The organism is Streptomyces glaucosporus, from assembly GCF_039533345.1.
In the GTDB taxonomy this organism is placed as follows: Bacteria; Actinomycetota; Actinomycetes; order Streptomycetales; family Streptomycetaceae; genus Streptomyces; species Streptomyces glaucosporus.
On record NZ_BAAATJ010000024.1, the window covers coordinates 1 to 100,319 of the forward strand.

Here is a 100,319-nt window from a genome sequence, read left to right on the forward strand (position 1 = left end):
GGGGGGGGGGGGAGGGAGGGGCCCCGCCATGGGCACGGACATCAACGGCTTCGTCGAATGCCGCTGCGACCACCGGCTCGACGACGACGGCGAACCGTTCTGGCACGCCGTCGCCGACCTGGAGCACCTTTTGCGCGACCACCAGGACCACGACGCCTTCAGGTGCCTGTTCGGGGTCCGCGGGCGCGGCCCCGGCGAACCGCCGGCCGAGCGCCGGGGTCTTCCCGGGGACGTGTCGGACCGGACGCGCGCCGAGTACGGGGAGCTCGGCGGGCACAGCGCCTCCTGGATCACCTGGGCCGAACTGGAGGCGGTCGACTGGGACGGGCCCCTGCCCGCCCCGGACCCGCACGTCCACGTGTACCGGCGCACGCCCGGCGGGGAGTGGGAGCGGGCGGGGCGGGGAAGCGAGGGCACCCGGTTCGCCGAGGTCGCGGGGCTCGACGCCCGTGCCGCCCTCCTCCCCGGCCTCTCCTTCCCGGTGGGCACCGAGTGGCGGGACGGCGACCTGCTGTTCCGGGTGGAGCCGCTGACGCGCCGGCTGCTGGTGCGGGAGGAGAACTGGGGGACGGCCTGGGCGGTCATGCGGTCCCTGGCGGAACGGCACGGGGGCGATCTGGTCCGGCTCGTGGTCTGGTTCACCTGAGGGCCGCTCCGGCCCCGCCCCCGGCGCCCCGCCCCGGTCAGGTGGTGTAGTCGGCGTTGACGCGGACGTAGCCGGCGGACAGGTCGCAGCCGTAGACCGTGGCCTCGGCGCCTCCGATGCCGAGGGTGACGCCGATGTCCACCTCGTCCTGCCGCATCACGGCGGCGAGCCTGCCGAGCGTGCCGTCCCCGGGCTCCTCGGGGTAGACCTCGATGTCGCCGAACCGGACGGTGACCCTCTCCGGGACGATGTCGGTGTCGTCGGTGTTCTTGCCGACGGCCATCAGCACCCGGCCCCAGTTGGGGTCGGCGCCGTGCACGGCCGTCTTGACCAGGGGCGAGTTCACCACGCTCTTGGCGACGCGCAGCGCCTGCCCGCGGTCGCGGGCCCCGCCGACCGTGACGCGCAGGAGCTTGGTGGCGCCCTCGCCGTCGCGGGCGAGCTGCAGGGTGAGGTCCAGGCACAGGTCGGCGAGGACGGCGGAGAACTCCGCCGGGTCGACCGGGCCCGCCGCGCCGTTGGCGATGACCGCCACGGTGTCGGAGGTGGAGGTGTCGGTGTCGACGCTCAGGCAGTTGAACGTCCGGTCCACCGCGCCGCGCAGGGCGCCGTCCAGGTCGTCCGGGGACACCTCGGCGTCGGTGAAGACGTAGGCGAGCATCGTCGCCATGTCCGGCTCCAGCATGCCGACGCCCTTGGCGACCGCGGTGACGCGTGCCGGCCCGACCGTCCGCACGGCCGTCTTCGGACGGGTGTCGGTGGTCATCATCGCCCGCGCCACGTCCGGCGGCGCGGCCTCGAACGCCGCGAGGCCGCGCCCCTCCAGGGAGTCGAAGTGCGCGCGGATGGCGTCCATCGGCAGCGGGCGCCCGATGACGCCGGTGGAGCCGATGAGCACCTGCTCCGCGGGCACGCCCGTGACCGCGGCGACCCGGCGGACGACCTCGGCGGCGTTCTCCTGTCCCCGGCGCCCGGTGGCGACGTTGGCGTTCTGCGCCAGCGTCACCACGGCGCGCAGGTTCCGTCCGGCGGCGTGCGCGCGGCCGAGGAGCACGGCCGGCCCGGCGAAGCGGCTCCGGGTGAACACCGCGGCGCTGGCCGACGGCCGGTCGGAGACGACGATCGACACGTCGTCGCCCTGCTCGCGCAGACCGCCGTGTCCGGTGTACGCCCGGAAACCGGCCGGCCACGCCGGGGCCGGGGAGTCCTCAGAACCTGAATGAGTATGCGTCATGAGACATATATTTGCGGCAGAAGTGCGGCCCGTCCAGTGATTTCCCGTCCGGTGATCCCCGGCACGCGCCGGACGGCGGAGGCGGACGCGGAGCCGGTGGTACGGCGGGGCAGGGCCGCTCCTACCCGTCGAGCACCGCCGTGTTCTGGCAGGCGGTCAGGAGCCACCGCCCGTCCTCCTTGGCCATGACGTAGAGCGGACTGCCCTCGGCCTCCCCCTCGGCCGGCTCGCCCTCGGGCGTCAGGTACCGCTGGCGGACTTTGACGGCGGCCACGTCCGGCCGGACGAACAGCACGTGCTCCACCTCGTAGACGGGGACCAGGCCCTTCATCGCGCCCGGGAGCACGCGCCGGGTGAACGCCGCGATCTCGTCCCGGCCGAAGAGGCGCCTGCCGTGGGCGGTCGTCCAGACCGCGTCGTGCCGGAACAGGGCGGTGAACTCGTCGACGAGTTCGTTCCGCTGGGCGTGCTGGACGGCGGCGACCACCTGCCGGACGGCCTGGATCTCGGCGTCGGTGTCGGTGTCTGTCGCGGTGCCGGTGTCGGTCTCGTGGGTCCGTCGGCGGACGGTCTCCGTATCCATGGGAACAGCCTGTTGCCTCAAGCGCCCTTGAGGTCAACCCCCGCGTCCCGGGCCGGTTCGATGTTGTGGTTGAGGTGGAAGACGTTCCCGGGGTCGTACCGGGCCTTCACCTCCGCCAGCCGCCGGTGGTTGTCGGCGCCGAAGCCGGCGACGAGGCGGTCCTCGCCCTCGTGGCCGATGAAGTTGAGGTACACCGCCCCGGTGGACCACGGCTCGACGTCGGCGCGGACCTGATGGGCCCACCGCCTGCCGCGCTCGTCGTCGGCCGGGTCCTCCCACAGCCCGAAGGGGTGGACCACCCACGGCGCCCGGCGCCACGGAACCGGGTACTCCGCCGGCCCCCGCGCCACCGCGCCGCCCTGGGGGAACAGCACGTGCTGGGACGGGGAGGGCACGATCAGGTCGGCGGCGCGGGCGCAGAAGACGTCCACGGCCGGGTCCGGGAAGGAGGCGAGGTACTCGGCGGACCAGTAGTTGCGGTAACCGGGCGGGTCGTCGAGCATGCACTGCAAGTCGGCGTAGGAGCACTCCGTGGCCAGCTCGGCGTCGGGAGCGAGGTTGAACAGGGGCTCGGCCACGTCCCGCGTCTCCTGCATCCCGCCCGCGTAGACGACCAGGACCTGGCAGGCGAGCTTCCCGGCCATGTCCTCGGGGACGAACTCCTCGGGCGGCGCGGTGAGGTAGAAGAACCCGCCGCCGACCCCGTCCGGGGCGGCCTCCAGGAAGTCGCGGTAGGCGCGCGCCACCTCGGGGCCCGCGTCGGGCCGCCACAGCAGCATGGCCGCGGTCACGAGGGGGAGGGGGTGCAGCCGGAGGGTGAACGAGGTGGCCACGCCGAAGTTGCCGCCACCGCCGTGGAGGGCCCAGAACAGCTCGGGGTTCTCGTCCTCGCTCGCACGGACGGTGTCGCCGGCCGCGGTCACCAGATCCACCGAGAGCAGATTGTCGCAGGCCAGGCCGAACTTGCGGTCCAGCCACCCCGCCCCGCCGCCGAGCACGAACCCGCCGACGCCGGTGGTGGACACCCGGCCGCCGGTCGTCGCCAGACCGTAGGGCTCGGTGGCCCGGTCCAGGTGGCTCATGGTGGCGCCGCCGCCGACCCGCGCCGTCCGGGCCTGCGGGTCGACCGTGACCGCGTGCATCCGCCGCAGGTCGACGACCAGGCCGCCGTCGCTGAGGGCCGTGCCCGCGACGCCGTGCCCGCCGCCCCGGACGGCGATCTCCAGCCCGTTCTCCCGTCCGAAGCGGATCGCCTCGGCGACGTCCCGCACGGTCCCGCACTGGGCGATGACGGCCGGGCGCCGGTCGATCATCGCGTTGAAGAGGGTGCGGGCCTCGTCGTAGGCCGGGTCGCCGGGTGCGACGGCGGTGCCCGCGAAGCCGGCGCGGAAACCGGCGAGAGCCGTGTCGCCCAGAGTCCGGGATGCCATGTCGCCCCCCTCCGGGGCATCGGTCGTACCTGCTTCCCACCGTAGTCCCGGGCCCGGGGCCCCGCACGCCGGCGGGCCGGACGGGGACCCCGGGGCGGACGCCTCCGGCCGGTGCGGGGGAGGGGCCGCGGACCGGCGGGCGGCCGGACGGTCGTACCCCGCCATCGACCGATCGGCTGATGCGTCTTCGAGCGTGACGGCCGATGCCGCGCGCCCCCGGCTCCCGGGATCCTCGACGCATGCCAGTCATCGAAGTGAACGGCCTCACCAAGACCTACGGGGACAGGACCGTCGTCGACGGGGTCTCCTTCTCCGTCGAGGAGGGCGAGATCTTCGGGATCCTCGGCCCCAACGGCGCCGGCAAGACCACCACCGTCGAGTGCGTCGAGGGACTCAGGACCCCGGACGCCGGGACCGTCCGGGTCGCCGGACTCGACCCCGTCGCCGACCACGGCCGCGTCACCCTCCTCCTGGGGGCGCAGCTCCAGGAGAGCGAACTCCAGGCGAAGATCACCGTCCGGGAGGCGCTGGAGCTCTACAGCGCCTTCCACCCCCGCCCCGCCGACTGGCGTCCGCTCGCCGAGCGGCTCGGGCTCACCGAGCGGCTCGGCACCCGCTTCGCCAAGCTGAGCGGCGGCCAGAAGCAGCGCCTGTTCATCGCGCTCGCCCTCGTCGGCGACCCCCGGGTCGTCGTGCTCGACGAACTCACCACCGGACTCGACCCGCGCGCCCGCCGCGACACCTGGCAGCTGATCGAGGACGTACGGGACTCCGGCGTCACCGTCCTGCTCGTCACGCACTTCATGGAAGAGGCGCAGCGCCTCTGCGACCGGATCGCGGTCGTCGACAGGGGGCGCGTCACCGCCCTGGACACCCCGGCCGGGCTCATCGGCCGCGCCGCCGCCTCGACCGCCGTCTCCTTCACCCCCTCGCGTCCGCTCGACGACGGCGAACTCGCGGCGCTTCCCGGCGTGGGCTCCGTGGCCCGCAAGGGCGGCCGCGTCCAGCTCACCGGCACCGACGAGACCGTCGACGAGCTGCTGTCGCTGCTCGCCCGGCGCCGCGTCGTCGCCGGCGGACTCCGCGTCGTGGACGCCACGCTGGACGACGCCTTCCTCGACCTCACCGCGCCCACCGCCGACACCACCGACACCACCGACACCGCCGACACCGCCGACCGGAAGGAGGCCTGAGATGGCCGGCACGACCGCGCCCGCGGCCCCCGGGGCCTCCCTCGCCGTCCTGAAGTCCGAGACCCGGCTCTTCCTCCGGGAACCGGGCAGCCTCTTCTGGATCATCGCCTTCCCGCCCCTCCTGCTGACCGTGCTCGGCCTGGTCCCGGCCTTCCGGGAGCCGTCGGAGGACCTCGGCGGACTGAGGGTGATCGACCTGTACGTCCCCGTAGCCGTGCTGCTGTCCGCGATCGTGGCGGGCGTGCAGGTACTGCCGAACACCCTCACCGGCTACCGCGAACGCGGCATCCTGCGCCGGCTGTCCACCACGCCGGTGCGCCCGGGGGCGCTGCTGGCGGCGCAGATCGCGCTGCACGGAGCAGCGGCGCTGATCTCCGTCGTGATCGCCCTCGCCGTCGGCCGGCTCGCCTTCGGCGTCGCGCTTCCGGAGCAGCCCGCCGGCCACCTGCTCACGGTCGTCCTCACCGTGTCGGCCGGGCTCGCCCTCGGCGCCGCCGTCTCCGCCCTCTCCCGCACGGTGAAGACCGCGCAGACGATCGGCACGGTCGCCTTCTTCCCCGCGATGTTCACCGCCGGCGTCTGGGCCCCCGTGCAGACCATGCCCGACCTGCTGCGGCGCATCGTCGAACTGTCGCCCTTCGGAGCCGCCTCCCGGGCGCTGGACCAGGCCGCCGCGGGCGACTGGCCGGCCTGGTCGCACCTGGGCGTGCCCGCGCTGTGGGCGGTCCTGCTGACCGGCGTCGCGGTCCGCTGGTTCAGATGGGAGTGAACCGGGAGTGACCGGGGAGCGGTGTACGGCATGCTGTCCGCCATGACGACCGATCAGCTCCCGGCGCCGGCCCCGAACCCCGCCGAAGGGTGGAAGATGTTCTTCCGCTGGGGCCCCTACGGGCTGCTGGCCCTCGGCACCGCGATGGCCGCGGCCACCGCGGGCCACATGATGACGGCCGCCGAGACGTACCCGGCCGGGGTGCTGGCCGCGACCGCGCTCGCCCTGGAACTGTGGTGGACCCGGACGCGCCCCGGCCGGCCGGAACAGGACCCGGCGGCGCGCGCCTACTACACCGCGCGGACCGTGCTGGCGTTCCTCCTCTCCTGGCTGAACCCGTTCTTCGCGATCTACGCGGTGATCGGCTACTTCGACGCGCAGGAACTGCTGCCCGCGCGGTGGGTCCGGCCGGGGCTGTTCGCCACGGCCCTGACGATGGCGGGCTCGCAGTCGGGCGGACTGCCACCGGGGTCGGCGACGCAGTGGGTGGCCCTCGGCGCGCTGTACGCGCTCAACGCCGGACTCGCCCTGCTCTTCGGACACCTCGGGATGAGGGAGGCGGAGGCGGCCGAGGCCAGGGCCGCCACCATCGCGGCGCTGGAACGCGCCAACGCCCGGCTGGAGCAGGCCCTCGAGGAGAACGCCGGCCTCCAGGCCCAGCTCCTGCAGCAGGCCCGCGAGGCGGGGGTCGGCGACGAACGGCGCCGGCTCGCCGCCGAGATCCACGACACCATCGCCCAGGGCCTGACCGGGATCATCGCCCAGCTCCGGGCGGTCGACGCCGCCGAGGACCCGCGCACCGCCCGCGAACACCTGGAGCGGGCGCAGGACCTGGCCCGCCGGAGCCTGGGCGAGGCCCGCCGCTCCGTGCAGAACCTGAGCCCCACCGCCCTGGCGCACGACGCACTGCCCGAGGCCCTGGAGAAGACCGTCGCCGAATGGGGCGAACAGACCGGCACACGGGCCGAGTTCACCGTCACCGGCACGGCGGAGCCCCTGCACGACGAGATCGAGGCGACCCTGCTGCGCATCGCCCAGGAGGCCCTGGCCAACGCCGCCCGGCACGCCGGCGCCGACCGCGTCGGCGTCACCCTCTCCTACATGGACGACGAGGTCACCCTGGACGTGCGCGACGACGGCCGCGGCTTCGACCCGGCGGTCCCGCCGCCGCGCACCGCCTCCGGCGGATTCGGCCTCGGCGGCATGCGCGCCCGCGCCGAACGCCTCGCGGGGACCGTCGGCATCGAGTCGGAGCCCGGGCAGGGCACGGCGGTGTCGGTTCGCGTACCGTTGGTGCGCCATGACTGAGCGCGCGGAACCGGCCGGACGGACCGTCACCCTCCTCGTCGTCGACGACCACCCGGTCGTCCGCGACGGGCTGCGCGGCATGTTCGCGGCGTCCCCCGGGTTCGAGGTGCTCGGCGAGGCGGCCGACGGCGTCGAGGCCGTCGAGCTCGCCGTGCGGCTCGACCCGGACGTCGTCCTGATGGACCTGCGGATGCCGGGGGGCGGGGGAGTGGAGGCCATCGCCGAACTGGCCCGCAGGGGCGTCCGGAGCAACGTCCTCGTCCTCACCACGTACGACACCGACTCCGACACGCTGCCCGCGATCGAGGCGGGCGCCACCGGCTACCTCCTCAAGGACGCCCCGCGGGAGGACCTCTTCGCGGCGGTCCGCGCCGCGGCCGAGGGCCGCACCGTCCTCTCCCCGGCCGTGGCCTCCCGCCTGGTCTCCCGGGTCCGCGCGCCGCGGGACGGGACCGGGACGCCGCTCAGCGCCCGCGAACGCGAGGTCCTCGCCCTCGTCGCCAAGGGCGCCCCCAACCGTGAGATAGCCCGTCTGCTGTTCATCAGCGAGGCGACGGTCAAGACCCATCTCACCCACCTCTACGCGAAGCTGGGCGTCGGCGACCGTGCCGCCGCCGTCGCCGTGGGCTACGACCGGGGCATCCTGGGCGGCCCGGGAACCGGCGACCGGCCGGCCTGACGCCCGTGCCGTGTCCCGCACCGCGCCCGGCGGTGCGCCCGGGACCGGAGGCCGGCCCGTGAGGGGAGCGGCCCGGCCGGGCGCGCGGGCGCCGGGAGGCCGCGGGGCGGCGGGACCGCGGGGCTCAGCGTCCTGCCCCGGCGTCCCGCAGCCTCTCGTGCTGCGGCCCGGCGACGGACGCCGGCACGGCTCCGGACCACTCCGTGTCCCGGCTCAGGAGGTAGGAGGCGAGGACGCTTCCGGTGCGCACGACGGTCATGACGTTGCCCTTCCCCCCGATGTCGGAGGTGTTGGTCAGGACGTACGCGACGGATTCGTCGCCCGCGTCCGGCGGGGGGAGGGGCTTCACCGTGAACCGGTAGGTCCAGCCGCGCCGGGAGGTGGCGGTGAACCCCTCGCACTCGGAGAGGGCCTTCCGGAGGTCGTCCAGCCACGCCCGGGCGTCGCCGGCGGTGTGGCTGGTGAGGACGAGGCTGCCGGGAGGCGCGTCGGCGGGCGCGCCGTCCGCGGTGAGCGTGGCCCAGACCATCGCCCGGCGGGGGTGTTCGGGGCGGACGCTCATCATGTCGGAGACCGGCCGGCAGGCGGGGTCGTCGGCCGTGACCACGTCCTCCTTCTCCAGCAGGGGCATGTCCTGCGGCCGGGCGGTGAAGCCGGGGAGGTCGTCGCCCTCGGGCAGTGCGGCGGCCAGCTCCGCGGCGGTCGGGGGACCGCCCTGCCCGGCGTCGTCCGCCGGACCGCAGGCCGCGCCGGCCGCGACGGCGCCGGACAGGGCGGCGGACAGCAGGACACGTCGTACGAAGCCGTGCACGAGCACTCTCTCCTGGTCGGGGAGCGCCTTGCCGCGCTCCTCACCGTGTGGCCCGTCGATGATGCCAGGAGGCCGCGCCGGCGGTTCAGGCGGGCCCGGACGCGCCGCGGCCGTCGAGGTAGTGCGCGCGGCCGTCGCCGTCCAGGCCCACCGGGCCCCGGGGGATGACGCAGAACTCGTTCCCCTCCGGGTCGGCCATGACGAGGAAGCCCCCTTCCGCGTACTCCTCCAGGTACCGGCCGCCCAGCGCCTCGATCCGCCTCCGCTCGGCGACCGGGTCGGAGGAGGCGAGGTCGAGGTGGACGCGGTTCTTCCCGGTCTTCGGGCCGGCGGTCCTCTGGAAGCCGACCAGTGGGCCGCCGCCCCGGGCGAGCCAGACGTACGGGCCCGTCCGTCCCGCGACCGGACGGCCGAGCAGCCGCGACCAGAACGCGGCCAGCCGCTCGGGATCGGCGCAGTCGACGATGATGGCGCTGATGTCCACAGGGGTGTCCGTCATTCCCCGATCCTCCCCCGGCGCGGGCCGGGCACTCCGCGCACGGGCGGAAACGGCGGGACCGCCGCCCCGGGAGGGGCGGCGGTCCCGCCGTTTGCGTCTCTTCCGCGGGTCAGTTCGGGGAGAGGTCCTTCTCCCTGGTGTCCTCGCGGCCCTCCGTTCCCTCCGCCCCTCCCGGGATCTCCGTTCCCTCCGGGGCGGGACCGTCCTCCGGAGCGTCCGCGGGGAAGGGGCCGCCCTCTTCCGTGTTGCTGTTGGAGAGCTTCTTCTCCGGCAGCAGGAAGGCGAGGACGAGGCCCACGGCGAAGAGCGGCGCCAGATAGGCGAACACCGGGGTCAGCGCCTCCTGGTAGGAGAGGACCACCGCCTCGCGCACGGGCTCGGGCAGGGCCTGGACCAGGGCCGGGGTGAGGGAGTCGGTGTCGCCCGCCGCCCCGGCGGCCTGGCCCGCGAGGCGGTCGGCGAGCTGCTCGGTGAGGCGGTGGGTGAAGACCGCGCCCACCGCCGCGGCGCCGAGCGTGGCGCCGATCTCCCGGAAGAAGTTGTTGGCCGAGGTCGCGGTGCCCACGTCGGAGACCGGGAAGTCGTTCTGGACCGCCAGGACCAGGGTCTGCATCATCATGCCCACGCCGGTGCCCAGCAGGAACACGTACAGGCAGACCAGGGCGAGCGGGGTCTCGGTGTCCATGGTGGACATCAGCAGCGCCGTGACCATGACGACGGCCGTGCCGACGATCGGATAGACCTTGTACCGGCCGTTCCGGCTCATCAGGTGGCCGGACGGGATGGCGGTGCCCATGATGCCGACGACCATGGGGATGAGGAGCAGCCCGGACTCGGTGGCGCTCTTGCCGTACACCATCTGCAGGTAGGTCGGCAGGTAGCCGACGACGGCGAACATCCCGACGCCGATCACCAGCATGCCGAGCAGGGTGGCGATGTTGAAGATGCGGCTGCGGAACAGCCGCAGGGGGATGATCGGCTCCTCGGCGCGGCGCTGGGAGAGGAGGAACAGCACCCAGGCCAGGACGCCGCCGGCGATGAGGCCCACGACGAGCGGGTCGGACCAGGCGTAGTCGGTGCCGCCCCAGTCGGCGACCAGCACGGTGCAGGTGACGGCGGTGGCCATCAGGGCGATGCCGAGGTAGTCGACGGGGACCTTCACGCTCTTGCGGGGCAGCCGCAGGGCGAAGGCGCAGACGGCGAGGGCGAGGAAGCCCAGGGGAAGGTTGATCCAGAAGGACCAGCGCCAGCCGACGCTGTCGGTGAACCAGCCGCCCAGCAGCGGGCCCACGACGGCCGACAGGCCGAAGACGGCGCCCATCGGGGCCATGTACTTGGCGCGCCGGCGCGGCGGCACCAGGTCGGCGACGATCGCCTGGGAGGTGATCATCAGCCCGCCGCCGCCCAGGCCCTGGACGCCCCGGCCGATGATCAGCGTCTCGATGTCCTGGGCGAGACCGGCGACGACGGAGCCGGCGATGAAGACGGTGATGGCGCTGAGGAAGAGGGCCTTGCGGCCGATCAGGTCGCCCAGCCGGCCGTAGACCGGCATGGCGATGGTCGCGGCCAGGATGTAGGCGGTGGTCACCCAGGCCATGTGCTTCACGCCGTGGAGCTCGCCGACGATCGTCGGCAGCGCGGTGCCGACGATCGTCTGGTCGAGCGAGGCGAGCAGCATCGCGACCATGAGACCGGCGAATATCAGGCCGAAGTGCGGGGGCAGCCCGGCGGCCTGCTGCTCCTCCGCGGCTGCCGGGGGGACGGTGCTGTCCCTCATGCGGATACTCCAGAGGTCGTGGCGGACGGAAGGACGGGTGGGACGGGGCCGGACGGGTGGGACGGGGCCGGACGGGACGCCGGTTCGCCTCCGCTCCGGGCCCCGGGAGTCAGGACGCCAGAAGGGTGTGCAGGAGGTTCACCGAGCGCTCGACGTACGGGACGGGGGAGTCCTCGCTGTCGGCCGGCTCGTCGCGCGACCAGCGCTCCAGTCCGGAGCGCACCGCGGTCAGCGCGACCGCCGCGATCAGGTTCGGCACCTCGTCGCCGGGGCGCCGTCCCATCCGCTCGGCGACCGTCGCGGCGACGGTCTCCCCGAAGGCGTCGAACTGCGCCAGCATCGCGGCCAGGACGCCGGGGTGCTCGTGGGCGAGGGCGAAGACGTCGTGCATGTCCCGCCGGAGCGGCGGGTTCCCGGCGAGTTCCCGCAGGAGCAGCCCGGTGAGGTCGCGGAGCACCTCCCCCGGCCGCGCGGGTCCGGCCGCGACGAACTCGGCGGTCGGGCCGGGGGACAGGTCCTGGGGGCCGAACACCGCGGCCGCTTCCTTGTTGGGGAAGTAGTTGAAGAACGTGCGCGGTGAAACGCCGGCCTCGCTGCTGATCATCTCGATGGTGACCTTGTCGAAGCCGTGTTCCCGGGCCAGCCGCAGCGTCGCGGTGTGGATCTCCTGCCGCGTCTGGCGGCGCCTGCGCTCGCGCAGGCCTTCACCGGATGGACTCACACGCCGATTATTGCATGTTCTGCAAATCCTGCTGTCTGCGCAGAGGGTGCGTGGTGTGCATACGGCGGTCCGCCGCCGCCCGGCCCGGACCGCCCCGCGGACCGGCCCCCGCCGCAGACGGCCGCCGACTCGCCGCCGAACGGCGACCCGATAGGGTCGGGCGACCAACTCACAAAGGGGGAAGCGTAGTTGAGAGCCCGCGCCATCACCGTTCTGACGATTCTCGCGGCGGCGCTGACCACGTCCCCGGGGACGGCCTCCGCGACCGCGCCCGAACCCGTTCCCGCGACCGCCCCCGCGTCGTCGGCGTCCGTGCCGGACGCCGACGCCCTCCAGGAGGCACTGGACGGACTGACCGCCGCCGGCGCGCCGGCGGCCCTGGCCGAGGTCCGCGCCGGGGACCGGGTGTGGTCGGGAGCGAGCGGAGTACGCGACATCCGCACCGGGCGGGCGGCCCGCCCCGGCGACCGCCACCGCATCGCCAGCGTCACCAAGGCCATGGTGGCGACGGTGGTGCTGCAACTCGTCGACGAGGGGCGGCTGTCCCTGGGCGACCCGCTGGAGAAGCACCTGCCCGGCCTGCTGCCGTCCACCGAAGCGGTCACGGTCGGGCGGCTGCTCGACCACACCAGCGGCATCCCCGACTACTTCGGCCCGCTGTACCCGACCGGGTCGGACGCCGAGATGGAGAGGAACCGCTTCCGCCGCCTCACGCCCCGGGAACTGGTCGGGCTGGCCGCGGGCGAACCGCGGAAGCCGGTGGGCGGGTTCGACTACTCCAACACCAACTACGTCCTGCTCGGCATGGTGGTGGAGGAGGTGACCGGCCGGCCGGTCGGGGAGGAGCTGGCCCGGCGCGTCTTCCGGCCGGCCCGCATGAGGCACACCTCGTACCCGGTCCGCAGTCCCCTGGTGGCGGGTCCGCACGTCCGCGGCTACCGGCAGGACGAACGGGGGCGGCTGGTGGACACCACGGTGTACACCCCGTCGGTGTGGGGGGCCGCCGCGGGCGTGGTGTCCACCACCGGCGACGTCAACCGGTTCTTCCGCGCGCTGTCCGACGGCACCCTGCTCTCCCCGGCCCGCCTGGCGGACATGCGCACGCTCGACGGCCCCGGCGACTTCTACGGGCTGGGCGTGATGGGCGGCGGGGACCTCTGCCCGGCCGAGCCCGGCGACCTGCTGTGGGGGAACATGGGCAACGGGTTCGGGTACCGGACGCAGTCGTGGAGCTCGCCCGACGGCAGCCGCCAGGTCACCTTCGCCTGGACGCTGACCGTGCCCGGCGTCACCGGCCCGCCCGAGGTCGAGAAGGCCGCGCACGAGTTCCTGGTGACCGCCGTCGGCGCCACCTGCGAGTCCTGACCCGCGCTCCCCGGCCGTGGCGGGGGCCCGCCCCGGTGGGGGGCGGGCCCCCGCCACGGCCGTGCGCACGGCCTCGTTAAGGTGGCGAGGAGAGGCCGTACGACGGAAGGAGGGGCCGAGCCGTGACCCCCGCGACGGTGCCCGCCCCGCCGTGCCGCCCGAAGATGAGGATCTCCTCATCCGTCCTTCATGCGGGGGCGGTCCCGGGGCGCCGAGACTGCTTCCCATGCCACTGAAGCAGCGAGCCCTCACCCTGGCCGCCGTCGTCGCGATCCCGCTGGGGATCGCCGCGACCAGCTATGCCCTCACCGACGCCCCGCCGACGGAGAAGGCCCCGGCGGAGGTGCGGATGGAGAGCGGCACACCGACGGCCGAACCGACGTCGACCCCGAAGCCGAAGGACGAGGCGGTCCCACCCCGGCCGCAGGACGACGCCGACGACGCCGACGACACTGCCGACGACACTGCCGACGACGGCGCGGACGACGCGGAGGGCCGGGACGGCGGAACCACCGCCTCCCCGGGCGCGGACGACGGAGACGACGGCGCGGACGACGGCGCGGACGACGACGAGGACGACGGACCGGGTGACGACTGACCGACCCAGGATCTCCGCGCGGGTCCGGATCCTCCTGTGGCTGCTGGTGGTGATGGCGGTGGCCCTGGTGGCGGTGGCCCTGACCACCCGGTCGGTGCTGCTGCGCGACGTGGACCACCGCGTCGACCGGCTGCTCGCCCAGGAGACCCAGGAGTTCGCCAACTTCGTGGACCAGGGCATAGACCCGGACACCGGGCGGCGGTTCACCAGCCCCGAACGGCTGCTCGTCGTCTTCCTCCAGCGCCAGTACGCCGACCCCGACGAGGAGCTCCTGGGCCTGGTGGCCCGCGAGGGCGCGGAACCCGCGATCAAGACCCAGGCCCGCACGGCCCCGGTCGCCTCCCCGCTCGCCGAGGACGGCGCCCTCGCGGAGATCTTCGCCTCCGGCGCCTCCACCGGCACCCTCGACCGCTCCTCCGGCGAGGTGCGCTGGGCCAAGGTCGCCGTGCGGTCCGACCCCGCGGCGGCCTTCGTCGTCGCCTTCCACCCCGCGTCGGAGAAGCACCGGGCGAACGAGATCTTCACCATGTTCCTCGCCACCTCCGGAGTGGCCCTGGTGCTCACCACCGGCATCGGCTGGGCGATCGCGGGGCGCATCCTCAGGCCCGTGCGGGTGGTCAGCAGCACGGCCGCCGAGATCACCGAGCAGGACCTGACACGCCGCATACCGGTCCAGGGCACCGACGACATCGCGGCCCTGACCGTGACGTTCAACGCCATGCTGGACCGGCTGGAGCGCGCGTTCGCCGCCCAGCGGGAGTTCGTGGACGACGCGGGCCACGAGCTGCGCACCCCCATCACCATCGTCCAGGGCCACCTGGAGCTGATGGGCGACGATCCGGCCGAACGGGAGGAGACCGTCCGGCTGGTCACCGACGAACTGGACCGGATGAGCCGGATCGTGGAGGACCTGCTGCTGCTCGCCAAGGCCGAGCGGCCGGACTTCCTGAGACCGGAACCGGTGCAGCTCGCGGAACTCACCGCGGACATCTTCGTCAAGGTGCGCGCTCTGGGGGACCGCGACTGGCAGCTTCCCGAGGTCGGCGAGGGCGAGGTGGAACTGGACGAGCAGCGGATCACCCAGGCGATGGTGCAGCTCGCCCAGAACGCGGTCCAGCACACCGTCGCGGGCCAGACCGTGCGGATCGGCTCCCGGCGCGCGGGCACGCGCGTCGAGCTGTACGTGGCGGACTCGGGCCCGGGCGTGCAGGAGCAGGACCGCGAAGTGATCTTCGAGAGGTTCCGGCGCGGCACGGCACGGCGCGGGGCCCGAGGCTCCGGGGCCGGGCTCGGCCTGTCGATCGTGCGGGCCATCGCCGAGGGCCACCACGGGAGGGTGGACCTGGACACCACTCCCGGCGGCGGCGCGACGTTCACACTCGTACTGGAGAGGCCGGGAGACGCACCGTGAGCCGGATTCTGATCGTCGAGGACGAGGAGCGCATCGCCTCCTTCGTCGACAAGGGACTGCGGGCCAACGGATTCACCACGACCATCGCCCGGGACGGCGACACGGCGTACGACTACGCGCGCACCGGCGGCTTCGACCTGGTGCTGCTGGACATCGGCCTGCCCGGCCGGGACGGCTTCACCGTGCTGCGGGAGCTGCGCGAGGCCCGTGTCACGGTGCCGGTCATCGTCCTCACCGCCCGCGACTCGGTGCGGGACACGGTGGCGGGCCTGGAGGGCGGCGCGGACGACTGGATGACCAAGCCGTTCCGCTTCGAGGAACTGCTCGCCCGGGTCCGCCTGCGGATGCGCACCGCGGCACGCGCGCCGGAGGTGACGGTGCTGCGCGGCGCGGGCGTCGACCTGGACCTGCGCACCCGGCGGGCGCGGGCCGGCGGCGGCACGGTGGACCTCACGTCCCGCGAGTTCGTACTGCTGGAGCTGTTCCTGCGCCACCCCGGGCAGGTGCTCTCCCGGGAGCAGATCCTCTCCCACGTGTGGGGCTACGACTTCGACCCGGGCTCCAACATCGTGGACGTCTACGTCCGGGCCCTGCGCAAGAAGCTCGGCCAGGGCGTGGTGGAGACGGTGCGGGGGATGGGCTACCGGCTGGCGCGGGACTGACCCCGTCCTCCGCCGCGTACCGGGCGGTGACCCGCCATCAGGTGAAATTTCCCTCATCGGCGGTTCACGGAGCGCTCACCGCCCCCTCGGACGCTTGGGGCATGACCTTGACGCCCCGGCACGCGGTGACCCTCTGCGCGGCGCTGAGCCTGATCGCCGTGCTCGCCGTTCCCACGGCCCTGCCCGGTCTGGGCGGTGACGCGCGGATCACCCTCGCGGTGTTCGCCCTCGCCACCTGCGCGTGGGTGGGCACCCGGATCGACGACACCTACATCGCGCTCGGCGCCGGCCTGGCCCTCACCTCGGCGGGCGTGATCAGCAGCGAGACCCTGTTCGGCACCCTCGGGGACGAGACCGTCTGGCTGCTGATCTGCGCCTTCGTGCTGGCCGCCGCGGTGACGCGGAGCGGGCTGGCGGGCCGGGGCGCGGTCTTCCTGGTCACCGGGGCGAGGTCGGTGCGCCAACTGGTCCACCTGACCACCGCGGCGCTGGTGGCGACGGCCTTCGCGGTGCCGTCCACCTCCGGCCGGGCCGCGCTCGCCCTGCCGGTGTTCCTCGCCATGGCGAAGGTCCTGGCGGACCGCAGGCGGCTGGTGGTCATGCTGGCCCTGCTCTTCCCCGCCGTCATCCTGCTGTCGGCGGTGGCCACGCTGATCGGGGCGGGCGCGCACCTCATCACGGTCTCGGTGCTGGAGGAGGCCACCGCCGTCCGGATCGGCTTCACCGAGTGGCTGCTGCTGGGACTTCCGCTCGCGGTGGTGTCCTCGCACGCCGCGGCCGAGGTGGTGCTGCTGGTCATGACCCGGCGCGAGGACCGGCGCGGACCGGTCCGGATCACGGCCGAGGACGTCCAGGCGCACAGCGGGCACCCGGTCACCGGGCCGCTCTCCCCGGGGGAGAGCCGGGTGGCGCTGCTGCTGGCCACGGTGGTGGCGCTGTGGAGCAGCGAGTCGCTGCACGGCGTGCCCCCGGCCGTGGTGGCCCTAATCGGAGCGGTCGTCGCCACCTCCCCCGCGCTGGGCGCCGTACGGCTGAAGGACGCGCTCAGGACCGTGCCGTGGTCGCTGCTGCTGTTCATGGCGGCCACGATGGCGATGGGCGTGGCGCTCGCGGACTCCGGCGCGGCGGACTGGCTGACGCGGGGACTGCCCGGGGACGTGCCGCCGTGGCTGTTCCTGGCCGCGGTCGTCGTGGTGAGCACCGCCGCGCACCTGCTGATCCAGTCCCGCTCGGCGCGCTCCGCGGTGCTGGTGCCGCTGGTCGTCGTGGCGGCGGCGGAGGCCGGGGTGAACCCGGTGGCCGCGGCGCTGGCCTCCACGGCCGCCGCGGGCTTCTGCCACACGCTGCCCGCCTCGGCGAAACCGGTCGCGCTCTTCGCCGACCTCCCCGCCGGGACGCCGACCTACACCCCCCGCGACCTGCTGAGGGTGGCCGTGGTGCTGGCCCCGCTGAGCGCGGCGCTGGTGCTGCTGTTCGCCCTGGTTGTTTGGCCCGCGCTGGGCGTCGCCGTCGCCGTCCCCTGACCCCGCCCTCCCGTACCTCCGCCCTCCCCGCTTCACCCGCTTCCCCGCCTTCTCCCGTTCCCGTCCCCCCGCTTCACCGCCTTTTCCGCCGCGTCCCCAGGGACGCCCGTGCCAAGGAGTCCTCGATGATCCGCCACATCGCCATCGCCCCGTCGGGTTTCAAGGAGTCGCTGTCCGCCCGAGCCGCCGCCGAGGCCATCGCGGCCGGGGTGCGCCGGGTGCTGCCCGGTGCGTCCCTGGACCTGATCCCCCTGGTGGACGGGGGCGAGGGCACCGCCGAGGAACTGGCGGCCGCGAGCGGCGGACGGCTGCTGCCGGTCCGCGCCACCGGACCGGTCGGCACCCCCCTGACGAGTCACATCGCGCTGCTGCCCGACGGCACCGCGGTGGTGGAGATGGCGGCGGTGGCGGGGCTGTCCCTGGTGCCGCCCACGCTGCGCGACCCCGGCGCCACCACCACCCACGGGGTCGGCCGGCTCATCGGCGCCGCGCTCGACGAGGGCGCCCGGCGCATCCTGGTCGGCTGCGGGGACTCGGGCACCTCCGACGGCGGCGCCGGGGCGCTCCAGGCCCTGGGCGCCCGCCTCCTGGACGGCGACGGACGCGAACTCCCCTGGGGAGGACGCGAACTGGTGAGACTGCGGCGCATCGACGCCTCCGGGCTCGACCCGCGACTGGCGGCCACCGAGATCCTGGTGGCCTGCAACCCCTTCAACGTGCTGTGCGGGCCGCGCGGCGTGGCACGCGTCTTCGGACCGCAGAAGGGGGCGACCCCGGCGCAGGTGGAGGAGCTGGCGGCGGGACTGGAGCGGTGGGCCGCGGTGCTGGAGAGAGACCTCGCGCCCGCCGGGACGGACCTGCGGCTGGGACCGGGCACGGGCGCGTCGGGCGGACTCGGCGCCGGGCTCGCCGCGCTCGGCGCGACACTGGCGCCCCGGTTCGACGTGCTGCTCGACCGGGTGGACCTGGACGCACGGCTGGCCCGCGCCGACCTGGTGCTCACCGCCGAGGGCGCGCTGGACGGCCAGACCCCGCGCGGCAAGGTCCCCGCCGAGGTCGCCCGCCGGGCCAAGCGCGCCGGGCGGCCGGTCCTCGCCCTCGCCGGCACCCTCGGGGAAGGCGCCCACGAGGTGCGCGGCGCGGGAGTGGACGCGTGGAGCGGCATCCTGCCCGCTCCGGTCACCCTGGCGGAGGCGCTGCAGCGCGGCGGGGAGTTCCTGGCCGACGCCACCGAACGGGCCCTGCGGATGGTGCTGGTGGGGATGCGCGCGGCCACGTCCGCCGGCACGGCCGACACGGCTGCTTCGCCGCGGCCGGCGGTGCTTCGGGGCTCCGCGCGGTCCGGCCGGCGGCCCGGGCGTTGAGCCGCCGGGCCGTGCCCGGCCGCGTGCTCACACCTTCCTCACGGTCACGCCCGCGGCGGCCAGGGCCTCGGTCTCGTCGTCGGGTGCGGCGGCGTCGGTGACGACGGTGTGCAGGGCGGAGACGGGGGCGACGAAGGCCAGCGCGGTGCGGGAGAACTTGGCCGCCTCCGCGACGGCCACGACGCGGCGGGAGGCCTCGATCGCGGCGCGTTTGACGGTGGCGTCGTCCAGGTCGTACGCGGTCAGTCCATGGGCGGCGGTCAGGCCGCAGCAGCCGATGACGGCCGTGTCGAAGCGCAGGGCGGCCAGTGACGCCGTGGTGAGCGGCCCGGTCAGGGCCAGTTCGCCCGGCCGGGGCCGGCCGCCGGGAACCAGCAGCGTCAGGTGCGGCGACCCGGTCAGCGCGTTGGCGCCGTGGAGGGAGAGCGGCATCACGGTCAGGCGGCGGTGCGCGAGGGCGCGGGCCACCTCCAGACAGGTGGTGCCGCTGTCGAGGACGACGGACTCGCCGTCGGCGAGCAGCCCGGCGACCTCCGCGGCGATGCGCCGTTTGACCTCCTGGCCCTCCTGCGCCCGCAGCGCGAAGGGGGGCTCCTCCCCGCGCAGCAGCAGGCTCCTCGCCCCTCCCCGGTAGCGCTCCAGGACGCCCTGGGCGGCCAGGGTCTCCAGGTCGCGGCGGATGGTCATCTCCGAGGCGCCGGTGAGCTCGGCCAGCTCGGCGACGCCGACGCGTCCCGCCTCGCGCACGGCCTCGGTGATCCGTCTCAGTCGGTCCGCGCTTGCCATGCGCACATTGAACAGCATCACTGTGCGTAGATCGACCTTACGAACAGAAAATTTGTTGGGTATGTTCGTCCGGTGAGAAGAACCCTACGGGCCGCCCGGCTGGCCACCTTCGTCTACTTCGTCCTGAACGGTTTCCTCCTGGGGATGTGGATCGTCCACATCCCCGCCGTCGAGCACCGTGTGGGCGTCGACCACGCGGTCCTCGGCTGGCTCCTGCTCCTGCTCGGCGGGGGGGCCTTCGCGGGCATGCAGATCGCCGGCCCGCTCGCCGACCGCTTCGGCGCGCGCGCCGTCGTACCGGCCAGCGCGGCGCTGTGCAGCGCGACCCTGGTCCTGCCGGGCCTGGCCGTGGACGCCTGGACGCTGGGGGCGGCGCTGCTGGTGTTCGGCATGGGCAACGGCTGCCTGGACGTGAGCATGAACGCCCACGCCGTCCAGGTCGAACGGGGCTACCGGCGGCCCGTCATGTCCGCCTTCCACGCGGCCTTCTCCGTCGGCGGCGTCATCGCCTCACTGGTCGGTGCCCGCACCCTCGGCTGGGACTGGAGCCCGGCGACGACACTGGGCGCGATGGCGGTCCTCGGCCTGCTCGTCTCCGTGACGGCCGTCCCCGCGCTGCTGCGCCCCGAACCGGTCCGCACGCCCGAGGCCGCCACCGGGCAGAAGAAGGGGCGGCGCAGGACGCCCCGCCACATCTGGGCACTGGCCGTGCTCGCGCTGATGCTCATGCTGAGCGAGGGCGTGGCCAACGACTGGAGCGTGCTCCACCTGCGGGACGTCCTGGACGCGCCCGAGTCCACCGCCGCCCTCGCCTACGGGGCCTTCGCCACGGCCATGACCGTCGGACGCCTGCTGACCGACCGGACGGTCGCGCGCTTCGGCCCGGTGGCCGTCGTCCGCTACGGCGCCGCCACGGCCGCGCTCGGCCTGACGGCGGCGGCGCTGTCCCCGTGGATCCCCCTGGCCCTGGCCGGCTGGACGCTGTTCGGCATCGGCCTGTCCGGCAGCGTCCCGCAGCTCTTCAGCGCCGCCGGCCACGCCGACCGGGAAGCCGCCGGGGCCAACGTCTCCCGCGTCGCCGGACTCGGCTACCTCGGCATGCTCGCCGGGCCCGCGGTCATCGGGCCGCTGACCCACCTCGTCCCGCTCAACCTGACCTTCTTCCTGCCCGTGGCGCTCTGCCTGGTCGCCGTCTGGAAGGCCGGACTCCTGCGCCCCGCCGAGGCCGCCAGGCCGGACGACAGCCCGGACGACAGCGGAGAGGCGGCCCAGGAGGAGGCCCCGGGGAAGGCGGCACAGGAGGAGGCCGTCCCCTCGCCGTCCCGGCCCGACTGACCGCCCCGGCCGGCCCCGGGGCTTCCACTCCCCGGCGCCGGGCCTCAGTCGCGGCCGGGCACGCGCAGGACGAGCAGGGCGACGTCGTCGTCGTTGTCGGCGGGACGGGTGCGGTCGAGCAGCCGGTCGCAGAAGACGTCCAGGGGCCGCTGGGCCAGCGCGGCGGCGTGCCGCCGGAGCCGGTCCAGCCCCTCGTCGATGGAGCGGCCGGGGGACTCGACCAGACCGTCGGTGTAGAACACCACGGTGGACAGGGGCGGCAGCAGGGCGACGGCGTCGGAGCGGGAGGGGGTGATCCCCGTGCCGAGGAGAAGGCCGTGCCCGGCCTCCAGGAAGCGGGACCGCCCGTCGGGGCAGACCAGGAGCGGCGGCGGATGGCCGGCGTTGGTCCAGCGCAGCCGCCACCGCCGGTCCCCGGTGTCCTCCAGCCGGGCGAAGACCAGGGTGGCCATCGACGCCTCGGTTATCCGGGCCACCGCCCGGTCGAGCCGGTCGACGATCCTGCTGGGAGGCTCCTGGTGGGACCAGGCGTAGGCCCGCAGCATGTTGCGGAGCTGCGCCATGCCGGCCGCGGCGTCCAGATCGTGGCCGATCACGTCGCCGATCACCAGGGCGGTCACGCTGTTGGGGAGGATGAAGGCGTCGTACCAGTCACCGCCGACCTGGGAGGAGTGCGGGGCCGGCACGTAACGGGCGGCCATCTCCAGCCCCGGCACACGGGGCAATTGCGGCAGCAGATGGCGCTGCATGGTCTCGGCGACCCGCCGCTGCCGCTGGTACAGGCGCGCGTTGTCCAGCGCGAGCCCGGCCCGGCGTGCGATGTCGTCGAGCAGGGACAGCTCGGCGGGGGCGAACGGCCGGGGCTGCTCGGAGCGGCCCAGGGTCAGGGCCCCGAGCACCTCCCGCAGGCCGCGGATCGGCGCTATGGCCGCGGAGTGGATGCCGGTCTCCCGGAACAGCTCGCGCTGCACGACCGCGACGGCCGAATCCGGTGGCCCCTGGTAGTCCTCGGGGCCCGCCAGCGCCGACGCCGCCCCGCGCAGCGCCCGCGACAGGGGCATCGGGGAATCCTGCGGGACCGGCGGCATCGGCCCGGCCAGGTCCTCCCGGTCCACCAGGACGCCGTTCTCGTGGTGCACCACGGCGGTGCGCCACACCTCGTTCTGCTCGGAGATCAGGTCCACCACCGCCCAGTCCGCCAGACGGGGCACCACCAGGTGCAGCAGTCGGCGCAGCGCCTCCTCGACGTCCAGGGTGGAGGTGAGCCGCGTGGTGGTCTCGGCGAGCAGGGCCAGGCGGTCGAGCTCCGACAGCGGCGCCGCGGGGCCGCCCGGCTCCGGCCCGGCGGCCTCGGCGGGGCCGGGCGAGTGGAGCACCACCATGGCACCCCTCACGCCCTCGCCGATCCGGCAGGGGGTGATCAGCCAGGACAGCGGCAGCAGGGAGCCGTCCCCGCGCTCGAACCACTCGCGTTCCCCCTGCGCCGTCCGGCCGCTGAGGAACGCCTGCATCATCAGGCACCGGGCGCGGGGCACCGTCTGCCCCCGGCCGTCCCGGTGCAGCAGGTTGTGGGCGTCCTGGCCGAGGAGTTCGCCGGCGGACCGGGCGAGCAGTGTCTCGGCCCGGGGGTTCGTCCCGACGATCCGCCCCTGGTCGTCCACCACGTACATCCCCGCGTCGGGAATGTCGGGCAGTTCGCGGAGCAGTCTCTCCGCCTCGTCGGCGGGCTGCCGCCCGGCGTTCCCGCCGGCGCTCTGGACGATCACTTCCGAACCTCCTCGGCCCCGCCCCTCCGTGCTCGGACTCCCAGCCTCCCACGAACTCCCGGCCGCGGTGGAACGGTGCGTGCCGTCACCCCTTCCGGGGGTGGCACGGAGGCCGGGGCGCGGTCAGGGCTTGCGGGCGACCGCGGCGTAGCAGGCGGCCTCGGCGTCGGTGACCCCGCCGAACTCGTCCCCGGCGTCGGGCCGCCAGCGGTGGGAGGTGGTGACGCCGGGCTCCAGCAGCTCCCAGCCGTCGAAGAACCGGGTGAACTCCTCCCAGGTGCGGGCCTGCCCCGGCGTCCCCGCGGCGCGGTAGGCCTCGACGAGGCGGGCGATGCCCTCCGGGTCGAAGTCGGGCGTGACATGGCTGATGGCCAGGGTGCTGCCCGACGGCAGGGCGTCCTTGAGGAACTCCACGATCTCGTGCGCGCGGGTTCGGCCGGGCACGAAGTGCAGCAGCGCGTTGAGGCTGAGCGCCACGGGCCGCTCCAGGTCGAGGGTCTCGCGGACCTCGGGGGCGGCCAGGAGCGCGGCCGGGTCGGTGACGTCGGCGTGGGCGTAGGCGGTGCGTCCGGCCGGGTGGCTGCGCAGCAGGGCCTGGGCGTGCGCGAGGACGATGGGGTCGTTGTCGGCGTAGACCACCCGCGACTCGGGCGCCACCTCCTGGGCCACCTCGTGGAGGTTGGGGGAGGTGGGGATGCCGGTGCCCACGTCGAGGAACTGGCGCATCCCGCCGAGGGCGAGGTGGCGGGTGGCGCGGTGCATGAACCGCCGGTTGGCGCGGGCGGTCACCAGGAGCGAGGGGAAGACGGCCATGGCCCGCCCCGCGGCCTCGCGGTCGGCGGGGAAGTTGGTGTGGCCGCCGAGGTAGTAGTCGTACATGCGGGCGGAGTGCGCCCGGTCCAGTTCCAGGTCGATCACGCCGTCGTCGGCCGTTGTGTCTGACACGCCGATCCCGCCCTCCGCGTCGGTCTGCCGCTGTCCCAGCCTCTTGCCGTGGTCCTGCTCCGTGCCGTGCGCGGCCGGGGACGGCCGGTCAGGCGAAGCCAACTGCCCTATTGGCATAGTCAGTTGGAAGCCGACCGTGTACTGTACCGTCTCCCTCCACCGGCCATGAGGGTAATCGCGTCATCGTTCCGGGCATGCTCTTCGCGAGAACCGCTTCCGGAACCGTCCACGATCCGACCGGCCGGCGGGCGGAGGCCGAGCCCTCGTCCCGGCGGCCGTCCCCGTGGCGGAACGCCACGGCGGCCGGCGAGACAGGACACCCGTGAACGACGACCTGACCAGCAGACTCACGGAGCCGGAAACAACCCGCGGTGAACACACCCGACAACGTCCCCACCGACGTGGACGACGACCACCCGCACTCGCACACCTCCCACCGGCGGATGGCCCTGACCTTCGACGCCTTCCACGAGTACCACCACAGACTGTGGCTGCGGTACGCCCGAACCCAGGTGGGCGGCCCGGCCGCCGCGGAGGCGGTCGTGGAGGCCGCCTGCCGCGCACTGCTGCACGACTGGAACCACGCACTGGAACAGGAGTCCGTCCCCGCGTACGCCTGGGCGGTCCTCAAGGAGCACATCCACGGCTGGCTGGCCGAGCACGGCCGGGAACCGGCCCTGGCGGAGACGGCCGCCTTCGACGCGGCCTGCGCCGCCCGGCTGCTGCCCGAACTGCGGGACGAGTACGGAGGGCGGGGCGAGCCGGACGGGGCCGGCGCGCACGGCGAGCACGACGAGTACACCGCGCTGGAGAGGGGGATCGGCCTGTACTCGGCCATAGCCGAGCTGCCCGAGCGGCAGCACGACATCATCGTCCTGCGGTACGTCCTGGGATGTGCCGAGGAGGACGTGGCCGAGTACCTGGGATGCGGCCGGGCCGCCCTGCGGTCGCACGTACGGCACGCCAAGAGGAAACTGGCGGCCCGGCTGAACCTGCGACGGGACCAGAGGACGGGAGAGCGGTAAGTGCGCGGCACCGACGAGCACCGGACGATCGACGCGCTGCTGGAGGAGGCGGAGATCCTCGACGACGAGTACGGCGACTACGACTCCGCCGCCGCCCGCGAGCGCATCGCCCGCGGTCCGGCCCGTCCCCGGCTCCCGGTGCCGCCGTCCGCACCGCCCCCGGTGTCCGAGCCGCGGACCGGGGGGCGGTACCGCACCGTCCACGAACAGGCCGCCCACGACCTCGACCTGGCCGTCTCCCTGGTCGTGGGCGCCCCCGGGGCGGCGGACAGCCTCGCGCGGCTGGTCGACCGCCGGCGCGCGGAACCCGAGGGGGCCCTGGTCTTCGCCTGTCTCCTCCACCTGGTCGGCCACCGGGAGGCCGCCCAGTTCTGGTGGCAGTTCGCGGCCGGCGGCGGCAGCCGCACCGCGGCCTTCTGCCTCTACCTCCACCACCGGCGCCTCGCGGAGTTCCGGGACGCCGACCACTGGCGCGACCAGGCGGCCCGGCTGGGGAACGCGCGCCGGGCCTCCGCCGCGTCCGCGCCGGAGCCGAAGGGCTTCCTCCTGCCGGGAGCGGTCCGCCGGGACCTGCTCCGCCAGTGCCACCGCGGGCGGCGCCTGCGGCTGCCGCCCGCGGTGGAGGCCGTGGTCAACCGGTTGCGCGTCACCGGCGACGACGAGGACTTCGGGGAGATCCCCCAGCCCGACCCCGGGCTGCCCGACCAGATCGCCGGCTCCCGGGGGGAGTGACGGGGACGGCCGCGCTCCGGGCGGCCCGCCGTGCCGGCGGGCCGCCCGTCCGGAACCCGGAAGCCGGGGACGCGGCCACGGGCGTTCGCCGCGGTCGCGCCCCGCCGGCCCGCGTGCACGAGCGTGCACTCCGCCCGGCGCTCGTGCCGTCCCGGGGCACACCCCGGCACAGCGGTCGGCGCCCGCCCGGTCGGTGCCCGCGCGCCGCCCGGGGCGGGCGAGGGGCGAGCGGCGGAGGGACGGGGCCCGTCGGTGGACGGCCCCTCAACCGCTGCCGCCGGCCCTTCCGGCCGCCCCGGCCGCGGGCCGGGGAGCGGCCGTCTCGGCCGCCCGGAGCAGCCCTGCCAGGGCGGCGCGGGCACGGGAGACCCGGGAGCGGACGGTGCCCACCGGGCAGCCGGTGAGCAGCGCGACCTCGGCGTACGGCAGGCCCAGTACCCGGGTGAGGAGGAACGCCTCGCGGCGCTCGGCCGGGAGCAGGTCCAGCAACTCGGCGAGCGCGACGCCCTCCTCGAAACCGGGCAGGCCGGGTGGCTGCGCCCGCTCGGCCGCGTGCTGCCAGTCGTCCGTCCCCGCCGCCCGGGGCCGGGCGGCGGCGTGGCGGAGGCTGTCGGCCACCGCGCGCCGGGCTATGGCCAGCAGCCAGGTCCGCGCGGAGGAACGGCCCTCGAAGCGGTGGATGCCGCGCAGGGCCCGCAGAAACGTCTCCTGGGCCAGGTCGTCCGCGGCCTGCGGATCCTCGCTCAGCCGGGCCACGTAGCGCCGGACGTCGGAGCGCAGGGCGCGGACGAACCGTTCGACGGCCTCGGCATCGCCTCCGCGGGCGGCCAGCGCCCACGCCGTGACGGCGTCGTCATGGGCGGAACGGAAAGGGGGAGGGGGGACGGGGGGAGCGGAATTCGTCACCGGGTGTCCTTCTCGGGAGGCCTCGGACATGCCGGAGGGCAGGCCGGGGTCCGAGGCGTGGGGGGTGGGTGGATCGCCGCCTCGGCGGTACGGGAGGCGGCCGTCAGCCGCCGGCCGGTCCGGCCGGCGGTCCCCGGGAGACGAGGGTGTGGGCGAGGAGGAGCAGCGGCGGCACGGCGTTCGAACCGGCCGGGCGGAGGCGGACGAGCCGTGGGGACGGAGGGCACGGGCGCCCCGGCGGGCGCAGCGGAGCCGCCAGCCATCCGGCGACGGACCGCAGGATCCGGAAGAAGGCCCGCTCGCCGCGGGCGAGCCACATCCCGCACACCAGCGCGGCGGCCAGGTGGACGGCAGGCATGCCGAACGGGGACGCGCCGCCCGTGCCGTGACCGGCCGCGGCGGTGTGGACCGCCGGGTGCGGCTCCCGCGAGACGGCCTGCGCCAGGACGAAGGCCCAGTGCAGCACGGTCTGGAGGGACACCGAGAACACGGCGACACCGGACGGGGACCGCTCCCGGCCCGCCAGGCACCACGCGGTACCGCCGGCCGCCACCGCGCCGGCGGCCAGGACCCACCGGGGGACGGCGGAACCCGACGCCGCCGTGTGCCCGACGGCGGCGAGCAGCACGCAGACGGCCGCGAACACCGCGGCCCGTAACGCGCGGGAACACCCACCGACGGTCATGGCGGCCTCATCCTCGCACCCGCCCGGCGCGGTGGACAGAAACCGGAACGAGGACGACGGAGCCACCCCGGCGTGTGGCGCACATCACACCTGCCGCGTGGAACCCGGCCCCTCGCCGGTCCGACCACCTGGAACGGCCGGCCGGCGACCGCCGGGCCGGTGACCGCCGACGATGGAGGAGGACGCCATGTCCACCGAACCACTCGCCCCCGCCGGAGGGGCCCCCGGGGAGACCGCCGCCGTGGCGGCCCCTCCGCCCCCCGGAACGGACGCCGGGGGACGGCCGGGGCGAGCGTCCCTGAGACCGCTGGTGTTACGCCTGCACTTCTACGCCGGGCTTCTCGTGGCGCCGTTCCTGCTGGTGGCCGCCCTGACGGGCTTCCTGTACGCCTGCTCCCTCCAGGCCGAGAAGATCGTCTACCGGCACGAGCTGAGCGTCCCGGTGGGGGAGGGGGAACTGCCCGTCTCGCGGCAGGTGGAGGCCGCCCGCGAGGCCCACCCCGAGGGCACCGTCAGCGCCGTCCGCCCCTCGCCGGAGGCCGGGGCCACCACCCGCGTCCTGCTCTCCGGCGTCCCCGGCGTGGAAGAGGGCCGCACCCTCGCCGTCTTCGTCGACCCCTACACCGGCGAGGTGCGCGGAGCGCTGGAGCAGTACGGCTCCAGCGGCGCCCTGCCCCTGCGAACCTGGATCGACGAGTTCCACCGCGACCTGCACCTGGGAGAACCCGGACGCCTCTACAGCGAACTCGCCGCCAGCTGGCTGTGGGTGATCACGGGCGGCGGCCTCGTCCTGTGGCTCGGCCGCAGGCGCACCCGGAGCGGAACGCGCTCGCTCCTCCTGCCCGACCGCGCGGCGACCGGCCGCAGACGCAGCCGCTCGCTCCACGGCGCGGTCGGCACCTGGGCCGCCCTCGGGCTGTTCTTCCTCTCCGCGACCGGCCTGACCTGGTCCGCGTACGCCGGGGCGAACATCGGCGAACTGCGCGAGGCGATCGGCCAGTCCACCCCCGTCGTCAGCATCGCGCTCGACGGAGGACACGGCGACGGGCACGGCGGAGGACACGGCGACGGCGCCGACGAGCACGCCGGTCACAAGGGCGCGCACGGCGCGGACCGCGGCACGGAAGCCCCCGGGCACTCCTCCGGTGACGTCGGCATGGACGCGGTCCTGGCCGCCGCCCGGGCCCAGGGACTGTCGGACCCGGTGGAGATCGTCCCGCCCGCCGAGCCCGGAACCGCCTACACCGTCAGGCAGATCCAGCGCAGCTGGCCCGAGAAGCAGGACGCCGTCGCCGTCCACCCCGCCACCGGCGAGGTCACCGACACCGTCCGCTTCGAGGACCACCCCCTGCTCGCCAAGCTGACCCGCTGGGGCATCGACGCCCACATGGGCACGCTGTTCGGCGTCGCCAACCAGGCCGTCCTGGCCGCCCTGGCCCTCGCACTGGTCTTCCTGATCCTGTGGGGCTACCGCATGTGGTGGCAGCGCGGCCGGGGCCGGGCCTTCGGCCGCGCGATTCCGCGCGGTGCCTGGCGGCAGGCGCCGCCGCGGCTGCTCCTGCCGCTCGCGGCCGGGGCGGCGGCCGTCGGCTGGTTCGTACCGCTGCTGGGCATCCCCCTGCTGGCCTTCCTCGTGCTCGACACGGTGCTGGGGGCGGTCCTGCGCCGCCGGAACGGCCGCACGGGCGAACCCGCGGCGGCCGGCCGGAGCGCCGGGAACGGAACCTGAGACCCCGCCCGGCGCGGTGGCTCCCCGGCGCCGGGGAGCCACCGCACGGCCCGTGCCGTGCCCGGACGGCCCTGGACGTCCAGAAAAGTGTGCCAAGCGAACCAGTGGAGCCGACCGCTGTCGGTGGCGTGGTGCAGACTCCCCGTGACCGATGACCGGAGCAGGAGGAACGCCGTGCTCGCGAGGCTGCGGGAGACCGACTGGAGCGCGCTGGAGTGCGTGGACGGTCCGGCGGACGGCGTGCCGGGTCTGCTGCTCGGACTCGCCTCCGGCGACCCGGAGGAACGCGCGGCGGCCCTGGACGGGCTGCGCCGCGCCGTGCGACATCAGGGGGACGTCCACGACTCGACGATCGCCTGCGTCCCCTTCCTGTTCGAACTGGTCGCCGACCCCGCCGTCGGCGACCGCGGCGAGCTGGTCGGCCTGCTCGTCGACATCGGGGACGAGGACCCCTACGACGAGGACGACGCGGCGGAGGACTGGGACGACGAGGGGACGCGTGCCTGGCGGGCCATGCTCCGGGAGGCCGCCACCGCCGTCCGCGCCGGGGCGGACGTCCTCCTCTCCCTGGTGGACGACCCCGATCCCGGCGTGCGCCGGGAGGCGCCCTTCGCGCTGGCCCTGTTCCACGGCGACGGGGCGCGCGTCCTGTCGGTGCTCGGGGAGAGGCTGGCGCTGGAGCGGGACGCCCGGGCGCGCCTGGCACTGGTGGACGCGGTGGAGGCGGTCGTCCGGCGGCACCCGGGGTCGGCCGGCGACGCCCTGATGCTGCTCGACGGGCTGTTCCGCCGCGGCACCGACCCCGTCGAGCGGCTCGCGGCCCTCTCCCGGCTGCTGTCCCACGCTCCCGAACGGCTGCCCGCCGGGGTCGTGCCCACCGTCGCCGGGCTGCTCGACCGGGTGCGCGAACAGCCGCCCGCCGGCGACGCGTCCGCCGGACCGGCAAAGGAGCGGGAGGCCGTGGAGCACGCGGAACTCGTCGCCACGGAGACCGTGTTCCTGCTGCGCGTCCTCCACGACCTCCTGGGCGACCGGGTGGCCGAGCGGACGGAACTGGTCCTCCACCAGCTCCGCGGCCGCGACCGGAGCGAGCGCGTGAACGCCCTGTGGGCGGCCTCCCGGCTGGTGCGCGAATGGCGCGGCGCCCACGAGGAGGTGGTGGAGTCGGTCGGCCGGGAGCTCGCCGATCCGGAGCTGAGGGGAGCCGCCGCCTCCGTGCTGAGGCAGTTCTGCGAACGGGCGGCTCCCGCCGCCGACCACCTGGCGGCCGCCGTGGCGGCGGAACCGGGGGGAGGCGTCGTGGTGCGGCCGAGCGGCACGGCGAGCGTCGGCGACGCGCTGACGGCGCTCGCCAGGCTGGGCGATCCGCGCGCCGTGCCCCACCTGGCCGCCGTGCTGGAGCGGCCCCGGCTCCCCGACGGCCTGGGCGGGGCGATGGGGAGCCTCGGCGACCGCGCCGCCCCGCTGGTGCCGCTGCTGCGCCGGAGGCTGGCGGAGACGCCGCCCGGCGAGGCCGCGTACGCCCCGGCCCTGACGTCCCTGCTGGCCTGGTCGGCCGCGCTCGGTTCGGCCGATGTCCTTCCGGAGGTGCTGCGGGTGCTGCGGGGCTCGCGCGGGATGCCGGGGGAGCGGGGCGCCGGAATCCGCCGGGCGGCCCTGCGGGCCGTCGAGGCCCTCGGGCCCGCCGCGCAGGGGGCCGCCCCGGACCTGCGGGCTCTGCTGTCCGAGCCGGGGACGGCCGTGGACGCCGCGGCGGCGCTGTGGGCGGCCGAGGGGGACGCCGAGGCCGTCCTGCCCGCTCTGCGCGCCGCGCTCGGCGGCGAGGACGACCGGGCCCGGCGGTCGGCCGCCTCCGTGCTCGGGAGGATCGGTCCCGCCGCGGCGGAGGCCGGACCGAGGCTGCGCGAACTGGCCCTGTGCGGCGGGGAGCCGCGGGCGCGGGCCGGTGCCGCGATCGCCCTGTGGCGGACGGCGGGGGACGGGGAGGCGGTCCTGCCGGTCCTGTGCCGGGAGTGGGAGCGGGACCTCGGCACCCGCGGGCCGATCGCCGGCTGTCTGGCGGAGATGGGGGCGGCGGCCGGGGCGGCGGTGCCGCTGCTGCGCGCCGAACTCGCCGAGGCCCGCCGCCTCGACCACCGCCGGGATGCCGACGGCGGCCGCGGTGCCCATGGCGTGGACGGCGACGAGGCGCTGCTGCGGGCGTGCCGGCGCGCTCTGGGGGCGATATCGCCTGCTAAGGAGAGGAGCTGACGGGGCGCCGGCTCAGGCGCTCACGCCGGGGACCGCTCCGGGGCGGGCTCCGGCGCGGGAAGGTGGCCGGCCCGGTGGGCCGCGATCCGCCAGGCGTCCACGACCGCCCGGCGGGCCCGTGCGGTGGCCGTGACGACGTCGCCGGAGAGCCGGACGGGCGCGCCGACGTGGACGTGGACGTCGGGCCGGCGCAGCGGCGCGGTGACGAACCCGGCGACCTGCTTGGCGGTGGAACCGGAGCTGATCCGGCGCGATCCGGCCTGCCCGAGCGGGACCACCGGGGCGCCCGTGGCCAGCGCGAGCCGGGCCAGGCCGCTGCGGAACGGGCCGGGCTCCGCCTCGCCCGCGTCGGTGCGGCGCGGCAGGCCGCCCTCGCCGTAGATGAGGACCACCCGTCCTGCCGCGAGTGCGGCGGCGGCGCTCTCCAGCGACGCGGCGGCCCGGTCGGTGCCGCGGTGCACCGGGACGTGTCCGTCGCGGAGGAGTGCCTGGCGCAGGCCGGGGATCCTCCACAGTCCGGCGGTGGCCAGGACGACGGGCTCGACGCCCAGACGGTGGAGGGCGGCCAGGACGACGCCGGGGTCGACGAGCGAGGTGTGGTTCGCGGCGACGACGCTGCCGGGGGCGAGGTCGGCGCCGGGGTCGGAGGTGACCCGCAGACGGCCGAGCGCGGGGACGACGGTACGGGCGACGGTGCTGAGCACGGCGGGGCTCCTCTGCGTTCTCCGAACGCCGGACGGGTGTGATGGTCAGATCGTCGTCCACGGCGCCCGCGGGCGCCTGAGTAGCCGTACTCATCCGCCCTGTGAGGTCCCGCGCGGAGCGGGCCGGGGGAGCGGCGGGCCCGCGGCCGTGCGACTCGGCGCTCCGCACGGCCGCGGGAGCTTTTCCGGCTACGCCTGCGGCTTGCGGCCCAGGCCGCCGGCGACCAGCAGGCCGGCGATGTCCAGCGGCGCCTTCACCGGCTCGTCGGGCTGCCAGTACGGCAGGTACACCACGCCCGGCTCGACCATCTCCAGTCCCTCGAAGAAGGCGGCGATCCGCGCCATGCTGCGGAGCTGTCCCCGGCCCAGGGCCTGGCGCAGCACCGCCTCCAGGCCGCGGGCCTCGGGGGTGGAGGAGCAGAAGTGGGTCAGCAGCAGGTATCCGCCCGGCGGCAGCCACTTCTTGTAGGTCTCCACCAGCCCGTCCGGGTCCTCCTCGTCCAGGAGGTGGTGGACCACGGCGTTGAGGATCAGGCCCACCGGGCGCTCCGGGTCCAGCATCCTCGTCACGTCCGGGTGGTTCAGCAGGACGTCGGGCTCGCGGATGTCGGCGGTGACCACGACGGTGCGGTCGTCGTCCTCCAGCAGGGCCCGGCCGTGGGCGAGCACGATCGGGTCGTTGTCGACGTAGACGACCCTCGCCCGGGGGTTGACCTCCTGGGCGACCTGGTGGGTGTTCTGCGCGGTGGGCAGGCCGGAGCCGATGTCGAGGAACTGGTCGATGCCCTGCCGGGCGAGGTGGCGCACCGCGCGGACCAGGAGCCTGCGGTTGGTCCGCGCGCCCTCCCCGCCGTCGGGGAAGGCCTCGGCGACCTGCGCGGCGATCTCCTGGTCCACCGGGTAGTTGTCCTTGCCGCCCAGGATCGCGTCGTAGACCCGCGCGATGCTGGGGACGGAGGTGTCGATCTCGACCGGCTCCCCCGCCGGGGGGTTCCGGGTCCAGCTCATCTCGTCGGCCATGCGCTTGTCCCTCCGAATATCTGACTGCCCGTCAGAATAGGGCCGGAGCGGCGCCTCCTGCCCGGCGTACGGCGACAATCGGCCACCGGCGTCGGCGTATGCGCCCGGCCCCGCGCACGGCCGGCTGCTCCGCCCCCCGGCCGCGGACGGCCGGGGAACGCTCCGGTGCGGTGGTGCGGTGGTGCGGTGGTGCGGTGGTGGGGTGTGCTGTGACGCCGAGGCGTCAGGAGAGCAGGAAGTCCGCCTGCCCGGCCTTGGCGCCCCGGATGAACGCGCTGATCTCCCCGCGGGTGCGGATCAGTGCCGGACCGTCGGGTTCGGCGGACTGGCGGAGGGCCACCCGGCCGCCGGGCAGTTTCCTGACCTCCACGCAGTTGCCGCCGTTCCCCCCGCTCCACGGCCGCAGCCAGCCCTCGGCGCCGAGGCCGCCGGCGGGCATGCCGTTGTACGCGCGGTCCATCTCAGAACTCCTTGCGGAGGTCCCGGAGGATCTCCCTGGTGCGTCGTGCCGTCGCCGCCTGGGCCGACATGCGGTCCAGGAGTTCCAGGTGGGAGGCCACCTCCGCGCGCTCGTCCAGGTAGACGGCGCCGGTCAGGTACTCCACGTAGACCATGTCGGGGAGCTCGGGCAGACCGAAGCGGAACAGGACGAAGGGACCGTGGATGCCGGGGTGGAACCCGGCGGAGAACTCGGTGATCTGCAGGGTGACGTTGGGCCGCTCGCTGTCGTCCAGCAGCCGGTCGATCTGGGCCCGCATGACGTCCGGCGTGCCGACGCGGCGGCGCAGCGCGGTCTCGTCCACCAGGACCCACAGGTGCGGGGGCTCGGGGCGGTCGAGCAGCTTCTGACGCTCCATGCGCAGCGCCACGTGCCGCTCGACCTCCTCCGGGGAGGTCCGCCCGACGGCCCCGGTGCGCAGCACGTACCGCGCGTACTCCTCGGTCTGGAGGAGGCCGGGTACGAGCTGCGGCTCGTAGGAGCGGATGACCTCCGCGGAGTTCTCCAGACTGACGTGGACGCTGAACCAGTCCGGCAGCACGTCGCGGAACCGCTGCCACCAGCCGGGCCGGTTGGCCTCCTCGGCGAGCGCGGCGAAGGCCTCGACGTCGGGGCCGGCCACCCCGTACGCCTCCAGCAGCAGACGCACGTACGGGATCTTCAGGGCGACCTCGGCCGTCTCCATCCTGCGGATCGTGGCGGAGGTGACGTGGAGGATCCTCGCGGCCTCGTCGCGTTTCAGGCCGGCTTTCTCCCGCAGGTCCTGGAGCCGCCTCCCCAGTACGAGCTGACCCACCGTCGGGGCCGACCGGGGCTCACTCACCGGACATCTCTCCTGGCCATGACCGGCAGTGTGCCATGCCGTCCGCGAGCCGAACACCCTGTACCCGAAACTCTGCACTTTTCAGAGTGGCCCTTGCCAACTGTCCGCCGCGGCAGCATAGTTGCCGGTGTGACACGGTTCACCGCGCTGTGGTCGCGGGCGCGCTGCGCGTTCCCCGGCTCCGGCCTCCCCCACACGACAGGACCGTCCGCGCCGGCGGAAGACGCCCTGCCGACCAGGCGACGGCAGGAGTGGTCCGTCCTGTCCAAGGGGGCGGGCGAGGCGGCGGCCCCGGCGGCTCCGGAGCCGTCCGCCGGCGCGGTGGCGGACACCGCGGGCACGGGCGAGCGCCGCGACCGGCCGGTGCGGACGCGGCCGTCCCCGGCGGGTGCGGCGTGCTGACACCGCCGAGCGGCGCCCTCATCCGCGGACTGCGCTGCCTGGGAGGCCTGCTCAGGGACCCCTCGGGAGAGCACCCCCGCGAGCGCCTCCGGCTGCCGTCCCCCCTGCGCGCCCCCCTGGGCTACGACGCCGTCGGCGTGGACGCCGGCCTCGGGCCGCGCGTCAGGCGCGGCCTGCGCCGGACGGGGTGCGTGTTCGCCGACGCCGAGCGGTGGTGGTGGATCGTGCCCGCCCAGGCCGACATCGGCCTGGTCTGGCCCGAACCGGCCCGCTACGCCCCCGGAGCCCTCGTCCCCGCCCGCGCCTCGGGCGCCGGGCCGTGCCTCACCCACTGGCCGGAGGACGACGTGCCCTACACCCACCCCGTCATGCTCTACATCGTCGTGTGCAACGTCCTGGGCGTCCGCCCGGACTGGAGCGCCGTCCCGGCGGACGCGGCGGCCGCGCGCCGCTGAGCGTGAGCGGCGGCCGGCGTCAGGCGGCCCTCGCGGCGGGCACGTACTTGTAGCCGACGCGCCGCACGGTGGCGATGCTGTCCCGGTGGGCGGGGCCGAGCTTGCGGCGGAGCCTGGCGACGTGGACGTCGATGGTGCGGCTGTCGCCCACGTGGGCGTAGCCCCACACCGCCTCCATCAGGTGGGCGCGGGTGTGGACCCGGTGCGGATGGGCCGTCAGGTGCGCCAGCAGCCCGAACTCCAGATAGGTCAGGTCCAGGGGCCGCCCGTCGACCGAGGCCGTGTACCGGTCGCGGTCGACGTGGAGTCCCGGTGCCGGTTCCGGGGGCGGTTGCGGTGTTCCGGCCCGCGGTCCCTCCACGCGCCGGACGGTGAGGTCCTGTGCGAACAGTTCGGACACCTGGGCGGTCTCGGGGGCGAGCACCACATAGGTGACCAGCCGTTCCCGGGTGCGGGGGCCGGTGGTGCCGTCCGTGCCGGTCGGGACGGGGGCGGGAGCGGTGATGGTGTGGTTCACCGTGATCGGATCCTTCTCATGGGTGGGATGGGCGGGTGCGGCCGGGTGCGGCCGCGCCCGCGGGAGGGCCGGGACCGCGGCAAGGGGTGTGGTGCGGCACCTCGTCGCCCGGTGCCCGGTCCCCGGCCGCGGGCTTCGCGGCCGGGGGCGGAGGTTCTCCCGCCGTCAGCGCAGGGAGGTCGCCGTGCCGTCGAACGCCGTGCCGTCGAGTGCCGCGGTGCCGAGGGGGAGGGAGTCGACGAAGGCGTCGACGGCGCCGAACAGGCGCAGTTCCGCCTCGGGGGCGAGGCGGGCCGTGCCGTCCGGGCGGCGCTCGATGGAGCTGTCGAGCAGGAAACAGCCGTTCACCACGTGGCGGGCGTCCAGTGCGGCCAGCACCGGCCGCAGCGCGTAGTCGATGGCCAGGACGTGCGCGAGGCTGCCGCCGGTGACCAGGGGCAGCACGGTCTTCCCCGACAGGGCCGCCTGTGGAAGCAGGTCCAGGAACGACTTGAGCAGGCCGCTGTAGGAAGCCTTGTACACCGGCGTGGCCACGATCAGTCCGTCGGCCGCCGTGACCCGGCCGACGGCGGTGCGCAGTTCGGGGGCCTCGGTCCGGCCCGCCAGCAGCTCCCCGGCCGGCAGGTCGCGTATCGCCAGGTGCTCGGCGTCGTACCCGGTGGCCGAGAGCCGGGCGATGGCGTGCTCGACCAGCAGCGCGGTGCGTGAGACGGGGGAGGGGCTGCCGGAGAGGGCGAGGAGGGGGTTCATGGGTGATGTCACTCCACGGGGAGGAAGCGGAGGGGGCGGGACGGGATCTTCGGCGCGACCGGCCGCGGTCGGCTGATCCGCCGCGTGCCCGGTGTCTCCTGCCGGGTACGACGAGCGCGGTGAACGGCAGGGCGATTCATCGTCGTACTTCGCCTCGCCGGAATCGGGGGAATCCGCGAAGAATATGCACGGAGCCCCGGGCGGTGCATGATCCGCAGGAGATGCTCAAGGCAGGAGGAACGGCCGGCTGTGCGGCTCAGCGAACGGCGGCACAGATCGCGCTGGCATGCCGTCGCAGATCGACGTGCAGGCGCGCCACGAGAATTTCGGCGTTCCTCATGGCAGACAAGAATGGCGGCGAAAACAGCCGGCGTCAACATTTTCTTCCGGTCTTCCGATGACGGAAAACGCCGCCGCGTCCTGCCTCTGTGCAGGCAGGACGCGGCGGCATGAGGGAATGGGTCGTTCCGTCCGCCTGTTCGGCGCGACCGCGGATTCGGTCATCCCGTCGGTCGTGCGGGAAAAGGCGAGGCGGAAAGCGAGGTCTTTCTGAAAGGGATCGCAGAATCCCGGCAGGGGGCGTGGAAAATGCCGCGGTGCGGCGAGCCGGGCGTGTGTGCGCCGGTCCGGTGCTCCGCTCCGGCGTGGGAATCGCTGACGATATCCCGCCCGCCTTCCGCGGTCTTCCGGAGGATTCCTCAGACGGCGGCCGATTCGCTGCTTCCCTCCTTCTGCCCGCCCTTCTCCCCGCGCTGGGCCGGAACCGTGTCCCCGCCGGCGGGGACGGGCTCGGGGGCGGGCAGGCGGCGGTGCTCGCGGATCGAGTGGGCGAGGGCGGCGGCCCACAGCACGTACAGGAGCGCGTAGACCGGGTACCGCACGGCGTCCCCGGCGCCGATCCAGTCGCCGTTCAGCAGGGTGCGCGTGTTGGTGACGATGATCAGGCCGCCCACCGCGGAGCCCAGGATGCGCGGGGGGACGTGACGGACCAGCCACGCGGCGATCGGAGCGGCGATCAGACCGCCCACGAGCAGGGCGCCGGCCCAGGAGGCGTCGATGCCCGCGGAGCCGAGCCCGGTCAGGAAGCCCAGGCTGGCGGCGACGGCCACCAGGAACTCGCTGGTGTCGATCGAGCCGATCACCTTGCGGGGCTCCAGCCGGCCGCTGGCCAGGATGGCGGGGGTGCCCACCGGGCCCCAGCCGCCTCCGCCGGTGGCGTCGACGAAACCGGCCACCAGGCCCAGCGGGGAGAGGAACCGCTTGCGCAGGGGCTTGCCGAGGCGGTCGGCGGGAAGCCCGGCGAGGGTGAACCGCAGCAGGACGTACAGGCCCAGGGTGAGCAGGACCAGGGCCATCACGGGCTCGGCCGCCTCGGTGGACAGCTTCGACAGGAAGGTGGCGCCGGCGAAGGCGCCGATCGCACCGGGTATGCCGATCTTCGCCACGACGCCCCAGTCGACGTTGCCGAACCGCCAGTGCGCCGCGCCGGAGGCCAGTGTGGTGCCGATCTCCGCCAGGTGCACGGTGGCCGAGGCGGCCGCGGGATTGGTGCCCACGGCCAGCAGCAGGGTGGTGGAGGTCACGCCGTAGGCCATCCCCAGACTGCCGTCCACCAGTTGGGCCCCCAGGCCGACCAGCGCCAGCACGATCAGTGTTCGCATGCCGCGCCCACCCTTCCGTCTTCCCTAGTTTTCCTACTGATTTTGTAGGGAAAACTGTCGCGGCATTCCCCCCGCCGGGTCAAGACGAGTCCGGACTGTGGGACGACGGGTGGGACGGCCTGCGGGACGGCGGCCGGTACGGGAGCGGGGAGAGGGGGAGCGACCCCTACGGGCCGGATGTCACGGGTTCGTCCAGGCCCCGGGATCCTCGGCCAGGGTGCGCACCAGGACCGGCAGCCGGTTCGCGGCCACATCGGCCAGCGTGACCTCGTCCAGGACCTTGCGGACGTTGGCGCGCAGCGCGATCCACAGCGGCAGCAGGGCCTCCGCGGGACCGGTGTAGGACAGCTCCGGCGGACGCGCGCCCCGCACCGAGACCAGCGGACCCTCCACCACGCGGATCACGTCGGCGATGGTGATGGTCTCCGCGGGCGCGGCCAGCCGGTAACCGCCGCTGCCGCCGCGCCGGCTGACCACGAGTCTGCCGCGGCGCAGGTCGGTCAGGATGCCCTCGAGGAACTTGTGCGGAATGCCCTGCGCGTCGGCGATCGCCTCGGCCTTGACCGGACTCTCGTCCCCCGCCGCGGCCAGTTCCAGCAGGGCCCGCACCGCATAGTCCGCTCTCGCCGAGATCCGCATGCGGGCATTATCCGGTACCCGGTGTCCGCCCGCCCGCCGGGGCCGCGCGGGACGGGCCCGTCCCGCGCTCACGCCTTGCGGTACTCGTACGCCTCCGCCGCGGCCGCCGCCACCGCGTCCAGGTCCGCCCCGGTGGAGGCGGTGACCACGGCCGCGACCGCCCCCTCCACGAACGGCGCGTCCACCAGCCGGGCGCGCTCGGGCAGATCGCCCTCGGCGAGCAGCGTCCGCACGGTCAGCACCGAGCTGCCCAGGTCGGCCAGCACCGCGACGCCCGCGCCCCGGTCCACCCGGCGGGCCGCGTCGATGATCAGGTCCGAACTGGTGCCCAGACCGCCCTCCCCGGTGCCCCCGGCCGGAGCCACCGGCACCGCGGGGCCGCCGGCGGCCAGACCGCGGGCCATGTGGGCGACGGACTCGGCCACCTGCCTGCTGTGCGAGACCAGGACGACGCCGACCAGCGCCTCCTCGCCACCCTCCGCGCTCACGCCGCCTCCCCGGTGCCGCCGGACGCCTCCGCGCCGCCGGCCCCCGTGTCCCCGGCGGCCTCGGCGAGAGCCGCGAAGAACAGCGCGGAGGAGGTGGCGCCGGGATCCTGGTGCCCGATGCTGCGCTCGCCCAGGTAACTCGCCCGCCCCCGGCGGGCCTGCATCGGCACGGTGGCGGCCGCGCCCTCCTCGGCGGCCCGGCGCGCCGCCTCGAAGCCGTCGCCCGACTCGCCCAGCGCCTCGATCGCCGGGTACAGGGCGTCCAGCATCGTCTTGTCGCCCGGCGCCGCCGACCCCAGCTGCGCCACGGCCTCCACCCCCGTCCGCAGGGCGTCCCGCAGCAGTGCGGCGTCCACGCTCCCGGCGTCGCCCAGGGCCTTGCCCGCGCGCCGCAGCAGCGTCCCGTACAGCGGGCCGGAGGCGCCGCCGACGGTGGAGATCAGCCGGCGCCCGGCGAGGACGAGCACGGCCCCGGGAGTGGCGGGCCTCTCCTCTTCCAGGGAGGCGACGGCGGCGGCGAGACCCCGCCGCATGTTGGCGCCGTGATCGGCGTCGCCGATGGCGGAGTCCAGCTCGGTCAGCCGCCCCGCCTCCCGGTCCACGGCGGCCGAGACCGCGGACATCCAGCGGCGGAAGAAGTCGGTGTCCAGTACGGCGGTCACCACGGTCTCCTCTGTCGGTGTCGTCCCTGCTCCGGTGTGCCTGCCCCGGGCGCCCGCCTCACATGCCCCAGCGCAGCCCGGGGGTGCGCACCGGCGCGTCCCACAGCCGCAGCAGCTCCTCGTCGGCCTGACACAGCGTCACCGAGCAGCCCGCCATGTCGAGGGAGGTGACGTAGTCGCCGACGAGCGTACGGGCCACGGCCACCCCGCGCTCCCCCAGCACCCGGTGCACCTCGGCGGCGAACCCGTACAGCTCCAGCAGGGGAGTGGCGCCCATGCCGTTGACCAGCGCCAGCACGGGCCCGTCGGGGCGCAGGTCCTCCAGCACCGCGTCCACCGCGAAGTCGGCGATCTCCCCGGAGGTCATCATGCCGCGCCGCTCGCGGCCCGGTTCGCCGTGGATGCCGACGCCCAGCTCCAGCTCCCCGGGCGGCAGGTCGAAGGTGGGGCCGCCCTTGGCCGGGGTGGTGGGGGCGTCCAGCGCGACGCCGAAACTGCGGGAGGACTCGTTCACCTGCCGGGCGATCGCCTCGACCCGCTCCAGCGGAGCGCCCTCCTCGGCCGCCGCGCCCGCGATCTTCTCCACGAACAGCGTGGCCCCGGTGCCGCGCCGGCCGGTGGTGTGGGTGCTGCCGTCCACCGCCACGTCGTCGTCCACCAGCACTTTGGCGACCTGCACGCCCTCGTCCTCGGCCAGTTCGGCGGCCATGTCGAAGTTCAGCACGTCCCCGGTGTAGTTCTTCACGACGAACAGCACGCCCCGGCCGCTGTCCACGGCCGCCGCGGCCCGCGCCATCTGGTCGGGAACCGGGGAGGTGAACACCTCGCCGGCGCAGGCGGCGTCCAGCATGCCGGGGCCGACGAACCCGCCGTGCAGCGGCTCGTGCCCCGAACCGCCCCCGGAGACCAGACCCACCTTGTCCGCCACCGGCGCGTCCCGGCGCACCACGATCCGGTGCTCGACGTCGACCGCCAGGTCCGGATGGGCGGCGGCCATGCCGCGCAGGGCGTCCGCCACCACCGTCTCCGGCACGTTGATCAGCATCCTCACGACTACCTCCGGGTGGTCTCGGCGGCTCCGGCAGCCCTGTCACCGATCTCGCCGGCCGCCCGTCGGGGCCGTACGGCCGGGGGATCAGTATCGCGGCGAAGTGTGTCCCAGGTCACCCCCGCGCCGCGTGTTCACGCGGCGGGGAACCGCGAAGAGCGTGCCCGGCACGCCCCCCGGCGGGGGACCGGAAGTGGGCCGAACGGCCCTGTGGCGGGGACGCGGCGGGGCAGAAGATGAGGCGGAGGACAGCGTACGAACGGACGGCGCGCGCCGCGCGGAAACGAGGAGAGCGATGAGGAACGGACCGGTCGTGGTGGGAGTGGACGGCTCGAAGCCGAGTCTGGACGCGGTGGCCGCGGCGGCCCGCGAGGCGCGGCTGCGCGGGGTGGGGCTGCGGGTGGTGCACGCCTTCCTGTGGCCGGCGATGCACGTGCCGCTGGGCCCGTCGCCGACGGGACCGCCCGATGGCGGGCTGCGCAACATGGCCGAGCGCCTGGTGGCCGACGCGGTGGAGCACGCGCGCACCGCCGAGCCGGAGGTCGAGGTCGAGGGCGAGATCGTCACCGGCGAGCCGCTGACGGTGCTGGAGCGCCGGTCGCGCGACGCCGCGCTGACCGTGGTCGGCAGCCGGGGACTGGGCGGCTTCACGGGGCTGCTGCTGGGCTCGACCGCCGTCCACCTGTCGGCGCACGGCCGCTGCCCGGTCATGGTGGTGCGCGGCAGGCCGGAGCCGGCCGGCCACGTCCTGCTCGGAATGGACGGCTCCCCGGCGGGCGAGGCCGCGGTGGAGTTCGCGTTCGCGGAGGCGTCGCTGCGGGGCGCCGGCCTGGTGGCCCTCCACACCTGGAACAACTGGACCGGGCCGGCCGTCGGCGGCCCCGGTGAGCCGCTGCCCCTCGTCTACGACATGGACATGCTCCGGGACGAGGAGGAGCGGGTGATGGCCGAGGCGCTGTCCGGATGGCAGGCGAAGTACCCCGAGGTCACCGTGCACCGCCGCCTGGTGCAGGCTCGCACGCGTCCGGCGCTGATCGAGGCCAGCGAGGACGCGCAGCTGCTGGTGGTCGGGGCGCGCGGGCGCGGGGGGTTCGCCGGCCTGCTGCTGGGGTCGGTCAGCCAGGCCGTCCTCCACCACGCGCACTGCCCCGTCGCCGTGGTGCGGCACCGGGAGGCGGAGCACTGACACCGTGCTCTTTCCGGTCCTTCCGCCGGGCAGCGGAAGGACCGGAAAGAGCCGAGGGACCGGAAAGAGCCGAGAGGCCGGGAGGGGCGTCAGGAGAGGGAGAGGAAGAGTTTCTCCATCTTCCGGGTGTCGAGGCCGTCGGCTCCGTCCTCCTGGGCCAGGCACTGCTTGAGGCCGGCGGCGACGATGGAGAAGCCCGCCCGGTCCAGCGCCCGGCTGACGGCGGCGAGCTGGGTGACGACGTCCTCGCAGTCGCGGCCCTCCTCCAGCATGCGCACCACGGCGGCGAGCTGGCCCTGGGCGCGCCGGAGCCGGTTGGCGGCCGGGCGTATCGTCTCGGGGGGAAGCTGGACCATGGCGGTGGTTCCTTTCGGCCGGCCGGGTTCGACGGGAGGGACCGCCGGGTTCACTCCCCGGACTTCTGGGCGGCGATCGAGGCGCGCACCTCGTCCATGTCCAGCTCGCGGACGGCGGTGATCACCTGGTCCAGGGCCTGGGGCGGCAGGGCGCCGGGCTGGGCGAAGACCAGGAGGCCCTCGCGGAAGGCCATCAGCGTCGGGATCGAGGTGATGTTCGCCGCGGCGGCCAGGGCCTGCTCGGCCTCGGTGTCGACCTTGCCGAAGACGATGTCGGCGTTGGCCTCGGACGCCCGCTCGTAGACGGGGGCGAACATCCGGCACGGCCCGCACCAGGACGCCCAGAAGTCGACCAGGACGATGTCGTTGCCGGTGACGGTCTTCTCGAAGTCGGCGGCGGTCAGGGCGACGGTGCTCATGCGATTCCTTCCGAAGGTCCGGATTGATACCCCCTGGGGTAAGGAACGCCGGGGCGGTGCCGAACATTCCCCGGCGCGCCGACACGTCGGCACGCCGGGACCCGGAAGGCGCCACGCGGAGGCGCTATGCGGAGGTGCTACGTGCCGTGCACGGCGCGTCGCAGGGGGCAGCGGTCGACGAACCCGTAGCACAGGCCCGCTCCGGCGCCGAGCGAGGCGAGCCCGACGGCGACGGGGAGCCGCAGGCCGGCGGGGGCCTGCTGGAGCAGGGTGAGGGCGCCCATGGCCAGCACGAACCAGGCGAAGGCCCGGGAGAGGACGGCCGCGGGGACGCGCCCGGCCAGCTTCGCCCCGGCGAGGGAGCCGGCGACCGCGAAGCCGGTGACGGCCAGGGTCAGACCCCAGTCGACGGGGACGGTGGTGAGGTAGCCGGCGAAGCCGGCGGCGGACTTCATGGCGATGACCAGCAGCGAGGTGCCCACGGCCACCGGCATGGGCAGCCCGCCCAGCAGGGCCAGGGCGGGGACGACCAGGAAGCCGCCGCCCGCGCCGACCAGGCCGGTGGCCAGGCCGACGGCCGCGCCGTCCAGCAGCACCCGCCCCACCGGGAGCCGCCGGTGGGGCCGGTCGGGGGCGGTGGTGCGGCGGCCGCGGAGCATGGCGGCGGCGGTGGCGATCATCATGACCGCGAACGCGGCCAGCAGGACCGTGTCGGGGATGTGTCCGCCGATGAGGCCGCCGGTGTAGGCGCCGGCCATCCCGGCGGCGCCGAACAGGGCGCCGGTGCGCCGGCGGACCCGTCCGCCGCGGGCGTGGCCGATCACGCCCACGGCGGAGGTGACGCCGACGACGAACAGGGAGGTGGCGATGGCCTCCTTGGCGTCCAGCCCGGCGACGTGGACCAGCAGCGGCACGGCCAGGATCGACCCGCCGCCCCCGAGCAGGCCCAGGGAGACGCCGACCAGCAGGGCCAGGGCCAGGACGAGGACGAGTGCCGGCGTCACGGCGGTCACCGGCTGCGGTCGGCGAGCCGTGCGACGGCCCGGCGCGGGTCGAAGGACGGCGTGCGGTTCCACGGCATCCTCGACAGCAGTACGCCCATGGCGCAGGTGTTGCTGACGGCGGCGAAGGCCAGTCCGCCGCCGACGAACGCCGACAGGAGCTGCATGCCGGGCACGGCGAAGCTGCCGAGGGCGCCGATCAGGACCAGGGAACCGGCCACCAGGCGCACCTGCCGCTCCATGTCCCAGCGTTCCCGGCCGCGGTCGACCGGGGCGCCGGCCCTCTCCCAGGCGGTGATCCCGCCGGACAGGACCGCCAGGCCGGGCAGCCCGGCCTCGGCGAGGGCGCGCTCGGCCTGACCGGCGCGCTGCCCGGAGCGGCACACCAGCACCACGTCGGCGTCCAGGTGCTCCGCCAGCTCCTCGCGGTGCTCGCGCAGGACGTCCAGCGGGACGTTGTGGGAGCCGGGGATGTGCGCGGCCTCGAACTCGGCCGGGGAGCGGACGTCGAGCAGCCGGGGCGGGGTGCCCGAGGCGAGCCCGGCGCGCAGGTCGTCGGCGGTCAGGCTGCGGGGGGTGGTGGAGGGGGTCATGCGCTGGTCTCCTGTCGGTCGTCGGCGGTTTCGGGGGCGGGTGCGGCCAGGCCCAGGTCGCGGGCGCGGTCGAAGCCGTCGTCGACGGCGACGACGTCGCGGCCGCGGGCGTGGAGCAGGGACGCCGCGATCGAGGCGCGGTAGCCCCCGGCGCAGTGCACCCAGACGCGGCCTTCGGGAACCTCGTCCAGGCGGCCGGGGAGGTCGTGGAGCGGGATGTGCACCGAGCCGGGGACGTGCGCCCGGGCGCGCTCCCGGTCGCGGCGCACGTCCAGGACGACGGGGCCGCCGTCGCCGGCGTCGAGGGCGGCCTTGAGGTCGGCGAACGCGGCGCGTCCGAAGGAGGCCGGCGGTTCGCCGCCGGACCAGTCCCCGGGGCCACCGGTGGCCATGGCGGCCGGGCGGTCGATGCCGATGCGGACCAGCTCGCGCTGGGCCTCGGCGACCTGTTCGGCGGTCTCGCCGAGCAGGGTGAGGGGGGTGCCCCAGGGGATCAGCCAGCCCAGCTGGGTGACGAACTGGCCGTCCAGGCCGAAGTTGAGGCTGCCCGGCAGGTGTCCGGCGGCGAAGGCGGTGCGGTCGCGCAGGTCCACCACCCACTCGCCGGCCTCGATGCGGCGGCGCAGCTCGGCCGGGTCCGCCACGGACGGCGGGGACAGGTCCGGGGCGGTGGGGCCGGCGGCGTTGGCCGGACCCATGTGGGCGTAGTAGGCCGGGAAGGCGTCCAGGCCGGCCAGGAGCCGCTCGACGTAGGCCCCCTCGTCGGCGGTCAGCGCGGCATTGGTCTTCTTCTCCTGTCCGATGGTGCTGGACGCCCCGGTGGCCTGGGTGGCGGAGCAGAACGATCCGAAGCCGTGGGTGGGCCAGACGGCCGCCTCGTCCGGCAGCTCGGCGGCCAGCCGGTGCGCCGAGCGCCACTGGGCCCGCACCAGGGTGTCGGTGTGCTCCGGGCCCAGCAGGTCCGGACGTCCGGTGGTGCCGTACAGCAGCGAGCCGCCGGTGAACACCGCGACCTGCCCCCCGTCGGCCTGGAGGGCGTAGGACAGGTGGGTGTGGGTGTGTCCCGGGGTGTGGATGGCGCGCACCCGCATCGCGCCGACCTCGACGACGTCGCCGTCGCGGATCGGGGTCCGCTCGTAGGCGACCTCGTCATCGGCGTTCACCAGGTAGGCGGCGCCGGTCTCGCGGGCCAGCGCCAGGCCGCCGGTGACGTAGTCGTTGTGGATGTGCGTCTCGAAGACGTGGGTGATCCGCACCCCGGCGGCCTCCGCGAGGGCGGTGACCCGGTCGTGGTCGCGCTGCGGGTCGACCACCAGGGCCACGGAGCCGTCGTGGACCAGGTAGGTGCGGTCGCCCAGGCCGGGGGTCTCGACGGGAAGGACGGTGACCATTGCCTCTCCTCGGGGGTGGCGGGTTCGCCGGGTTCTTCCGGGGCGGCGGGCCGTGGCCGGGCGGCTCGGGGCCGGGGGAGGGCTGCTGCGCACTCTCTTCCGGAAATACCCGGGGGGGTATGCCGGGGACAACCGTAACAGGAACCGGTTTATGCCCCGGGGGGTATACGGGTGAGGCGTGGGTCACGGAGACCGGCCGGGGGTCGGGGGAGGCGGACGGTGCGGCCCGGCGGCGGGCCCTCGCGGACGGCGGGGACCGGCACGGGGAGCGCGGTGTCGCCGAACGGAGGCCGGCGAGCGGGGGAGCACCGCGGCGGGACGGGCGGGGAGCCCGGCGGTGGAGCGGCGGACGCACCGCCGCCCGGACGGTTCCTAGGAGGAGGCGGAGCCGTCCGGCAGGGCCATGTGCAGCCGCAGGGTCAGGCCGTCGGCCGTGGCGCGGGACTCCACCAGGTCGCAGAGCTGGTGCATCATCCACAGGCCGCGTCCGCCGTCGGCCGAGTCCAGGGTCGGACGGCGGCGGCCGGCCAGCGGGTCGGTGAGCCGCCCGCGGTCGCTGATCTGGGCCACACAGGACGTGCGGTCGGCCCACAGGCTCAGGGTGCCGCGCCCGCCGCCGTGGGCGATGGAGTTGGCGGCGGCCTCGGCCACGGCCAGGACGAAGTCGCCCCGGCGGGGAGCGTCCAGCCCGGCCTCGTGCGCCCAGGAGTCCGCGTGGTGGCGCACCTCGCCCAGGTCGCCGGCGGCGAACACGACGGTGCGGGCGCCGGCGGGAGCGGGGGCGAGCGGCAGGGCGTCGCAGTCCGCGTTGACGGCCGCGGGCCCGGCGTAGTGCGGACTGGGCCGCTCCGTGCCGCCCTCCCACAGGACCGGATGGGTGCGGCACGCACCGTCGCGCACGGCCGGGGGCAGCGCGGCCGTGTCGTAGGGGCACAGGATCGTCGCGGTGCGGCCGGTGAAGGCGGCGTTGATGAGCGCCTCGTGCCGGGTGGCCTCCACCACCTCGGCGGGGGAGCGCCGAGCCCAGATCGGCTCCCCGACGATACGGGCGGGACGGCCGGCGTGCCGGTCGGCGAAGTCCCGCAGACCGGCCAGGATGCGGCCGGGGTTGCGGCCGAACTCGGTCATGTCCACGAGGGTGAGGCGGTCGGCCGGGCTCTTCCCGGCGCCCAGGTACTCGCGCAGCAGCCCCAGCCGGGGGCCGGGAACGGCGACGAGGACGGGGTCCCCCGCGTCCAGCGCCGCGGTGACGAAGCCGCCCACCCCGGCGAGGTACTCCTCGGACGTCCGGTAGAACAGCGCGGGATGGACGAAGGGCTCCGGGTCTTCCCGCCCGGCGTGAGGGTGTTCGCTTCCGGTCACGGGAGGACCGCCTCTGGCGTGGCGAGGGGATGCGGGGGAGAACCGGCCGTGCGGGCCGGCGGCCGTGGCCCGGTCCCGTGCGGGCGTGGGCGGGCGACCGCCGGTGCGGCTGCGGCGGCGGGGAGGATGCACCGGACGCGCCGGCGCGGCGCCGGCATCGGTACGACGGTGAACACCTCCAACTCGTCCAACTCGGTCCTCGGCTCTGCTCCACGGGAGCGTGTGCCCCGGGGGGACACCCGCACACCGGCTTCTCCGCCCTCCGGCCGCGCGCGGCCCGGGGCGCTCCGCGTCCACCGGCGAGGCGGCCCGGTCGCACGGGAAGGGTACAGCGGCCCCGGAGTGCGCCTTTGGAAGCCCCGGCGCCCCGGCAGGGGGCGGGAGGACGACGGGAGGACGGTGCGGGAGGATGACGGGGGACGGTGCGGGAGGGGCGCGCGTCCGGACCCCGGACCGCGACGCGGTCACGGGCGTGGGACCCGGGCCTCCCGGCGACCGTTCCGGCGGGGCCGGCCCCTGCGTCCCGCCGGAACGGTCGCCGGGAGGAAACAATCGCGGTGTTCGGCATCAGGAGCCGGTTTCGGGGAAGGCCTCGGAAAGCCGGAGTGCGCCACCGCTCCCTGACACGGCCCGAGTTGGGGCCCTCTCCGGCTCTTCCGGCCGCTGTTAACATGTGCCGGACAGCAACAAAAGGGACGATGAGTACTGGCTTTGTCGTCCCCCCAGATCCAGCCGGGCGCCGAGGCGACGGGCGTGGGCCGGCGAGAACGACTGTGAGAGGGCTTGTGGTGAACGCCAGCGACGCAGCCGTACGAGACCGGTTGACGAGGGCACTGCGGGAGCGCGGCGACGAGATCGCGGACCGGTGGGTGCAGTTGCAGCGGGAGCGGGCCGCCATCGACATCGGCGAGAGCGAACTCCGGGAGGAGGCCGACTCCCTGATCCTCCTCCTCGGCGGGGCGCTGAACAACAATGAGCAGAGCATGGCCAGCGTGGTCGGCACCCACGGCGACCTCCGCGACGCCGTGATGGAGCTCTCCCTGCGCAGGGAGCGCAGCGGCGCGGACCCCACCGCCACGTCCCTGGCCATCCTGGCCCTCAAGGACGCCGTGCTGGAGGCCGTGGAGCGCGACAACAGCGACCCGCGCGAGCTGTTCCCCGCCGCCCTGATGATCAACCGGCTGCTGGACGAGGCCGCCGCGCTCTCCTTCAGCGCCTACGTCGAGCGCCGGGAGGAGATCATCCAGCGGCAGAGCCGCCAGCTGCTGGAGATGTCGACCCCCGTGGTGCACCTGTGGCGGCAGATCCTGGCCGTTCCGCTGATCGGCACGCTGGACACCGCGCGCACCCAGGTGGTGATGGAGAACCTGCTCCAGTCCATCCAGACCCACGAGGCCAGGGTGGCGATCATCGACATCACCGGTGTGCCGACGGTGGACACCGCCGTCGCCCAGCACCTGATGCAGACCGTCAACGCGGTCCGGCTGATGGGCGCGGACTGCTTCATCAGCGGCGTCCGCCCCTCCATCGCGCAGACCATCGCCCAGCTCGGCATCGACCTGTCCACCATCCTCACCCGCGCCACCCTCGCCGACGCCCTGGCCGCCGCCGTGGAGATGACCGGCCAGGAGTCGCCGACGACCGCCGGAGCCCCGACGAACCGATGACCAGCTCCCGGCCCATGGACGTGCCCATCATCAGGCTCGGTGACGTGCTGGTCACCGGGCTCATCAACGAGCTCGACGACAAGGCGGCGACCGCCTTCGCCGAGGAGCTGACCGAGCGCATCGCCGCCGAGCGGGCCAAGGGGGTGCTCATCGACATCTCCCGGCTGGAGATCATCGACTCGTTCGTGGCGCGGACCCTGACGGAACTGAGCACCATGGCACGGCTGCTGGGCGCCCGGGTGATCGTGGCCGGCATGCGGCCGCCCGTGGCGATCACCCTCGCCGAACTCGGACTCCAGCTCACGGGGGTGGAGACCGCGCTCAACGCGGAACAGGGGATGGCCGCACTGGGCTGGCACCACGCCCCCCGGCCCCCGGAAGGGGGGACCCGCAGTGAAGCTCTCGGGTGAACGGACGGCCGGCGCCCCGGTGGTTCCCGCGGCCGGCGGAGACGGCCGTCGCGGCGATCCCCCCGCCACGCTCCCCGTCCGCAACGACGAGGACCTCATCACCGTCCGCCACGCGGTGCGGGCGGCCACCGTCGAGGCCGGCTTCGGGCTCGTGGACCAGACCCGCGTCGTCACCGCCGCCAGCGAACTGGCGCGCAACGCCTACATCCACGGCGGCGGGGGCACGGTGACCATCGAGTTCCTGCGGCAGGCCGGCCGCAGGGGAATCCGGCTGACCGTCCACGACGAGGGGCCGGGCATCCCCGACGTGGAAGCGGCCCTGGCCGACGGGTTCACCACCGGCGCCGGCCTGGGACACGGGCTGGGCGGCGCCCGCCGCCTCATGCACGAGTTCGAGCTGCACACCGCGACGGGAAAGGGCACCACGATCAGCGCGACCCGCTGGACGACGCAGTGAGCCGATCGTCCTCCGTCACCGAGGGCCTGACCGACGAGATCCGCATCGACCACGAGAGCGCGATCCACCTGGCCGCCACCGCGGCGCGCGACTGCGCGCTGCGGTGCGGCCTGCCCGGCGCCATGCCCGACCAGGCGGCGGTCCTCGCCAGTGAACTGGCGGGCAACCTGGTCAAGCACGCCACCGACGGAACGGTGTACGTCCAGCCGTTCCGGCTCGGCACCGGGGTGGAGGTCCTCGCCGTGGACCGCGGCCCCGGCATACGCGACCTCGACCGCGCCATGGCCGACGGCTACACCACCACCGCGGGCTCCCTGGGGGCCGGCCTCGGCGCGGTGCGCCGGATCGCCACCGAGTTCGCCATCCGCACCCGCGTGGGAGTCGGGACCGTGGTCTGCGCCCGCCTCTCCCCGCCCGACGAACCCCCCTCGCCGCGCTGGGACACCGGCTCGGTGTGCCTGCCCGCCAAGGGCGAGCGGCACTGCGGCGACGCCTGCGCCGTGGTCGGCTCCGGCGACGTGCTCACCGGGCTGGTCGTCGACGGACTGGGGCACGGCCTCTCGGCGGCCGAGGCGGCCCGGTCCGCCCTGCGCTCCTTCCGCACGGCGCCCGACCGCCCCCTGGACGACATCCTGACCTCGCTGCACCGCAGCCTGCGCCACACCCGGGGCGCGGCCGCCGGTGTCCTGCGCCTGCACCCCGACCGCGCCGAGTACTGCGGCATAGGCAACATCCGGGCCGTGGCGCTCTCGGGCGGGGAGGTGCTCCACCGGCTGGCGGGCCAGCCCGGCATCGCCGGATGGAACGTCCCCACCCCGCGGGTCCGGACCCTCCCCCTGCCGCCGGGGGCGGTGGTCGCCCTCCACAGCGACGGCATCGAGTCCCGGTGGTCCCACTCCCCGTCCGCCTTCCTCCTCAGGCTCCCCCCGCCCCTGCTGGCCGCCGCCCTGGCCCACGGCCACCGGCGCACCCGTGACGACGCCACCGTGCTCACCGTCCAGGCGGTGTAGAGGTCCCATGACAACCGACAACGACACCCCCCACTACACGCTGCCGAGCCTCCGCCGGGCCGTCCGCGGGATCGCCCGCCTCCACCGGCTGCCGGTCGAGACCAGGGCACGCCTGGTGATGTCCGCGGCGGACCTGGCGCGGACCGAACTCGCGGCCGGGCGGCCCGTACGGCTGGGAACCCGCGTCGAACCGGAGCAGGGCTGCGGGACACCGCACCTGGTGATCACGCTCGACACCCTCCAGGCCGTCGACGCCGACCGCGGCCGCGACCTCCCGGCCCTGCCGCTGCCCGCCGAGCTCGCCGAGGGCGGCACGGCCACCTGGCGCGTACCGCTCCCCGCACAGCCCGGCGGTGTGCCGCAGGGAGGGGCCGTGCCGCTCCCGGGCGGCAGCGTGCCGCGGCCGGCGGGCGAGTCGCCGTCCTCCGAACTGCAGGCCGTGGAACAGGAGCTGAGGGCGGCGCTGGCCCGCATCGACGCCCTCACCGCCGAGCACCGCAGACTCAAGCACGAACTCGCCGAGACCAACCGGGGCACCCTCGCCCTCTACGTCCAGCTGGAGGAGCGCGACGAGCAGCTCCGCAAGGCCCACGGCCAGACCCTGCGCGAGCTGGAGGACGCCCTGCGGCCCTCGCCGATCGAGGTGGAGGGCCTGGAGATGGCCGTCCACTACGCCCCGGCAGGCACCGACGCGCCCACCGGCGGAGACCTCTACGACTGGCTCCAGCTGCCCGACGGCACCGTCCACATCACCGTCGTCGACGCCCTCGGACACGGTGTGACCAGCACCCGCGGCGCGCTCAACGTCACCCACGCGGTGCGGACCCTGGCCCTGGAGGGGCATCCGCTGGAGTCGATCATCGCCCGGACCGCCGAGATCCTGATGCCCTTCGACAGCGAGCTGATGTCCACCGTGCTGCTCGCCCGCATCGACCCCCGGACCGGCGACCTGTACCTGGCCAACGGCAGTCACCCGCCCGCCCTGCTGCTGCCCGCCGGCGGAGAGCCCAGGTACCTGGAGGTGCGCGGCCGGGGCATCGGCTACCCGCTCGCGGGCAGCGAGCGGCTGCTGCACACGAGGATGGCGCCGGGGGACCTGCTCGTCCTCTACACCGACGGGCTCACCGAGAGCCGGCGGGACCCCCGGGAGGGCGAGAAGCGGCTGGTCGAGGCGGTCCGCCGCCACGCGGACAGGCCCATAAGGGAGATCCCCGGCGCGATCGCCGAGGACATGCACACCATCATCCTCCACCCCGACGACACCCTCGCCCTGGCAGTGCGCGTCCTCCGTCCCTGACCGGCGGCGGGACGGCCGCCGGTCAGGGACGGAGGACGCGGGGACGGCGCCGGGTCAGGCGCCCAGTTCCGCGACCACGGCCTCCAGCCGCGCCGCCAGCGATTCCAGCTCCCCTTCGGAGGGCTCCCCGGGACCGAGCCGGCCGCGGAGATCGTCGCGGGAGACCACCTCCACGGCCCCGCGCCAGCGGTCCGTGCCCGCCTCCTCGGCGGAGACGACCCGGGCCCGGCCCTCCAGCAGGACCAGACGGGGATCGCGGTCGGGGGAGCGGAGCAGCTCCCGTACGTGCTCGGCTGTGATCGTGCTCGGCACCTGTGTACGCCTTCCTCTCCGGGTCGCGGCCGCCGTGCGCCGGCCTTCCTCACCGTGTGCCCGTCCGGGTGCCCGCCCCGCGGGCCGTTCAGACGCGGGCGGTCCCGGCCGTCCCGACCAGTCCGTTCGCGTCGACGGTCACCCGCTCCCCGCGGGGGCAGTGGACCACCCCGGAGGGGAAGCCCGGCCGTGCGGTCTCGCGGAGGAAGTCCGACAGGGGGGACTTCATGACGCCGTAGTCGTCGTAGTGGACGGGCAGCACCCGGCGCGGGCGCAGCACGGAGACCAGGTCCGCGCCCTGGAACGCGTCCATGGTGACCAGCAGCCCGCCCGGGAGGGTGGTGCCGCCGAGGTGGACCACGGCCAGGTGGATGTCCGGGCAGCGGCGCGCGATCTCCTCGACGCCGGGGAACATCAGCGTGTCGCCCGAGATGTACATCCGCAGCCGCACGGGCCCTCCGGGATCGCCGAACTCCAGCAGACTGCCCATCACCGGGGGCAGCAGGAAGCGCACGGGTCCCGGCCCGTGCCGCCCGGGCAGGGCGGTGACGCGGACCTGGCTGCGCCCGCGGACCAGTACGTGGTCGTGCCAGGTGGGCAGGCCGGTGGCGCGGCTGAACCCGTGGAGCCCCTGGAGGCGGCGGGAGGCGTGCGGCGTGGTGACGATCGGCAGGGAACGGGGCAGGCGGCGGCGGGCGACGCGGTCCCAGTGGTCGCCGTGGAGGTGGGACAGGATCACCGCGTCCAGGTCGGACGGCAGTTCGCCGACCGACAGGGCGGGGTCGGCCAGCCGCTTCGACAGCAGCCCCTTGCCCAGGTAGGCGTACTGGCCGCGGTGGAGGAAGTTGGGGTCGGTCAGCAGGGTCAGATCGCCGTAGCGGATCAGCAGGGTCGCGTTGCCGACGAAGAGCATCTCGGCGGACCCCGGGGGCGGTGCGGACGTCATGGCGGGGAACCTCCTCGTCCCTCACCGGACGCGGCGGCGGTCCGGCGTTCTCGGGGCCCGGTGCCCGGTGGGGCGGCCGCGGGGCCGCCCCACCGGTGTCCGGCCCACCCGTCAGGCGGTCGAGTGGCGGCGGCCCAGGAGCGTGCCGAGGCCGATCATGCCCACCCCCAGCAGGAAGTGCAGCCAGTCGTCGGCCGTGTTCAGGGGCACGAAGTTCGCCCCGCTGTCCTTGTCGATGATCAGCCCGTAGAGCCACAGCAGCAGGTAGATCAGACCGCCGCCGATCAGGAACGCCCTGGCCCCGGCCGCACTGCGGGCCATCGCCAGCCCGGCGACGCCGAAGGCGAGGTGGACCAGGTTGTGCAGGATCGACACCTTGAAGATGCCGAGCAGATGGGCGTCCGAATGGTGTCCGGCGAACGTCATGTCGCCGTAGTCGGTGGTGATGCCGGGGATGAACCCCAGGATCCCCACTCCCAGGAAGATCGCCCCGACGATCTTGGCGGCGTTGGACAACGCCGATCCGCGTGCTGTGCCCGTGGTGCTCGGGCCTGTCCTGGCCATCGTCATCATCTCCACACGTTCGGGTGGAATACCGGCAATTCCGGTCTACCCCGGCCTTCAGGGGGGAAACGGGCGATCCGACTGCCCCTCAGTTGCGTCCCTGCCGCGAACCCTCGTACGCCGCGCGCCGCACCGTCCCCAGCGCGGGCCCCGGCTCCAGCCCCGGCAGGCTGTGGCCGTAGACGTCGTACCCCGGGGTGGCCTCCGGGGGCTCCGGCAGCGTCGCGCCGACCGTGAGCACCGCGAAGGTCCGCCACCGGCCCAGCGGCTCGGCGGCCCGCAGGTCGAACACCAGCGGCTTCTCCGCCAGCGCCCGCCGCAGGACGGGGGGACTGCCGTGGACCGGGCGCAAACGGCGGCGCGGGAAGGCGGCGAGCACCATGGAGCGGCCCCCGACGCGGTACGGCAGCAGGACGGAGTACGGGCCGCCCAGCGCGTCACCGCGCGGCAGGGGCAGATGGCGCAGCGCGGGGAGCCGCGAGGAGGAGGTCAGCAGCAGGTCCAGGTGACGCCCGGGGCCGCCGGCGTCCACCACCCGCACGGCCAGTCCCAGCCAGTCGGGCAGCGGTGCGGGCAGGCCGGCCCCGCGCGACAGCCGTACCGCGCAGGCGTGGCGGCCCGGCTCGTCCAGCCACGGCACCCCCCAGGACGGGCCGGTGCCGCCGGTCACCGTGATCTCGCCGGTGCAGGTCAGTCCCCGGGGGTGGAATGCGGGAGCGCGGCGCATCCGGGCGAGCCGGCGGAAGCCCGCCCGGGTGCCGCGTGCGCGTAGAGGAGGTGACACTCTGTCCACGGTTGCCGCCCCCCGGAGATCGAAACCCGCGCCCGGCGCCTCCCCGGGGCGCTCCGGAGCGCCCCGGGGAGGCCCGACACGGCGCCACCGCCTTACCGGTTCGTCGGGAAAGGGCTCATACTGGGCGGGCCGGGGGGCGGCACCAGGGCATCGGGTGAGAGGGGGCGGCAGCGCGCGATGGAGAAGAACACCCTGCTCCAGAACCGGTACCGGCTGCTCGACCTCGTGGGACGCGGCGGCATGGGCCAGGTGTGGCGGGCGCGGGACGAGTCGCTGGGCCGCGCGGTCGCCGTCAAGTGCCTCAAACCGCTGGGGCGGCAGACCGACCCCCGTTCCATGAACGCGCTGCGGGAGCGCTTCCGCCGCGAGGCCCGGGTCGCGGCCTCGCTCCAGCACCGCGGTGTGACCGTGGTCCACGACTTCGGCGAGCACGACGGGGTGCTCTACCTGGTGATGGAACTCCTCGACGGGCACAACCTCAGCGAACTGCTGGAACTGGGCGGCCACCGGCCGCTGCCCGTCGCCGACCTGTTCGACATCGCCGAGCAGATCGCCGACGCCCTCGCCTACACCCACGACCAGGGCATCGTGCACCGCGACCTCAAGCCCGCCAACGTGATGCGCACCACCGGCGGCACGGTGAAGATCTGCGACTTCGGCATCGCCCGGCTCGGCCACGACATAGGCTTCACGGCCAAGCTCACCGGCGGCGGCATCACCATGGGCACCCCGCACTACATGTCGCCCGAGCAGATCGCCGGAGCCCCCCTCGACCACCGCAGCGACCTCTACTCGCTGGGATGCGTGCTGTACGAGATAGCCACCGGTGTGCCGCCCTTCGACCTCGACGACGCCTGGGGCGTCATCGTCGGCCACAGCGAGACCCCGCCGCGGCCGCCCCGCGAACTGCGCCCCGACCTTCCCGGGGAACTGGAGCGGATCATCCTCGACCTGCTCGCCAAGGACCCCGACGAGCGTCCCGGGGACGCCGCCGAACTCGGTCTCCGCACCGCCGCCGCCCGCCGCGTCGCGCACCCGGCCGGGCACGCGACGCGGCCGCCCGCGCCCCCGCGGATGCCGCCGTGGGCCCAGGGCATGAGCACCGGCGCCAAGGCCGTCGCCGGCTGGCCGGCCGGACCCGTGTCCCCCGGGCACCCCGGTGTCCTCAGCGGCCCGTGGACCGGCCCCGGCCCGACGCGGTTCCCGTCCGGCGGCGAGCCCGCCGCCGACCTGCCGGCCGTGCTCGCCAACCGGCACAGCGCCGGGCTGAGCCTGGGGCGGCTGGGCCGCTGGGAGGAGGCGGGGGAGGCGCACCGGGCGGTGGCCGCCGAGCGGGAGCGAGTGCTGGGGCCGGGCCATCCCGACACCCTCGCCAGCCGCCACGAGGCCGCCCACGCCCTGGGACGGCTGGGCCGCTGGAAGGAGGCCCTGGACGAGGCCCGGGCGGTGGCCGCCGAGCGGGAGCGAGTGCTGGGGCCGGGCCATCCCGACACCCTCGCCAGCCACCACGAGGCCGCCCACGCCCTGGGACGGCTGGAGCGGTGGGAGGAGGCCCTGGAGATCTTCCGCCGGATCGCCCGGATCCGCGCGGACGTGCTGGGACCAGATCACCCCGAGGCGCTGGCCGGCCGCAACGACGAGGCCCACTGCCTGGAGCGGCTCGGCCGCAGCGCCGAGGCCGCCGAACTGTACCGCCGGGTGGCGGCGCCGGGCTGCGGAGGGAAACGGGGCGACGCCTGAGCCCGGCCCCGGCCCCGCCCGCATCCGGAGCGGATCACCGGGTGAGGGCCGCCGCGGCGTCGTCGACGCTGTCGTGGAAGGCGAAGATCTGGTCCAGGCCGACGATGGTGAAGACGCGCTTGATGTCGTCGTCCAGGCCGGCCAGCGCCAGGCCGCCGCCCGTGGCCTGCGCGCGGTGGTGGGCCGTGATCAGGACGGTGATGCCGGTGGAGTCGCAGTAGGTCAGCCCGGACAGGTCGAGGATGATCGAGGTTCCCGGAGTGAGGGGCGACTCGTCCAGCGCGCTGTGCAGCCGGGGAGCGGTGTGGTGGTCCAGTTCCCCGGCCACCGTCAGCACGTGGGGGCCTGCGGAGTGGGTGCGGGACGTGACGGTCAGATATCGGTCGGACACCGGTTCTCCTGTGCGGGGTGGTCGGTCTGGTCGGTTGCCGGGACGGACGGGGCCGGCAGCGCGATGTCGTCGTTCACGACCGGGCCCGGAGCCGTGACGGGCCCGTCCGCGGTCGCCGGCGGGCCCGCCGTCCACGCGGCCGCCCCTCGACGGTGACGGCACGTCGGGTGCCCGGCCGCACCCGCGGTCCCTCCGCCGCCGGGGACGCCGGCCGCGCCGGTGCGACGGCCGCCGGGGACGGTGACGGGGGCGGCGGCCCGTGCGACCGCCGAGGCGCTCCGGTCGAGCGGCCCGCCGGAGAGCGGGTCCGCCACGCCGGCGGGTACGGGGGCGGCGGGTGCCGTGGCGCTGTTGCTCATCCGCGGTTTCCCCTCTGAGCCGCCCGGCCGTGAACTCCGGGCCGCGCCGCAGGTGACGGGCGAACGTCCGTATCCTACGGGGTGGGCCGGGGTACGCGGCGGTCGGTGCCGCCGTCCCGTCGGCACCGGTGCCGGTCCGCGGGCAGTCGGTGGCGAGGAGGGTGGGGACATGGGCGGCGGGGACCGTGACGAACCGGTCGGGTCGATCTTTCCGGGGCACGGTGAGATGGCCGGGCGGATGCGCGCCTTCCCCTGGGAGGACATCGCGATGGGGCCCCCGGCCACCTGGCCCATGAGCCTGCGCACCGCCTGCCGCATCTGCCTGACCTCCCGCTTCCCGATGATCCTGTGGTGGGGCGAGGACCTGCGGTTCCTCTACAACGACGCATACCTGCCGCTGCTGGGGGACAAGCACCCCGCCCTGGGCAAGCGGGGCGATCAGGTGTGGAAGGAGATCTGGCACATCGTCGGCCCGATGCTGCGCTCGGTGATGGAGACCGGCGAGGCGACGTGGTCCGAGGACCTGCTGCTGCCGATGAACCGGCACGGGTACTGGGAGGAGACGTACTGGACGTACTCCTACAGCCCGCTCCACGACGACGAGGGCCGGGTGTGCGGGGTGTTCACCGCCGTCACCGACACCACCCGGCGCGTGGTGGGCGAACGGCGCCTGGCCGCGCTGCAGGACCTGGGAGCCCAGGCCGGCATCGCCCGCAGCGTGGAGGAGGCCTGCCGGCTGGTCGCCCGGGCGCTGGAGCGCGCGGAGCGGGACGTGCCCTTCGCCGCCGTCTACCTGCGGCGCCCCGGCGACGAGGGCGGCGGGCCGGTCCTGGCCGCGGTCAGCCCCTCGAACGCCGCGCCCGAGCCCCTTCCGGACGGCCCCGGCGGCTGGCCGCTGGAGCGGGTGCTGCGCACCGGGGAGCCCGTGGTCGTCGAGGACGTCGTGGAGCGGTTCGGCCGGCTCCCCGCCGGAGGGTGGCAGGCGCCGCCGACACAGGCGGTGGTCCTGCCGCTGCCCGGGGAGACCGGCGCGGAACCGGTCGGAGCGATCGTCCTGGCGGCCGGCGCCGGACGCGTCCTGGACGACGGCTACCGCACCTTCCTGGACCTGGTCGCCCGCCAGACCGCGGCGCTGGTCAACGGGGCCGTGGCCTACGAGGTCCAGCAGCGCAGGGCCGAGGAGCTCGCGGAGCTGGACCGGGCCAAGACCGCCTTCTTCTCCAACATCAGCCACGAGTTCCGCACCCCCCTCACCCTGATCACGGGGCCCCTGGAGGAACTGCGTGCCCGGCTGGCGGGCGCCGACGACCGGACGCGCGAGGAACTGGAGACCATCCGGCGCAACGGGCTGCGCCTGGGCAAGCTCGTCAACACCCTGCTGGACTTCTCCCGCATCGAGGCCGGCCGGATGCGGGCCCGCTACGAACCGGTGGACCTGGCCGCCGTCACCAGGGAACTCGCCAGCGTCTTCCGGTCGGCGGTGGAGAGAGCCGGCCTGGCCTTCGAGGTGGACTGCCCCCCGCTGCCCGAGCCGGTCCACATCGACCGCGAGATGTGGGAGAAGGTGGTCCTCAACCTCCTGAGCAACGCGCTGAAGTTCACCTTCGAGGGCTCCATACGCGTGGAGCTGGGCACCGGGGACGGGCAGGCGGTGCTGCGGGTGTCCGACACCGGCGTCGGAGTGCCGGAGGACGAGCTGCCGAGGCTGTTCGAGCGGTTCCACCGCATCGAGAACGTCCGTGCGCGCTCGAACGAGGGCAGCGGCATCGGGCTCGCGCTCGTGCGGGAGCTGGTCGGCCTGCACGGCGGCGCCATCACCGTTGACAGCGTCGAGGGCGAGGGCACCGCCTTCACCATCCGGCTGCCCTTCGGCTCCGCCCACCTGCCGGCCGATTCCGTGGTCCCCGCCGGGACCGCCCCGGCGTCCTCCGGCGCCGACCCGTTCCTCCAGGAGGCGCTGCGCTGGCTGCCCGGCGCCGGGCAGGACGTCCAGGAGGACCCCGCCCCGGCCGGCTCCGGCGGCGCGGCGCCCGGCGGCGCGGTGCCCGGAGCGGTACGGGCACACGTACTGGTCGCCGACGACAACGCCGACATGCGCGAGTACCTGCGGCGGCTCCTGTCCCAGAACTACCGGGTCACGACGGTCCCCGACGGCCGGGCCGCCCTGGAGGCCGTCCGCGCCGACGCCCCGGACCTGGTCGTCAGCGACGTGATGATGCCCCGCATGGACGGCCTGCGACTGGTGGCCGCGCTGCGCGCCGACTCCCGCACCGCCGGGGTGCCCGTGCTGCTGCTGTCGGCCCGGGCAGGGCAGGAGGCCTCCATCGAGGGGCTGGAGGCCGGTGCCGACGACTACCTGGTCAAGCCGTTCTCCGCCGCGGAACTGCTCGCCCGCGTCAGAGCGGCCGTACAGCTGGCGCGGCTGCGCAACCACCACGCGCAGTGGCGCACCGCCCTGGTCGACTCGCTGCAGGAGGCCTTCTTCGTCCTGGACGAGGAGGGCAACGTCATCGAGATCAACTCGGCCTTCACCGACATCCTCGGCTTCGGGCCCGAGGGCCTGCCCTACCGGCCGCTGCACCCCTGGTGGCCCGACGAGTCCCAGGACCCCGAGGCCCACCGGATCGCCCAGGACGCCTTCGCCCAGGTGGTGGGCCGGACGAAGGGCAGCTACATCACCCCCGTGACCCACCGGGACGGGCGCCGGCTGTGGGTGCACGCCACCTTCAACGAGGTCAGGGACCCCGACACCGGTCGGCGCATGGCGGTCGGCACCTTCAGGGACGTCACCGCCGAGCGCCTCACCGCCCAGCGCGAGGCCGCCCTCGCGGCCCTGGGCGTACGGCTGTCGGAGGCGTCCACCCTGCCCGAGGCCCTGCGGTCGGCCCTGGAGGAACTGTGCCGGCTGTGGCAGGCGCGGCGGGCACTGGCCGTCACCTGGGGCGAGGACGGCCGGGCGGAGCCGGTCGCGAGCGTGCCCGGCGAAGAGAGCGTGCCCGGCGAAGGGGAGGAGCTGTCCGGCCCGGTCCGCGAGGCGGTCGGCGCCCTGCGCGGCCGCACCCCCCTGCAGCCGGTGGCCACCGAAGACCCCCCGGGGCTCGGCGTCACCCTGGAGCACCCGGGCGGCCCGCTGGCGCTGTGGATCGAGTCCGTTCCCCACCGCCCCTTCATCTCCGAGGACCACACTCTGCTCGCGGTGCTGGGCGGCCACCTCGGCCAGGCGCTGCAGCGCATCCACACCTTCGAACAGCAGCGCGAGACGGCCCTCGCCCTCCAGCGGGCCATCCTGGGCCCCGTCGACCTCCCCGACGGATTCGCCGTCCGCTACGAGCCGGCCGCCCGGCCCCTGGAGGTGGGCGGGGACTGGTACGACACCGTCGAGCTCCCCGACGGCCGCATCGGCATCGTCGTCGGCGACTGCGTGGGCCGCGGCCTGCAGGCCGCCACCGTCATGGGCCAGCTGCGCAGCGCGTGCCGCGCCCTGCTCCTGGAGTCCCCCGAGCCCGCCCGGGTCCTGTCCGCCCTCGACCGGTTCGCCGCTCTGGTCCCCGGCGCGGCGTGCGCCACCGTCTTCTGCGGGGTGCTCGACCCCGAGACCGGGCGGCTCGCCTACAGCAGCGCCGGTCATCCCCCGGGCATCCTCACCCACCCGGACGGCACCACCGAACTGCTCGACCGGGGCCGCTCCGTCCCGCTGGCCGTACGACCGGACCGCTCCCGGCCCGAGGCCGCCTGCACCATGCCGCCCACCGCCACCCTGCTGCTGTACACCGACGGCCTGGTCGAGCGCCGCCGCCGTCCGCTGAGCGACGGCATCCACCGGGCGGCCGCCGCCGCCCGGCAGGGGCTCAACAGCGCCCTGGAGGACCTGGCCGGCGACATCATGACCGGCATGGAGCCGCCCAGCGGCTACGACGACGACGTCGCCGTGCTGCTGTACCGCCACCCCCGCCCCCTGGAGGTGTCCTTCCCGGCCGACTCCGCCCAGCTCGCGCCCGTCCGCAGGAGCCTGCGGACCTGGCTCGACCGGCTGGACATCAGTCCCCGCACGGTCCAGGAGGTCCTGGTGGCGGTCGGCGAGGCGTGTGCCAACGCCATCGAGCACGGCCACCGCCACACCCCGGGGCGCACCGTGCGCCTGACCGCGTCCGCCACCACGGACGACCTGCACCTGACCGTCGCCGACACGGGCCGCTGGAGGACTCCGCAGCCCGAGGCGAACCCCCACCGCGGCCGAGGGCTGGCTCTGATCCGCGCCCTCACGAACCGGGTCACCATCGTCCCCGGCGACACCGGGACCACCGTAGACATGCATGTGAGGATCAGCCGATGACCACCGCCCTGACGATCACCAGCCACCGGCAGCCGGACGGCACCCCGGTCCTCACCGCCGCGGGGGAGATCGACATGAGCAACGTCGGCGACTTCCGGGACGCGGTGGACCGGGCCGCCGCGGGCGCCGAGCGCCTCGTCATAGACCTCACCGCCGTGGAGTACCTGGACAGCGCGGGCCTGACGGTCCTGTTCGCCCATGCCTCCCGCCTGGACCTGATCGCCCCGGAGCTGCTGGACCCGGTCATCACCGTCTCCGGGCTCGCCGACCTGGCCACCGTCCGCGTCGCCCGGCCCTGACCGGCCCGGCCCGGCCCTGGCCGGTGAGGGGGCGTCCCCGGGGCGCCCGGCCGCCGGGGCCCTCAGTCCGCCGAGGCCGTCCAGCCCTCGGCGACGACGCGGCCGGCGTCCCTCCGGCGGGAGTCGTCGAACAGCACGCGTCCGCCGTCCTCGATCCGGATCCCGTCGACGTACGCGCCGCGGCCCACGTAGCGGGCGTCCGTGGTGTACCGCCAGCGCAGCCGCACCGCCCGGCCGCGCCAGGCGTCCAGACCGGCGACGGCCCGGTGCCAGACCCGGCCGGAGAAGCCGTACAGCGTCCCGGCGGGCCGGTCCACCGGGTCGGCGCCGCGGCGCGAGACGGTGAACGGGACCGGCTCCCAGGACGCTCCGCCGTCGCCGGACGCCTCCAGGCGGAGCACGTCCCGGTCGCGTTCGGTGTCCCACCACACCGAGAAGCGCAGCCGCGGCTCCTCTCCGCGCGGCGTCACCTCGGGCAGGGCGAGGATGGCCGTGGAGGCGTCCGCCATCCCGGAGAACCAGGCGGCGCGCCCGTCGGCGGGGCGCACGGGCACGGCCCGGGCCAGGTGCGTGGCGGCGGACACGCGCGGGGCGCTGCCGGAGCGCCAGGAGCGCACCGGGTGCACGGAGTTGCCCAGCAGTACCAGGAAGGTGTCGGTGGTGGGGTCCAGCACCAGGCAGGTGCCGGTGAAGCCGGTGTGCCCGGCCGTCCGCGGAGTGGCCATGGCCCCCATGAACCAGTGCTGGTACAGCTCGAAGCCCAGGCCGTGCTCGTCGCCGGGGAAATCGGTGTTGAAGTCGTGGAAGAGCAGGTCCACCGACTCCTCCGCCAGGATGCGGACGCGGCCGTACGCGCCGCCGTTGAGCAGCGTCCGGCACAGCACGGCCAGGTCCCGGGCGCGCGAGAAGACCCCGGCGTGCCCGGCGACCCCGCCGAAGGCGTACGCGTTCTCGTCGTGGACCTCGCCCCACACCATGCCGCGGTCCAGGCCCGACCAGGGGCGGCGGGCGTCCTCGGTGGCGGCGATGCGCGGCCTCCAGGAGGCGGGCGGGTTGTAGCGGGTCCACCGCATGCCCAGCGGCCCGGTGATCTCCTCGCGCAGCAGCACGTCCAGGGTTCTGCCGGTGACCTTCTCCAGCACCAGGTGGAGGGCGATGAGGTTCAGGTCGGAGTACCGGTAGACCGTGCCCGGCGGGTCGAGGGGCCTCTCGCGCCACAGCCGCCGCAGCCGGTCCTCCCGGGTGGGTTCGGCGTACAGGGGCAGCCAGGCGGCCAGGCCCGAGGTGTGGGTGAGCAGGTGGAGCAGGGTGATGCCGTCCTTGCCGGCCTCGCCGAACTCCGGCAGGTACGAGGCGACGGCCGCGTCCAGGGCCAGCGCGCCGCGCTCGATCTGCTGGACGGCCAGGATCGCGGTGAACAGCTTGGAGACGGAGGCGAGGTCGTAGACGGTGGCGGGGGTGGCGGGAATTCGCCGGTCGGCGGGGAGTTCGACGCCGGTGTCGGTGGCCTCGTCGTAGGCCGCGTAGCGCACGGCGTGGCCGATGCCCTCTTCCAGGGCGATGGTGCCGCCGCGTCCGGCCAGCAGCACCGCCCCCGCGTACCAGGGGTGCTCGGGGGAGGGGCCGAGGAAGGCCCGCGCGTCCTCCACCAGCCGCCGGAGGTGCTCCTCCAGCAGCCCGGCCTGCCGGGCGCTGCCGCGGCGCAGCACGGGCGCGCGGGATCCGGAGGGGGAGGCGGGCGCTGCGGCGCGGGCGGCCGCGACGGGCGCCGAGGCGAGCAGCAGGCCGCCGCCGATCGCGAGCGCCCGCGCGCCGAGCTGCCGTCGGCCCATGGTCCGGCCCGGTGCGGAATCGTTCATTCCGTGACCCCCTTGGGGAGTGGGTGGTGGGAGGGGCGGTGTGCGGCGATGAGGAGGAACGCCGGAACCCTTCCCGGCCGCAGGGCCCCGTCAACCCCGCGGCCGGGGAAACGGGCGCCCGCCGGAGGGACGGCCCCCGCGCTCACCACAGCACCACGCACCCGCGCCGGGCCAGCTCCGCCGACAGGCGGGGCGCCGGACGGACCCCGCTCCACCGCAGGTCCAGCTTCTCCAGCGCGGGCAGGTCCGCGAGCCAGCCGGGAACCTCCCGCAACCGGTTGCCGCGCAGGTCCAGACGCCGCAGCAGGGGCAGTCCGCGCAGCGCGCCGGGCACCTCCTCCAGCGCGTTCTCCCGCAGCTCCACCTCCCGCAGCTCCCGCAGACCGGCCGCGGAGGCGGGCAGGGAGACCAGCGCGTTGCCGCGCAGCCACAGCTCCCGCAGCGCGGTGAGCCCGCCGAGCGACTCCGGCAGCTCCCGCAGGCCGCAGCGCTGCGCCCGCAGCTCGACCAGACCGGCCATCCGGCCGATCTCCTCCGGCAGCGCTCCCAGCGGGTTGTCCCCCACGTTGAGGTACGCCACCCGGTCCAACCGCCCCAGGGAGCGCGGCAGTTCGGCGAGCCGGTTGTCGTGCAGGTACAGGCAGCGGTCCAGCCCGGTGAGCTCCCCGATCTCCTCCGGGAGCGAGACGAGCGCGTTGTGGCCCAGGTCCAGGGTGTGCAGGCGCCGAAGCCGGCCGATGTCCGGAGGGAGCGAGGTCAGGGCGTTGTCCGCGAGGATCAGCACGCGCAGCCCGTCGCGCTCCCACACCTCCCCGGGCACCCGGTCCAGTCCCGCCCGCCACAGGTTCACCACCGGTTCCATGTCCGCCATGGCGGCGTACGGTACCGCCGGGCCGCCGTCAGCAGGGGTCCGATCCGGCCAGCAGACCGGCCCACGGCCGCCGCCGTCCGCCGCTGACGGCGGCGACCCCGGCGGCGTCGTAGCGGCGGCTCTCCAGGGACCAGTCGAGGTTGCCCCGCATGACGTTGCGCATGCCGTCGACGTAGTCCTCCACCCGGGCGCGGACCTGCCCGGGCACCCCGCGGGCGGCCAGCAGCCCCGGCAGGCGCGCGGCGTGCTCCCGGAAGCGGGCGACGCGCCCGTTGGCCATGGCGCAGACCTCCCGCACGCACTCCTCCAGCGCGCGTCCCGTGGCCCGGTGGAGGAGGATGACGGTGTTGTTGACGTCGCCCACGGCGAGTTCCTTGTCCAGCGAGACGATGTCGTTGACGAAGATCGCCACATCGTCGGTGATCCGCCGCATCTCCCTCAGCGGAGAGCCGCCGTGCAGCCCGGCCGGCAGGGCGTACCGGCCGCAGCGCTCGGCCAGGTCCAGACAGGGCTGGATGCCGATCGAGTGGCGCCGCGCGGTCAGGAACTCCTCCAGGGCGGGCGGGGCGTCCCCGGAGCGGTTCAGCGCCTCCTGGTGGTGGGCGAGCAGATAGCCGCGCCAGTGCCGCCGGAACCGCTCCCGCCACACCTCGGGCATCCCGTCGTTGACGCGCCGCCACAGGTCGCGGAAGCTCTCCACCAGCGGGTTGAGGGGCGTCCCCGGTGCGGGGCCGCCCTCGTCCATGACCGCGGTGAGGGAGTTCAGGAGACGGGCGACGGCCTCCGGGCGCTGCCCCAGCCGGCCGTCGAACTGGTCGTCGAAGACGAAGAACCAGCCGTTGACGTCGGTGGCCAGCATCAGGTCCTCGCCCGTGGCCCGGGGGTAGAAACGGGCCATCGCCCGCTCCAGCCGCAGGGCGTCGTACTCCTCGAACGCGGACTCCCCCCGGAGCAGCCCGAAGTCGCGGAGCCAGCGGAGGGTGTGCGCCCGGGCGCGTTCGACGTCGGGGCTGATGGCACTGGGGAAGGGGATCTCCAGTAAGGCCGTGCGCCGTACGAGCCCGTCCCGTCCGGCGGCTTTCTCGGCGGTGGTCTGCGGCATGGGCGGACGCCTCCCTCTGACAGCGGCGGAGCACGCTGGCGAACATGGCTGACGCATATTCAGGCAACATTTGAACAAGGGTGTTCGGCGGTCAAGAGGGCCGAACGCCCCACCGTGGCCGGGAACCGACGGCGCAGGAAGGAGCGCCCCGTACCACCGGGGAGCCCCGGTGGCGGAGAAATATTCCAAGGGCATCACGCCGCGCCCGCGCTGGCGTACGCTCGGCTCATCCGCCGGGAAAGGCCGGGACGGCGGACGTGATCGCGAGCGAAGAGCGGGAGCGATGCACCGGGCGATGTTCGAGCGAGAGGCCGAACTCGGCGCCGTGGACGAGGCGCTGACCGAGCTGACCGCGGGCGCCGGAAACCTGCTCGCCTTCGCCGGCGCGGCCGGGCTCGGCAAGACGACCCTCCTGGCCGAAGTACGCCGGCGTGCGACGGCGCGCGGCTGCACCGTGCTGTCCGCGCGGGGCGGCGAGCAGGAACAGAACCTGCCCTTCCACACCGTCCGCCAACTCGCCCAGCCGGTCCTCGCCGCCGCCGGCGAGGACGAGCACCGCCGGCTCCTGGACAGCTGGTACGACATCGTGGCCCCCGCCATCGGCCTGGTGGCCCCCGACGGCGGCAGCACCCCCGACCCCCAGGGCGTGCGCGACGGCCTCGACTGGGTCGTCACCCGGTTCGTGACGCGGAACCGCCCCGTGGTCGTGACCCTCGACGACGCCCACTGGACCGACGCCGAGTCCCTGGCCTGGCTGACGGGGTTCGCGCCCCGGGCCGCGGAACTGCCCGTCCTGCTCGTCGTCGCCTACCGGCCCGAGGAGCACGCCCACCGGACCGCCCCCTTCCGCGTACTGGCCACCCGGAGCGGCTCGCGCCCCTTCGACCTGGCGGCCCTGACCCCGCGGGCGGTCGCCCGCCTGGTGCGCGGTGCGCTCGGCCCGGCCGCCGACGACGAGTTCTGCCGCGAGTGCTGGGCCGTCACCGGCGGCAACCCCTTCGAGGTCATGGAACTGACCGCCAAGGTCGCCGACCGCCGCATCGAACCGCAGCGGGAGAACACGGCCGAGCTGCGCGACCTCGCCGGCACCGTCCGCGGGAGCGGACTGGTCGGACGCCTGGAGCGGCTGGGCCCCGCCGCCGTGCGCCTGGCCTGGGCCGCCGCGGTGCTCGGCACCGAGATCCCCCCGTCCCTGGCCGCCGACGTCGCCGGGCTCGGAGCCGAGGAGGCCGCCGAGGCACGCGCCCGGCTGCACACCGCCCGCATCCTCGCGGGCGGCACGGGGGGCGACGAACCGCTGCGGTTCTTCCACCCGCTGATCGCCACCGCCGTCTACCAGGCCATCCCGCCCGCCCTGCGCGTCGCCCTCCACGGCCAGGCCGCGGCGGTCGTCGCCGACGCGGGCCACGGCCCCGCGGCCGCCGCGCGCCACCTGCTGGAAGTGCACCCCGACGGCGACCCCGGCGCCGTCGCCGTACTGCGCGCGGCCGCCCGCGAGCACCTCCGCGCCGGAGCGCCCGAGGCGGCCCGGCGCTGCCTGGAACGGGCCCTGCGCGAGCCGCCGGAACGGCACGAACGGGCGTCCGTCCTGTTCGAACTGGGCTGCTCCGCCCTCCTCGCCCGGCCCGCCACCGCGGTCAACCACCTGCGTGCGGCCCTGGAGGAGCCCGGGCTGGACCCCGGTCTGCGCGAGGCCGTCGTCTGCCGCCTGGCGCAGGCGCTCGGGCACAGCGGCCGGATGGACGAGGCCGCCGCGCTCGTCGGGGAGGAGGCCCGGCGGGCGACCACCGCGCGCACCCGGCTGCGGATGCGCGCGGAGCAGTTCATGTGGAACGCCTTCCGCGCCGACGAACCCGACTCGCCTGCCCGCTCCCGCCGCCTGGCCCGGCTCGCCGGCCACCTGTCCGGCCGCGGCGGGGCCGAGGAGCGGTACATCCTCGGCCTGCGCGCCTGGGACGCGGTGGCCCGCGGGGAGCCCGCGGGCACCGCCCTGCGCTTCGCCGAGGAGGCCCTGGGATCCGGCCTGAGCTGGACGGACGGGGAGCGGGGCTTCGAGGTGCCCGTCATGGCCGCCCTGACGTACCTGTACTGCGACCGGCCCGGACGGGCCGAGGAACTCTTCGCCGACGGCATCGCCGAGTGCGAGCGCAAGGGCTGGCGCGGCTCCCACCTGGCGTTCGGCTTCACCCTCCTGGGCTACATCCGCTACCGGCGGGGACGGCTGAGCGAGGCCGAGAGCCTGGTGCGCGAGGGGCTCCGGATCGCCGACCGGGTGGGCTCGGGCGCGCCCGCGCAGCTCGCCGCGATCGGCACCCTGGTCCAGACCCTGATCGCCCGGGGGCGTGTCGAGGAGGCTTGGGAGACCGCCCGGAGGTACGACTACGGCACCGCCGTCCCCAAGGCCGTCGTCTACCCCGACGCCCAGGCCGTCCACGGGGAGCTGCTGCTGGCGTGCGGCCGCCCGCGGGAGGCCGCACGCCAGCTGGCCGCCGCCGGCCGGCGCCTGGACCCGCGCGGCATGCGCAACCCGTCCTGGTGCCCCTGGCAGCAGCACCTCGCGCTCGCCGTCGGGAGGACCGACCCCGGACGGGCGGCGGCCCATGCCCTGGAGGCGGTCGAGCGGGCCCGCCAGTTCGGCACCGCCTCGGCGATCGGCCAGGCGCTGCGGTGCGCCGCCGAGGTGACCGGAGGACCGGGGGAGGCGGACCTCCTGGGAGAGGCGGTCGAACACCTGGAGCGGTCCCCGGCCTCGTACGAACTGGCCCGAGCGCTGGTCGGCCACGGTGCCGCGCTGTGCCGCGCGGGCCTGCAGCAGGAGGCGGCCGACCAGCTCTACCGGGGCCTGGAGACGGCCGCCCACTGCGGAGCCGAGGCGCTGGTGGAGCGGGCCCGTGAGGAGCTGACCGCCGCCGGGCTGCGGCCCCTGGAACTGCGGTACGCCCCGAGCGAGGAGCTGTCCGCCCGCGAGCGCGCCGCGGCCGAGTGGGCCGCGCAGGGGCTGGCGGACCCGGAGATCGCCCGGAAGATGGAGCTGAAGGAGCGGGCGGTGACCCGGCTGCTCTCCGCCGTCTACCGCAAGCTCGGCACCGACCGGGCCGGGCTCGCCGGAGTGCTGGAACGGCGGTAGGACGGCGGCCCCGGCACCCGCGGAACCGGCGGCGGAAGGGGCCGCGGAGCCGGGGCGGGCGGCCCCTCCTTTCCGGCCTGCGGCCCCGTACCATGGCGGCATGTCGTTTCTCCGCCGCCGCAGTGCCCCCGTTCCCGCCGTACCCGACTTCGACGTGCTGGCCATGGACCCCGGGGACTGGCCGGGCAATCTCGGCGCCGGACTGCTCCCCGGGCCGGACGGGAGCTGCCAGGGCGTGTTCCTGCGCTACGACCTGTTCGGCGGACGCGGACCGGCCATGGTCATCGGCAACCTTCCCGAGGGTTCCCCCGCCCGCGAGCGCGCCGACGACGAGGTGCCCTTCGAGGTGGAGCAGCTCCTGGCGGCGCTGGAGAACGACGAGGAGGTCACCGTCACCGGGACGGAGGAGAACCCGGTGATGCTGAACGACAGCCTGCTCATCGTGCGGCGGATCATCTGCTCCGAGAGCAGGATCTCCTGCGTCCAGTTCGACCGCAGCGACAACGTGCTGGTCACCATCGCGAGCTGGGACCGGCCGATCACCGAGGACCTCTACCAGCTCCTGAAGCCGCTGCCCGCGGAGATGTTCCAGCGGTGACGCGGCCCGTCACGACGCGGTGACGCCGTGACGGAGGCGTCCGGACGGCGGCGGGGCGGAGGGCCGCGGAGCGCCCGTCCCCCAGTCCGTCCCCTCCCGGTGCCCGCGGGGACACGGACGGCACGGCGGGACGTCACCGGCCGCGCCCGGAGCCGCGCACGGCGGAAAGCCCGTACGGGACCTCTCCCGGACGGGCCCCGTTCCGGCCCGGCAGAACGCTTACGGGCCCTGCCCGGTGACGCCCCCGCGGCCACCGGGAGGAGCGGTCCGTCCGGCGTGCGTCACCGGGTCCCGACCGCCGCCCGTACCGCGCGGCGGGCCATCGCGCAGTCGTCGTGCAGCCGGCGCAGCAGCAGCCGCTGCTCCTCGCCCGCACTCATCTGACCGGGCCGGTCGGAGACCCCGGCCGGAGCCGGATCCCGCATGGCGCGCTGCACGGCCGTCTCACAGGTGCGGACCTCACGAGTGAGGACGAGCATCAGGTTCACCAGGAAGGCGTCCCGCGCGTCGCGGCCGGCGGCCTGGGCGAGCTGGCTGATCTGGCGGCGCGCCATCGGGCTGTCCCCGAGCACCGACCACAGGGTGGCGAGGTCGTAGCCGGGCAGGTACCAGCCGGCGTGCTGCCAGTCCACCAGCACCGGACCGGCCGGGGACAGCAGCACGTTGGACAGCAGGGCGTCGCCGTGGCAGAACTCCCACCGGCCGCCTCCCCGCGCCAGGCCGTGCAGCAGCTTCTGCAGATCGCCCATGTCACGGTCCGTCAGCAGACCCAGCTCGTGGTAGCGCGCGACCCGCCGCCCGTAGTCGAGCTGCGCCTCGAACCGTCCCGGAGGCGGCTGCCAGGCGTTCACCCTGCGGATCGCGCCCAGCACGGCGCGCAGGTCGGAGTGGGCCGGAGACTCCAGCGGGTGGCGCTGCAACGCCACCGGGCGGCCCGGTGTCCGCTCGGCGACGAGGACGCAGCCGTCCGGGTCCGCCGCGATGAGCCGGGGCACCCGTACCGGCGGGCGGTGGCGCACGAAGGTGCGGTAGGCCGTTATCTCGTGCCGGAACCGCTCGGCCTGCTCGGGGGAGTGGTCCAGCAGGCACTTGGCGACCGCGGGACCGCGGCCGACGGTGCCGACCAGGAGGACCGAGTGCCCGCTGCGGCGCATCGCCTGCGCCGGCTGGAACTCCGGGCAGATTCGGTGCACCGAGGCGATGGCGGTGCGCAGCCGCGCACCCTGCGGGCCGGACAGGTCCAGCCTCGCGCCGGTCGGTGGGACCCCGGGGGCGTGCGCCCGGCGCGGCCGGGGGACGCCGAGCGCCGGTGACGTGCGCACCGGTTCGGGGTGGGCGGTGCCGTACGGCTGACGCGTACGCGGCCGGAGCGGGGCGGACACGGGGGACGGTGTTGGATGCATGGACGAGCCGGATCCCTTCGTGCGCCGACAGGTTGCCGCGCCACCCGGCCGGCCGTGTCCCGGTGCACCCTGGGGAATGCCGGATCCGCGGCCGGACGGGATGGCGCTGTTCTACAGCACACCCGCGCACGGGTTGCGCGCCATCTGGCGGACCCTGGCGAACCCTGGCGAATGTCCGCGGCCCCTCGGACCGGCGTCCGGTGACGGCTACTGTCAACTCAGCCGAGATCCTGGGGGCTTGACGTGACCAAGGGACCCAACACCCGCCTCGCGGACCTGTTCGGCCTCACCGGCTGGTCCAAGGGCGAACTCGCCCGGCTCGTGAACCGGCAGGCGGCGGCCATGGGCCACCCGCAGCTGGCGACCGACACCTCCCGGGTGAGGCGCTGGATCGAGACGGGGGAGACCCCGCGCGACCCGGTGCCCAAGGTGCTGGCGACCCTGTTCACCGAGCGACTCGGCCGTGTCGTGACCATCGAGGACCTCGGATTCGGCCGATCGGGGCCGGCGGGGAGGCGGCAGTCCGTCGACGGGCTGCCGTGGGCTCCCGAGCAGACCGCCGCGGTCCTCACCGAATTCACGGGAATGGACCTCATGCTCAACCGACGCGGCTTGGTGGGCGCGGGCGCCGCGCTCGCCGCAGGATCGGCGCTCAGCAGCGCCATGTACGACTGGCTCCGGACCGACCCGTCCCCGGCCGCCGGCCTCCACCGGGCCGGCGGCGCCCTCGCCGCCGATCCCGTCTCCTCCGACCGCTACGAGGCGGCTCCCGTCGGTCTCGAGGAGATCGCGGCCCTGGAGCGCTCCGTGGAGGTCTTCCGGGCCTGGGACGCGGCCCGCGGCGGCGGTCTCCAGCGCAAGGCCGTGGTGGGCCAGCTCAACGAGGTGGGCGGCATGCTCGCCTACCGCCACCCCCCGCAGATCCAGCGGCGGCTGTGGGGGGTGGCGGCCAACCTGGCGGTGCTCGCCGGGTGGATGTCCCACGACGTCGGCCTGGAACCCACCGCCCAGAAGTACTTCGTCATCGCCGCCCACGCGGCCCGCGAGGGCGGCGACCGGCCGCGCGCCGGCGAGGCCCTGTCCCGGGCCGCACGCCAGATGGTGCACCTGGGACGGCCCGACGAGGCCCTGGACCTGATGAAGCTGGCCCGGGCCGGCTGCGGTGACCGGGCCCTGCCGCGCACCCGCGCCATGCTCCACACCATCGAGGCGTGGGCCCAGGCGTCCATGGGGCAGGGGCAGGAGATGCGGCGCACGCTCGGCGAGGCCGAGGAGCTGTTCGTGTCGGACAGGGGGGACGTGCCGCCACCCAGCTGGATGCAGATGTTCGACGAGGCGGACCTGCACGGGATGCAGGCACTGGCGTACCGCACCCTCGCCGAGCACGAACCCTCGGCGGCGAGGGTCGCCGAGAAGCACGCCAAGGAGGCGCTGAGACTGCGGGAGAAGGGCCGCGAGCGGTCGAAGATCCTGGACTACATCTCGCTCGCCTCGGCCTGCTTCATCGCCGACGACCCCGAGCAGGCGGACCGCTACGCGCGGCTCGCCCTGGTCTCCATCGGCAACACCTCCTCGCACCGCACCTGGGACCGGCTGAGGGAGATGTACCGGCTCACCGGCCGGTACGCCGGCTACTCCGGCATCGAGGACCTGCGCGAGGAGCTCGAACTCGTCCTGCCCAGGGCTCCCAGGGCCGCCGGGAGGGGTTCGGCGCCGGCCTCCCGGTGGCCGGGCGGGAGCACGAGCGCGTAGCCCCGGCGGGCGGGGGCGCGCCGTCACCGCCGGCCGCCGTGCGGGTGTGACGGCGCGCACACGGCCCGGAGCGGGCGCGCACGGGCGGACGCCTCCGCCCGGGTGCGCGGCGGCGGATTCCCGGTATCCTTCGGCGGCCGGAGCGCCCGCTCCGGCCGGAACGGCGAACGCCGTGGGACAACCGTGGGCAAACCCCGGGGGGACGGAAGGAGAACAGCGGCCGACCGGCGAGAATGGCGCGCAGCGGAAATCCCGTTGCCAGCCCCGTACCCCGGACCGGATGCTGACCCTATGTTCGCCGATTCCGTCGATTCCGACATAGCGCCCAGCGGCACGCTGCTGGGTCTCCTCCAGAGGGGCCGCGGCGACGGCACGCTGTACGCCCTCGCGGCCCCCCGCGCCGAGGCGCTCGCCGCGCTGGGCCAGTGCCTGCGGCGCGACCCCCGGCGGGACTGGCGGCTGGAGCACCGCTCCCTGTACTACGCACGCCTCCACCGCGACCTCGATGCCGGGCTCGACGACATCGAGGACCACCTCTTCCACCCCGCCGACCACGTCGACGCCGCGGAGGACCGCACCGGCCTGGCCCTCTCGGTCCTCGGCCACCTCGCCTCCTACGGCGACCGCGGCGCGCTGCTGCTGCTGCGCCGCTACGCCGCACAGGGCGCCAACTGGCAGTGGGCCCTGGACGAGCTGGCCGTCCGCGACGACGACGCCGGACTGCGCTCGCTCGGTCCCGCCGTCCTGGCGCGCTTCCCGCACACCCCCGAGGGCGAGGCCGCGCTGGCCGCGGCCGTCCGGGACGCCTACGAGCCCCGGCCCTGGCGGCTGTGGGCCGAGGACCGGGCCCGCCCCGCCCAGGCCGGACGCATCGAGCGCGCCCGGGAACAGGGCTCCTTCAACCGCTGGCAGCGCCAGCTGCGCCCCGCCGGGCCGCGCCCCGGCTGGAGCGTGCGCGAGGTGCTCGAGTGGGCCGGGGCGGGCGGCCCCGGCGACGATCCGGAGCGCCGCGAGGCCGCCGCCGCCCGATGCCTGGCCGCCGTCGCCGGGCCCGAGGACCGTCCCGGACTGCTCACCGCCGCCCGCGGCGGCCCCGCCGCCGCCCGCGCCGCCGCCCTGCGCCACCTCGCCGAGCGCGGCGACCCCGACGTCTTCGGCCTGATCGAGGCGGCGGCGACCGGACCCGCCGATCCGGTGGACGATCCCTCCGGCGCGGTCGCCCGGTCCGCCCTGGCCGCCTTCTCCCGGATGCGCGGCCCGGCCGCCCTGGAACGGGCCCGCCGGTGGGCCCGGCGCGAGGACGGGCTCGGCACGGCGGCGGCCGCGATGCTGGCCCGCCACGGCGGCCGGGGCGATGCCGGACCGGTCCTGGCCGCCCTGCGCCGCACCGTCCGCGCCGAGGGGCCCGACGCCCCGGCCCTGGAGTCACTGGTCGACGGGGCCGGCCGGCTGACCGTGCGGTGCGCCGCCCCCGTCCTGCGGCACGTCTACCGCGAGACCGCCTCCTCCCGGCTGCGCGGCGTGGCGGCCCGCGCCCTGGCCGCCACCGACCCGTCCTTCCCGGCGGGCTTCGCCGTCGAGTGCCTGTGGGACTGCGAGGAGTCCACCCGGGAGATCGCGGCCCGCCACGCCGCCACCGGCGACGTCCGGGTCGTCGAACGCCTGCGGCGGCTCGCCGCCGACCCCGCCGAGGAGGAGGGGGTGCAGAGCGCCGTACGCGGCAGGCTCGGCTCCGGCGGCGCCGCCCGCTGAGCCCGCCCGGGGCCGCACGGAGCCGGGCCCGGGCGGGGCGGACCCCCGCCGTTTCGATCTCTGTCGGTGGCAGCGCCTAATCTGTGCCACGTGACCACTGCCGTATCCGCTCCGTCCCCCGGCGCCGTCCGCCCCGCACCGGGCCCGGCCGCCGACGAGGGCCTGGCCCGCAGGCTGAGGGCGCTCGCATGCACCGCGCCCCTCCACGACCTGGACGTGCGCAAGGCCAACCTGGCCGGCGAGTACGGCACGTACGCGATGGCGGAGGTGGCCCTGGCCGCCATCGACCTGGTCACCCTGCACATGGACTTCGACACCGGCGCCGACCACGAGGAGATAGTGGCCCGGCTGCTGCCGCGCGTCGCGGCCCAGGCCCCGCAGCGGCCCGCCGCCGAGCACGAGCGGGTCGCCCGCTGGGTCCTGGAGAACCTGATCAACGTCGGCAGCGTCGACCGCGGCTTCCGCGCCGTCTACGGCACCTTCGGCCCCGACGGGGAGTACGTGCGGCGCGACTACGACTTCAAGCTGATCGAGGAGGTGCCGGGCCCGGGCGGGGGCGTCTACCTGCGCACCACCGACGAGGCGGTCAACGTCCTGGTCGGCGCCCTCGACACCGACGTCACCAGCGCCCAGATCGCCGCCGAGGTCAAGCTGGAGGTGCTGATCAGCCGGGGCCGGCTCGCCGACGCCCAGCTCGCCGCGGAGCAGGCCCGCTACCGCACCGTCCAGTACGCCGAGACGCTGCGCCGCACCCTGGAGGCCACCCGGCGCAACGTCCGCGCGGTCGACTGGCTCCACACCGTCCCCGACATGATCGCCGAGGCGCTCGACCACGTCGCCGACCGCTACCGGCACGAGAACGCGATCCTCACCAACATCCGCAGGGCGCGCGACGAGGCGGAGAGCGCGGAGAACAAACTGCGCGCCGCCGAGCTGGTCGACATCGTCAAGGACTGCATCCGGCGCCACACCCAGCTCCAGTCCCGGCTGCTGGAGGCCGGGCCGCTCTTCCGCGCCGAGCAGGACCGCCAGGCGTTCGCCGCGCCCGCCGCCCGGGCCGGCCTGGACCTGTACGGACAGCTCCTCGCCCCCGTGCTGCCGCTGCCCGTGGAGCAGGCCACGAAGGTCACCGACGCGTTCTTCGCCCGCGGCACGGGCCTGCGCGCCCCCGCCGCCGTCCGGCTGGGCGACCTGACGGAGCTGCTGCTCACCCCGCCCGCGCCCCGCGAGCACCTGGGCGCCGAGATGCCCGAGCCCGACCTGGTCGCCACCCCCGACGACAGCCGCTTCACCGAGGAGCAGATGGAGGCCGCCAGGGAGCTGCTGGACCTGCCCCCCGACGCCCCGCGCCGCCTGTCGGGCCTGCTGGCCGAGGCCCGCCGCCGCGACCCCGACCTGCCGTACCTGGTGGCCCTGCTGGCGGTGCACGCCGCCAGCCCGCCGGTCGGCACCGCCTACCGGCAGGGCGAGCGGAGACTGCTGTTCGCCGTGGACGACGGCACGGAACTGGACGACCCGGAGTTCGGAGGGGCCGACCTCGTCGTGGGCACCGCCCTCCTGGACGCGGCGGGCATGGCAGCGGACCGCACGGAGGTGGCCTCGTGAGCGAGTACGGAACCTGGGAGCCCCACAACGGCGAGGGCGCGCCGGAGAACGGGGAGCGGCCCGACGGCCGCGACGGGACGGGAGCCCCGGCACCCTCGGGCGCCCCCGGCCACGCCACCCCCGCGGACGCGGCCGACGCCGCCCGGCTGGTCTCCTTCGGGCTCCAGCCCAAACTGCTGCCCGCCCGCGACGCCGAGTACGCCGACCTGCTCCGGCGCTACCGGGAGGAGCCCGCCTTCGCCCGGCTCGCCGACGCCGTCGCCACCGGCCTCGGGCTGGTCGTGCTGGAGGTCTCCCACCGCGCCGGGATGGTGGTCACCGCCGCGGAGGACTCCGTCTTCGCCGTCCGCATGGGGGACTACGCCCGCCGGGCCGCCGCCGACTCCGCCGACCGCTTCCTCCACGGCCTGGCCCACCTGGCCATCGCCGCCCTGGCCTTCCCCCGCCCCGAGGACCTGGCCGACGACGGCTACGTCGGCCGGATCACCGTCAACGGCGTGGACGCCTTCGTCCGCCAGGCGTGCCGCCGGCTGGAGGAGCGCGCCGAACGGGAGGGGGAGAACACCGACCCGGTCAGCGACGCGCCCGGCCTGGAGGCCGCCTGGCGGGTCTACGCCCGGCGCAGCGCCACCGGCGCCACCAAGGACGCCCGGCGCCTGGCCGGCTCCACCACCGGGATCGTCGCCAAGGCGGCCGCCTTCCTCGCCGACTCCGGATTCCTCCAGCGCACCGGCGACGACGCGGGTGGCACCTACCGCACCACCGCCCGCTACCAGCTCCAGGTGCGCGACATGGCCGGCGGCGCCGCCATGGCCGAACTGCTGGAGCTGGGCATCGTCCCGGTCAGCGACGGCAGCGCCACCCTGCTGCCGGCGCCCGACGCCGACGACCCGGACGGCCGGCCCGGCGCGGTCGACGCCGGACTGCCCTTCCACAGCTGAACACCCACCTCGAACAACGAGAGTCCCGCCATGTACGAGCTGTCCCGGATCCGCCTCTACTCCATCGGGCCCGCCGGTGCGCGCTACGCCGACACCGTGCTGGACCTGCGCGGAGTCGGCGAGCCGGTGCCCAGCCCCGCCCCCGCCCAGGGCGACTTCTTCGAGGAGGAGCCGGCCGGCCCGCCGCGCCGCCCCGCACCCGCGGGCGTGCTCTTCCTGGAGAACGGCGGCGGCAAGTCCGTCCTGCTCAAGCTGATCTTCTCGGTGATGCTGCCCGGCCACCGCAACACCCTCGGCGGCGCCAGCTCCGGCGTGCTGCGCAAGTTCCTGCTGGCCGACGACTGCGGACACGTCGCCCTGGAGTGGCAGCACACCGTCACCGGCGAGACCGTCGTCGTCGGCAAGGTCAGCGAGTGGCGCGGCCGGCAGGTCTCCAACGACCCGAGGAAGTTCGCCGAGGCCTGGTACAGCTTCCGCCCCGGGCCGGGCCTGAGCCTGGACTCCCTGCCGGTCGCCGAGTCGAACGCGATCGGACCCGTCCCCGAGGGCGCCTCCGCCGCCCGCGGCCGGCGCCGCACCATGAAGGGCTTCCGCGACGTCCTGGTCGAGACGGGCAGGGCCTACCCCAACCTCGACGTGGTCTGGGAGGAGGTCCACGAACGCTGGATCGAGCACCTGGGCAACCTCGGCCTGGACCCGGAACTCTTCCGCTACCAGCGGGAGATGAACGCCGACGAGGGCGAGGCCGCCGGCCTGTTCGCGGTCAAGAACGACTCGGACTTCACCGACCTGCTGCTGCGCGCCGTCACCGACACCCGCGACACCGACGGCCTGGCCGACCTGGTGCACGGCTTCGCCCACAAGCTCGGCCGCCGCGCCGAACTCGCCGCCGAACGCGACTTCACCGCCGGCTCCCTGGACCTGCTGAGGCGCATCACCGAGGCCGCCCACCGCCGCGAGACGGCCCGCGCCGTCCACGCCGGGGCCGAGCAGCGCACCCGCACCCTCGCCCGGCGGCTGGCCGCCCGAGGCACCGAGGAGCGCGGCCGGGCCGCCGAACTCGCCGAACGGGCCGACCAGGCGGCGCACGCCGTCACCGCCGCCGAACGGAGCCGCGAGCGCGCCGCGCTGATCGCGGCCGAACTCGCCTACCGCCACGCCTCCCTGGCCCTGGCCGCGGCGGAGAAGAGCGCCGCCGCCCAGCGCCGGGAGCTGAGCGACGCTCGCACCCTCCACGCGGCCTGGCAGGCCACCGAGACGGTACTGGCGCACCGCGCCGCCGCCGACCGCGCCGCCCGCGTCGCCGCGGCCATCCGCGAGGCCGAACGCGACGCCGCCCCCGCCCTGGCCGCCCGCGCCCGGGCCGCCACCGACCTGGTACGGGCCCTGCAGTCCGCCGCGGAGAAGGCCGAGCACCTCGCGGCCGAGGAGGAGGAGCGCTCCGCCGCCCTCCAGGCCGCGGGGGAGGCGGCCCACCGCGACGCCACCGCCGCCGCCACCGAGGCCCAGCGCGCCCGCAGCGAGAGCGACCACCTGCGCCAGCGGCTGGCCGAGGTCGAGCAGGAGACGGCCGAGGCCGTCCGGGCGGGCTGGCTGGACGGATCCTCGCCCGACGCCGACCCGGCCCGCGCCGCCCTGGCCGCCAGCGACGCCGAGAAGGCCGCCGTCGCCGCCTGGGAGACCGCGAAGGAGACCGCGCGCCGCACCGCCGAGCGCGCCCAGGAGACCGCCGCCGCCCCCACCCGCGCCGAGCTCGCCGCGGCCCGCGCGGCCGACGCCGCCGAGGCGGCCGACGCCGCGTACGCCGCCGAGCGCCGAGCCGCCGGGGCCCTGGGCGCCGAGGAGCGCCTGGCCGAACTGCTCGGCCTGCCCGGCCGGGCCGCCGGGGAGGACGCCGGGGCGCCGGGCGCGCTCGGCGCCGACGAGCTGGACCGCAACGCCGAGACCCTCCGCGACCTGCTGGACGAGACCGTCGCCGCGGCCGAACGCCACCTGTTCGACCTGCGCACCGCCGCCGCCGACGACGCCCGCATCCTGGGCGCCCTCGGCGACGGCGGGCTCCTCCCGCCCGGCCCCGACGTCCTGGCCACCGTCGAGTACCTGGGCGAGCACGGCATCCCCGCCCTCCCCGGCTGGCGCTACCTCGCCCAGGCCGTGGACCCGGCCGACCACGCCGCCGTGCTCGCCGCCCGGCCGGAGCTGGTCGACGGCGTCGTCATCACCGACCCGGACAGCCACGCCCGTGCCCGCGAGGTCCTGGCCGACGCCGCCCTGCTGCCCCGCTCCGCCGTGGCCGTCGGCACCGCCGCCGCGCTGCTGGCCCCCGTCCCCCCGTCCGGCGGGGCGGAGGACGGCATCTTCCTGGTGCCGCCCAACCCCGCCATGCACGACGAGCGCGCCGCCGACTCCGAGCGCCGCCACCTGCGGGAACGCGCCGCCGCCCGCGACGAGGAGATCCGCGTCCTGGCCGCGCGGCTGTCCGCCGACCGCTCCCTGGCGGCCAGGCTCGCCTCCTGGCGCACCGGCTGCCCGCCCGGCCGCCTGGCCGAACTGGCCGCGACCGCCCGCGCCGCCGCGGAGGTCGCCGAGACCGCCCGGCGGCAACTGGAGGAGGCGCGGACGGCCGCCGCCGAGGCCGAGGAGACCGCGGCCGAGGCCGCCCGCGTGCGCGACGAGCGGCAGGAGCGCGTCCAGCGGGCCCGCCGTTCCGCCGACGCCCTGGCCGGACTCGCCTTCCGGCTGCGCGAGCGGGCCACCTGGCAGACGCGGCTGCGCGAGCTGGCCGCCGAGGCCGCCGAGGCCGAGGCACGTGCCGCCGCCTGCCTGGAGCGGGCCCGCGCCGCCGACGAGGACCGCCGCGCCGCCCAGCGCGCCGCCGACTACGCCCGCCGCACCGCCCGCGCGCTGCGCGCGGAACGCGCCGAGATCGCGGGCGCGCCCGACGCCCCGGAGGACCTCGGGGCCGGGGACCCGTCCGATGACGGGCCGCCGGCGTCCCTGCCCGCCCTGCGCGAGGCCTACCGGGCGGCCTCCCGGCTCTACGAGAAGGTCGGCGTCGGCGCCGACCTGCGCGCCGAACAGGCCCGCGCCGAGGGCGACGAGAGCGCCGCCCGTGCCGCCCTGGACCGCCTCACCAACAAGGTCCGCACCCGCGCCGCCCAGCTCCTGGAAGGGCCCGACGGCGCCGACGGGCCCTCCCGGCAGGCCGCCGCCGCCCGCGCCGAGGCCCTGGTCCACCTGCTGGAGTCCCGTGCCTCCGCCGCCAGCGAGCAGCTCGGCCGGCTGCGCGGCGAGGCCGAACGCCTGGCGCCCGAGAACGGCGAGGCCCACACCGAGCTCCCCGACGAGATGGTGCCCGGCGACGCCGAACAGGCCCAGGCCCTGCTGCGCAGCGCCAACGCCGAGCTGGCCGACCGCACCGACGCGCTGGAGGCCGCGCGCGACGCCCACGCCGAGCTGGTGCGGGCCCACCGCGCCGCCGAGGACGCCGCCGGTGCCTTCGACGAACTGGCCGCCATGCTCCGCGACCTGCTGCGCGACCCCCACGGTACGAACGGGACGGGCCAGGAGGACGGAGCGGACGGCCCCGAACCGTACGCCGACACCCTGGAGCAGGCCCGGCAGGCCGCCGCCGAGGCCCGCCGCTCCCTGCGCGGCTGCGCCGCCGACCTCACCGCCGCCGAGGGGGCGGTGAGGGAGGCGTGCGACGTGCTGGTGCGGCACGCCAACGCCACCCGCTACGAGCAGGTGCGCACCCCGGCCCGCCAGCAGATCCACGAACTGCCGTCCGCCGCCCTGCCCGACCACGCCGCCGCCTGGGCCGCGGCCTTCGAGCCCCGGCTGCGGGTCCTGACCGACGAGCTGGAGCAGCTCGAGCGCAACCGTGACAGCATCGTCGACCGGTTGCGCGGCCTGGTGGAGTCCTCGCTGGCCACCCTCCGCTCCGCGCAGCGCCTCTCCCGGCTTCCGGAGGGCCTGGGGGAGTGGTCCGGGCAGGAGTTCCTCCGGATCCGCTTCGAGGACCCGGACCAGGCCGTCCTCACCGAGCGGCTGGGCGAGGTGATCGACGAGGCCACCCGGGCGGCCGTCCGCAGGAACTCCGACCTGCGCCGGGACGGCATGACGCTGCTGCTGCGCGGTGTCCACGCCGCCCTCCAGCCGCGCGGGGTCGCCGTGGAGATCCTCAAGCCCGACGCCGTGCTGCGCGCCGAGCGGGTGCCGGTCGGGCAGATGGGGGACGTCTTCTCCGGCGGGCAGCTCCTCACCGCCGCCATCGCCCTGTACTGCACGATGGCCGCCCTGCGCAGCAACGACCGGGGCCGGGACAGGCACCGCCACGCGGGCACGCTCTTCCTCGACAACCCCATCGGCCGGGCCAACGCCACCTACCTGCTGGAACTCCAGCGGGCGGTCGCCGACGCCCTCGGCGTCCAGCTCATCTACACCACGGGCCTGTTCGACACCACCGCGCTCGCGGAGTTCCCGCTGGTGATCCGGCTGCGCAACGACGCCGACCTGAGGGCGGGCCTGAAGTACATCAGCGTCGAGGAGCACCTGCGGCCCGGACTGCCCAGGCGGGACCCCGACGCCGAGCCGGTGCACGGCGAGGTCACGGCCACCCGGATGTTCCGCCGCCCCGAGCCCGCGGAACGGGAGCACGCCGACCGCTCCCGGCAGGCCCGCGCGCAGGAGCCCCGCGCCGCGGTCGGCACGCCGTCCGGCTGACCGGGGCGCGCCCGCGCCGGGGAGGGCGCCCGACCCGGCCCGGGCGCGCCCGCCGTCCACCGCGCACCGCCGCGGCCCGCCGCACCCCTGAGGCGGGCCGCGGCACGGATGCGGCCACCGTCCCCCGTGACGGCCCCGGCCCGGACCTCAGGACGCCTCCCGGACCTCCCGTCCCCCGGTCTCCCCGGGGGACGGCGCACGCCGCCCGCGGCGGAACGGGCCGCGCTCCCGCGCCACGCTGCCGGGGGTGGAGACCACCCCGTTCCGCTGGACCCACATCTGCCGGGTCACCCACACGTCCAGCACCCCCCAGGTGGTGACCACGGTGCTCGCCACCGCCGCCAGCACCATGGGAAGGGCGAGCCACACCATGGCCAGGGAGCACAGCACGGCGATCATCACCAGCACCAGCGTCACCGCCACGAGGACGACCGCGCGCACGGCCGCCGCCCGCACCGGATCGGGAAGTCGCGACATGGTGTCCACGGAATCTCCGACTTCCTCGCACACCCCGTCCTCATCCCGGTCGGACCGGAACTGCTCGAATCCCCCCGGTCCCCAGTCGGCCCTGCTCAGCCCCATGTGATCTCCCCGCACCGCGCCGTGTCCGCGTGTCCGGCGCGCCTTCCGGCGCCCGGTGTATCCCAGCATGGCGTCACAACCGCCCGGAACGGCCGCAGGAAGGGTGTCCGAAGGCCCGTTCGTGTCTGCGGACCGCCCGGTGACGGTAGTAGGCTCGCGCCGTTTGCTGGGGAAACTCGTGCCCCTGTGCGACAGGGTGGACGTGGGGGAGGCCATGCGCTTTCGGGGCAAGTCGATCCGCCGGAAAATGGTGGCGTTACTGCTGGTCCCCCTGGTGGCGCTCACCTCGATCTGGGCGTTCGCCACTGTGATCACCAGCCGCGAGGCGGACCGGCTGCTGAACGCCGCCGCCGTCACGGAGGAACTCGGCGGCCCGCTCCGGGAGACCGTCCGGGCCCTCCAGGAGGAACGCCGCCACGCCCTCGTCTACCTCGCCGATCCGCGCCGTTCCGACTCCCTGACGGCCCTGCACGACGGCCGGCGCGCCACGGACACGGCGGTGGCCGCACTGCGCGCCCGCGCGTCCGGGGAGGAGGTGCGCGGCGACCTGGACGAGGACTCCCGCAGGCGGCTGGACGACCTCCTCGACGGGCTCGACCGGCTGGGGAGGGTGCGGGAGCGGATCGAGGAGAACACCGTCGAACGCCGGGACGCCTACGACGCGTACAACGCCGCCGTCGACCCCTGCCACTCCTTCCTGTCCAGCCTGCGCGGACTGGACGACGTCCGGCTCGACACCGAGGGCCGCGCCCTCACAGGTCTCTCCCGGGCCCGCGAGTACCTCTCCCGCGAGGACGCGCTGATGGCGGCCGCGTTCACCGCCGGACGGATGACCGAGGGCGAACTGCGCGCGTTCTCCGACCGGGTGGCCGAGCGCGAGCTCACCTACCGCATCCACCTGCCGATGCTTCCCGCCGAGGACCGCGAGCGGTACGAGGAGTTCTGGTCCGGCGCCGACGGCCGGGCCCTGCGCGCCGCCGAGGACCGGATCATCGGCGCCGGCGCCCGGGGCGCGGTCGACGTCCTCGGCGCCGACCGCTGGCGGACGGCCGCCGGAGGCGTCCTGGAGGAACTCCAGCGCCTGGACGAGGAGTCGGAGGCCCGCCACCGGCAGCGCGTCGAGCCCGAGGCCGAATCCGTGCTGATGCGCGCGGGGATCGCCGGGATCCTGGGCTTCGCCGCCGTCCTGGTCTCCGTGATCGTCTCCTTCCGAGTCGGCCGCGGCCTGGTCCGCGACCTCGGCGCCCTGCGCAGGGAGGCGAACGAGGCCGCGGGCGTGCGGCTGCCCGCCATCATGCGGCGGCTCGCCGAGGGCGAGCAGGTCGACGTCGAGACCGAGGCGCCGCGCCTGGAGTACGGGCGCGACGAGATGGGACAGGTCGGGCAGGCGCTCAACACCCTCCAGCGGGCCGCCGTCGAGGCCGCCGTCCGGCAGGCGGAGATGCGCCGGGGCGTCTCCGAGGTCTTCGTCAACCTCGCCCGCCGCAGCCAGGTGCTGCTGCACCGCCAGCTCACGCTGCTGGACGCCATGGAGCGGCGCACCGAGGACCCGGAGGAACTGGCCGACCTCTTCCGGCTCGACCACCTCACGACCCGCATGCGGCGCCACGCCGAGGGGCTGGTGATCCTCTCCGGAGCCGCCCCCTCGCGGCAGTGGCGCAGGCCCATCCCGCTGATGGACGTCGTCCGCGCCGCGGTGTCCGAGGTGGAGGACTACGAGCGCATCGAGGTGCGGAGGCTGCCGCCGCTCGCGGTGGAGGGCGCCGCCATCGCCGACCTCACCCACCTCATCGCCGAACTCCTGGAGAACGCCACGGTCTTCTCGCCCCCGCACACCACCGTCCAGGTGGCCGGCGAGCGGGTCCCCAGCGGCTTCGCCCTGGAGATCCACGACCGCGGTCTGGGCATGGCGCCCGAGGCGCTGCTGGAGGCCAACCTCCGGCTCGCCGAGAACCCCGACTTCCGGCTCTCCGACACCGACCGGCTCGGCCTGTTCGTCGTCTCCCGCCTCGGCCGCCGCCAGGGCGTCCGCGTCTCCCTGCAGCCCTCCCCGTACGGCGGCACCACCGCCGTCGTGCTCATTCCGGGCGCTCTGCTCACCGAGGCGCCCCGGGACGGCGGGGACGACGCGGGCATCGGGAGCGCCGGGGGAGCCCGGACCGCGGCGGGGCTGCCGCGCCGCGAGCCGCGCCCCGCGCTCGGGGTGGTGCGGCACGGCCCCGCCGGGCCGGTGGCGCCCGACGGGCCCGCGCCGGCGGTCCGGGGCAGCATCGGCGACCACCTCGGCGCGCAGGACGGGCGCTTCGGCCGCGGACATCCGGCGGACGCCGGCGCCGCGCACGGCGAGGGGACGCCGACCACGGCGAGCGGCCTGCCCCGGCGCGTGCGGCAGGGCGGCCTCGCCGGGGAGCCGGGGCCGGACGCCCCGGACCGCGGCCGGGAACGGGACCGCGGCCAGGGCGGGGAGGACCGGGAGCGGAACGCCGGCGAGGTGCGGAACCGGATGGCCTCGCTCCAGCGCGGCCTGCGGCGCGGCCGGTCGGAGGACACGGGCGCACCGGACGGCGGCCCCGGCCCGGACGGCGCCGCACCGGGAACGATCCACCGGAGAGGAGCGGCCGATGAGCGCACGGCACGGCAGGGGGAGCGGCGGCGCCCGGGGGGCGGGTGAGCCCGGCCGGCGTCCGGGCGGCCCGGGGGAGCGCTCCGGCCCGGCACGCCCGGCGGAGGGCGGCGGGCACGTGACGGACGGATGGTTCGACGACGCGGCCGGGCCGGTGGTGCGGCCGTACGCCATGACGCGCGGCCGTACCCGCGGAGTCGGCGGGGACCGTGTCGATCTGGTGGCGCCGGTGGCCGCGGGCCCGGAGGCGGGCGGCCCGGACCGGCCCGGGCCGCCCGCCGGCACCGGGCCTCCCGGGGGCCTCGCCGCCCTCGGTCCGGAGCACCTCGCCATCGTCGCCCGGTGCCGGAGGGCCCCCCGGCCGGTGGCCGAACTGGCCGCCGGACTGGACCTGCCGGTGGGGGTCGTCCGCGTCCTCGTCGGCGATCTCGTGGCCGCCGGGCTGGTGCGCGTCGCCCGCCCGGTGCCCGCTGCCGAGCCGCCCGACGAGAGCGTCCTGCGCGATGTGATCAACGGGCTGCGGGCCCTGTGAGGAAGCCCCTCCCGGCGCGTCCCTACGCCGTCCGGCCCGCCACGGAGCGGTGCGCCCGGTCCGGCTCGGTGATCAGCCGCGCCTCCACGCGGCCGTCCACGACGCGGGTCTCGAAGACCGGCTGCGGCGAGGTCGCGGGGCCGCGCACGTTCCAGCCGTCGGCCAGCCGGAAGGTGCTGCCGTGCCACGGGCACCGCACGCACCCGTCGACGACCTCCCCCTGCGACAGCGGCCCGGCCATGTGGCTGCACCGGTCGGCCAGCGCGTGCACCGTCCCCCCGGGCTCGCGGACGACGACCAGCGGGGTCTCGCCCAGGTACCGCCGCACCGGCTTGCCCACCGGCAGGTCCGCGATGTCGCCGACGGGGTGCCAGCCGGGCTCGACCACGGCCGGGACGTGTTCGGCGTGGTTGACGGCGGCGGCCTGGCGGTAGGACAGGTGGCCGCCCAGGGCGCCCCCGACGCTCACCGCGGTCAGCCCCGCGAACGCCAGCAGGCGGCCGCGCCCGCGCCGGCCCCGCAGCCGTGCGGACAACGACGCGGTGTACAGACCGACGGCCGTGATGTTCGTCGCCGCGTGCACCAGCCCGACCCGCATGTGCGGTTTGCGGAGTTCGGCCCAGTCCACCCAGCCGGCGAGGGCGGCCGGGGCGGCCGCCGCCAGACCGAGCCCCACGAGGGTGTCGGCGCCGCGGCGCTGTCCGGGCATCAGGTCCAGTACGGCGGCGGACATCCACGAGCCGATGGGGATCTGCACCATCAGCGGGTGCACCGCGTGGCCCAGCCAGCGGCCGTGCAGGACGTCCCGGGCGCCGCCCAGCGGGAGGGCGCGCACGGCCCGCCGCAGTGGTCCGAGCGCGGCGTCCAGGCGGTGGGTGCTCTCCAGCTTCTCCACGGCCGTCAGCACCCGCCCGGGGCGGTCGGGATCCGGCAGCGCCGAACGGACGGCCGAGAGGGCACCACGAATGTTCCGGTAAACAGGCATACCACTGCGTTTCCGGACGGTGGCGGCCGTAAACAGCCCGCCGGGGTGGCGGCCCGGAACGCCACGCGGGCGAAAGGCTTGGCGTCGCGCGTCCGCTGCGGAACGATCGCTTGCCCCGGCGGGCGGCGCCGTGGACGCGGAGGAGGGCAGACGATGGTCCTGGAGGGAACCGGCCGTTGCCGGGAGCGCGACGGGGGACGTCTCCGGGAGGACGCCGGCGGCGCGCCGGCGACGCTCAAGGTGCTGGTGGCGGGCGGCCCCGGGGCGGGCAAGACCACCCTGGTCGGCGCGGTCAGCGAGGTCGGGCCGCTGCGCACCCGGGAGCTGCTGACCGAGGCCGGCCGTCCGTTCGGCGACCCCGGGGGAGCGCCGGAGGAGTGGGGCGCCGGGAGGGCCGCCACCGTCACCATGGACTTCGGCCGGATCACCCTGAGCGGGGCGCTGACGCTCTGCCTCATCGGCGCGCCGGACCGCGACCCCTCCCGGTCCCTGTGGGACGAGCTGGTGGAGGGCGCGCTCGGCGCCGTGGTGCTCGTCGACCCGCGCCGCCCGGGGGACTGCTCCGAGACGGTCGGGCACCTCGAACGGCGCGCCGTCCCCTTCGCCGTGGCCGTCAACCGGTTCGAGGGGGCCGGCCACCACCCGCCGGAGGCGGTGCGCGCCGCGCTGGGCCTGGACGCGGGGGTTCCCGTCCTGCCGTGCGACGCGCGCCGCCGCGACTCCGCGCGCCGGGTGCTGCTCTCGGTCGTGGAGCACGCGATGCGCGCCGACGCCGCCCGGCGCCGCGGCACCGTCGGCTGAGAGCCGCCGCGGCCCCGCTGCCCGCACCCGTCGCCCCGGCCGTGCCGTTCCGCGCCCGTCGGTCGTCCCGGACCGCCGCCCGCCGGGCGGCCCTCCGGACGCGCGGCCCGTCCCGGCACACGCCGGAACGGGCCGGGCACGGGACCGAGCACGGTCCGCGGGGGAGCGGGTCAGTCGCCCTCCTCCCAGCCGAAGCTGCGCTCCACGGCCTTGCGCCAGTTGCGGTGCTCCCGCTCCCGCGTCCCGGCGTCCATCCGCGGGGTCCACTCGGCGTCCTTCTTCCAGTGCGCCCTGAGTTCGTCCAGGTCCGACCAGACCCCCGTGGCCAGCCCGGCGGCGTACGCCGCGCCCAGGCAGGTGGTCTCGGAGACCACCGGCCGGATCACCGGCACGCCGAGCACGTCCGCCTGGTGCTGCATCAGCAGTCCGTTGGCGGTCATGCCGCCGTCCACCTTGAGACTGGTGATCTCCACGCCGGAGTCCTGGCGCATGGCGTCCACGACCTCGCGCGTCTGCCAGCTCGTCGCCTCCAGCACGGCCCGCGCCAGGTGCGCCTTGGTCACGTAGCGGGTCAGACCGGTGATGACGCCCCGGGCGTCGGAGCGCCAGTAGGGGGCGTACAGGCCGGAGAAGGCCGGGACGATGTACGCGCCGCCGTTGTCCTCCACGCTCGCCGCCAGGGATTCGATCTCGGCGGCCTCCCGGATGATCCCGAGCTGGTCCCGGAACCACTGCACCAGGGCGCCGGTGATGGCGATGGAGCCCTCCAGGCAGTAGACGGGACGCTCCCCGCCGAGCTGGTACCCCACCGTGGTGACCAGGCCGCTCTTGGACATCACCGGGCGGTGACCGGTGTTCAGGAGCAGGAACGAGCCGGTGCCGTAGGTGTTCTTGGCCTCGCCGACGCCGTAGCAGGTCTGGCCGAAGACGGCCGCCTGCTGGTCGCCGAGCGCCGAGGCCACCGGCACCCCGGTGGAGGTCCCGACCGCGGTGTCGCCGTACACCTCGGCCGAGGAGCGGATCTCGGGCAGCACCGCCTCGGGGATGCCCATGGCGTCGAGGACGGAGGAGTCCCACTGGAGGGTGTCCAGGTTCATCAGCATGGTCCGGCTGGCGTTGGTGACGTCGGTGACGTGCACGCCGCCGTCGGTGCCTCCGGTGAGGTTCCAGATCAGCCAGGAGTCCATCGTGCCGAAGGCGATCTCGCCCGCCTCGGCGCGCTCGCGCAGCCCCGGCACGTGCTCCAGCAGCCAGGCGGCCTTCGGGCCGGAGAAGTAGCTGGCCAGCGGGAGTCCGGTGCGGTCCCGGAAGCGGTCCTGACCCACGTCGCCGCCCAGTTCGCGGCAGAGGGCGTCGGTGCGGGTGTCCTGCCAGACGATGGCGTTGTGGACCGGCCTGCCGGTGGCCCGGTCCCACAGCACGGTCGTCTCGCGCTGGTTGGTGATGCCCAGGGCGGCCAGGTTCCTGGCGCGCAGCCCCGCCTTGGCGAGCGCGCCCGCGACCACCGCCTGGACCTTGGACCAGATCTCGGTCGCGTCGTGCTCCACCCAGCCGGGCCTGGGGAAGATCTGCTGGTGCTCGCGCTGGTCGACGGCGACGATCGCGCCGTCGTGGTCGAAGATGATGCAGCGACTCGACGTGGTGCCCTGGTCGATCGCGGCGACGTACGTGGGTGCGGTGTCCGTCATGAGGCTCCTTCCGGGCCCTTCTCCTCGGTTCCCGTCGTTCCCGTCGTCCCCCGTTCAGAACGCGAGGTCGTAGATCCATGCCGCGAGGACGCCGCCGATGAGCGGTCCGACCACCGGAACCCAGGAGTACCCCCAGTCGGAGGGGCCCTTGTTGGGGATGGGCAGCAGCGCGTGGACGATGCGGGGACCCAGGTCGCGGGCGGGGTTGATGGCGTAGCCGGTCGGGCCGCCCAGCGACAGGCCGATCCCGACCACCAGCAGCGCCACGACCAGGACCAGGGTGCCGGACTCGCCCAGCCCCTTGGTCAGGCCGAACGCCAGGATCGGCAGCACCAGGGCGACGGTCGCGATGATCTCGGTGACCAGGTTGGCCACCGGACTGCGGATCTCGGGGATGGTCGAGAAGATGCCGAGCGTCGGTGTGGCGGTGTCCTTGTCGCGGTTCGCCGCGAACTGCGCGTAGTAGACGAGCCAGGCGAGTACGGCGCCGAGCATCGCGCCGATGAGCTGGCCGGCGAGGTAGACCGGCACCTTGTCCCAGTTCTCGCCGGTCTGCACGGCGATGCCGAGGGTCACCGCCGGGTTGATGTGCCCTCCGGACAGCGGAGCCGCGGTGTACGCGCCGGCCAGCACGCCGAAGCCCCAGCCGAAGGCGATGACGATCCATCCCGCCGCCTTCGCCTTGGAGTGGTTGAGCGTGATCGCGGCGCAGACGCCCGCGCCGAACAGGATCAGGATCGCCGTTCCGATGATTTCGCCGAGGAAGATGTCGCCGTTGGGAAAGTTCATTGCCGCTCCTCGTGCCCTTCCCCGGGCCGTGGCCCCGGGTGTCCCGTGCAGGGTGCGTTCTGCGGTGCCGGCGGAGCCGGCGGCGGGCGAAGACCCGCGCCCCGCCCGGCGTCCGCGACGAGCGTGCGTGTACAGCGGAATCGCCCCGGGGGACGTACGGCCCTGGGACCACCTGCGGCGATACCGTCTGATAATCGGAAGTGTTCACCCGGGTAACGGGAGCGTCAAGGTAACCCGCAGGGCGGGGTGGCCCGGTCCACCGGGCGCCCCCGGGGGCACGGGCACCGCTCCCACCGGGAAGGTCGGGCGGCGGGCCGGACCGGTCAGGCGGGCCCCGGACGTGGCGTCCGGGTGAGCGGATTCAGCCCGGCGGTGTCCTCCAGCCGGCTGTCGGCCAGCGCCCTGACGACCTCGGACAGCCGCACCACACCCACACAGCGCCCCGCGTCGTCCACGACCGCCACGTCGTCCGCCGTACGGCTGCGGTCGTCGGCCGCCACCACGTCGAGCACGTCCCAGGCGGTGGCCCCCACCCGGACCGTGCGCGGCCGGTCCGCGAGACGGACCGCGGGGCGGTCGGCGTACAGCGCGTGGCCGTACCGGCCCGACATCGCCAGCAGGAAGCGGTCCCGGTCCACCGCGCGCACCGGCACGCCGTCGGGGTCCACCAGCAGCACTCCGCTCACCTCCGGGGAGCCGGTGAGCAGCGCACGCACCTGGGAGGCGGAGGCGGACAGCGGCAGCATCGCCGCGGGGTGCAGGAAGTCGGCGACCGGCGGGCCCCCCGTACCGCCTCCGGACGGCGGGACGGCGGGCGGACAGAGGGGGAGGCGGACCTCGGTGACGGGACGGCGCGCGGGCGGAGCGAACAGGTGCCCCTGGGCCAGGTGCGCCCCGGCCGCCCGCGCCGCCGCGTACTGCAGCTCGGTCTCCACGCCCTCGACCGTCAGCAGCGCACCGATCCCGTCGCAGAACCGCCGCAGCCCGGCGAGCGCCGCGCGGTACGCGGACCGGTGCGGCAGCCCGGCGACCACCGCGGCGTCCACCTTCACCAGATCGGGCGAGAGGTCGGCGAGCAGCAGCATCGGCAGGTCGCCGCCCCCGACCCCGTCCACACAGATCCGGAACCCGTCCTCGCGCAGCGCGCCCACCGCCGGCACCAGCGCGTCGAGGGGCACGCGCCCCGACGGAGCCGGGGACGGGACGAGGTCCAGCGTCACCTCCCAGGGACGGCGTCCCGCGTCCCGCACGACCCGGCGCAGCGACGCGAGGTCCCCCAGGGAGACGAGGGTGGCGGCGAAGACGTTGACGTGCAGGGGCAGCAGCCCCTCCTGGCGGGCGGCCGACCGCACGGCCAGCGCGGCGAGCTCGGCGTCCACCTCCGGATCGCGGCGGGCCTCGGCCAGGACGTCCCCCTCCGCGGCACGCGCCAGGACCTCGATGGCCGTCACGGAGCCGGTCGCGAGGTCGACGACCGGCTGGTAGGCGAAGCGGAGATGGTTCGTCCAGTCGTGCACCACACCAGCATGCGGCCGGCGAAGGCGTGCGAAGGGCGTTCCGAAGGGTTGTTCGCACACTGTTCACGAGCATGTCGGGAGCCGGGGTCTTGGCAAATGCCACTGACACAGGAGCAGGTGAGGAGCCCTCCCCGGACCCCGGAGACGTCGGGGAACGGTCGCGGAAACGTCGCGAACGCGTGACGGCCGGCCGGCTCGGCGAACCCCCTCCCGGGGGGCGGCGTCCACACACGCGAACGGCGGTACGGGACCCACGGGGGTGGCTCCGTACCGCCGTCCGGAGTTCAGCCGTCCGCGTCCCCGCTCCCGCGTCAGCGGCCGGTGAGCGACCCGCGGTGCACGGGGAAGTCGAAATAGGTGTCGGGGAACGGCTCCGAGGCGAGGCTGTAGTGCCACCACTCCGACGGATAGTTGACGAACCCCACCTCCTCCAGCGCCTTCTTCAGCAGCAGCCGGTTGGCCCGCTGCACCCCGGTGACCCTCGGGTCCAGCGTGTGGGACAGGGTGTCGAAGCAGTCGTAACCGGTTCCCATGTCCACCGAGTTGTCGGGGAACCGCTCCTCACGCGGCGCGTGGCACGGCGTCAGCGGCTCGCCCGGCACGTACGGCCGCGTCGGCCACGCGGGCAGCCGCACCAGCGTCAGGTCGACGGTGCTGCCCCGGCTGTGCCCGGACCGCGACGCGATGTACCCGTCCTCGAACAGCCGTGCCTTGTCCACCCGCGGATAGAACTCCTCCTTCATCCGCTGGTCGTCCGGGTCCTCCGCCCACGCCACGAAGTGGTCCACGGCCCGCTGCGGCCGGTAGCAGTCGTACACCTTCAGCGAGTACCCCCGCCACAGCAGCTTCCACTGCGCCCGGCGCAGGGCCTCGGCGGCGTCCCGGGTGAGGACGCACATCGGCCGGCGGTAGCCGTCCACGGGCTCGCCGACGAAGTTGTGGGCGGTGTGGTAGCGGATCTCCTGGATGATCGTCGGGTCCACGTCCGAGAGCGCCACGAACTCGGGCGGGGCCTTCGGTTCCGGCTCCGCCCGCACGGGCGGAGCCGCGGCGAGGAGCGGGACGAGGGCGAGCAGCACCGCGGCGAGCAGCGCCCCGGGGGTCCGTGCGGTCGATGTCCTGATCACCATGGCCTCCCTCTACCAGGCGCCCGGAGCGCAGGGAAGACCGCCCGCGCCCCTCACCATCGCCCCGCGCGTCCCCGCTGCTCCGTCTCCGCGCGTACCTCCGCGCCCACGGTCCCTCACGACCGTATGCCGCGCACCCGCACCGGGTACCCCACCTCCCCGGTCCCCTCCCGCGCCACCACCGCCTCCCGGCCCAGCATCCGCACGGAGAACCGCTCCAGCTCCCCCCGGCCCCAGCCGTCGCCCGCGTCCACGGCGACCACTCCGCCGCCCGTCCGCCCGCGCGGCGGGGCCCACACCTCCAGCTCGGTCCCCCCGTCCGCCCCGGCCACCGGCAGCACCGCCCCCGCCCGCACCAGCACCGGGATCCGCGACAGCGGCGCCTCGACCACCACCTGCCCCGGCCCCTCGTACATCTCGCCGGTGACCGCGTCGTACCACCGTCCGCGCGGCAGCCGCACGGCACGGCGCGCCACCCCCGGCTCCAGCACCGGAGCCACCAGCAGCGCGTCCCCGAGCAGGAACGCGTCCTCGCACTCCCGCAGGGCCCGGTCCTTCGGCGCACCCCACCACAGGGGCCGCACACAGGGGGCTCCGGACCGCTGCGCCAGCCGGGCCAGCGTCGCGAAGTACGGCAGCAGCCGCTCCCGCTCGCGCAGCGCCGCCCGCGCGTGCTCCAGCACCTCGGGCCCGAACTCCCACGGCTCGCGCCGCCCGCCCCCCGGCCCACCGTGGGTGCGGAACAGCGGCAGGTACGCGCTGAGCTGGAACCAGCGCAGGTACAGCTCCGGCGACGGCCGGGGCGCCCCCGGCGCGCCCCCGACGTCCGGGCCGCAGTACGGCACCCCGCACAGCCCCAGGCCGATCACCTGGGCGAGCGAGGCCCGCAACCCCTCCCAGCCGGTCTCCGCCTGGTCCGTCCAGGTGCCGCCGTAGCGCTGCAGACCCGCCCAGCCCGAACGCGACAGCAGGAACGGCCGCTCACGGGGGCGCAGCCCGCGCAGCCCCTCGAAACCCGCGCGCGCCATCGCCAGGGCGTAGACGTTGTGCGCCTCCCGGTGGTCGCCGCCGCGCGACTCCAGGCAGTGCCGGGCCGACCGCGGCAGTGTCGGCTCGCCCAGGAGGGCGAAGGAGACCGGATCGTTCATGTCGTGGCAGAACCCGGCGAAACCCTGCTCCAGCCGCTCGGCGTACAGCCCGCCCCACCACTTGCGGACCCGGGGATCGGTGAAGTCCGGGTACACCGCCTCGCCCGCCCACCCCAGCCCGCGCACCGGCACCCCCCGCGCGTCCCGCACGAAGACGTCCTCGGCCCGCCCGTCCTCGTACACCGCCTCGCCCGCCTCGGCCCGCACCGCCGGCTCGACGACCGACACCAGCCGCACCCCGCTCCCGCGCAGCGCGGAGGCCAGGGAGGGAAGGTCCGGGAACCGCCCCGGATCCACCGTGAAACCCCGTCGCCGCCGGTGGTGACCGACGCCCAGGTGCACGGCGCGCAACGGCAGCCCGCGCTCCGCGTACCCCGCCACGATCCGCCGCACCCCCTCCGCGCCCTCCGCACCCCACAGGGCGTGCTGGTGGCCCAGGGCCCACCGGGGAGGCACCGCAGGAGCCCCCGTCAGCGCCCGCCAGCCCTGCATCACCCGTGGCGGGGAACCGGTCAGCACCCAGTAGCGCAGCGGACCGCCCGACATCCGCACCTCGCACCGGCCAGGCCGGTCATGGCCCGAACCCGCGCCCTCCACGCCCTCGCGCAGCGTCACCAGGCCGTCCCAGGAGTTGTCGTGGAAGACCAGGTGCCCGCCCGCGTCCGCCACCACCCACAGCACCGGCATCGTCAGCGACCGCTCCCCGCGCCCCGCGCCGAAGGGAGCCGGCCCCGCGTTCCACAGGCGGTACGGCCCCCCGCGCAGCCGCGGCCCCGGCGCCCGCCCGCCCAGACCGAAGAACCGCGCGTCCGGCGGCACCTCCGAGCGCTGGACCCAGCGGGCCCCCGCCCCGCCGTCCACCGGCTCCCACCAGCGCGGCGGCAGGTCCCGCCGCAGCACCACCCCGCCCGGGGTGCGCACCTCCACCGCCCCGAGCCGGGTCACGGTCACCAGCACCCGCTCGGACACCACCCGCCAGCCGCCGTCCTTGTCCGGCTCCAGCACCGCCCGGGCATCGGCCTGCGGACACGCCCCGGCCAGCGCGTACGACGGCTCCGGCCCGGCGCCGTCCCAGCCGCAGAACACCATCCCGCCGGCCGTCACCCGCACCCGCAGCGACGACCGCTCGAAGCGCACCACGCCACCGCCCGGCTCCGGCTCGGCGCCCCGCGCCTCCCCCGGCACCCGGGCCCGCTCCCGGACCACCCGCGGCAGCGCCCGGGCGTCCGCGCGCCGGCCCCGCCACGCGGCCCGTGCCGCCCGCAGTCCCTGCGCCGCACCCACCACTCTGACCGACCGCACCAGGCCACGCGCATCCATGCTGCTCAGACTGCCATCACCCGGGTACCGCCAAAGCCCTGTTCAATCTCCGTTCACCCGGTGTCCCCCCGTGGTTGGAGCACGCCGTCCCACCGCGGCACGGGACGGCCGCCCTGGTGCGGAACCCGATCACATGGCATCGTCCTGCACAGCCGCGCGCACACGCACGGCCCCGGCCACGACCCGGGACCGGCCGCGCACGGAGACGACGCACACGACGCGTGAGACAGCAGTCCGGGAGAGCCGCCATGACCGCAGCGCACAGCGCCGCACCGACGACCGCAGACCAGCCGGAACCCCTGTGGCGCCCCGGCCCCGACCGCATCGGGAGCGCCCGGCTCACGCGCTTCCAGGCGTGGGCCGCCGAGCGCTTCGGAGCCCCGGCCGCCGTCCCCGGCGACCCGGCCGCGAGCTACGCCGCGCTGCACCGCTGGTCCGTCGAGGAACTGCCCGCCTTCTGGCAGGCGGTCACCGAGTGGTTCGACGTCCGCTTCGCCACCCCGTACGAGACCGTCCTCGCCGACCGCTCCATGCCCGGCGCCACCTGGTTCCCCGGCGCCACCCTCAACTACGCCGAGCACGCCCTCCGCGCCGCCGAGGACCCGTCCCGCGCGGACACTCCCGCCCTGCTCCACGTCGACGAGACCCACGAGCCGACCCCCGTCACCTGGGCGGAGCTGCGCCGCCAGGTCGGCTCGCTGGCCGCCGAACTGCGCCGCCTGGGAGTCCGCCCCGGCGACCGCGTCAGCGGCTACCTGCCCAACATCCCCCAGGCCGCCGTCGCCCTGCTGGCCACCGCCGCCGTCGGCGGCGTGTGGACCTCCTGCGCCCCCGACTTCGGCGCCCGCAGCGTCCTGGACCGCTTCCAGCAGGTCGAACCCACCGTGCTGTTCACCGTCGACGGCTACCGCTACGGAGGCAAGGAGCACGACCGCACCGGCACCGTCGCCGAACTCCGCCGCGAACTGCCCAGCCTGCGCGCCGTCGTCCACATCCCCCTGCTCGGCGCCCCCGCCCCCGACGGCGCCCTGGAGTGGGACGCCCTCACCGCCGCCGACACCGAGCCGGTCTTCGAGCAGGTCCCCTTCGACCACCCGCTGTGGGTGCTCTACTCCTCCGGCACCACCGGACTGCCCAAGGCCATCGTCCAGTCCCAGGGCGGCATCCTCGTCGAGCACCTCAAGCAGCTCGGCCTCCACTGCGACCTCGGCCCCGGCGACCGCTTCTTCTGGTACACCTCCACCGGCTGGATGATGTGGAACTTCCTCGTCTCCGGCCTGCTGACCGGCACCACCGTCGTCCTCTACGACGGCAGCCCCGGCCACCCCGACACCGCCGCCCAGTGGCGGGTGGCCGAACGCACCGGCGCCACCCTCTACGGCACCTCCGCGGCCTACGTGATGGCCTGCCGCAAGGCCGGCGTCCGCCCCGGCCGCGACTTCGACCTCTCCCGCGTCAGGTGCGTCGCCACCACCGGCTCCCCCCTGCCGCCCGACGGTTTCCGCTGGATCCACGACGAGGTGGCCGAGGACATGTGGATCGCCTCCGTCAGCGGCGGCACCGACGTGTGCAGCTGCTTCGCCGGCGCCGTCCCCACCCTCCCCGTCCACATCGGCGAACTCCAGGCCCCCTGCCTGGGCACCGACCTGCAGTCCTGGGACCCGCACGGCAAACCGCTCGTCGACGAGGTCGGCGAGCTGGTCGTCACCAACCCCATGCCGTCCATGCCGGTCCGCTTCTGGAACGACCCCGGCGGCACCCGCTACCGCGAGAGCTACTTCGAGATGTTCCCCGGCGTGTGGCGGCACGGGGACTGGACCACCCTCACCTCGCGCGGCACGGTGATCATCCACGGCAGGTCCGACTCCACCCTCAACCGGCAGGGCGTCCGCATGGGTTCGGCCGACATCTACGAGGCCGTCGAACGCCTACCCGAGATCCGCGAGTCCCTCGTCATCGGCGTGGAACAGCCCGACGGCGGCTACTGGATGCCGCTGTTCGTCCACCTCGCCGAGGGCGCCGTCCTCGACGACGCCCTGCGCGACCGCATCCGGCGGACCATCCGCGAACACCTCTCGCCGAGGCACGTCCCCGACGAGATCATCGAGGTCAGGGGCGTTCCCCACACGCTCACCGGCAAGCGGCTGGAGGTCCCGGTCAAGCGCCTGCTCCAGGGCGCCGACCTCGACAAGGCGGTCAACCCCGGATCGGTGGACGACGTCGAGCTCCTCCGCTTCTACGAGCGGCTGGCCCGCGAACGCCTCGCCTCCTGACCGCTCCGCAGCCCGTTGTCAGCCCCCTCGGTTACGGTGAGTGACCAAGTGACCGCACAACCGAGGGGGAGACATGGGACGCACCGCGCACACCGGGAACGGCGGAGGCCACGGGCGCCGGCGGCGCACGGCCGAGCCGGGCGGACTCAGGCGGCTGACCGCGCGGCGGATCCTGCGGCGCGAGGTGCCCAGCACGGTCGCCGTCGTCGCCGACCCGGCCGGCTTCGCGGCCATGCGCCGCTACACCACGTTCGTCTTCGACGACCACCGAAGTTACCTGAGGCATACGGAAGGACTGCTGCGCTCGCTCACCGTCCAGGGCGTCCACACCCGCGTCGGCCTCTTCGACCCGGACGACTACGAGCACTTCTGCACACAGGAGCGGATCGACCCCGACAGCCCCGACAGCCGCACGCGCTACGTCGCGGAGATCGCCGCCACGGGAGCCACCGTGCGCTACCGCGGCCAGCCCCTCGACCGGCTGCTGCCCCTGCTCATGGAGGACTGGGAGCAGCAGGACGCCTGGGAACGCGCCACGGACGCGCTCACCGGCCTGGGTCCCTGCGCCGACTGCGGAAAGGACCTCGGCCGGGCGGCACTGGAGGAGGCCACGGAGATCCTGGCCCGGCTGCTCGACTCCGCCGGTCCCGGCACCCACCACCTGGTGTGCAGCGTCAGCGGGGGGACCGGGCCGCTGGTCGCGGTGGCCCACGTCGAACGCGCACCGCACGACACCGCCCGGACGGCCAGGGAAGCCGCCGAGGGGGAGAGGCTCTTCCGCACGGTCCTCGCCGCGGGCATCGCCGCGGGGCGTCCCGGAGGGGTGGTGATGCGCACCGCCTGGGACGGGCGGGAGGAGGTCCGCGGCTGGCGCCTGCACGACGGCGGCCTCCGCCCCCTCACCGAGGCCGAGGTCTTCTCCGCCTACTGCACGGACGCCCGGACGGGGGAGCCGGTACCGCCCGAACCGGGCCTCGCCTACCGCGCGGGCTTCCCGCTGCCCCACCCCGGGACGCACGGGCAGGGCGGGGAGGAGCGGGACGGGGGAGCCGGTGAGTCCTGACCCCGCACGCCGGTGCCGGGCGCTCCGCCTCGGGCGGAGCGCCCGGCACCGGGCCGGCCCTCTCCGGTCACTCCCCGGACAGCACCGACCGCGCGGCCTCCCGGGCCTCCTCGCCGCTCTCCGAGGCCCGCGCCGCGGCCGCCGCCCGCTCGCACTGCGCCATGGTGCGCCTGGCCAGCGCCGCGCGTACGTAGGGAATGGCCGTGGGCCCCATGGACAGGCTCGTGACGCCCAGCCCGGTCAGGACGCAGGCCAGCAGCGGGTCGGACGCGGCCTCACCGCAGACACCGCAGCCCTTGCCCTCGGCCCCGGCCGCCTCGGCGGCCATCGCGATCAGGTCGAGCAGCGCGGGCTGCCACGGATCCTGGTAGCGCGAGAGGACGCCGACCTGCCGGTCGGCGGCGAAGGTGTACTGAGCCAGGTCGTTGGTGCCCAGCGACAGGAACTCCACCTCCTGGAGGATGGAGCGGGCACGCAGGGCCGCGGAGGGCACCTCCACCATCGCGCCGAACTTGGCCTGCAGACCGGCCTCCCGGCATGCGTCGGCGAACGCCCTGGCATCGGTCCGGTCGGCGACCATCGGCGCCATGACCTCCAGGTACACCGGAAGCCCCTTGGCCGCCCGGGCGAGCGCGGCCAGCTGCGTCCGCAGCACCTCGGGGTGGCCGAGCAGCGTCCGCAGCCCGCGGACGCCCAGCGCCGGGTTGGGCTCCTCGGCCGGGGTGAGGAAGTCCAGGGGCTTGTCCGCGCCCGCGTCCAGCACCCGCACCACGACGCGTCCCTCGGGGAAGGCCTCCAGCACCTGCCGGTAGACCTCGGCCTGCTTCTTCTCCGACGGGGCCTTCCGGCTGTCGTCGAGGAACAGGAACTCCGTGCGGAACAGGCCCACGCCCTCGGCGCCCGCCTCCAGCGCGGCCGCCACGTCGGCGGGACCGCCGATGTTCGCGAGCAGCGGCACCTTGTGCCCGTCGGAGGTCGCGCCCGGACCGGTGGCGGCGGTGAGCGCTGCCTTCCGCTCCTCGGCGATCCGCGCCAGCTCCTCCTGCTGCTCCGGGTCCGGGTCCACCACGACCTCCCCCGTGCTGCCGTCCACCGCGACGACGGTGCCCTCGGCCAGTTCGACGGCACCCTGCAGCGCCACCACCGCCGGCACGCCCAGGGCCCGGGCCAGGATGGCGCTGTGGCTGGTCGGCCCGCCCTCCTCGGTCACGAAGCCCAGCACGAGCGAGGTGTCGAGCAGCGCGGTGTCGGCGGGAGCGAGGTCGCGTGCGACCAGCACGTACGGCGTGTCGCTGTTCGGCACGCCCGGCATCGGCACCCCGAGCAGCCGGGCGACGATGCGGTTCCGCACGTCGTCCAGGTCCGCGACCCGTCCGGCCAGGTACTCACCCGCCCCGGCGAGCAGCGCGCGGTAGGAGGCGAAGGCGTCGTAGACCGCGCGTTCCGCGGTACTGCCCACGGCGATGCGCCGCTCTACATCGGCCATCAGTTCCGGATCCCGGGCCATCATGGCCTGGGCCTCCAGCACGGCCTGGGCTTCACCGCCCGCCAGATTGCCCCGTGCCACCAGATCGGCGGCCACGGCGTCCACGGCCCGGTGCGCCCTGTCCCGTTCGCGCGGCGCCCTGTCCGGGGGGATCCGGTCGGGCGGCGGTTCCAGTTCCGCGGTGCTCATGTGCCGGACTTCGCCGATCGCCACCCCGTGGCTCACCCCGACGCCTCGAAGCGTTGTCTCCATTTCACCGGTCCCCGGTCGATTCGGTCTCTTGGGAGGGTGGGCATCCGTCACGTGCCCACCGCGTGCGGGCGCTCCGCGGCCGGTGCGGAGGCGGAGCGATCACCGCCAGGTGAACAGCGTGCCTCCGGAGGGCACGTCGGCGTCGACCACCACGTCGGCCAGCGCGTCGCGGGTGGCTTCCAGAGCGACAACCGGGCACACCGGCGACTTTCCCACGGCCTCCACCTCGACCGGATTCCAGCGGACGATCGGATCACCGCGGCGCACGGTGTCGCCCTTGGCGGCCAGCAGCTCGAACCCCTGCCCGTTCAGCTGCACCGTGTCGATACCGAGGTGCGTCAGCACACCGTGCCCCTCGTCGTCCACCACGACGAAGGCGTGCGGATGAAGGGAGACGACGATGCCGTCGACGGGGGAGACGGCGGTGGAAGGCCCGCGAACGGGATCGACGGCGGTCCCGGGGCCCACCATTTCGCCGGAGAACACCGGGTCGGGCACAGCCGCGAGGCCGATGGCACGTCCGGCGAGCGGGGACGTCACGGTGGTCATGGGGAGCCTCCCGTAAGGGCGGTGGTCGAGCGGTCTGTCATTGTTTGTTGCGGTAAGTCTGTTGATCGGAAGAGTAGGGCACGGAAGCCAACCGCCTGCGGAGCGCGCGCGGGGAGTGCTTCGTACAGACGCGCAGCACCGTGGAGAGGCGGCGGTACAGCGACGGTACGGCCATGCCGTTCGGACGGTTGATCCTGCGGCCGCCCGAGGGCGTCCATACCCACGGTCCATACCCACGCGGGGGAAACCGAACGGGTCTCCGTGGCGACCGGGAGGGACGGAGCAGCGGGCTCCGCCCCTGCCGGCGACGAGTGGCGACGGGATCGAAGTCGCGTGTTGACGAGGGGGACACCGATCCGTATAGTCGATCGGGTTGTCAGGGGCCGGAACGGTTTCCTGGCGGCCCTTCTGCCACGTCCGGTGGCGACCACTCACACAGCGTGAACCCCCTTTTCCGGGGGTGAAGTGCGGCCTGCCGCATTTCTTTTCCGGACCGGCCCGATTAGGCGCCGGACAGGAAATCCGCTACGGTGGGGAAAGCGCCGGAAACGGCGCGGCAGAAA

85 protein-coding genes and 2 pseudogenes are annotated in these 100,319 nt (G+C 75.3%); 39 read left to right on the top strand and 48 right to left on the bottom strand.

All coding sequences use genetic code 11. The annotated features are described in order from the left end of the window. The first annotated feature begins 28 nt into the window (after positions 1–28). Entirely contained in the window at positions 29–646 is a 618-nt protein-coding gene (locus ABD358_RS21910; RefSeq protein ID WP_344632817.1) for a hypothetical protein, read from the top strand. A 37-nt stretch (positions 647–683) separates the two neighbouring features. Here the strand turns inward: ABD358_RS21910 and argJ are convergent, their stop codons facing one another. The 3 genes from argJ to ABD358_RS21925 all read right to left on the bottom strand — a co-directional run bounded on the left by argJ (position 684) and on the right by ABD358_RS21925 (position 3,893). Further along, on the bottom strand, positions 684–1,880 hold the full coding sequence (argJ, locus tag ABD358_RS21915; RefSeq protein ID WP_344632818.1) for a bifunctional glutamate N-acetyltransferase/amino-acid acetyltransferase ArgJ: 1,197 nt from the start codon (positions 1,878–1,880) through the stop codon (positions 684–686). A gap of 121 nt (positions 1,881–2,001) precedes the next feature. Further along, positions 2,002–2,463: an SgcJ/EcaC family oxidoreductase gene (locus tag ABD358_RS21920; RefSeq protein ID WP_344632819.1), complete on the bottom strand. Its 462-nt coding sequence runs from the start codon at positions 2,461–2,463 to the stop codon at positions 2,002–2,004. A gap of 17 nt (positions 2,464–2,480) precedes the next feature. Then, complete coding sequence (locus tag ABD358_RS21925) at positions 2,481–3,893, bottom strand: FAD-binding oxidoreductase (RefSeq protein WP_344632820.1); 1,413 nt, start codon at positions 3,891–3,893, stop codon at positions 2,481–2,483. Positions 3,894–4,132: 239 nt separating this feature from the next. Between ABD358_RS21925 and ABD358_RS21930 the strand changes: the two genes are divergently transcribed. Genes ABD358_RS21930 through ABD358_RS21945 form a run of 4 tightly spaced genes read left to right on the top strand, consistent with a single transcriptional unit; the run spans position 4,133 to position 7,842 of the window. Further along, on the top strand, positions 4,133–5,086 hold the full coding sequence (locus tag ABD358_RS21930; protein WP_344632821.1) for an ABC transporter ATP-binding protein: 954 nt from the start codon (positions 4,133–4,135) through the stop codon (positions 5,084–5,086). 1 nt (position 5,087) lies between these two features. Then, positions 5,088–5,855, top strand: a complete 768-nt coding sequence (locus ABD358_RS21935; RefSeq protein ID WP_344632822.1) for an ABC transporter permease — start codon at positions 5,088–5,090, stop codon at positions 5,853–5,855. A 42-nt stretch (positions 5,856–5,897) separates the two neighbouring features. Continuing rightward, a complete protein-coding gene (locus ABD358_RS21940) occupies positions 5,898–7,163 on the top strand; it encodes a sensor histidine kinase (protein ID WP_344632823.1) in 1,266 nt (421 codons plus the stop codon). Continuing rightward, positions 7,156–7,842 (top strand): response regulator, encoded by a 687-nt coding sequence (locus ABD358_RS21945; RefSeq protein ID WP_344632824.1) that lies wholly within the window; start codon positions 7,156–7,158, stop codon positions 7,840–7,842. The genes ABD358_RS21940 and ABD358_RS21945 overlap by 8 nt, the downstream gene beginning before the upstream one ends. 124 nt (positions 7,843–7,966) lie before the next feature. On the opposite strand, the gene ABD358_RS21950 is transcribed toward ABD358_RS21945, so the two are convergent. From ABD358_RS21950 to ABD358_RS21965, 4 genes are all read right to left on the bottom strand, one after another. Further along, the gene (locus tag ABD358_RS21950; RefSeq protein ID WP_344632825.1) at positions 7,967–8,653 is read right to left on the bottom strand and encodes a sensor domain-containing protein; all 687 of its coding nucleotides are present in this window, start codon (positions 8,651–8,653) and stop codon (positions 7,967–7,969) included. An 85-nt stretch (positions 8,654–8,738) separates the two neighbouring features. After that, complete coding sequence (locus ABD358_RS21955; protein ID WP_344632826.1) at positions 8,739–9,152, bottom strand: VOC family protein; 414 nt, start codon at positions 9,150–9,152, stop codon at positions 8,739–8,741. A gap of 109 nt (positions 9,153–9,261) precedes the next feature. After that, positions 9,262–10,929: an MDR family MFS transporter gene (locus ABD358_RS21960; RefSeq protein WP_344632827.1), complete on the bottom strand. Its 1,668-nt coding sequence runs from the start codon at positions 10,927–10,929 to the stop codon at positions 9,262–9,264. Between the two features lie 109 nt (positions 10,930–11,038). Continuing rightward, positions 11,039–11,650 (bottom strand): TetR/AcrR family transcriptional regulator, encoded by a 612-nt coding sequence (locus ABD358_RS21965; protein WP_344632828.1) that lies wholly within the window; start codon positions 11,648–11,650, stop codon positions 11,039–11,041. A 189-nt stretch (positions 11,651–11,839) separates the two neighbouring features. Between ABD358_RS21965 and ABD358_RS21970 the strand changes: the two genes are divergently transcribed. From ABD358_RS21970 to ABD358_RS21995, 6 genes are all read left to right on the top strand, one after another. Beyond that, positions 11,840–13,015, top strand: a complete 1,176-nt coding sequence (locus tag ABD358_RS21970; protein ID WP_344632829.1) for a serine hydrolase domain-containing protein — start codon at positions 11,840–11,842, stop codon at positions 13,013–13,015. Positions 13,016–13,241: 226 nt separating this feature from the next. Further along, the gene (locus ABD358_RS21975; protein ID WP_344632830.1) at positions 13,242–13,613 is read left to right on the top strand and encodes a hypothetical protein; all 372 of its coding nucleotides are present in this window, start codon (positions 13,242–13,244) and stop codon (positions 13,611–13,613) included. After that, the gene (locus tag ABD358_RS21980) at positions 13,603–15,024 is read left to right on the top strand and encodes a sensor histidine kinase (RefSeq protein ID WP_344632831.1); all 1,422 of its coding nucleotides are present in this window, start codon (positions 13,603–13,605) and stop codon (positions 15,022–15,024) included. The genes ABD358_RS21975 and ABD358_RS21980 overlap by 11 nt, the downstream gene beginning before the upstream one ends. After that, positions 15,021–15,686: a response regulator transcription factor gene (locus tag ABD358_RS21985; protein WP_344632832.1), complete on the top strand. Its 666-nt coding sequence runs from the start codon at positions 15,021–15,023 to the stop codon at positions 15,684–15,686. The genes ABD358_RS21980 and ABD358_RS21985 overlap by 4 nt, the downstream gene beginning before the upstream one ends. 101 nt (positions 15,687–15,787) lie before the next feature. Then, positions 15,788–17,209 carry an SLC13 family permease gene (locus tag ABD358_RS21990; protein WP_344632833.1) on the top strand — a complete coding sequence of 474 codons (1,422 nt, stop codon included), beginning with the start codon at positions 15,788–15,790 and terminating at the stop codon, positions 17,207–17,209. A gap of 125 nt (positions 17,210–17,334) precedes the next feature. After that, positions 17,335–18,573 carry a glycerate kinase family protein gene (locus ABD358_RS21995; protein ID WP_344632834.1) on the top strand — a complete coding sequence of 413 codons (1,239 nt, stop codon included), beginning with the start codon at positions 17,335–17,337 and terminating at the stop codon, positions 18,571–18,573. 27 nt (positions 18,574–18,600) lie between these two features. Here ABD358_RS21995 and ABD358_RS22000 read toward each other — a convergent pair whose 3' ends face one another. Next, complete coding sequence (locus ABD358_RS22000) at positions 18,601–19,359, bottom strand: DeoR/GlpR family DNA-binding transcription regulator (RefSeq protein ID WP_344632835.1); 759 nt, start codon at positions 19,357–19,359, stop codon at positions 18,601–18,603. A 72-nt stretch (positions 19,360–19,431) separates the two neighbouring features. On the opposite strand from ABD358_RS22000, the gene ABD358_RS22005 reads away from it, so the two are divergent. Continuing rightward, positions 19,432–20,694: an MFS transporter gene (locus ABD358_RS22005; RefSeq protein ID WP_344632836.1), complete on the top strand. Its 1,263-nt coding sequence runs from the start codon at positions 19,432–19,434 to the stop codon at positions 20,692–20,694. Between the two features lie 44 nt (positions 20,695–20,738). On the opposite strand, the gene ABD358_RS22010 is transcribed toward ABD358_RS22005, so the two are convergent. Both ABD358_RS22010 and ABD358_RS22015 read right to left on the bottom strand, forming a co-directional pair. After that, positions 20,739–22,457, bottom strand: coding sequence for a PP2C family protein-serine/threonine phosphatase (locus ABD358_RS22010; RefSeq protein ID WP_425576388.1), 1,719 nt, complete (start codon positions 22,455–22,457; stop codon positions 20,739–20,741). A gap of 126 nt (positions 22,458–22,583) precedes the next feature. Continuing rightward, entirely contained in the window at positions 22,584–23,405 is an 822-nt protein-coding gene (locus tag ABD358_RS22015) for an SAM-dependent methyltransferase (RefSeq protein ID WP_344632837.1), read from the bottom strand. 371 nt (positions 23,406–23,776) lie between these two features. Between ABD358_RS22015 and ABD358_RS22020 the strand changes: the two genes are divergently transcribed. Continuing rightward, positions 23,777–24,430 carry a sigma-70 family RNA polymerase sigma factor gene (locus tag ABD358_RS22020; RefSeq protein WP_344632838.1) on the top strand — a complete coding sequence of 218 codons (654 nt, stop codon included), beginning with the start codon at positions 23,777–23,779 and terminating at the stop codon, positions 24,428–24,430. Beyond that, positions 24,431–25,162 (top strand): hypothetical protein, encoded by a 732-nt coding sequence (locus ABD358_RS22025; protein WP_344632839.1) that lies wholly within the window; start codon positions 24,431–24,433, stop codon positions 25,160–25,162. Positions 25,163–25,426: 264 nt separating this feature from the next. Here the strand turns inward: ABD358_RS22025 and ABD358_RS22030 are convergent, their stop codons facing one another. Both ABD358_RS22030 and ABD358_RS22035 read right to left on the bottom strand, forming a co-directional pair. After that, positions 25,427–26,098, bottom strand: a complete 672-nt coding sequence (locus tag ABD358_RS22030; RefSeq protein WP_425576384.1) for a sigma-70 family RNA polymerase sigma factor — start codon at positions 26,096–26,098, stop codon at positions 25,427–25,429. A gap of 73 nt (positions 26,099–26,171) precedes the next feature. Continuing rightward, the gene (locus tag ABD358_RS22035) at positions 26,172–26,753 is read right to left on the bottom strand and encodes a hypothetical protein (RefSeq protein WP_344632841.1); all 582 of its coding nucleotides are present in this window, start codon (positions 26,751–26,753) and stop codon (positions 26,172–26,174) included. Positions 26,754–26,940: 187 nt separating this feature from the next. On the opposite strand from ABD358_RS22035, the gene ABD358_RS22040 reads away from it, so the two are divergent. Both ABD358_RS22040 and ABD358_RS22045 read left to right on the top strand, forming a co-directional pair. Beyond that, positions 26,941–28,482 carry a PepSY-associated TM helix domain-containing protein gene (locus tag ABD358_RS22040; protein ID WP_344632842.1) on the top strand — a complete coding sequence of 514 codons (1,542 nt, stop codon included), beginning with the start codon at positions 26,941–26,943 and terminating at the stop codon, positions 28,480–28,482. Positions 28,483–28,626: 144 nt separating this feature from the next. Next, positions 28,627–30,732, top strand: a complete 2,106-nt coding sequence (locus ABD358_RS22045) for a PBS lyase (RefSeq protein WP_344632843.1) — start codon at positions 28,627–28,629, stop codon at positions 30,730–30,732. 20 nt (positions 30,733–30,752) lie between these two features. Here ABD358_RS22045 and ABD358_RS22050 read toward each other — a convergent pair whose 3' ends face one another. From ABD358_RS22050 to ABD358_RS22065, 4 genes are all read right to left on the bottom strand, one after another. After that, positions 30,753–31,436: a lysophospholipid acyltransferase family protein gene (locus tag ABD358_RS22050; RefSeq protein WP_344632844.1), complete on the bottom strand. Its 684-nt coding sequence runs from the start codon at positions 31,434–31,436 to the stop codon at positions 30,753–30,755. A 189-nt stretch (positions 31,437–31,625) separates the two neighbouring features. Continuing rightward, complete coding sequence (locus ABD358_RS22055; protein WP_344632845.1) at positions 31,626–32,456, bottom strand: SAM-dependent methyltransferase; 831 nt, start codon at positions 32,454–32,456, stop codon at positions 31,626–31,628. 223 nt (positions 32,457–32,679) lie between these two features. Beyond that, positions 32,680–32,916: a DUF397 domain-containing protein gene (locus ABD358_RS22060; protein WP_344632846.1), complete on the bottom strand. Its 237-nt coding sequence runs from the start codon at positions 32,914–32,916 to the stop codon at positions 32,680–32,682. Between the two features lies 1 nt (position 32,917). Beyond that, complete coding sequence (locus tag ABD358_RS22065; protein ID WP_344632847.1) at positions 32,918–33,778, bottom strand: helix-turn-helix domain-containing protein; 861 nt, start codon at positions 33,776–33,778, stop codon at positions 32,918–32,920. Positions 33,779–33,907: 129 nt separating this feature from the next. Here ABD358_RS22065 and ABD358_RS22070 point away from each other — a divergent pair, with 129 nt between their 5' ends. Together ABD358_RS22070 and ABD358_RS22075 are read left to right on the top strand one after the other, a co-directional pair. Next, complete coding sequence (locus ABD358_RS22070; protein WP_344632848.1) at positions 33,908–34,180, top strand: hypothetical protein; 273 nt, start codon at positions 33,908–33,910, stop codon at positions 34,178–34,180. Continuing rightward, positions 34,174–34,635, top strand: a complete 462-nt coding sequence (locus ABD358_RS22075; protein ID WP_344632849.1) for a hypothetical protein — start codon at positions 34,174–34,176, stop codon at positions 34,633–34,635. The genes ABD358_RS22070 and ABD358_RS22075 overlap by 7 nt, the downstream gene beginning before the upstream one ends. Positions 34,636–34,654: 19 nt before the next feature. Here the strand turns inward: ABD358_RS22075 and ABD358_RS22080 are convergent, their stop codons facing one another. The 8 genes from ABD358_RS22080 to dhaK form a co-directional block, all read right to left on the bottom strand. Then, positions 34,655–35,152, bottom strand: a complete 498-nt coding sequence (locus ABD358_RS22080; protein WP_344632850.1) for a winged helix-turn-helix domain-containing protein — start codon at positions 35,150–35,152, stop codon at positions 34,655–34,657. A 165-nt stretch (positions 35,153–35,317) separates the two neighbouring features. Continuing rightward, complete coding sequence (gene ssuE, locus ABD358_RS22085; RefSeq protein ID WP_344632851.1) at positions 35,318–35,902, bottom strand: NADPH-dependent FMN reductase; 585 nt, start codon at positions 35,900–35,902, stop codon at positions 35,318–35,320. Positions 35,903–36,158: 256 nt separating this feature from the next. Next, positions 36,159–36,242, bottom strand: coding sequence for a putative leader peptide (locus ABD358_RS28475; RefSeq protein WP_425576389.1), 84 nt, complete (start codon positions 36,240–36,242; stop codon positions 36,159–36,161). A 358-nt stretch (positions 36,243–36,600) separates the two neighbouring features. Next, positions 36,601–37,563: a sulfite exporter TauE/SafE family protein gene (locus ABD358_RS22090; RefSeq protein ID WP_344632852.1), complete on the bottom strand. Its 963-nt coding sequence runs from the start codon at positions 37,561–37,563 to the stop codon at positions 36,601–36,603. Between the two features lie 180 nt (positions 37,564–37,743). Continuing rightward, entirely contained in the window at positions 37,744–38,202 is a 459-nt protein-coding gene (locus tag ABD358_RS22095) for an RrF2 family transcriptional regulator (RefSeq protein ID WP_344632853.1), read from the bottom strand. 68 nt (positions 38,203–38,270) lie between these two features. Continuing rightward, positions 38,271–38,690, bottom strand: a complete 420-nt coding sequence (dhaM, locus tag ABD358_RS22100) for a dihydroxyacetone kinase phosphoryl donor subunit DhaM (RefSeq protein WP_344632854.1) — start codon at positions 38,688–38,690, stop codon at positions 38,271–38,273. Continuing rightward, on the bottom strand, positions 38,687–39,313 hold the full coding sequence (gene dhaL / locus ABD358_RS22105; protein WP_344632896.1) for a dihydroxyacetone kinase subunit DhaL: 627 nt from the start codon (positions 39,311–39,313) through the stop codon (positions 38,687–38,689). Before dhaL ends, dhaM begins: the two co-directional genes overlap by 4 nt. A gap of 97 nt (positions 39,314–39,410) precedes the next feature. After that, on the bottom strand, positions 39,411–40,403 hold the full coding sequence (gene dhaK, locus ABD358_RS22110) for a dihydroxyacetone kinase subunit DhaK (RefSeq protein ID WP_344632855.1): 993 nt from the start codon (positions 40,401–40,403) through the stop codon (positions 39,411–39,413). A 292-nt stretch (positions 40,404–40,695) separates the two neighbouring features. On the opposite strand from dhaK, the gene ABD358_RS22115 reads away from it, so the two are divergent. Beyond that, entirely contained in the window at positions 40,696–41,586 is an 891-nt protein-coding gene (locus ABD358_RS22115; RefSeq protein ID WP_344632856.1) for a universal stress protein, read from the top strand. Positions 41,587–41,675: 89 nt separating this feature from the next. On the opposite strand, the gene ABD358_RS22120 is transcribed toward ABD358_RS22115, so the two are convergent. From ABD358_RS22120 to ABD358_RS22145, 6 genes are all read right to left on the bottom strand, one after another. Beyond that, positions 41,676–41,942, bottom strand: a complete 267-nt coding sequence (locus ABD358_RS22120) for a metal-sensitive transcriptional regulator (protein WP_344632857.1) — start codon at positions 41,940–41,942, stop codon at positions 41,676–41,678. A 50-nt stretch (positions 41,943–41,992) separates the two neighbouring features. After that, the gene (gene trxA, locus ABD358_RS22125) at positions 41,993–42,361 is read right to left on the bottom strand and encodes a thioredoxin (RefSeq protein ID WP_344632858.1); all 369 of its coding nucleotides are present in this window, start codon (positions 42,359–42,361) and stop codon (positions 41,993–41,995) included. 137 nt (positions 42,362–42,498) lie between these two features. Continuing rightward, positions 42,499–43,365, bottom strand: coding sequence for a sulfite exporter TauE/SafE family protein (locus tag ABD358_RS22130; RefSeq protein ID WP_344632859.1), 867 nt, complete (start codon positions 43,363–43,365; stop codon positions 42,499–42,501). A 5-nt stretch (positions 43,366–43,370) separates the two neighbouring features. Continuing rightward, positions 43,371–43,955: a rhodanese-like domain-containing protein gene (locus tag ABD358_RS22135; protein WP_344632860.1), complete on the bottom strand. Its 585-nt coding sequence runs from the start codon at positions 43,953–43,955 to the stop codon at positions 43,371–43,373. Continuing rightward, positions 43,952–45,346 (bottom strand): MBL fold metallo-hydrolase, encoded by a 1,395-nt coding sequence (locus ABD358_RS22140; RefSeq protein ID WP_344632861.1) that lies wholly within the window; start codon positions 45,344–45,346, stop codon positions 43,952–43,954. Before ABD358_RS22140 ends, ABD358_RS22135 begins: the two co-directional genes overlap by 4 nt. 372 nt (positions 45,347–45,718) lie before the next feature. Beyond that, on the bottom strand, positions 45,719–46,708 hold the full coding sequence (locus ABD358_RS22145; protein ID WP_344632862.1) for an anti-sigma factor RsbA family regulatory protein: 990 nt from the start codon (positions 46,706–46,708) through the stop codon (positions 45,719–45,721). Between the two features lie 788 nt (positions 46,709–47,496). Here ABD358_RS22145 and ABD358_RS22150 point away from each other — a divergent pair. From ABD358_RS22150 to ABD358_RS22170, 5 genes are read left to right on the top strand one after another with little or no spacing between them, the layout of a single operon-like run. After that, on the top strand, positions 47,497–48,375 hold the full coding sequence (locus tag ABD358_RS22150; protein WP_344632863.1) for an STAS domain-containing protein: 879 nt from the start codon (positions 47,497–47,499) through the stop codon (positions 48,373–48,375). Then, a complete protein-coding gene (locus ABD358_RS22155) occupies positions 48,372–48,785 on the top strand; it encodes an STAS domain-containing protein (RefSeq protein WP_344632864.1) in 414 nt (137 codons plus the stop codon). The genes ABD358_RS22150 and ABD358_RS22155 overlap by 4 nt, the downstream gene beginning before the upstream one ends. Then, positions 48,769–49,242: an anti-sigma regulatory factor gene (locus tag ABD358_RS22160; protein WP_425576385.1), complete on the top strand. Its 474-nt coding sequence runs from the start codon at positions 48,769–48,771 to the stop codon at positions 49,240–49,242. Before ABD358_RS22155 ends, ABD358_RS22160 begins: the two co-directional genes overlap by 17 nt. Beyond that, positions 49,239–50,252, top strand: coding sequence for a SpoIIE family protein phosphatase (locus ABD358_RS22165; protein ID WP_344632865.1), 1,014 nt, complete (start codon positions 49,239–49,241; stop codon positions 50,250–50,252). Before ABD358_RS22160 ends, ABD358_RS22165 begins: the two co-directional genes overlap by 4 nt. 7 nt (positions 50,253–50,259) lie before the next feature. Further along, positions 50,260–51,549 (top strand): PP2C family protein-serine/threonine phosphatase, encoded by a 1,290-nt coding sequence (locus ABD358_RS22170; RefSeq protein WP_344632866.1) that lies wholly within the window; start codon positions 50,260–50,262, stop codon positions 51,547–51,549. 54 nt (positions 51,550–51,603) lie between these two features. Here ABD358_RS22170 and ABD358_RS22175 read toward each other — a convergent pair whose 3' ends face one another. The 4 genes from ABD358_RS22175 to ABD358_RS22190 all read right to left on the bottom strand — a co-directional run bounded on the left by ABD358_RS22175 (position 51,604) and on the right by ABD358_RS22190 (position 54,155). Further along, positions 51,604–51,861 (bottom strand): hypothetical protein, encoded by a 258-nt coding sequence (locus ABD358_RS22175; protein ID WP_344632867.1) that lies wholly within the window; start codon positions 51,859–51,861, stop codon positions 51,604–51,606. An 88-nt stretch (positions 51,862–51,949) separates the two neighbouring features. Next, positions 51,950–52,807, bottom strand: coding sequence for an MBL fold metallo-hydrolase (locus ABD358_RS22180; RefSeq protein ID WP_344632868.1), 858 nt, complete (start codon positions 52,805–52,807; stop codon positions 51,950–51,952). Positions 52,808–52,918: 111 nt separating this feature from the next. Continuing rightward, positions 52,919–53,371, bottom strand: a complete 453-nt coding sequence (locus ABD358_RS22185; RefSeq protein ID WP_344632869.1) for a DUF4383 domain-containing protein — start codon at positions 53,369–53,371, stop codon at positions 52,919–52,921. Between the two features lie 88 nt (positions 53,372–53,459). After that, a complete protein-coding gene (locus ABD358_RS22190; protein WP_344632870.1) occupies positions 53,460–54,155 on the bottom strand; it encodes a phosphodiesterase in 696 nt (231 codons plus the stop codon). A 186-nt stretch (positions 54,156–54,341) separates the two neighbouring features. Here ABD358_RS22190 and ABD358_RS22195 point away from each other — a divergent pair. After that, positions 54,342–55,868 (top strand): annotated as a pseudogene (locus ABD358_RS22195) (serine/threonine-protein kinase); the annotation flags it as partial. Positions 55,869–55,938: 70 nt separating this feature from the next. Here ABD358_RS22195 and ABD358_RS22200 read toward each other — a convergent pair. Further along, positions 55,939–56,295 (bottom strand): STAS domain-containing protein, encoded by a 357-nt coding sequence (locus tag ABD358_RS22200; protein ID WP_344632871.1) that lies wholly within the window; start codon positions 56,293–56,295, stop codon positions 55,939–55,941. A 528-nt stretch (positions 56,296–56,823) separates the two neighbouring features. Here ABD358_RS22200 and ABD358_RS22205 point away from each other — a divergent pair. Together ABD358_RS22205 and ABD358_RS22210 are read left to right on the top strand one after the other, a co-directional pair. Next, positions 56,824–60,987: a SpoIIE family protein phosphatase gene (locus tag ABD358_RS22205; RefSeq protein WP_425576386.1), complete on the top strand. Its 4,164-nt coding sequence runs from the start codon at positions 56,824–56,826 to the stop codon at positions 60,985–60,987. Continuing rightward, positions 60,984–61,286: an STAS domain-containing protein gene (locus tag ABD358_RS22210; protein ID WP_344632872.1), complete on the top strand. Its 303-nt coding sequence runs from the start codon at positions 60,984–60,986 to the stop codon at positions 61,284–61,286. The genes ABD358_RS22205 and ABD358_RS22210 overlap by 4 nt, the downstream gene beginning before the upstream one ends. A gap of 62 nt (positions 61,287–61,348) precedes the next feature. Here the strand turns inward: ABD358_RS22210 and ABD358_RS22215 are convergent, their stop codons facing one another. The 3 genes from ABD358_RS22215 to ABD358_RS22225 form a co-directional block, all read right to left on the bottom strand. Next, positions 61,349–63,145, bottom strand: coding sequence for a serine hydrolase domain-containing protein (locus ABD358_RS22215; RefSeq protein WP_344632873.1), 1,797 nt, complete (start codon positions 63,143–63,145; stop codon positions 61,349–61,351). A gap of 142 nt (positions 63,146–63,287) precedes the next feature. Then, positions 63,288–64,007 (bottom strand): leucine-rich repeat domain-containing protein, encoded by a 720-nt coding sequence (locus ABD358_RS22220; RefSeq protein WP_344632899.1) that lies wholly within the window; start codon positions 64,005–64,007, stop codon positions 63,288–63,290. Positions 64,008–64,044: 37 nt separating this feature from the next. Continuing rightward, complete coding sequence (locus ABD358_RS22225; RefSeq protein ID WP_344632874.1) at positions 64,045–65,118, bottom strand: isoafricanol synthase; 1,074 nt, start codon at positions 65,116–65,118, stop codon at positions 64,045–64,047. A gap of 295 nt (positions 65,119–65,413) precedes the next feature. Between ABD358_RS22225 and ABD358_RS22230 the strand changes: the two genes are divergently transcribed. Beyond that, a complete protein-coding gene (locus tag ABD358_RS22230) occupies positions 65,414–68,245 on the top strand; it encodes an ATP-binding protein (protein ID WP_344632875.1) in 2,832 nt (943 codons plus the stop codon). A 100-nt stretch (positions 68,246–68,345) separates the two neighbouring features. Then, positions 68,346–68,843, top strand: a complete 498-nt coding sequence (locus ABD358_RS22235; protein ID WP_344632876.1) for a hypothetical protein — start codon at positions 68,346–68,348, stop codon at positions 68,841–68,843. Positions 68,844–69,124: 281 nt separating this feature from the next. Here the strand turns inward: ABD358_RS22235 and ABD358_RS22240 are convergent, their stop codons facing one another. Next, on the bottom strand, positions 69,125–70,246 hold the full coding sequence (locus ABD358_RS22240; protein ID WP_344632877.1) for an aminoglycoside phosphotransferase family protein: 1,122 nt from the start codon (positions 70,244–70,246) through the stop codon (positions 69,125–69,127). Positions 70,247–70,489: 243 nt separating this feature from the next. On the opposite strand from ABD358_RS22240, the gene ABD358_RS22245 reads away from it, so the two are divergent. From ABD358_RS22245 to ABD358_RS22265, 5 genes are all read left to right on the top strand, one after another. After that, positions 70,490–71,998, top strand: coding sequence for a DNA-binding protein NsdB (locus ABD358_RS22245; protein ID WP_344632878.1), 1,509 nt, complete (start codon positions 70,490–70,492; stop codon positions 71,996–71,998). A 291-nt stretch (positions 71,999–72,289) separates the two neighbouring features. Next, positions 72,290–73,750, top strand: coding sequence for a HEAT repeat domain-containing protein (locus tag ABD358_RS22250; RefSeq protein ID WP_344632879.1), 1,461 nt, complete (start codon positions 72,290–72,292; stop codon positions 73,748–73,750). 90 nt (positions 73,751–73,840) lie between these two features. Next, positions 73,841–75,355: a hypothetical protein gene (locus ABD358_RS22255; RefSeq protein ID WP_344632880.1), complete on the top strand. Its 1,515-nt coding sequence runs from the start codon at positions 73,841–73,843 to the stop codon at positions 75,353–75,355. Further along, positions 75,352–76,296 carry a hypothetical protein gene (locus ABD358_RS22260; RefSeq protein ID WP_344632881.1) on the top strand — a complete coding sequence of 315 codons (945 nt, stop codon included), beginning with the start codon at positions 75,352–75,354 and terminating at the stop codon, positions 76,294–76,296. The genes ABD358_RS22255 and ABD358_RS22260 overlap by 4 nt, the downstream gene beginning before the upstream one ends. A 30-nt stretch (positions 76,297–76,326) precedes the next feature. Beyond that, positions 76,327–81,021: a hypothetical protein gene (locus ABD358_RS22265; RefSeq protein WP_344632882.1), complete on the top strand. Its 4,695-nt coding sequence runs from the start codon at positions 76,327–76,329 to the stop codon at positions 81,019–81,021. 147 nt (positions 81,022–81,168) lie between these two features. Here the strand turns inward: ABD358_RS22265 and ABD358_RS22270 are convergent, their stop codons facing one another. After that, positions 81,169–81,498, bottom strand: coding sequence for a hypothetical protein (locus tag ABD358_RS22270; RefSeq protein WP_344632883.1), 330 nt, complete (start codon positions 81,496–81,498; stop codon positions 81,169–81,171). A 268-nt stretch (positions 81,499–81,766) separates the two neighbouring features. Between ABD358_RS22270 and ABD358_RS22275 the strand changes: the two genes are divergently transcribed. Then, a complete protein-coding gene (locus ABD358_RS22275; RefSeq protein ID WP_425576387.1) occupies positions 81,767–84,274 on the top strand; it encodes a nitrate- and nitrite sensing domain-containing protein in 2,508 nt (835 codons plus the stop codon). A gap of 124 nt (positions 84,275–84,398) precedes the next feature. After that, positions 84,399–84,758 carry a DUF742 domain-containing protein gene (locus tag ABD358_RS22280; RefSeq protein ID WP_425576390.1) on the top strand — a complete coding sequence of 120 codons (360 nt, stop codon included), beginning with the start codon at positions 84,399–84,401 and terminating at the stop codon, positions 84,756–84,758. Positions 84,759–84,780: 22 nt separating this feature from the next. Here the strand turns inward: ABD358_RS22280 and ABD358_RS22285 are convergent, their stop codons facing one another. After that, complete coding sequence (locus ABD358_RS22285) at positions 84,781–85,743, bottom strand: Rieske (2Fe-2S) protein (RefSeq protein ID WP_344632885.1); 963 nt, start codon at positions 85,741–85,743, stop codon at positions 84,781–84,783. 153 nt (positions 85,744–85,896) lie between these two features. On the opposite strand from ABD358_RS22285, the gene ABD358_RS22290 reads away from it, so the two are divergent. Continuing rightward, positions 85,897–86,544, top strand: coding sequence for a GTP-binding protein (locus ABD358_RS22290; protein WP_344632886.1), 648 nt, complete (start codon positions 85,897–85,899; stop codon positions 86,542–86,544). Between the two features lie 170 nt (positions 86,545–86,714). Here ABD358_RS22290 and glpK read toward each other — a convergent pair whose 3' ends face one another. From glpK to ABD358_RS22315, 5 genes and pseudogenes are all read right to left on the bottom strand, one after another. Then, positions 86,715–88,232, bottom strand: coding sequence for a glycerol kinase GlpK (gene glpK, locus ABD358_RS22295; protein WP_344632887.1), 1,518 nt, complete (start codon positions 88,230–88,232; stop codon positions 86,715–86,717). 54 nt (positions 88,233–88,286) lie between these two features. Next, positions 88,287–89,021 (bottom strand): MIP/aquaporin family protein, encoded by a 735-nt coding sequence (locus tag ABD358_RS22300; protein ID WP_344632888.1) that lies wholly within the window; start codon positions 89,019–89,021, stop codon positions 88,287–88,289. 341 nt (positions 89,022–89,362) lie between these two features. Then, positions 89,363–90,538: pseudogene (locus ABD358_RS22305) on the bottom strand (EAL domain-containing protein); the annotation flags it as partial. Between the two features lie 311 nt (positions 90,539–90,849). After that, positions 90,850–91,668: a M15 family metallopeptidase gene (locus tag ABD358_RS22310; protein WP_344632889.1), complete on the bottom strand. Its 819-nt coding sequence runs from the start codon at positions 91,666–91,668 to the stop codon at positions 90,850–90,852. Between the two features lie 113 nt (positions 91,669–91,781). After that, positions 91,782–94,133 (bottom strand): glycoside hydrolase family 31 protein, encoded by a 2,352-nt coding sequence (locus ABD358_RS22315; protein WP_344632890.1) that lies wholly within the window; start codon positions 94,131–94,133, stop codon positions 91,782–91,784. Between the two features lie 248 nt (positions 94,134–94,381). On the opposite strand from ABD358_RS22315, the gene ABD358_RS22320 reads away from it, so the two are divergent. Both ABD358_RS22320 and ABD358_RS22325 read left to right on the top strand, forming a co-directional pair. Then, the gene (locus ABD358_RS22320) at positions 94,382–96,406 is read left to right on the top strand and encodes an acetoacetate--CoA ligase (RefSeq protein WP_344632891.1); all 2,025 of its coding nucleotides are present in this window, start codon (positions 94,382–94,384) and stop codon (positions 96,404–96,406) included. A gap of 73 nt (positions 96,407–96,479) precedes the next feature. Continuing rightward, complete coding sequence (locus tag ABD358_RS22325; protein WP_344632892.1) at positions 96,480–97,469, top strand: hypothetical protein; 990 nt, start codon at positions 96,480–96,482, stop codon at positions 97,467–97,469. A 67-nt stretch (positions 97,470–97,536) separates the two neighbouring features. Here ABD358_RS22325 and ptsP read toward each other — a convergent pair whose 3' ends face one another. After that, positions 97,537–99,207 carry a phosphoenolpyruvate--protein phosphotransferase gene (gene ptsP / locus ABD358_RS22330; RefSeq protein WP_344632893.1) on the bottom strand — a complete coding sequence of 557 codons (1,671 nt, stop codon included), beginning with the start codon at positions 99,205–99,207 and terminating at the stop codon, positions 97,537–97,539. 99 nt (positions 99,208–99,306) lie between these two features. Next, entirely contained in the window at positions 99,307–99,756 is a 450-nt protein-coding gene (locus tag ABD358_RS22335; RefSeq protein WP_344632894.1) for a PTS sugar transporter subunit IIA, read from the bottom strand. Between the last annotated feature and the right edge of the window lie 563 nt (positions 99,757–100,319).

What these genes read in the sequence shown, in the direction of transcription:
- ABD358_RS21910 (WP_344632817.1), top strand. Translation starts at nt 29, where the DNA reads ATGGGCACGGACATCAACGGCTTCGTCGAATGCCGCTGCGACCACCGG.
- argJ (WP_344632818.1), bottom strand. Translation starts at nt 1,880, where the DNA reads ATGACGCATACTCATTCAGGTTCTGAGGACTCCCCGGCCCCGGCGTGG.
- ABD358_RS21920 (WP_344632819.1), bottom strand. Translation starts at nt 2,463, where the DNA reads ATGGATACGGAGACCGTCCGCCGACGGACCCACGAGACCGACACCGGC.
- ABD358_RS21925 (WP_344632820.1), bottom strand. Translation starts at nt 3,893, where the DNA reads ATGGCATCCCGGACTCTGGGCGACACGGCTCTCGCCGGTTTCCGCGCC.
- ABD358_RS21930 (WP_344632821.1), top strand. Translation starts at nt 4,133, where the DNA reads ATGCCAGTCATCGAAGTGAACGGCCTCACCAAGACCTACGGGGACAGG.
- ABD358_RS21935 (WP_344632822.1), top strand. Translation starts at nt 5,088, where the DNA reads ATGGCCGGCACGACCGCGCCCGCGGCCCCCGGGGCCTCCCTCGCCGTC.
- ABD358_RS21940 (WP_344632823.1), top strand. Translation starts at nt 5,898, where the DNA reads ATGACGACCGATCAGCTCCCGGCGCCGGCCCCGAACCCCGCCGAAGGG.
- ABD358_RS21945 (WP_344632824.1), top strand. Translation starts at nt 7,156, where the DNA reads ATGACTGAGCGCGCGGAACCGGCCGGACGGACCGTCACCCTCCTCGTC.
- ABD358_RS21955 (WP_344632826.1), bottom strand. Translation starts at nt 9,152, where the DNA reads ATGACGGACACCCCTGTGGACATCAGCGCCATCATCGTCGACTGCGCC.
- ABD358_RS21960 (WP_344632827.1), bottom strand. Translation starts at nt 10,929, where the DNA reads ATGAGGGACAGCACCGTCCCCCCGGCAGCCGCGGAGGAGCAGCAGGCC.
- ABD358_RS21975 (WP_344632830.1), top strand. Translation starts at nt 13,242, where the DNA reads ATGCCACTGAAGCAGCGAGCCCTCACCCTGGCCGCCGTCGTCGCGATC.
- ABD358_RS21990 (WP_344632833.1), top strand. Translation starts at nt 15,788, where the DNA reads ATGACCTTGACGCCCCGGCACGCGGTGACCCTCTGCGCGGCGCTGAGC.
- ABD358_RS21995 (WP_344632834.1), top strand. Translation starts at nt 17,335, where the DNA reads ATGATCCGCCACATCGCCATCGCCCCGTCGGGTTTCAAGGAGTCGCTG.
- ABD358_RS22000 (WP_344632835.1), bottom strand. Translation starts at nt 19,359, where the DNA reads ATGGCAAGCGCGGACCGACTGAGACGGATCACCGAGGCCGTGCGCGAG.
- ABD358_RS22030 (WP_425576384.1), bottom strand. Translation starts at nt 26,098, where the DNA reads ATGTCCGAGGCCTCCCGAGAAGGACACCCGGTGACGAATTCCGCTCCC.
- ABD358_RS22035 (WP_344632841.1), bottom strand. Translation starts at nt 26,753, where the DNA reads ATGACCGTCGGTGGGTGTTCCCGCGCGTTACGGGCCGCGGTGTTCGCG.
- ABD358_RS22040 (WP_344632842.1), top strand. Translation starts at nt 26,941, where the DNA reads ATGTCCACCGAACCACTCGCCCCCGCCGGAGGGGCCCCCGGGGAGACC.
- ABD358_RS22055 (WP_344632845.1), bottom strand. Translation starts at nt 32,456, where the DNA reads ATGGCCGACGAGATGAGCTGGACCCGGAACCCCCCGGCGGGGGAGCCG.
- ABD358_RS22060 (WP_344632846.1), bottom strand. Translation starts at nt 32,916, where the DNA reads ATGGACCGCGCGTACAACGGCATGCCCGCCGGCGGCCTCGGCGCCGAG.
- ssuE (WP_344632851.1), bottom strand. Translation starts at nt 35,902, where the DNA reads ATGAACCCCCTCCTCGCCCTCTCCGGCAGCCCCTCCCCCGTCTCACGC.
- ABD358_RS28475 (WP_425576389.1), bottom strand. Translation starts at nt 36,242, where the DNA reads ATGAGGAACGCCGAAATTCTCGTGGCGCGCCTGCACGTCGATCTGCGA.
- ABD358_RS22090 (WP_344632852.1), bottom strand. Translation starts at nt 37,563, where the DNA reads ATGCGAACACTGATCGTGCTGGCGCTGGTCGGCCTGGGGGCCCAACTG.
- ABD358_RS22095 (WP_344632853.1), bottom strand. Translation starts at nt 38,202, where the DNA reads ATGCGGATCTCGGCGAGAGCGGACTATGCGGTGCGGGCCCTGCTGGAA.
- dhaL (WP_344632896.1), bottom strand. Translation starts at nt 39,313, where the DNA reads ATGTCCGCGGTCTCGGCCGCCGTGGACCGGGAGGCGGGGCGGCTGACC.
- ABD358_RS22115 (WP_344632856.1), top strand. Translation starts at nt 40,696, where the DNA reads ATGAGGAACGGACCGGTCGTGGTGGGAGTGGACGGCTCGAAGCCGAGT.
- ABD358_RS22120 (WP_344632857.1), bottom strand. Translation starts at nt 41,942, where the DNA reads ATGGTCCAGCTTCCCCCCGAGACGATACGCCCGGCCGCCAACCGGCTC.
- trxA (WP_344632858.1), bottom strand. Translation starts at nt 42,361, where the DNA reads ATGAGCACCGTCGCCCTGACCGCCGCCGACTTCGAGAAGACCGTCACC.
- ABD358_RS22135 (WP_344632860.1), bottom strand. Translation starts at nt 43,955, where the DNA reads ATGACCCCCTCCACCACCCCCCGCAGCCTGACCGCCGACGACCTGCGC.
- ABD358_RS22140 (WP_344632861.1), bottom strand. Translation starts at nt 45,346, where the DNA reads ATGGTCACCGTCCTTCCCGTCGAGACCCCCGGCCTGGGCGACCGCACC.
- ABD358_RS22155 (WP_344632864.1), top strand. Translation starts at nt 48,372, where the DNA reads ATGACCAGCTCCCGGCCCATGGACGTGCCCATCATCAGGCTCGGTGAC.
- ABD358_RS22170 (WP_344632866.1), top strand. Translation starts at nt 50,260, where the DNA reads ATGACAACCGACAACGACACCCCCCACTACACGCTGCCGAGCCTCCGC.
- ABD358_RS22180 (WP_344632868.1), bottom strand. Translation starts at nt 52,807, where the DNA reads ATGACGTCCGCACCGCCCCCGGGGTCCGCCGAGATGCTCTTCGTCGGC.
- ABD358_RS22185 (WP_344632869.1), bottom strand. Translation starts at nt 53,371, where the DNA reads ATGGCCAGGACAGGCCCGAGCACCACGGGCACAGCACGCGGATCGGCG.
- ABD358_RS22205 (WP_425576386.1), top strand. Translation starts at nt 56,824, where the DNA reads ATGGGCGGCGGGGACCGTGACGAACCGGTCGGGTCGATCTTTCCGGGG.
- ABD358_RS22210 (WP_344632872.1), top strand. Translation starts at nt 60,984, where the DNA reads ATGACCACCGCCCTGACGATCACCAGCCACCGGCAGCCGGACGGCACC.
- ABD358_RS22215 (WP_344632873.1), bottom strand. Translation starts at nt 63,145, where the DNA reads ATGAACGATTCCGCACCGGGCCGGACCATGGGCCGACGGCAGCTCGGC.
- ABD358_RS22220 (WP_344632899.1), bottom strand. Translation starts at nt 64,007, where the DNA reads ATGGAACCGGTGGTGAACCTGTGGCGGGCGGGACTGGACCGGGTGCCC.
- ABD358_RS22225 (WP_344632874.1), bottom strand. Translation starts at nt 65,118, where the DNA reads ATGCCGCAGACCACCGCCGAGAAAGCCGCCGGACGGGACGGGCTCGTA.
- ABD358_RS22230 (WP_344632875.1), top strand. Translation starts at nt 65,414, where the DNA reads ATGTTCGAGCGAGAGGCCGAACTCGGCGCCGTGGACGAGGCGCTGACC.
- ABD358_RS22235 (WP_344632876.1), top strand. Translation starts at nt 68,346, where the DNA reads ATGTCGTTTCTCCGCCGCCGCAGTGCCCCCGTTCCCGCCGTACCCGAC.
- ABD358_RS22240 (WP_344632877.1), bottom strand. Translation starts at nt 70,246, where the DNA reads ATGCATCCAACACCGTCCCCCGTGTCCGCCCCGCTCCGGCCGCGTACG.
- ABD358_RS22250 (WP_344632879.1), top strand. Translation starts at nt 72,290, where the DNA reads ATGTTCGCCGATTCCGTCGATTCCGACATAGCGCCCAGCGGCACGCTG.
- ABD358_RS22265 (WP_344632882.1), top strand. Translation starts at nt 76,327, where the DNA reads ATGTACGAGCTGTCCCGGATCCGCCTCTACTCCATCGGGCCCGCCGGT.
- ABD358_RS22270 (WP_344632883.1), bottom strand. Translation starts at nt 81,498, where the DNA reads ATGTCGCGACTTCCCGATCCGGTGCGGGCGGCGGCCGTGCGCGCGGTC.
- ABD358_RS22280 (WP_425576390.1), top strand. Translation starts at nt 84,399, where the DNA reads ATGACGCGCGGCCGTACCCGCGGAGTCGGCGGGGACCGTGTCGATCTG.
- ABD358_RS22285 (WP_344632885.1), bottom strand. Translation starts at nt 85,743, where the DNA reads ATGCCTGTTTACCGGAACATTCGTGGTGCCCTCTCGGCCGTCCGTTCG.
- ABD358_RS22290 (WP_344632886.1), top strand. Translation starts at nt 85,897, where the DNA reads ATGGTCCTGGAGGGAACCGGCCGTTGCCGGGAGCGCGACGGGGGACGT.
- glpK (WP_344632887.1), bottom strand. Translation starts at nt 88,232, where the DNA reads ATGACGGACACCGCACCCACGTACGTCGCCGCGATCGACCAGGGCACC.
- ABD358_RS22300 (WP_344632888.1), bottom strand. Translation starts at nt 89,021, where the DNA reads ATGAACTTTCCCAACGGCGACATCTTCCTCGGCGAAATCATCGGAACG.
- ABD358_RS22310 (WP_344632889.1), bottom strand. Translation starts at nt 91,668, where the DNA reads ATGGTGATCAGGACATCGACCGCACGGACCCCCGGGGCGCTGCTCGCC.
- ABD358_RS22315 (WP_344632890.1), bottom strand. Translation starts at nt 94,133, where the DNA reads ATGGATGCGCGTGGCCTGGTGCGGTCGGTCAGAGTGGTGGGTGCGGCG.
- ABD358_RS22320 (WP_344632891.1), top strand. Translation starts at nt 94,382, where the DNA reads ATGACCGCAGCGCACAGCGCCGCACCGACGACCGCAGACCAGCCGGAA.
- ABD358_RS22325 (WP_344632892.1), top strand. Translation starts at nt 96,480, where the DNA reads ATGGGACGCACCGCGCACACCGGGAACGGCGGAGGCCACGGGCGCCGG.
- ptsP (WP_344632893.1), bottom strand. Translation starts at nt 99,207, where the DNA reads ATGGAGACAACGCTTCGAGGCGTCGGGGTGAGCCACGGGGTGGCGATC.
- ABD358_RS22335 (WP_344632894.1), bottom strand. Translation starts at nt 99,756, where the DNA reads ATGACCACCGTGACGTCCCCGCTCGCCGGACGTGCCATCGGCCTCGCG.